Source organism: Flaviaestuariibacter flavus, assembly GCF_004337505.1.
GTDB classification, from domain to species: Bacteria; Bacteroidota; Bacteroidia; order Chitinophagales; family Chitinophagaceae; genus Flavisolibacter; species Flavisolibacter flavus.
Window position 1 is genome coordinate 455435 of record NZ_SJZI01000042.1, and the last position, 88911, is coordinate 544345.

The 88911-nt window shown below is 58.7% G+C and carries 61 protein-coding genes and 1 pseudogene; 32 read left to right on the forward strand and 30 right to left on the reverse strand.

Annotated features, from left to right (window positions below; translation table 11 throughout):
• Window positions 1–176: 176 nt before the first annotated feature.
• Window positions 177–3617, reverse strand: a complete 3441-nt coding sequence (locus tag EPD60_RS09895; RefSeq protein WP_243647801.1) for a hypothetical protein — start codon at window positions 3615–3617, stop codon at window positions 177–179.
• 77 nt (window positions 3618–3694) lie between these two features.
• Here EPD60_RS09895 and EPD60_RS09900 point away from each other — a divergent pair, with 77 nt between their 5' ends.
• Window positions 3695–4339, forward strand: a complete 645-nt coding sequence (locus tag EPD60_RS09900) for an MBL fold metallo-hydrolase (protein WP_131449293.1) — start codon at window positions 3695–3697, stop codon at window positions 4337–4339.
• Window positions 4340–4815: 476 nt separating this feature from the next.
• On the opposite strand, the gene EPD60_RS09905 is transcribed toward EPD60_RS09900, so the two are convergent.
• The 3 genes from EPD60_RS09905 to arfB form a co-directional block, all read right to left on the reverse strand.
• A complete protein-coding gene (locus EPD60_RS09905) occupies window positions 4816–6354 on the reverse strand; it encodes a lipopolysaccharide biosynthesis protein (protein ID WP_243647802.1) in 1539 nt (512 codons plus the stop codon).
• A 292-nt stretch (window positions 6355–6646) separates the two neighbouring features.
• Window positions 6647–7684 (reverse strand): cytochrome-c peroxidase, encoded by a 1038-nt coding sequence (locus EPD60_RS09910; protein WP_131449294.1) that lies wholly within the window; start codon window positions 7682–7684, stop codon window positions 6647–6649.
• Window positions 7685–7731: 47 nt separating this feature from the next.
• The gene (gene arfB, locus EPD60_RS09915; protein ID WP_131449295.1) at window positions 7732–8133 is read right to left on the reverse strand and encodes an alternative ribosome rescue aminoacyl-tRNA hydrolase ArfB; all 402 of its coding nucleotides are present in this window, start codon (window positions 8131–8133) and stop codon (window positions 7732–7734) included.
• A gap of 229 nt (window positions 8134–8362) precedes the next feature.
• Between arfB and dtd the strand changes: the two genes are divergently transcribed.
• The 5 genes from dtd (at window position 8363) to EPD60_RS09940 (ending at window position 11551) form a co-directional block, all read left to right on the forward strand.
• Window positions 8363–8815 carry a D-aminoacyl-tRNA deacylase gene (gene dtd / locus EPD60_RS09920; RefSeq protein WP_131449296.1) on the forward strand — a complete coding sequence of 151 codons (453 nt, stop codon included), beginning with the start codon at window positions 8363–8365 and terminating at the stop codon, window positions 8813–8815.
• The gene (locus EPD60_RS09925; RefSeq protein ID WP_131449297.1) at window positions 8812–9195 is read left to right on the forward strand and encodes a group III truncated hemoglobin; all 384 of its coding nucleotides are present in this window, start codon (window positions 8812–8814) and stop codon (window positions 9193–9195) included. The genes dtd and EPD60_RS09925 overlap by 4 nt, the downstream gene beginning before the upstream one ends.
• Complete coding sequence (locus EPD60_RS09930) at window positions 9192–9521, forward strand: nucleotide pyrophosphohydrolase (protein WP_131449298.1); 330 nt, start codon at window positions 9192–9194, stop codon at window positions 9519–9521. Before EPD60_RS09925 ends, EPD60_RS09930 begins: the two co-directional genes overlap by 4 nt.
• A gap of 285 nt (window positions 9522–9806) precedes the next feature.
• A complete protein-coding gene (locus EPD60_RS09935) occupies window positions 9807–10856 on the forward strand; it encodes a sensor histidine kinase (protein WP_131449299.1) in 1050 nt (349 codons plus the stop codon).
• Window positions 10856–11551 carry a LytR/AlgR family response regulator transcription factor gene (locus EPD60_RS09940; protein ID WP_207896598.1) on the forward strand — a complete coding sequence of 232 codons (696 nt, stop codon included), beginning with the start codon at window positions 10856–10858 and terminating at the stop codon, window positions 11549–11551. The genes EPD60_RS09935 and EPD60_RS09940 overlap by 1 nt, the downstream gene beginning before the upstream one ends.
• 140 nt (window positions 11552–11691) lie before the next feature.
• On the opposite strand, the gene EPD60_RS09945 is transcribed toward EPD60_RS09940, so the two are convergent.
• Together EPD60_RS09945 and EPD60_RS09950 are read right to left on the reverse strand one after the other, a co-directional pair.
• Window positions 11692–12312, reverse strand: coding sequence for a hypothetical protein (locus EPD60_RS09945; protein ID WP_131449300.1), 621 nt, complete (start codon window positions 12310–12312; stop codon window positions 11692–11694).
• Window positions 12312–13601, reverse strand: coding sequence for an aminopeptidase P N-terminal domain-containing protein (locus EPD60_RS09950; RefSeq protein ID WP_131449301.1), 1290 nt, complete (start codon window positions 13599–13601; stop codon window positions 12312–12314). The genes EPD60_RS09945 and EPD60_RS09950 overlap by 1 nt, the downstream gene beginning before the upstream one ends.
• Before the next feature lie 726 nt (window positions 13602–14327).
• On the opposite strand from EPD60_RS09950, the gene EPD60_RS09955 reads away from it, so the two are divergent.
• Both EPD60_RS09955 and EPD60_RS09960 read left to right on the forward strand, forming a co-directional pair.
• Window positions 14328–15458 (forward strand): YihY/virulence factor BrkB family protein, encoded by a 1131-nt coding sequence (locus EPD60_RS09955; RefSeq protein WP_131449302.1) that lies wholly within the window; start codon window positions 14328–14330, stop codon window positions 15456–15458.
• 310 nt (window positions 15459–15768) lie between these two features.
• Entirely contained in the window at window positions 15769–17232 is a 1464-nt protein-coding gene (locus tag EPD60_RS09960) for a glycine--tRNA ligase (protein WP_131449303.1), read from the forward strand.
• Between the two features lie 142 nt (window positions 17233–17374).
• Here EPD60_RS09960 and EPD60_RS09965 read toward each other — a convergent pair whose 3' ends face one another.
• The 3 genes from EPD60_RS09965 to EPD60_RS09975 all read right to left on the reverse strand — a co-directional run bounded on the left by EPD60_RS09965 (window position 17375) and on the right by EPD60_RS09975 (window position 19846).
• Window positions 17375–18136, reverse strand: a complete 762-nt coding sequence (locus EPD60_RS09965) for a YdcF family protein (RefSeq protein WP_131449304.1) — start codon at window positions 18134–18136, stop codon at window positions 17375–17377.
• Window positions 18137–18318: 182 nt separating this feature from the next.
• Window positions 18319–19053, reverse strand: coding sequence for a ferredoxin--NADP reductase (locus EPD60_RS09970; RefSeq protein WP_131449305.1), 735 nt, complete (start codon window positions 19051–19053; stop codon window positions 18319–18321).
• A 331-nt stretch (window positions 19054–19384) separates the two neighbouring features.
• Window positions 19385–19846 (reverse strand): hypothetical protein, encoded by a 462-nt coding sequence (locus tag EPD60_RS09975; protein WP_131449306.1) that lies wholly within the window; start codon window positions 19844–19846, stop codon window positions 19385–19387.
• 121 nt (window positions 19847–19967) lie between these two features.
• On the opposite strand from EPD60_RS09975, the gene EPD60_RS09980 reads away from it, so the two are divergent.
• The 3 genes from EPD60_RS09980 to EPD60_RS09990 all read left to right on the forward strand — a co-directional run bounded on the left by EPD60_RS09980 (window position 19968) and on the right by EPD60_RS09990 (window position 31557).
• Window positions 19968–22562 (forward strand): hypothetical protein, encoded by a 2595-nt coding sequence (locus EPD60_RS09980; protein WP_131449307.1) that lies wholly within the window; start codon window positions 19968–19970, stop codon window positions 22560–22562.
• A gap of 154 nt (window positions 22563–22716) precedes the next feature.
• On the forward strand, window positions 22717–26115 hold the full coding sequence (mfd, locus tag EPD60_RS09985; RefSeq protein ID WP_131449308.1) for a transcription-repair coupling factor: 3399 nt from the start codon (window positions 22717–22719) through the stop codon (window positions 26113–26115).
• A 69-nt stretch (window positions 26116–26184) separates the two neighbouring features.
• Complete coding sequence (locus EPD60_RS09990; protein WP_131449309.1) at window positions 26185–31557, forward strand: S8 family serine peptidase; 5373 nt, start codon at window positions 26185–26187, stop codon at window positions 31555–31557.
• Window positions 31558–31614: 57 nt separating this feature from the next.
• On the opposite strand, the gene EPD60_RS09995 is transcribed toward EPD60_RS09990, so the two are convergent.
• From EPD60_RS09995 to gyrB, 4 genes are all read right to left on the reverse strand, one after another.
• Window positions 31615–31818 carry a hypothetical protein gene (locus EPD60_RS09995; RefSeq protein WP_131449310.1) on the reverse strand — a complete coding sequence of 68 codons (204 nt, stop codon included), beginning with the start codon at window positions 31816–31818 and terminating at the stop codon, window positions 31615–31617.
• 91 nt (window positions 31819–31909) lie between these two features.
• Window positions 31910–32902, reverse strand: a complete 993-nt coding sequence (mgrA, locus tag EPD60_RS10000; protein WP_131449311.1) for an L-glyceraldehyde 3-phosphate reductase — start codon at window positions 32900–32902, stop codon at window positions 31910–31912.
• An 88-nt stretch (window positions 32903–32990) separates the two neighbouring features.
• On the reverse strand, window positions 32991–34190 hold the full coding sequence (locus EPD60_RS10005) for a carboxypeptidase-like regulatory domain-containing protein (RefSeq protein WP_131449312.1): 1200 nt from the start codon (window positions 34188–34190) through the stop codon (window positions 32991–32993).
• Between the two features lie 185 nt (window positions 34191–34375).
• Window positions 34376–36367 (reverse strand): DNA topoisomerase (ATP-hydrolyzing) subunit B, encoded by a 1992-nt coding sequence (gene gyrB, locus EPD60_RS10010; RefSeq protein WP_131449313.1) that lies wholly within the window; start codon window positions 36365–36367, stop codon window positions 34376–34378.
• A 427-nt stretch (window positions 36368–36794) separates the two neighbouring features.
• Between gyrB and EPD60_RS10015 the strand changes: the two genes are divergently transcribed.
• The 3 genes from EPD60_RS10015 to EPD60_RS10025 all read left to right on the forward strand — a co-directional run bounded on the left by EPD60_RS10015 (window position 36795) and on the right by EPD60_RS10025 (window position 38225).
• Window positions 36795–37220 carry a response regulator gene (locus EPD60_RS10015; RefSeq protein ID WP_131449314.1) on the forward strand — a complete coding sequence of 142 codons (426 nt, stop codon included), beginning with the start codon at window positions 36795–36797 and terminating at the stop codon, window positions 37218–37220.
• Between the two features lie 86 nt (window positions 37221–37306).
• Window positions 37307–37738 (forward strand): response regulator, encoded by a 432-nt coding sequence (locus EPD60_RS10020; RefSeq protein WP_131449315.1) that lies wholly within the window; start codon window positions 37307–37309, stop codon window positions 37736–37738.
• Window positions 37739–37862: 124 nt separating this feature from the next.
• On the forward strand, window positions 37863–38225 hold the full coding sequence (locus tag EPD60_RS10025; protein WP_131449316.1) for a four helix bundle protein: 363 nt from the start codon (window positions 37863–37865) through the stop codon (window positions 38223–38225).
• 2 nt (window positions 38226–38227) lie between these two features.
• Here EPD60_RS10025 and lpxD read toward each other — a convergent pair whose 3' ends face one another.
• Complete coding sequence (gene lpxD / locus EPD60_RS10030; RefSeq protein WP_131449317.1) at window positions 38228–39283, reverse strand: UDP-3-O-(3-hydroxymyristoyl)glucosamine N-acyltransferase; 1056 nt, start codon at window positions 39281–39283, stop codon at window positions 38228–38230.
• Window positions 39284–39388: 105 nt separating this feature from the next.
• Window positions 39389–40603 (reverse strand): HD domain-containing protein, encoded by a 1215-nt coding sequence (locus EPD60_RS10035; RefSeq protein ID WP_131449318.1) that lies wholly within the window; start codon window positions 40601–40603, stop codon window positions 39389–39391.
• 182 nt (window positions 40604–40785) lie between these two features.
• Between EPD60_RS10035 and porX the strand changes: the two genes are divergently transcribed.
• From porX to EPD60_RS10060, 5 genes are all read left to right on the forward strand, one after another.
• Window positions 40786–42342, forward strand: a complete 1557-nt coding sequence (gene porX / locus EPD60_RS10040) for a T9SS response regulator signal transducer PorX (RefSeq protein ID WP_131449319.1) — start codon at window positions 40786–40788, stop codon at window positions 42340–42342.
• A gap of 43 nt (window positions 42343–42385) precedes the next feature.
• Window positions 42386–42748, forward strand: a complete 363-nt coding sequence (locus tag EPD60_RS10045) for a hypothetical protein (RefSeq protein WP_243647803.1) — start codon at window positions 42386–42388, stop codon at window positions 42746–42748.
• Between the two features lie 136 nt (window positions 42749–42884).
• Complete coding sequence (locus EPD60_RS10050; protein ID WP_131449320.1) at window positions 42885–43661, forward strand: MBL fold metallo-hydrolase; 777 nt, start codon at window positions 42885–42887, stop codon at window positions 43659–43661.
• A 170-nt stretch (window positions 43662–43831) separates the two neighbouring features.
• Window positions 43832–44971 carry an acyl-CoA dehydrogenase family protein gene (locus tag EPD60_RS10055; protein WP_131449321.1) on the forward strand — a complete coding sequence of 380 codons (1140 nt, stop codon included), beginning with the start codon at window positions 43832–43834 and terminating at the stop codon, window positions 44969–44971.
• A gap of 82 nt (window positions 44972–45053) precedes the next feature.
• Window positions 45054–46304 carry a hypothetical protein gene (locus tag EPD60_RS10060; protein ID WP_131449322.1) on the forward strand — a complete coding sequence of 417 codons (1251 nt, stop codon included), beginning with the start codon at window positions 45054–45056 and terminating at the stop codon, window positions 46302–46304.
• A 55-nt stretch (window positions 46305–46359) separates the two neighbouring features.
• Here EPD60_RS10060 and EPD60_RS10065 read toward each other — a convergent pair whose 3' ends face one another.
• Entirely contained in the window at window positions 46360–48171 is a 1812-nt protein-coding gene (locus tag EPD60_RS10065) for an ABC transporter ATP-binding protein (protein ID WP_131449323.1), read from the reverse strand.
• Between the two features lie 162 nt (window positions 48172–48333).
• On the opposite strand from EPD60_RS10065, the gene rbfA reads away from it, so the two are divergent.
• Together rbfA and EPD60_RS10075 are read left to right on the forward strand one after the other, a co-directional pair.
• Window positions 48334–48771: a 30S ribosome-binding factor RbfA gene (gene rbfA / locus EPD60_RS10070; protein ID WP_131449324.1), complete on the forward strand. Its 438-nt coding sequence runs from the start codon at window positions 48334–48336 to the stop codon at window positions 48769–48771.
• A 79-nt stretch (window positions 48772–48850) separates the two neighbouring features.
• Window positions 48851–50074: an FtsX-like permease family protein gene (locus EPD60_RS10075; protein ID WP_131449325.1), complete on the forward strand. Its 1224-nt coding sequence runs from the start codon at window positions 48851–48853 to the stop codon at window positions 50072–50074.
• A gap of 208 nt (window positions 50075–50282) precedes the next feature.
• On the opposite strand, the gene EPD60_RS10080 is transcribed toward EPD60_RS10075, so the two are convergent.
• Window positions 50283–51119, reverse strand: a complete 837-nt coding sequence (locus EPD60_RS10080) for a transketolase (RefSeq protein WP_131449326.1) — start codon at window positions 51117–51119, stop codon at window positions 50283–50285.
• A 269-nt stretch (window positions 51120–51388) separates the two neighbouring features.
• Between EPD60_RS10080 and EPD60_RS10085 the strand changes: the two genes are divergently transcribed.
• Together EPD60_RS10085 and frr are read left to right on the forward strand one after the other, a co-directional pair.
• The gene (locus tag EPD60_RS10085) at window positions 51389–52531 is read left to right on the forward strand and encodes a glycosyltransferase family 4 protein (protein WP_131449327.1); all 1143 of its coding nucleotides are present in this window, start codon (window positions 51389–51391) and stop codon (window positions 52529–52531) included.
• Window positions 52532–52671: 140 nt separating this feature from the next.
• On the forward strand, window positions 52672–53235 hold the full coding sequence (gene frr / locus EPD60_RS10090; protein ID WP_131449328.1) for a ribosome recycling factor: 564 nt from the start codon (window positions 52672–52674) through the stop codon (window positions 53233–53235).
• A gap of 117 nt (window positions 53236–53352) precedes the next feature.
• On the opposite strand, the gene EPD60_RS10095 is transcribed toward frr, so the two are convergent.
• On the reverse strand, window positions 53353–54225 hold the full coding sequence (locus EPD60_RS10095; RefSeq protein WP_131449329.1) for a DMT family transporter: 873 nt from the start codon (window positions 54223–54225) through the stop codon (window positions 53353–53355).
• A gap of 144 nt (window positions 54226–54369) precedes the next feature.
• On the opposite strand from EPD60_RS10095, the gene EPD60_RS10100 reads away from it, so the two are divergent.
• Together EPD60_RS10100 and EPD60_RS10105 are read left to right on the forward strand one after the other, a co-directional pair.
• Entirely contained in the window at window positions 54370–55161 is a 792-nt protein-coding gene (locus EPD60_RS10100) for a segregation and condensation protein A (protein WP_131449330.1), read from the forward strand.
• 628 nt (window positions 55162–55789) lie between these two features.
• Window positions 55790–57286, forward strand: a complete 1497-nt coding sequence (locus EPD60_RS10105; protein ID WP_165871498.1) for a VWA domain-containing protein — start codon at window positions 55790–55792, stop codon at window positions 57284–57286.
• A gap of 151 nt (window positions 57287–57437) precedes the next feature.
• Here EPD60_RS10105 and dxs read toward each other — a convergent pair whose 3' ends face one another.
• The 5 genes and pseudogenes from dxs to EPD60_RS10130 form a co-directional block, all read right to left on the reverse strand.
• The gene (dxs, locus tag EPD60_RS10110) at window positions 57438–59366 is read right to left on the reverse strand and encodes a 1-deoxy-D-xylulose-5-phosphate synthase (RefSeq protein ID WP_131449332.1); all 1929 of its coding nucleotides are present in this window, start codon (window positions 59364–59366) and stop codon (window positions 57438–57440) included.
• A gap of 115 nt (window positions 59367–59481) precedes the next feature.
• Entirely contained in the window at window positions 59482–60318 is an 837-nt protein-coding gene (locus EPD60_RS10115) for a hypothetical protein (protein WP_131449333.1), read from the reverse strand.
• 313 nt (window positions 60319–60631) lie between these two features.
• Window positions 60632–60829: pseudogene (locus tag EPD60_RS10120) on the reverse strand (GxxExxY protein); the annotation flags it as partial.
• Window positions 60830–61267: 438 nt separating this feature from the next.
• Entirely contained in the window at window positions 61268–61729 is a 462-nt protein-coding gene (locus EPD60_RS10125; RefSeq protein ID WP_131449335.1) for a T9SS type A sorting domain-containing protein, read from the reverse strand.
• Window positions 61730–61741: 12 nt separating this feature from the next.
• Window positions 61742–62809 carry a lamin tail domain-containing protein gene (locus tag EPD60_RS10130; RefSeq protein WP_131449336.1) on the reverse strand — a complete coding sequence of 356 codons (1068 nt, stop codon included), beginning with the start codon at window positions 62807–62809 and terminating at the stop codon, window positions 61742–61744.
• A 336-nt stretch (window positions 62810–63145) separates the two neighbouring features.
• Between EPD60_RS10130 and EPD60_RS10135 the strand changes: the two genes are divergently transcribed.
• The 4 genes from EPD60_RS10135 (at window position 63146) to EPD60_RS10150 (ending at window position 75992) form a co-directional block, all read left to right on the forward strand.
• On the forward strand, window positions 63146–64234 hold the full coding sequence (locus tag EPD60_RS10135; RefSeq protein WP_131449337.1) for a sensor histidine kinase: 1089 nt from the start codon (window positions 63146–63148) through the stop codon (window positions 64232–64234).
• A 102-nt stretch (window positions 64235–64336) separates the two neighbouring features.
• Window positions 64337–65071, forward strand: a complete 735-nt coding sequence (locus EPD60_RS10140; protein ID WP_131449338.1) for a LytR/AlgR family response regulator transcription factor — start codon at window positions 64337–64339, stop codon at window positions 65069–65071.
• Window positions 65072–65216: 145 nt separating this feature from the next.
• Window positions 65217–66500: a M28 family peptidase gene (locus EPD60_RS10145; protein WP_131449339.1), complete on the forward strand. Its 1284-nt coding sequence runs from the start codon at window positions 65217–65219 to the stop codon at window positions 66498–66500.
• A 498-nt stretch (window positions 66501–66998) separates the two neighbouring features.
• Window positions 66999–75992 carry an HYR domain-containing protein gene (locus EPD60_RS10150; protein ID WP_131449340.1) on the forward strand — a complete coding sequence of 2998 codons (8994 nt, stop codon included), beginning with the start codon at window positions 66999–67001 and terminating at the stop codon, window positions 75990–75992.
• A 90-nt stretch (window positions 75993–76082) separates the two neighbouring features.
• Here EPD60_RS10150 and EPD60_RS10155 read toward each other — a convergent pair whose 3' ends face one another.
• The gene (locus EPD60_RS10155) at window positions 76083–76835 is read right to left on the reverse strand and encodes a phosphoglycerol geranylgeranyltransferase (RefSeq protein WP_131449341.1); all 753 of its coding nucleotides are present in this window, start codon (window positions 76833–76835) and stop codon (window positions 76083–76085) included.
• A 416-nt stretch (window positions 76836–77251) separates the two neighbouring features.
• On the opposite strand from EPD60_RS10155, the gene EPD60_RS10160 reads away from it, so the two are divergent.
• The 3 genes from EPD60_RS10160 (at window position 77252) to EPD60_RS10170 (ending at window position 81966) form a co-directional block, all read left to right on the forward strand.
• Window positions 77252–80569 (forward strand): vitamin B12-dependent ribonucleotide reductase, encoded by a 3318-nt coding sequence (locus tag EPD60_RS10160; protein WP_243647804.1) that lies wholly within the window; start codon window positions 77252–77254, stop codon window positions 80567–80569.
• 80 nt (window positions 80570–80649) lie between these two features.
• Window positions 80650–81264 carry a hypothetical protein gene (locus tag EPD60_RS10165; RefSeq protein ID WP_131449343.1) on the forward strand — a complete coding sequence of 205 codons (615 nt, stop codon included), beginning with the start codon at window positions 80650–80652 and terminating at the stop codon, window positions 81262–81264.
• Window positions 81265–81366: 102 nt separating this feature from the next.
• Window positions 81367–81966 (forward strand): hypothetical protein, encoded by a 600-nt coding sequence (locus tag EPD60_RS10170; protein WP_131449344.1) that lies wholly within the window; start codon window positions 81367–81369, stop codon window positions 81964–81966.
• Between the two features lies 1 nt (window position 81967).
• Here EPD60_RS10170 and EPD60_RS10175 read toward each other — a convergent pair whose 3' ends face one another.
• The 6 genes from EPD60_RS10175 to EPD60_RS10200 all read right to left on the reverse strand — a co-directional run bounded on the left by EPD60_RS10175 (window position 81968) and on the right by EPD60_RS10200 (window position 88840).
• The gene (locus tag EPD60_RS10175) at window positions 81968–84367 is read right to left on the reverse strand and encodes a hypothetical protein (RefSeq protein ID WP_131449345.1); all 2400 of its coding nucleotides are present in this window, start codon (window positions 84365–84367) and stop codon (window positions 81968–81970) included.
• Window positions 84306–85328: a hypothetical protein gene (locus EPD60_RS10180; protein ID WP_131449346.1), complete on the reverse strand. Its 1023-nt coding sequence runs from the start codon at window positions 85326–85328 to the stop codon at window positions 84306–84308. The genes EPD60_RS10175 and EPD60_RS10180 overlap by 62 nt, the downstream gene beginning before the upstream one ends.
• Before the next feature lie 149 nt (window positions 85329–85477).
• Window positions 85478–85672: a hypothetical protein gene (locus EPD60_RS10185; RefSeq protein ID WP_131449347.1), complete on the reverse strand. Its 195-nt coding sequence runs from the start codon at window positions 85670–85672 to the stop codon at window positions 85478–85480.
• A gap of 108 nt (window positions 85673–85780) precedes the next feature.
• Window positions 85781–87022 (reverse strand): ATP-dependent Clp protease ATP-binding subunit ClpX, encoded by a 1242-nt coding sequence (clpX, locus tag EPD60_RS10190; protein WP_131449348.1) that lies wholly within the window; start codon window positions 87020–87022, stop codon window positions 85781–85783.
• A 323-nt stretch (window positions 87023–87345) separates the two neighbouring features.
• Window positions 87346–88014, reverse strand: coding sequence for a ClpP family protease (locus EPD60_RS10195; RefSeq protein WP_243647805.1), 669 nt, complete (start codon window positions 88012–88014; stop codon window positions 87346–87348).
• A gap of 127 nt (window positions 88015–88141) precedes the next feature.
• Window positions 88142–88840, reverse strand: a complete 699-nt coding sequence (locus tag EPD60_RS10200) for a ClpP family protease (protein ID WP_131449349.1) — start codon at window positions 88838–88840, stop codon at window positions 88142–88144.
• Window positions 88841–88911: the final 71 nt, after the last annotated feature.

Sequence of the window (88911 nt, forward strand, 5' to 3'; positions counted from 1 at the left end):
GGAGGTACCGGATGAGAATGCGGAGCAAATGATCACAGAATACATGAATACATGATCATAGAAGCGAAAACCCCTCATGTAATCATGTATTCATTTGTTCTGTGCTCATGTAATCTTCCTTCTAATAAAAATGCCGTCCCAGAGGGATGGCATTTTTATTATTAAGAAGTCATCTGTTAGAAGTCAACTCCCAGCGCCAGGTAGGTCTGGGGCTTGCCGCGGAAGAAGCCGTTCATGGGGTACGAAACATCGAAGCGAACGAAATAACCGAGCAGGGTGCTCCGTACGCCGAAGCCGTAGCCGCCGGCGAAGGGACCGATGCCGCCTGCCTTGATCTTGACGGAGATCGGGTTGCCGGGTGTGGTATAGGTTACCGACGGGCGCTTGATGTTGCCGATGCCGCCGCTCCAGGCCGTGCCGAGGTCGAAGAATTGCACCAGCTGGAAGTTGCGGAGGAAGGCATTGTTGATGGGCCGGTTGAAGAAGGTGCTGAAGATCGGGGCGCGGATCTCGCTGTTGATCACCACGGCGTTGTTGCCGTTGGCAACGTTCTGCTTAAAGCCGCGCATGTTCACGGCCAGCGACTGGTACACGTAGTTCTGCGTGGCATCGGGCACAGGCTGGGGCGTGAAGTAGCGGTAGCCGGTCACCTGCTGGGTGGCGTCGGTCTTCTCGTTGTTGGCAAACTTGAGCCAGCCGTCCACACCACCAAGGTAGTACACCACTTTGTTGTCGCCCATCGAGAAGTCACCGGCGGCGCGCACCGCCCAGATCACGTTGCGGTAGATGGGCAGGTAGTGACGTGCGTCGATGCCCGCCACGAACATATTGCGGCCGAAGTCGGAGCCACCCTTGTCGAGACGCGAGAAATAGTCGACAAAGACCTTGTAGCGGAGGCCCCACCAGATATTGGTGGCCGGGTTGAGCGTATTGTCGTGCACGTACTCCAGCGAAGCCTGACCGAAGGTTTGCTTGCCGTCGGGGAAGTTGAGGGCGAAGATGCCGCGTGCCGGGTCGGGGTGCGTGGCTACGATCACGCGGTCGAAGCGGGGGCCGATGGTGGCACGCAGGCTGCGCACCTTGTCGAGCGCATATTTTACGCGACCGAAGTAATAGTTGGAATGCTGCTTTCCTAAGAAGTCGGAGCCCAGGTCGACGGACTGGCTGCTGCGGTAATAGGTGAAGCCCCAGTCCCAGCGGCGGCGCTGGTTCGTAAATTCAAACAGCACGTCGTTGTCTTTCAGGTTCGGCGCGATGCGGAAGCCGCCCGAGATCTTGTAGTCTTCAAACAGGTCGACGGTGCCGAGGCGGATAAGGCCATTGAGCTGGTGGCCGTTGGCCGGGTCGATGGGGCCCGCGCCACCTGCATATGGCTGGTATTTGGAGGGAACGAAAACCGTGTTGTTGGCACCGGCCACGAGGTAATCGGTAAAGAAGCGCGGCGGGCGGTATTCATACAGCTTTGCCTTGCGGATGACGGGCTCGTCGGCAAGCGCTTCCGCTGTGATCACCTGGCCTATTGCCGGCGCCTGTGTCGCGGGCGCCGCGGCGCTGTCTTTCTTTTCGGTCTGGAACTCGTTCTGGAAAAAGTCGTTCTGTGTTTTCTTCACCGAGTCCACCACGGCCTGCTGGTCGGCTACCGTTACGCTCTTGGCGCGCTCACGCTCGCGGAGGCGCTTTACATACTCGGTGGGCGGGGCCGACACGTTGCGGCGGCGCAGCAGATTCTCGTCCACCTTGAGGCGGTAGAGGAACTTATAGTCGCCCTGCCGCACCACCTCGCTCACCAGCGAGTTGTCGCCCGCGGTGCGGGTTTCGAGCAGGGAGCTCTGGTAGTTGGTCATCGGGAACACGTAAGCCGAATCGTTGGAGGTAGAGAAGTAACCCACTGAGTCGATGTCGGTCTTGTTCCATTCTTTCAGCAGCGAATCCACCTCTTTCTGGGCCGGGTTGCGCAGCACCTCGTCGCCGATGAACACAAGCGTGTCGAGGCCCGCCTTCTGCGTGGTGAAGAAGCCGGCGTAACGGTTGTTGATGCCGTTCTCGTCGGAGGTGAACGTGAAATGCGTTACGTTGTAGGGAGAGGGGTTGCGGGCGTTGCCGAACTTCATGTTGGTGAGCTGGGAGATCTGCTTGAACTCGCTCTTGTTCCAGTTGTCCACCAGGAAGATGTTGAAGCGCGGCGCGGGCATGGAAGTGTCGGCGCTCACGGCATTTGCCGACGGGCGGTTGGAGGCGAAGATGATACCGGTTTTGTTGGGGAAGCTCACAAAGCTCGGGTCGAGGTCGTCAAACACGTCGTTGGTCACCTGCTCGGCCGTCTGCTTCTCGATGTTGTAGGTGTAGATATCGCTCTGCCCGTTGCGGATGCCGCTCAGCACAAGGGTGTTGGAGTTGAGCATGTACTTGAGATCCTGCACCTGGTCCCACTGATTCCATTCCTGCTTGTCGATCTTGATGCGGCGGTTGAGGTCGTAAACGAAGAACTTCTGCTTGCCTTTCTCGGCGTACAACACCGCGAGGCGGGTGCCTTTCGGGTCCCAGGCCAGCAGGGGCAGGTTGGGGTTGATCTCGTCTTCGCGGTTGCGGGTGCCGTACTCCAGCAGCACCTTGCGGCTGGTGAAGTTCTCGTTGATCACCACGCTGTATTTACCCTGCCTGTACTCGGTAACGGCATAGGTAAAGGAACGGGGCAGCGGGTTGGCGTTGAAGCGGATATAGTCCTTCTTCACGGTTTCAACGGTTACCGACAGTTGTCCTTTGGGCACCACGCGGCGGCCGCGGATGTCTTTGAAATAAAGCTGCTGCTCTTCCTCCATGAAGTCGCGGAGGATGTCCTTGAACTTCTTCTTGGCGATCTTCTGCGAGGCCGAGTTGAGGTTGCGGTAGATGCGCGACAGGTAGAGGAAATACGTGGGCTTGTTGGCGCCGTACTTGTTGGAGAGGTAGTACCAGAAGGCATGGCCGGCCAGCAGCGGGCGCTCGAAGGCAAACTGGTAGAAGTTGTTGTAGCGGCCGCTCAGCATGGCGCTTTTGAGCTGGTCGTCGAGCTCCGTGTTCCAGGGCTCCGCCACGTAATCGATATAGCCGTCGGTGAGCCACTTGGGCAGGTCGAGGAGGGTCTGGTTGGCGGCAAACTCGCCGAGGTCGTCGCCGAAGAGCAGGTTCTGCACCAGCACCTGCGCGAGGCCGGTGCGCACCTGGCGGCGCATGTTGTTGCGGTTGGCATCGTAGTACACGATCATCTTGTTGTTCACCAGCCTGGTGATGCCGCCGTTGCCCTGCCAGTCGATGCCGAGACCGATATTCGACTGCTGCAGGTCTTCATAGTTGTTGTAAACAACGATATTCGCACGTCGCTGGAGTCCGTATTCCACGACCTCTTCCAGCTGCGGGAGCTCTTTTTCGGCGATCTGGGCAACGAATTTGCCCATCTCAAGTCCGTTCTGTGAAAAGTAGGTGTTGAAGTTTTCCGTCTGGTAGTATTTCCACTTGAACTTCTTGTATTGCACGCGGTTCTTTCCGAACTCGACGGTGCTTACCTGGGCAAAGCTGGCAATCGGAAAAAAGGCACAAATCAGGACGGCAAGGGTGGCAATTCGGCGCAATAGATTCATAATGACTTGTTCTTGATCTGGAAATGGGCTCTCGTGGACGAATAGTAAATTGCAATTAAAAATACAGAAAAAGCAGTATGCTCACGGTTCAGACCTTCACCTTCAACCCGGTCCAGGAGAACACATATGTGGTCTACAACGAAAACGGGGACTGTGCTATTATCGACCCGGGCTGTTATTTCGCTTCGGAAGAGCAGCAACTGGCCGATTTTATTGCCACTAACGGCCTCCGGCCCGTGCTTTTGCTCAACACGCACTGCCACCTCGATCATATTTTCGGCAACCGTTTCGTGGCCGCCAGATGGGGGCTGGAGCTACACCTGCACCGCGGCGAAGTGCCCGTGCTGGAGCGTGGCCCCGCCTCGGGCCAGCTGTGGCAGCTGCCCTTTGAAAACTACGAGGGTCCTCACCACTACTTCGACGAAGGCGACGTGCTTCGCCTCGGCGACGATGAGCTGCACGTGCTCTTCACTCCCGGCCATTCGCCCGGCCACGTGGTGTTTTATGTGCCGGCCCAGAAGTTCGTCATCGGCGGCGACGTGCTGTTCAACGGCTCCGTGGGCCGCACCGATCTCCCCGGCGGCAACTTCACCCTCCTCGAGGAAAGCATCCGTACCAAACTCTACACGCTCCCCGAAGACGTGATCGTCTACCCGGGTCACGGTGATACCACCACGATCGGGGATGAGCGGCGGGATAACCCGTTTGTAAAGATGCCCTGAAACAACCGCAGAACAAGGAACAAGGAATGTCCAAATAAGAAGGGAAGTCTGAACTCAGACTTCCCTTCAACTTTCTGCGGTTCCTTGTTCCTTGTTCTGCGGTTGCCTTTTTCACCGGCGAACTACCTGCCCGCTGCCCGCCAAAGGCGGTTCAGGGTCCCCGACCCGAATGCCAACGGCGACACGGCCGCCATCCGGGGGCTTCCTGTCAAGCCATTTTTTTAACGCTAACTGCCTGATAAGCAAGCACCTGTCCCTGCAATTTTTTATTTCATTTCGGCGCTGTCCGATGCCATTTCGGCATTGTCGGGTGCCATTGAGGCGTTGTCCGGTGCTGTTTCTGCGCTGTCCGATCGCGTTTCGGCTCCGTTCGATGCCTTTTCGGGGCTGCACGTTTGCGTTTCGACCTTGTCCGGTGCCGTCGCGGCCCGGTTTGCTGGGGTAGACCTGCCGGATCCGGATGTTTTTGAAAGGACCTATTGCGTCCGGGGGGCGGGACTCGCGGCCGGACCGCGGAAGTAGCGGCCCACCAACGGGAGCTTTGCAAATTCCTTGCGTTCCACGGTGAGCAGGAAGCCGCCGAAAAGCCCCAGCAGCAGGAGGCCGAAGGCGCGGTTGATCCACTCGTTGAGGCCGATGGCGTTGAAGGCGGTCTGCAACCCGAAGAGCGCTACCGTGATCACGAAGTAGGCGATCAGCTTCTTGGTAGGGTAGGGCACGCGGTAGGCTTTTTGCCCCCAGCTGTAAGAGACGGCCATCATGGTACCATAGCAGAAGAAGGTGGCCCAGGCGCAGGCATAGTAGCCGAAGCGCGGGATGAAGAGGAAGTTGATGACCAGGGTGATGGCCGCGCCGATGAGGGTGATCCAGGCGCCGGCGCCGGTCTTGTTGGAAAGCTTGTACCAGATGGACAGGTTGTAATACACGCCGAGGAACATATTGGCCAGCAGCAGGATGGGCACCACCCCGAGGCCGACGCGGTAAGGCTTCGCGATGAAATGCCCCCAGATGTCGAGGAAGAGCGCCACCACCAGGAACATAAAGCAGATGACGATCACGAACAGCTTCATCACGCGGGCGTAGGTGCGGCGCGGGTCCTGCCCCTCGCGCTGGGCCTGCTTGAAGAAGAAGGGCTCGGCGCCCATGCGGAAGGCCTGGATGAAAAGAGTGATGAGGATCGAAAGCTTGTAGCAGGCGCCGTAGATGCCCACCTCGGCGAGGCGCGCTTCCTCGGTGGGGGCCGACGACAGCTTGCCCAGCATGATGCGGTCGAAGGTTTCGTTGATCATCCCCGCGAAGCCGGCCAGGATGAGCGGGGAGGAATACACCAGCAGCTCGGTCCAGAAGCGCGGCTCGAAATGCCAGCGGAAGGCAAAGATGCCGCGCGCGAGAATGAGGAAGGTGATGCCCGCCTGTAGCAGGTTGGCGATGATGAGGTAGCCCACCTGGTAGTCGGGCCGGTAAAAGGCATGCACGAAGGAGTGCGGGTCCTGCTCGTAAAGGCGCGGGCAGTACGACAGGAAGAAGAAGGTGGCGCCGATGTTGACCAGGATGCCGAGGATGCGCACGAGGGCATATTTGCGCGGCCGCCCCTCGTAGCGCAGGCGCGCGAAGGCCAGGGTGGATGCGGCATCCAGCCCGATAATCAGCGCGCTGTAGGTGATGTATTCCGGGTGCTTGTCTACCAGCAGCAGGTGTGCCAGCGGCACGCGCAGCAGGATGAGCAGCGTGGTAAAAACGACGGTGGTGCTGAGCAGGGAGATGGAAGCCGTATTGTATACCCGCTCATGCTCCCCGGGCGTTTTGGCGTAGCGGAAGTAAGCCGTCTCGAGCCCGTAGGTGAAGATCACGTTGAGAAAGGGGATGGCGGCATAGAGCGTGCTCACCTCGCCATAGAGGCTTTTATCGAGCTTATAGGTGATATAAGGCACCAGCAGGTAATTCAGGAAACGCGCCGCGATGGAGCTGACGCCGTACCACATTGTCTGTCCTGCCAGTTTTTTGATCTCACTCATTGGGGGGAAACAAATGTAATCGTGATTCGTGAATCGTCAATCGTGAATGCTGCGTGCGAAGCCGACGCGAGCCTTGTTGGGTAGGTAGCGAAGCGACGCGCAGCGTCATTGCGAGCGGAGCGAAGCAAACTCCCCGACCTGAAGACTGGTCCTCGACCGAGAGAGCTTTAGGTAGGAAATTCTTTTGGCTGCGGAGCACCCTGGGTAACGCCGGAGTTTGCTTCGCTACGCTCGCAATGACGGCCTCCGGCCGTCGCTTCGCATCGGGGCTCACGGTTCATGGCTCCCGCCGTCACTGCTTAAACCTCGGGTTATTCAAAAATGCCGTATCCGTCAGCGTATTTAGGAAATCGATCAGCCGGTCTTCCTCGGCAGCGCTCATGGGAATGCCGCCGGCCACCAGCGGGTCGGTGGTGGGGCCGCTTTGCACGCCGCCGCTGTAGTGGCGGATGTGAAGGCGCATATCGCTGAAGCGGCCGTCGTGCGCGTAGTAGCTGGTGAGGGCTACGTTGTGCAGGTCGGGGATGCGGAACTTGAGCGAGTCGGCCGGGTCGCCGGTGACGCGCATGCGGCCGTAATCGCGGAGCACCGGGTCGATGGGCAGGCCGATATTGTAATAGCGGTTGCCGCTGATGAGGGGCTCCGCGTGGCAGGAGATGCACTTGGCGCGGAAGATGGCGTAGCCGGCCGCCTCCGGGCTGTTGAAGGTGGCGGCGCCGCGCCGCACGCGGTCGTACTTGCTGTCGGCCACTACCAGCGACAGCAAAAACTGCCGGAGGGCGTTGGCGATGCGCGGCCCGGTGGGCTCGGCGTTGCCGTAGGCTGCCCGGAAGAGGGTGCCGTATTCGGGATCGCCGGCGAGGCGGGCGGCGGCCGCTTCCATGCTGGCGGAGCCCATCTCCTGCGGGTGGGTGATGTGCCGCTCGATGACGCTGCTCAGGTCGCCGTACTGCCCGTCGAGGAAGTAGGAGCGGAACCAGGCCAGGTTGGCGAGGCCGGGCGCGTTGCGGAGGGTATGGGAGTTGCCGTAGCCGTGGCTGCGGTCGTGCTGGTAGGTGGTGAAAGCAGCAACCTGCTGGTGGCAGGAGTTGCAGCTGTGGGCGCCGTCGGCGGAGAGGCGGCCATCGTAAAAGAGTTTCTTGCCCAGCTGGAAGCCTTCTTCGGTGATGGGATCGGCATTGAAGTCGTAGGCGAGGGGCGGGAAGCCTTCAGGCACCACGAAGGGCACCGGGGTGAAGCTGAGCGCGCGGTCTTTGCCGCAGGCGCTGAGCAGGGCGCCGGCGGCTACCACCGTTGCCGTAATTATCGTAAGGAGGTTCAGGGGGCGCATAGTGTTTTTCGTAGCCCGAATCTAAGCGCAAAAAAGGAAGCGTGCCGTTAAAAATCACCGGGTCGCAGGCGGCGGCGGCCGGTCTTTTTCTCGGCGGTCTTTTTCTTCTGATCGATCCGCGCCTCGCGCACGCCGCGGGGCACCTTGGTGGCGATGCGCGGCTTCTTCTTGCGCAGCGCGCCTTCCACCAGCTCCTGCAGCTTGCGGGCGGCGTCGGCCTTGTTTTCCAGCTGGGTGCGGTAGGACTGTGCTTTCACCCACAGCGCGCCCTCGGCATTGATGCGGTGCGCCAGCTTTTCCTGCAGGAGGGCTTTCTGTTGGTCCGTTACCAGCTGCGAGGCGGCCACGGGCCACCAGGCGATGACGGCCGTCTCCACCTTGTTGACATTCTGCCCGCCCTTGCCACCGGCACGCGTGGTTTGGTATTGGAACTCGTTGCTCAGGTCCATGCGCCAAAAATACACGGAAGTGCGAAGCGCTTCCGTGTCATTGCGAGCGCAGCGAAGCAAACTCCGGATTTACGCAGGGTGTTCGAATCCAAAAGCATTTGCAAACTGAAGCTCTTACTAGCTGCGATCAGTCTTCATTTCAGGGAGTTTGCTTCGCTGCGCTCGCAATGACGGGCTCCGCCCGTCGCTTCGCACGCTGGTGCTATCTTCGCTGCTAGTAAACCACTCCATGCGCGTCGTCATCCAAAGAGTCAGCGAAGCCTCCGTAAAAGTAGACGGACTTACCGTCGGCGCCATCGGCACAGGCCTGCTTGTGCTGGTGGGCATCGAAGACGCCGACAGCACCGAAGACGTGCAGTGGCTCGCCGCCAAGATCGCGGGCCTGCGCATCTTCAGCGACAACGAAGGCCTCATGAATCTTTCGCTGGCGGACACCGGCGGCGGCATCCTCTGCATCTCGCAGTTTACCCTCCATGCGGCTACAAAAAAGGGCAACCGGCCTTCCTTTATCCGGGCGGCCAAGCCGCCGCACGCGGTGCCGCTGTACGAAGCCTTTGTGAAAGAGCTGGAATCGGTGCTCGGCAAGAAGGTGGAGACGGGCGTCTTCGGTGCCGACATGAAAGTGGCCCTCATCAACGACGGCCCGGTGACCGTTATCATCGACACCAAAAACAAGGAATGAAGCGGGACATCGAAACACGGAAAGATATCGAGGACGTGCTGACGGCTTTCTATGCCGATGCTTTTTCGGATGACCTCATCGGGCGCTTCTTCACCGAGGTGGTGCCCCTCAACCTGGAAACGCACCTGCCGGTGATCGCCGACTTCTGGGAGTCGATCCTTTTCAACACGCCCTATACCAAGAACGTGATGGCGGTGCACCAGCACATTCATCACCTGTCGGCCATCCGCAAGGAGCATCTCGACCGCTGGGTGCAGCTTTTCACGGCCACGGTGGCGGCGCGCTTCGAAGGCCCGCGCGCCACGCTTCTGCAGCAGCGCGGGCGCTCGGTGGCCACGCTCATGGACATCAAACTCAATCACCCCAAAAAAGGAATATGACCCTTCAGGAGGCACAGCAGCAGGTAGACCAGTGGATCCGCACGACCGGCGTGCGCTATTTCAGCGAGCTCACCAATATGGCCATTCTTACCGAGGAAGTGGGCGAGGTGGCCCGTCTCATGAGCCGTCTCTACGGCGAGCAATCCTTCAAGGAAAGCGACAAGGGCAAGGAGCTCGGCGACGAGCTGGCCGACGTGCTGTGGGTGCTCATCTGCATCGCCAACCAGACGGGCGTGGACCTCACCGCGGCGCTCCAAAAGAATTTTGAAAAGAAAAGTATCCGCGATGCAAGCCGGCACAGGGATAACCCGAAGCTGCAGGGATAGGTCTCTGGTAGGCGAAGCGACGCGCAGCGTCATTGCGAGCGAAGCGAAGCAAACTCCCCGACCTGAAGACTGACTGTAGCCGGCAGAAGTTTCAATTCGCAACTTCATTCGGCAACGATCACCCCGCGTAAATCTGGAGTTTGCTTCGCTTCGCTCGCAATGACGGGCTAACGCCCGTCGCGCAAAGCGTCGCAAATTCCGCCCTCGTCCCTTTTTCGGGCCGCTTCGTCACAATGCGCCCGCAATGCCCGGAAAGCCGCGCTAACATTGTGTTTTAATTACGCCATGCAACGCTACCTCAATTACCTCGCGCGCCCGGAAAACCACATGCTCGCCCGCAACGGCGCCGCCGCCCTCCTCCTGTTCATCACCAGCCTCCTGCTGCATACACATATCCGCGGTGATGGCGGTGAGGTGATGGTCCTCTTTGGAGTCCTCTTGCCCTATGCGATCCTGCAGTACACGATTTCTTTCATGTACCTGCTGCCGCTCGCGCACCGCCGCCGCCGGCCCTTCTGGACCTATATGGTCATGGTGGGAGCGGTGCTTGTAGTGACCGCACTCCCCTTCGGTCTCCTTGTCTACACCATCAGGCAGCACGACGATGACGCATTGGCCTTCACAGTGGTGAATGCCGCCATCAACTTTTTCGGTATGGCGCCGATCACGTTTTATTTCTACCGACGCAGCCGCCGCCTCGAGAAAAAGGTGGTGCACCTCGAAAAGGAACTCGGCCAGTCGGAGGCCGGACTTGATTTCCTCCGCTCGCAGATCAACCCGCATTTTCTTTTCAACGCGCTCAATACGCTTTACGGGCTGGCGCTCAACGAAGGCGCCGAGCGCACCGCCGGCGGCGTGCAGATGCTCGGCGATATGATGCGCTTTATGATGCAGGAAAATCTCCAGCCCGAGATCGATCTCGCGCGCGATGTGGAATACCTCGAGCACTATATTTCCCTGCAGCGCCTGCGCACCGAAGGCAATGGCGAGGTGCAGGTGAGTCTGAACATCGGCGCCACGCTGCCCGGACTGCGTATCGCGCCGATGCTGCTGATACCGTTTGTGGAGAACGCCTTCAAGCATGGCGTGTCGTACCGCGAGCCCTCCTTCATCAAGGTGCTGCTGGAAGAAAAGAACGGCACCCTCTTCTTCGACGTGCACAACAGTGTACACGAGAAGCCCCACGACGACCCCGAGCGCTACAAGAGCGGCATCGGCCTCGAAAACGTACGCCGCCGCCTCGAACTGCTCTACCCCGGCCGGCACCAGCTCTTCGTGCGCGGCACCGAAAAGGAATTCTTCGTGCACCTTTCCATTGACCTAACTTCGAAGTGATGACACTCCCCCTGATGAAAGCCATCGCGGTGGACGACGAACGCCTCGCCCTCGACATCGTGAAGGCCCATGCCGCCAAGGTTCCGTTTATGGAATTGAAAGCAACCTTCACCGATGCCTTCGCGGCACTCGAGTACCTGCAGCGCGAGCCCGTAGACCTGCTGCTGCTCGACATCAAGATGCCCGATATCTCGGGCATCGACTTCTTCAACAGCCTGCGGCAAAAGCCGCTGCTGATCTATACCACTGCCTACACCGAGCATGCCGTAACTTCTTTTGAGATGGACGCGGTGGACTACCTGCTCAAACCCTTTTCGCTCGCCCGCTTTCTTAAGGGCTGCAATAAAGCCTACGAGCTGTTCCGCTTCCGCGGGGCGCCGGCGGCGGAGCACATCTTTATCAAGACCGGCTATGAGAGCGTGAAGGTGGCGCTTGACGAGATCCTCTACCTCGAGGCCTCCGGTAACTATGTAACCTTTGTGCTGCCGGGCCGCTCGGTGCTGTCGCGCAGCACGATGGCCGAGGCCGTGGCGCAGCTCCCCGCGGGCCGCTTTGTGCGCGTGCACCGCTCTTTCGTGGTGGCCGTCGACAAGATCGACAAGGTGGAGCGTGTGCAGGTAACGCTGGGCAAGAAGGTGATTCCGGTCAGTGAGGGCTATGCCGGGGCGCTGGCCGCGGCGATCGGGCGGGGCTGATGCGACATGCAGCCGGGGAGAAGGAACGCTGATTCCGCAAGGGGAATACGCTGATCTGTTATGATGTTTTATGATTGGCTTGCGCACGCAATCTTATCTGCGCAAATCATAAGGATCATAAAAGATCTGCGGCCTTTCTCTCAATCAGCAAGCAGTTCCCTGGAAAAGCTCAGAATATCCGCCGCTATCATTTTGTCAAAGGCCGCTTCATCAAAAGGGCGGTACCCCCGGGCCGGGTCTTTGCGCCGCGCTTCCTGCTCCGTTTTTTCAAACTGAAGCTTCGCTTCGGCCTTCAGCACTTCATATTCCTCCGTCATCTGGAAGTAGGTAAACTGCTCCTCCTTAAAGGCAGCAAAGGCGTCCGCTGCGTATTGCTTCTCCGCGCGCAGCCGACCACGCCGGAACTCGAGCACAGTATATATTCCCTTGCCGTTGGGCGCCGCGGGTTTGTCGCCCTTGTAGGCGGGGTGCAGCAACAGCAGCGCGCTGAAGTGTGGCAGCGCCCGGTCTTCGGGCTCCACCAGGATTTCGGATAATACCGAGCGCATGCCGGTGCGCAGGTTGCGGGCGTCGGGTACCAGCAGGTCGCGCACCACGAGCTCGCCGTCGCGTACTTGGTATTGCGCCCAGTAGCCGCGGCCGTTACCGGCGGGGCGCTTGCCAGGGTGTTTTACAAACCAGGGCTCCAGTAATTCTACGGTAAGCGGGTGTTCCCTGCTTTCGTAAAACAAAACGTCGCGGGGTGGGAGAACGAGCGCCATCAGTTGCCGAATACTTTGGGCACATCGATCGTCAGATTGTCGTTGCCGTTCTTACCAATGAGAATATTGTCTTCGATCCGCACACCACCCACGCGCTTCCACTTCTCGGCCTCGTTCCAGTTGATGTCGTTGGCAAAGCGGCTGCGGATGGCGGCATCGTCGAGGAGGGCCGGGATGAAGTAGCAGCCCGGCTCCACGGTGATGAGGAAGTTTTCTTCGAGCTCGAGGTCGATGCGGAGACGGGCGCCGGCGTAAAGCTTCGGGTTGATGTTCTCGGGCTGGCCGGTGTCGCGCACACGCAGGCCCACAAGATGGCCTACCCCGTGCGGGAAGAACACCTGGGACACTTCTTTTTCCAGCAGGCTGTCGAGCGAGCCCTTCAGCACGCCGAGCTGCAGCAGGTCTTCGGTGATGACGCGCGCGGCGTGCAGGTGCACATCGCGCCACTGCACGCCGGCCTTGCTCCTGGCGATGCACTCTTCGTGCGCGCGGAGCACGAGCTTGTAGAGGTCTTTCTGCTGCTGCGAGGGCGCGCCGGCGGAGAACATACGGGTGATGTCGACACAGTAGTCGTAGCGCTCGGCGCCGGCGTCTACCAGCACCAGCTCGCCTTCGCGGATCGTTTTGAGCGTGGGCGGGAAGTGGAGGATGGCCGAGTTGGGACCCGAGCCCACGATGCTTTCGTAGGGCACGCCGGTGGCGCCGCGGCGGAGGATCTCCGACTCGAAGGCGATGCGGAGGTCCTGCTCGGTAACGCCGGCGCGCACGGCTTCGGCGATGCGCTCATAGCCGCTTTTGGCGATGGCGGCGAGCGCGCGGATGAGCGCTACTTCAGCTGCGTCTTTGGCGCGGCGGGTGCGGTCGAGGGCGGTGCGCAACTCGAAGGCCTTGCCTTCCACCGGAGTGCGGTGCTGGCCCAGGTGGTATACGTTGTCGAATTGCTGCAGGGCAACATAGATCTCCTGCTCGCTGTTGGGGCGGCCTTTGCCTTCCACCAGGATATCGTGGCGCTCGCCTTCCCACACGGCCTCGTCGGCGCCGATCTCCTTATGAAATTCCACCCAGCCGCCTTCCTTGCTGTACAGCACGGCCTCGCTTTCGCGGCGGCGGCCGGTGAGCCAGAAATAGGCGGGGTGGGGGAGGAAGGGATAGGTCTGGTCGAGACCGCCGGGCTTCTGGATGGGCTCGCCGCAGTGCACCAGCACGGCTTCGTTGGGGGCAAGAATGTCGTTCCAGCGGGCGGCGAGGCGGGCGCGGCGCGCGTCGATATCGGAGCGGGTAAAGGTCATGTTCGGGGGTTGTGCGGCTGAAGGTAAGGAAGCGGCGCTTTTTGCCGGCCTGTTTTCCACCGGCGGACGATTGCCAAAACAGCCAGCCGCACCCCACCCCGCGGCACTGTCGGTTTTGACAGTGACATCCCACAATCACCGGGTGCCACTTCCGGTTTTGACACCGGCATCCGGCGACGGATCCATGCTCCTGTCAATTTTGTAAGTCGCATCCCCGGGCCGATCCATGCCACTGTCGGTTTTGACACCGCCATCCCGGAACCGCCGGATGCCACTGTCGATTTTGCAAGTGCCATCGCGCCGCCACTTTATACTACTGTCGTTTTTGACAGTGGTATCCCCGGACCCGTTTCTGCCACTGTCGGTTTTGACAATCCTGGATTTTAAACGTGCCGGAATTCAGTTAGATGTCGCGCTGGTGGCAGGTGCACCCGCCAACGGCGGTTCAGGGTCCCCGACCCGGATGCCAACGGCTGTACGGTTGCCACCCGGGGGCATCCTTCGGCTTCGCTCAGGATGACACACTTCGGCAGGCTCAGGATGACACCCTTAAGCAAGCTTAGGATGACACTCGTCGGCAAGCTCAGGATGACGATGTCTCCTGTCAGGCTGAGCGCAGCGGAGCGGAGCCGAAGCCTGACAGCCGCTGAGCGGAGCCGAAGCCCGACAGCGCCCAAGCCCGGGCTTTTGGCCCCTTTCTTGTAAAATTCCCCGGTAAAATCGGGCATGAACAAGAAGTTTTCCTTGAAATCGATGGGGCCCCTGCTGAAACAATCCTTTAAGGGCTTTTCTGAAGATAAAGTACCCAAGCTCAGCGCCTCGCTGGCTTATTATACCATATTCTCCCTCGCGCCGATGCTGGTGGTGATCATCTCGGTGGCCGGCTTCGTGCTGGGCCAGGAGGCCGTATCGGGGCAATTGTACCACCAGATCGGCGGCATTGTAGGCCCCGATTCGGCGAAGCAGATCCAGGAGATGATCGCCAGCGCCTCGCTGAGCGGCAAAACGACGCTCTCGCTGATCATCGGTATCATCACCCTGCTGATCGGTGCCAGCTCGATGTTTGGCGAGATGCAGGATTCGATCAACGGCATCTGGGGCCTCAAGGTGCACCCCAAAGCCGGCATCAAGGCGGTGATCGTGAACCGTATCATTTCGTTCGGCATGGTGGCCACCCTCGGCTTCCTGCTGCTGGTGTCGCTGGCCGCAACCGCGCTCGTGGAGGGCCTCGGCGGCCGCCTGCAGCGCGCCATGCCCGGTCTGAGCGTGGCGGTGCTGTATATACTGAACCTCGTGCTTACCGTCGGCGTTACCACGGTGCTCTTTGCGGGTATCTTCAAAGTACTGCCGGATGCGAAGATCAAGTGGAAGGACGTGTGGATCGGCGCCGGATTCACGGCCCTGCTGTTCCTGATCGGTAAATTCCTGATCGGGCTCTACATCGCCAAGTCGGATATCGGTTCCACCTTCGGCTCGGCGGGCTCGCTCATCGTGCTGCTGGTGTGGATCTACTACTCGGCCATCATCCTGTATTTCGGCGCCGAGTTTACCAAGCATTACCTCGTTGAATACGGTCCGGGCATACAACCCAATCAATACGCCGTGCCGATGGAAGGCAGCATCGTCGCTTCGGCCGAGCCCAAGAGGCAGCCGCAGACCGAGCCGCTCTCCCCGGCCGATCCGCAGCAGCCCTGGCGCACGCGGCCTTACCCCACGCTGGTCGTCCATGGTCCCCGCGACCCGCAGCTGGCCCATGCCGACGAGCGCCGCAAGGGAACAAAAGTGGGCCCGGTGAAAGCTATGCTGGTGGCTACGGTGGCGACACTGACGGGCCTGATCGGCAGAGGCCGCGGGTAAAGACCGCACAAGTTTTAGAGAAGCGGTGAAAGCCGTTTCCCGGTGGAAGGGTCCGAAAGGACCCTTTTTGTGGCTTTCGGGCGAAGCGACGGTCGGAGCCCGTCATTGCGAGCGAAGCGAAGCAACCTCCCCGATCTTAAGATTGACCGTAGTCAGAGAGGGCTTCAATGCGCAAAGTCTTCGGCTACGAATACCCTGCGTAAATGCGGAGTTTGCTTCGCTGCGCTCGCAATGACCGCAAAGCGGTCGCTCCGCCTACCAACCTCAGAACCCTAGAACCTTAGAACCCCAAAACCTATATTTGCGCCCTATGGCAACGGACAGCAACAAGTTCCAGGCGATCATCGCCCACTGCAAGGAATACGGCTTTATTTTCCCCTCCTCCGAGATCTACGACGGTCTCGGCGCCGTGTATGACTACGGCCAGTGGGGCGCGGAACTGAAAAAGAATATCAAGGATCATTGGTGGAATACGATGACGCGGATGTACGAGAATATCGTGGGCATCGACGCGGCCATCTTCATGCATCCCACCACCTGGAAGGCATCGGGCCACGTGGACAACTTCTCCGACCCGATGATCGACAACAAGGACTCGAAGAAGCGCTACCGCGTGGATCACCTCATCGAGGCGAAGATCGACGAGCTGGAGGCCGCCGGGCAGCAAGACCAGGCCGAGATCCTGCAGGGGCAGATGGACAGCCTGCTGGCGGAGAATGATTTCGCGGGACTCAAGCACCTCATTGAAAGCAATAAGATCGCCTGTGCTGTTTCGAAGACCGTCAACTGGACCGATGTGCGCCAGTTCAACCTGATGTTCTCCACCGAATTCGGCGCTACCTCCGACGAAGGCGACAACACCATCTACCTCCGCCCCGAAACGGCCCAGGGCATCTTCGTCAACTTTCTCAACGTGCAGAAGACGGGCCGCATGAAGATCCCCTTCGGCATCGCGCAGATCGGTAAAGCTTTCCGCAACGAGATCGTGGCGCGCCAGTTCATCTTCCGCATGCGCGAGTTTGAGCAGATGGAGATGCAGTTCTTTATCCGTCCCGGCACGCAGAAGGAGTGGTATGAGTACTGGAAAGGCGAGCGTATGAAGTGGCACCTCGAGCTCGGCATCCCGCAGGATAAATACCGCTTTCACGACCACGTGAAGCTGGCCCACTATGCCGACGCCGCCTGCGATATCGAATACAACTTTCCCATCGGTTTCAAGGAGGTGGAAGGTATTCACTCACGCACCGACTTCGACCTGAAAGCGCACCAGGAGTACAGCAAGAAGAAAATGCAGTATTTCGACAACGACATCGACCCCGCCACCGGCAAGCCCTATGGCAACTATATTCCTTATGTTATTGAAACTTCCATCGGTGTGGACCGCACCGTGATGCTTATTTTGAGCGAAGCCTACGAGGAGCAGGACCTCAGCACCGCGGAGCGCCCCGACAGCCGCGTGGTACTGAAGTTCCCGGTGAAGCTGGCGCCCATCAAGCTGGCCGTGCTGCCGCTGGTAAAGAAGGACGGACTGCCCGAGATCGCGCAGCAGCTGATGAGCGACTGCAAGGCTTCGTTCAAATGCTTCTACGAGGAGAAAGACACCATCGGCAAACGCTACCGCCGCATGGATGCCCTCGGCACTCCCTTCTGCGTCACCATCGACCAGCAGACAAAAGAAGACGGCACCGTCACCATCCGCCACCGCGACACGATGCAGCAGGAGCGGGTGCCGATGAGTGAGGTGAAGAACATAGTGAACAAAGCGATGCTTTGATCACTATGTTGAATATCGAATAGCGATCAAGGAACTCCGAAGTCCGAAATACCAAAGCCCCCGCCGACGGCGGGGGCTTTGCGTTTCCAATATTGTTCCCTTATTCAAATTTCCTTATTCCTTGATCGATATTCGATATTCCTCAGCCTTTCCCGGTAAGCTTGTACGTCATCGTCCCCAGCAGCTCTTTCAGGTAGCCATCCCAGGTAGCAAGTGCGGTTGACGATGGCAGCAGGTAGTCTTCCACGAAATTGTTGGAGCGGGCGCGCGATACGAAGTCGCAGGGGAAGAGCTCCACGGGGATCTGCAGCTTGTCGAATACGCGGCGCGCACGGGGAAGATGAGCAGCGGAAGAAATAAGCAGGTAAGGGCCGGGCAGGTGCGCCGTGTCAAGGATGCGTTTGGTGTTCTGCGCGTTTTCGAGGGTGTTGCGCGAAGCGGAGTCGAGGTAGATATCGGTGGCGGGAATGCCCAGCCGTACAAAGTGATCGCGGATGAAGGCCGCCTCGCTGAAGCCATGCTGCACGATATAGCCGTTGCCCGCCGGCACAATGATCTTGTGGATTTTGCCCGCTTTGTAAAGCAGGGCTGTCTGGATAAAGCGGTCGCCGGCCGAGTTGAAATAGCCTTTGCCATCCCGCACGTTGTACGCCACGAAGCCGCCGAGCACGATGCCCGCGCTGTGTGGCTTCACCGCTTCGATCGGGACAGGCGCCGGCTCATAGGCCGATAGCAGTCCGCGGATAATAGCCGGGTTGCTGAAGAAGAGCAGCGCTGCGATGGCTGCGCCGTAAAGGCGCTTTTTCCAGTGCGCCCGGCGGGTAAGGCGCGCCCACACAAGAAGGATCACGATCCAGACGAGGGGACGGAAAAACCAAAGGAGGACTTTGAGGAGGATAAACATCAAGAAGGTGCTGGGGGTCTGAGGTTCTAGGGTTCTGAGGTTGCGGTGCAAACATAGCGTTGTTGCGTTCTGGTAGACCCGGGAACTTTCAGGCCACTAGTTCAAGGACGAACCGGATTTCGGGGCAAAATCTCCTGGCTGGTGAACGCAGGGACCTCAGGACACAGGACCTCAGTACGCTTTTAGCCGTAAAGCTCCAGTGTAATATCCTTTTTATCGTATCCCATCTTCAGGATGCGTTCTTTGGCTTCGTCTACCATGTTCTTCCAGCCGCAGAGGTAAAATTTCGCGGGGGGCAATCCATCCTTTTGCGTCGCCAGCACTTGTTCTTCGTACACCGCATGCACGTAGCCGCAGCAGCCGGTCCAGCGCTCGCGCGACAGGGTAGGGGTAAAGCGGAAGGCAGGCAGGCGTTCTTCGAGTGCGCGGAACTCGTCGTAATAAAGAAGGTCGCGCTGCTCGCGGGTGCCGAAGATGAGGTTGAGCCCCTGGTGGGGAATATTGTTGCGCTCGATATGGTGCAGCATGCTGCGGAAGGGAGCGATGCCGGTGCCCGTGCAGATGAGGTAGAGATCGCGGTCAAGGGTGGACGGCAGCGTAAAGACACCCATAGGGCCCCGAAGGGTGAGTTCGGAGCCTTCCCGCACCTCGTTGAAGAGGTAGCCGGTACCTGCGCCACCGTCGAGGTGAACGATCAGCAGCTCGAATTCGTTGCTGCCGTCGGGCCAGGAAGCGATCGAATAGCTGCGCCAGCGCTTGTTGGGCTTTTCGTGGATGGGTAAGTCGAGGGTAACAAATTGCCCAGGCGCAAAGTCCAGTCGCTCCAGTTCGGGGATTTTGATCCAATAGCGCCGCGTATTGTGGGTCGCTTGTTCAACACGGGTAACGATTCCGAGGCGCCAGGGTTGTAATGACATGTGCTACCGTTTAGCTTCAATGTACAAAAATGCGTTAAAGGGACGGTTTTCACGATTTTATCGGCGTTGGAACGCACATTGGCACCGTGTTTGAAAATTATTCAGTAGAAGCGCAGTTGTACAGGACACATTGATACACTGCGACTTACAACACAGAAGAGATTAACTCAACATACTTTTTGTCGGACGGTTTAGGTTAAAAGGGCTGGTATTCTTATCGGCCCTCTTTTTTTATTTACAGATGTCGGATGTCTGATGTCTGATTTTGATTGACAAACCGATTGCGTTTGCATATATCCGACATCAGACATCGCACATCCGACATTCTCTCTTATTGGTTCATCACCGGTTCCAGTTCCTTCCACTCCTTCAGGGTTTTCGAATAGGTCTTCCCGTTCCAGTTATATACCAGGCGAAGCGGGCCGGCGCCGGGGCGGTTCGGGGCTTTGTCGATCAGCACCTGGAAGGTGCGCCCGCTGTGCTTCGGAACCAGGGTTTCGGTACGCGGGTTTTGCGGGAGGTTGCGGTTAACATAGCTTACCGGCGAGGCCAGTGCCTCGGTCCGGAACTCATACGCCTTGCCCCCTATGGATACGGTACGCAGGCGGAAGCCGCCGTTTCTGGGAATGGCCAGGTAAACCAGGTAATCGGCAAGGGTGGCATTGGGGTGACTGGCCGGCACGATGCCCGGGTGGGAGGGGCGCATATAGCCATAAATGCGGACGCTGCCGGTTTGCTGGGCAGTGGCACCAAGGGCCAGGGAGAGGGTCAGCAGGAGGAGTAATTTACGCATGGGCGAAATTTTCAATAGGATTTATCGTAAATTCGAGCGTTTACTAAGCGAAGGTTAACATTTTCCGCACTAGTTGCGAAATCCAAAATTTCTGCTATTCTCCAAAACTCTACTCAAAACAATGAAAGCCGTTCTTAAAGCGGGCATTGCACTCGCCGCCGGTGCAAGCCTTTTCCTTGCCGTTCCTTTGATCCGCGAATACCGCGCTGAACTCCGTGAGGAGCAGGAAGAAAAACTCGAGCAGGATGGCATGGAGCTCGCCATGCACCAGCGTTTCCTGATGACCCGTGATCCCCTGCTCAACGATGTGCCCGCCGGCCGTCTCCTGCTGGCACAGCAGCAGCGCGATGCCCGCATCGCCACGGGCCGTACAGCCGTGCTAAACTGGCAGGAGCGTGGCCCGCTCAATGTCGGCGGCCGCACCCGCGCCATGTTCGTCGATCGCCGCGACGCTACCGGCAACACCGTTTTTGCCGGCTCCGTGAGCGGCGGCATCTGGAAGACCACCAACTTCCTGAGCGCTACCCCTTCCTGGACGCCCGTAGCCGAGAAAATGGGTAACCTGGCTGTTACCTGCCTGTGGCAGAGCCGCACCAACGGCAACGTCATGATCGCCGGCACCGGCGAAGGCTGGTTTAACGTAGACGCCGTCCGCGGAGCCGGTCTCTTCCGCTCCAACGATGGTGGTATCACCTGGTCGCAGATCTCCTCCACTGCCGACTTTGAATATTGCCAGGACGTGGTAATGGACAACAACAACAACATTTACGTATCGCTGCGCAACTACAGCTCTTCCAACCGTGGCGTTATGCGCTCCACCGATAACGGCAACACCTGGGAGCAGGTAGTCGGTGCTCCCGTCGGATCCTTCACTACCGGCCGTGCCGCCGACCTCGAAGTGGCCTCCAATGGTGACATGTATGTTACGCTCGGCATTATGCCCGATTACACGGTAACCTCTGTATCCATCTGGCGCTCACCCGCTACCAACGGCGCCAACACCGGTGGTTTGGGTACCTGGGTGGAGATCACACCCCCGGGTATCGACGAGATGAACCGCGTTGAGCTGGCCGTAGCTCCTTCGAACCCGCAGCGCCTTTATGCCATTATGGCCAACAAGACGGATGGCCAGGTCTCCAACTTCTACCGCTCCGATAATGCCGGCGCCACCTGGACGACCTTCGCCGCGCCTACGGGTCTTAACAACGGCACCGTTTCGCAGGGCTGGTACAACCTCACCATGGATGTCGATCCCAGCAACCCCGATATCGTGGTTGCGGGCGCCTTCAACGTTTGCCGTTCCACCAACGGCGGTTCCAGCTGGTCCACCATCACCAATTCGGGTTCCGTGCACGTAGACCAGCACATTGTGTTGTTCTCGGGCTCCAACCGACTGCTGGTGGGCAACGATGGCGGTATCTACGCCACCAATGACGCCACGTCTGTAACGCCGACCTTTGATAACAAGACGGCCAACTACAACGTGACCCAGTTCTACGGTGCCGATATGCACCCGACGAATCCGGACTTCTTTATTGCCGGCGCTCAGGACAACAACACCCACCGCTTCAACCAGCCCGGCCTCAACAACGCCGCTCCGGTAGTTGGCGGTGATGGCGGCATTCCCCACATCAGCCAGACGAACCCGAGCCTGCAGATCGCTTCCTACGTTTTCAACAACTACTACCGCTCACTGAACGGCGGTTCAACCTTCGGTTCGCTGGGTACCGGCATCAACAACAACAACGGCCAGTTCATCAACCCCTCCGACCTCGACGACGCCGCCGGCACCCTGTATGCAGGTGAGGCCGCCAACAAGTACTTTGTGCTGAACAACCTTGCCACCACGCCCACGCGCCTCATCAACACGCTCACTGCGATGGGTGGCCGCGAGGTAACTGCGGTGCGTGTAGATCCGTCGACACCCAATACCGTTTGGCTCGGATGCTCGTTCGGCTCGGCGAAGCCGCAGCTGCTGAAGCTTACCAACGCCAATACGGCCGCGCCCACCGTTGCCGTGAACGTTCAGGTCACTGCATCGCTGGCCAACGCCACGGTATCGAACATCGAGATCGATCCGGCCAACCCGAACCACATCATCGTTGCCCTCTCCAACTACGGCATCGTGAGCCTGTTCGAGTCTACCAACGCCGGCACCACCTTTACTGCCATCGAAGGCGACCTTCCCGACATGCCCGTTTACTGGAGCCTCATCGTCCCCAACACCATGAAAGTGGTGGATGGCGTTTCCCAAAACGGAGGTGTACTGATCGGTACGGACCTTGGTGTCTACTACACCACGGCCACCGCCGGCGGTGGTACCGTATGGACGCCCTACGCTAACTTCCCCAACACCCCGGTGTACATGTTGAAGCTCCGCAACTCGGACCGCACCCTGATGGCGGCGACCCATGGTCGCGGCCTGTGGACGGCCAACCTGCCGGCGGCTACCGGTGTTTCGAATCTCACGGCTACCCGCGGCTTTATCCGCTATATTTCTTCCATGAACGAGCGCCTCACGGTAATGCCCGGTACGCTCACCGGCGTGCGCCGCATGAATGTAGAAGTGTTTGACAACCGCGGCGCCCTCGTGCTGCGCGAAGCCCGCAACTACCAGGCAGTACAGCTCCCGCTGAACCGCCTGCCCCACGGTGCTTACACGGTACGCATCACCGGCGACAAAGGCGAGGTGTTTGTACAGCAGATCGTTCGCTGATATTAATGCAACGGCTGCCGCCTTGCAGCCAGACTGATAAAAGAAAGCCCTCCGCCGTTGCGGAGGGCTTTCTTTTTGCCGTGCAGGTGCCGGAAACATAAAAGCTTAAACTTCAATCCCGGAACCGGCCCCGGCCTATTTTTGTGCCCTTCGAATGACCCTGCCCGAGTTGCTCAAAGCTTACCAGAATGCCCCCCACGTTTTTTCGATCGTGGACGGGATCACTATGTCGGGTCCGCAGCAATTCCTGCTGCGCAACCTCCGGGGCTCGGCTTCGCAGTTTGTGGCCGCCTCGGTTTTCCTGCACCCGTCGGCCTCCGGACTCAACCACCTGTTTGTCTGCAACGACGCCGAGGACGCCGCCTATTTTCACAATACCCTCGAGTCGCTTACCGACGCACTCAATATCTACTATTTCCCGGCCTCCTTTAAAAACCGCAAGAACTACCGCCTGCTCAACTCCTCGCACGTGATGCTCCGCACGGAGGCGCTGATGAAGTTCGCGGCTGCCGGCGGAAACCGCGCCGGCGCGCTCGTTACCTACCCGGAAGCGATTTTTGAGAAAGTGGTGGTGTCGCGCTCCATTACCGAAGCGGCCATCCAGCTCAAGACCAACGACACCATCAAGCCCGAAGACCTGTACGAAAAGCTGGTGAGCTATGGCTTCGACCGCACCGATTTCGTATACCAGCCCGGGCAATTCGCGGTACGCGGCGGCATTATCGATATCTATTCTTTTGGTAACGAAAAGCCCTACCGGATCGAGCTTTTCGGCAACGATATCGACTCCATCCGAATCATCGATCCCGAAACCCAGCTTTCGGAGCGGCGCCTGCTGCAGGTGACGATCATCCCGAATGTGGAAACCCAGTTCACCGACGAGCAGAAAGTGTCCCTGCTCGACTTCCTGCCCCCGAATACGGTGGTGTGGGTACAGGATGAGGCCCTCACCTTCGAGCACCTGCTGACCGCCGAGGAAGACCTCGGCCTCTTCCTGCAGCTGCGCGCCGACGCGCCGAAAAAAGACGAGGAGGAAGAAGAGGGCATCGAAAAGCGCGAGGTGACGGAAGGCGATTTCATCCGCCCGCAGGAGTTTCGCGACGGGCTGGCGGCGCGTCATGTATTGCACTTCGGCCCGCAGCGCCCCGAGGGAGCCATCGACAAGGAAATCGAATTTCATACAAAAGAACAGCCCGCATTCAACCGGCAGTTCGACCTGCTGATCAACGACCTCAAGGTGTGGGATAAGAAGGGCTTTTCGGTGAACCTGTTCGCCGAAAACCCGCGGCAGCTCGAGCGGCTTTATACCATCTTCAAAGACCTCAACGAAGAGATCCCCTTTCAGCCGCAGGCCGTGGCGATCCACGAAGGCTTTATCGACGAAGACCTGAAGCTGGTGTGCTATACCGATCACCAGATCTTCCAGCGCTACCATAAATACAAGGTGAAGCAGGCCTACAACAAGAACAAGGCCCTCACCCTCCGCACGCTCCGCGAGCTGCAGCCGGGCGACTACGTCACCCACATCGACCACGGCGTGGGCGTATACAGCGGGCTGCAGAAGCTCGAAGTGAACGGTAAGCTGCAGGAGGCGGTGCGCATCATTTACAAAGACAGCGATATCCTGTACGTCAATATCAACTCGCTGCACAAGATCGCCAAGTTCACCGGCAAGGAAGGCTCTGTTCCCAAGGTGAACAAGCTCGGCTCCGACGCCTGGCAGCGACTGAAGGAAAAGACAAAGACCAAGGTCAAGGAGATCGCCTTCGACCTGATCAGGCTGTATGCGCAACGCAAGGCACAGACCGGCTACGCGCACAGCCCCGACAACTACCTCACCATCGAGCTCGAAGCCTCGTTCATTTACGAAGACACGCCCGACCAGAGCAAGGCCACGGCTGACGTGAAGAAAGACATGGAGTCGCCTTCGCCGATGGACCGCCTCGTGTGCGGCGACGTGGGTTTCGGCAAAACCGAGATCGCCATCCGCGCTGCCTTCAAGGCCGTGGTGGACGGGCGGCAGGCGGCCGTGCTGGTGCCGACCACGATCCTGGCTTTCCAGCACTACAAGACCTTTTCGGAGCGCCTGAAGGATTTCCCGGTAACGGTGGATTATATCAATCGCTTCAAGACAGCCAAGGAGAAAAAAGAAACCCTGAAACGCCTCGAGGAAGGCAAGGTCGATATCATCATAGGCACGCACGCCATCCTCAGCAAGGATGTGAAGTTCAAGAACCTCGGCCTGCTGGTGATCGACGAAGAGCAGAAGTTCGGCGTGGCGCACAAGGAAAAGATCAAGACCCTGCGCACCAATATCGATGCGCTGACGCTGACGGCGACGCCCATCCCGCGCACACTGCAGTTTTCGCTCATGGGTGCCCGCGACCTCAGCATCATCAACACGCCGCCGCCCAACCGCCAGCCGATCCAGACCGAAGTGCGGGTGTTCCAGGAAGATTTCATCCGCGAGGCGATTTATTATGAAACCGAGCGCGGTGGGCAGGTGTTCTTCATTCACAACCGCATCCAGGGTCTTGCCGAAATGGCCGCTCATATCAAAGGGCTTTGCCCCGACCTTACCATCGGCTGGGCCCATGGCCAGCTGGAAGGTCATGAGCTGGAAGAGCGGATCATGGATTTCATCGACCGCAAATACGACGTGCTGGTATGCACCAATATCGTGGAGAGCGGCGTGGACATCCCCAACGTGAACACGATCATCATCAACAACGCCCACCAGTTCGGGCTTTCCGACCTGCACCAGCTGCGGGGACGCGTGGGGCGCTCCAACAAGAAGGCCTTTGCCTACCTGCTGGCACCGCCCATGAGCACCCTGCCTACCGATAGCCGCAAGCGATTGCAAACGCTGGAGCAGCATTCCGAGCTTGGATCGGGCTTCCAGATTGCCATGCGCGACCTTGACATCCGGGGCGCCGGCAACCTGCTGGGCGGCGAGCAAACGGGCTTTATGGCCGAGATAGGCTTCGAAACCTACCAGAAGATCCTCGACGAAGCAATCCGTGAGCTGAAGCGTACCGAGTTCAAGGACCTGTTCAAGGAAGAGATCACGAAGCAGGACGATTATGTGCAGGATTGTACCATCGATACCGACCAGGAGATCCTCATTCCCGACGATTACGTGGAGAGCATTACCGAGCGTCTTGCCCTTTATTCGCGCCTCGACAACTGCGATACGGAGGAAGAGCTCAAGGCGATGGAGGAGGAGTTCCGCGACCGCTTCGGTCCGATCCCTGCTGAAGTGCTGGACCTCTTCATGACCGTTAGGGTGCGCAAGCTGGCGGTGGGGCTTGGCTTCGAGAAGCTGCTGCTGAAGGACGGCTCGCTGAAGTGCTATTTTATCAACCGTCCCGACTCGCCCTACTTTGAGTCGGACCTGTTCAAGTCGATCCTCGACTACCTGCAAACCGGCACCAACCAGGCCCGGCTGAAGCAGGTGGGCCGCCTTTTCCTGCTGGTGGCCGACAACGTACGTACCATGAACGAGGTGCACCGGTTCCTGGAGCGGATGCACAGCAAGGTGCGCCCTGCGTAAGGCTTTTTAACCGAAATGTGGCAAGGCGGCCCGCCCCGGTTTCGTACTTTTAAGTACTGATTGCCGCCTATGCACCGTCTTCTTACCAAAATCACTTTCCTGTTCCTGCTCTTTTCGGGCGCCGCCTCGGCCCAAAACCGGGTCCGCCTCCGCTCCGGCGATGTGGATGTACCTGAGCTGACCGACGCGCTCGCCGACTCGCTCAACCGCGTGCTGCCCCGCTCCGGCGGGCGTGCTTACCTGCTGTTGCAGCTCGACCGGGTGCCCGATGCCGCCGACCGCAAGCGTCTCACCGCCGCCGGCGTGGAGCTGGAGCAATATCTTTCCGGTCTTTCGTATACTGCCGCCGTTAGCGGTCCGCTTTCGCGTGCCGGGCTGCGGCCTCTTGGCGTGCGGGGTGCCTGGGCCTTCCGCCCCGAGCAGAAGATCGACCCGGCGCTGCTGGCGCCCCAGCTTCCGGCCTGGGCCACCAGGGCCGCCGGCACCGTAAATGTGCTGGTGCGGGTGCCGAAGAGCATGATGGTTAGTGCTGCCGTCGCCACCTTTCTTGCTGCCGGCCACAAGGTGACCACCCTGGAGTGGAGCCGCTGGCACGTGGTGGGCCTCCAGGTGTCGTTGCAGCAGCTCAAGGCGCTGGCGCTCCTGCCGGAGGTGGACTATGTGCAGGCCGAGCCGCCGCAGGCTGCGCCACTCAATTACCCCTCACGCGCCGGCGCGCACGCGACCCTGCTCGATGCGCCGCTGTCGGCCGGCGGGCGCGCCCTTACCGGTGCAGGAGTAGTGGTCGGTGTGGGCGATGACGGCGATCCGCAGTTTCACGTCGATTTCCGGGGGCGCGTCATTGCCCGGGCTTATGGCCATTACTCCAACCACGGCGTTCACGTGGCGGGCACGGTAGCCGGCGCCGGCATCGTACAGGAAGAGTACCGCGGCTATGCGCCGCAGGCCACCCTGGTAAGCCAGACCGGTTCCTTCATTCTTACCAACGCGGAGCGCTACCACCAGGATTACGGCATGGTGCTCACCAATAACTCTTACGGCAACATCATCGAGTGCGCCTACAACGGCACTTATGATATTTATGCGCAGCTGATCGACGAGCAGGCCTTTGATATCCCGGACCTCCTCCATGTATTTGCCGCCGGCAACAGCGGGGGCGCCACCTGCAGTCCTTTTCCGCAGCGTTATCATACCGTGCTCGGTGGCTGGCAAAGTGCCAAGAACGTGGTAACGGTAGGGGCTACCTCCGATTCGGGCCTGGTGGCCGGCTTCTCGAGCCGGGGCCCCGTGCGCGACGGCCGCATAAAGCCCGAGGTAATGGCCACCGGCGTGGCTGTCAACTCCACGATCTATGGCGGGCTGGGCAATACCTATAATACCAACCAGGGCACCAGTATGGCGGCCCCGGCGGTGACGGGTGGCCTGGCGCTCCTGGTGGAGCGCTACCGGCAGCTCAACGGCGGAGCCAACCCGCAGGGCGCCCTGCTGAAGGCCGTTCTGTGCAACGGCGCCGCCGACCGCGGCATCACAGGCCCCGATTTCAATTACGGCTACGGCTGGATGAACCTGCAGCGCAGCGCCGATATGATCGAAAACGGGCATGTGCTCAGTGGTACGGCCACACAGGGGAACACAAATACGCACACCGTGGCGGTGCCCGCCAATACCGCGCAGCTCAAGGTGCTGCTGTACTGGCACGACCCGGCAGCTTCCCTCATCGCCGCCAAAGCGCTTGTGAATGACCTGGACCTCGAAGTAGTGGACCTGTCGAACAACACGGTGCTTCCCTACCGGCTTGATACTTCATATGGCAGTCTCGGAACGGCGGCCTTCACCGGCGCCGACCACCTCAATAACCTGGAGCAGGTAGTGATCGACAACCCGCCTGCCGGCAACTATACGATCCGCGTGAAGGGCACCGCTATCACCCAGAATGCCGCCCAGGCTTATTTTGTAGCCTGGGACCCGGTACCGGTGGCGCTCCAGATCGTCAATCCCGTTGGCGGCGAAGCCTGGATTCCCGGCGAGGACATGAAGCTGACCTGGGATGCTTCCGGCAACCCGGCAAGCACCTATGCGCTTTCTTATTCGGTCGACAGCGGCGCCAACTGGACGCCAATCGCTGCCGGGCTGGCCGCCGACCGGCGCATTTACTCCTGGACGGTGCCCACAGCTGCCACTGCCGGGGCGCGGGTGCGCGTGACCCAGGAAGGCACGGGCGCCACCAGCACGAGCGCCAACTTTGTGATCCTCACCCGCCCGGTGATCACCACGGCGGCTTCAAGCAACCAGTGCGAAGGTTATTACGTGTTCAGCTGGAGTGCCGTGAGCGGTGCCACCGACTACGAAGTGCTGCAGTTGCGCGGAAGCGGGCTGGTGACGATCGCCACCACCACGGGCACCAGCTATACCGTTGAAGGACTGAGCCGCGATACGGCTTACTGGTTCAGCGTGCGGCCGCGCATCAACGGTGCCTATGGACGGCGTGCGGTGGCCAAAACCTACCAGCCGAATACCGGCAGTTGCTCGGGAAGCGTTTCCAACAATGACCTGAAACTGTCGGCCATCACAGCGCCGCTGACGCGCCGTCAGAATACGGCCGCGGCACTAACAGCGGCAACACCCGTGCAGGTGCTGATCCGGAACCTCGACGACGTGGCGTCCACCGCAGGCTTTGATGTGAAATACCAGGTGAATGGCGGCGCCTGGGTTACCGAGACCGTGAACGCGACGATCGCGGCCCAGGGAAGCTACACCCATGCGTTTGCAACGACGGCCAACCTCGCGGCCGCCGGTACCTATACGATTACGGCGGTGGTGAAGCATGCCAGCACCGATACCCATGTGGCCAACGACACCGCGGTACGTGTGTTACGCCAGCTGGTCAACGCGCCGCTGACGCTTCCCTTTACCGATAACCTGGAAGGCCTCGGCGCCGGTACCTACGATGCCGATACGGTGGGGCTGCCCGGCGGCGATCGTTACGACTACCAGCATGCATCCACCTCGGCACGCCTGCGTACCGTGCCTGGTTCCGGCTTTACCCGCTCGGGCTCGCGTGCCTTCACCCTCGACCAGGCCCGCGGCGACAGTGTCGGCTTTGTCAACACCGGTGGCAGCCAGTACGTGGTAGCCACCTTTAACCTTGCTGCATTCGATACTGCCACCAATGACCTGCGGCTCGACTTCGCGCTGATGCGCCATGGCGATCTCAACGGAACGAACAAAGTTTGGATCCGCGGCAACAGCGGCACCTGGATCGAAGCACTTGACCTGAGCACCCTGACCGGCGAGACCGGCACCTATTCCGTAACGCCGGCCATCGAGATCACCCGCCTGCTGCGGGCGGCGCGTCAGAACTTCACCGACAGCTTTCAGGTAAAGTGGGGGCAGAGCGGCAAGTACCCCGCATCCGACCCGGGTTTCCTCGACGGGTACTCCATCGATGATATCCGCCTTTACGAAGCTGCCAACGACATCCAGGTGCGTGCCATCCTGAACCCGCGGGAACACAACTGCGGCCTTTCCAACCACACACCGGTGACCGTGCAGGTGCGCAACAGTGCCCTCACCGCACAAACGAATATTCCCGTAGCTTATCGCATCGGCAACGGCAGCTGGGTTACCGAAACGATCGCCAGCCTGGGTGCCGGGGCCGTGACCGATTACACCTTTACCGCCACCGCCGACCTCTCGGCCTTCGGGAGCCAGCGCATCTCGGCGCGGGTGCAACAGTCCGGCGACAACGTTGAGCTTAACGATACCCTTTCCACCGTGGTGCAGAACAGCCCTGTGATCAGCAGCTTCCCGTATACGGAAGGTTTCGAGAGCAGCAGCGGCAACTGGTATGCAGGCGGGAAGAACGCCTCCTGGCAGTGGGGCGCACCCGCATCGCAATCGCTTACCCGCGCCGCCAGCGGCAGCAAAGCCTGGAAAACCGGTATTGCGGGCAATTACAACGACAACGAATACTCCTACCTCTATTCGCCCTGCTTCAATATTTCAGCACTCACGGCGCCGACGCTCAGCTTTGCCCTTGCGCTTGATATCGAGGATTGCAACCCTTATATCTGCGACGCCGCCTGGGTAGAATACTCCGTTGACGGTATCAGCTGGACCAAGCTGGGAACGAACGGCAGCGGCACCAACTGGTACAACCGCGGTGGCGGCCTTGACGTGTGGAGCCGCCAGAACTACCTCACCTGGCGTGTTGCTACGATCGCGCTGCCCGCAGTGGCTGCCACCGAGCTCCGGATCCGCTTTGTAATGTATTCTGATGCCGGCGTGAGCCGCCAGGGCGTGGCGATCGACGATATCCACGTATACGATAACGTAAGCATGTTTACCGGTCCCACCGCTGCACCGGTTACCCAGGCGGTTTCGGGCAACAGCTGGGTGCATATCAACACCCCGGGCGGCAAGCGCCTCGTATCGATCCACCCTGCCGGCCAGGACCTGGGTCAGCTGGCAGTGCAGGCCTACGTGGATACGAGCTCCGTCCGGTGCACGAACTTCCAGTATTACCTGGGCCGCAGCTACACCATCAAGCAGCAAACACGCAGCCCGTTCGACTCGGTGACCGTACGCCTTTATTTCAGCGAGCGTGAAGCCGAGCAGGTGCTCAATGCCACCAGCTGCTACAGCGCGTCGCGCCCGTCTACAGCCTTTGACTTCGGCGTTTCGAAGTACACGGATGCCGATACTTCGCTGGAAGACAACAGCCTGCTCAACAACGTCTCCGGCAACTGGTATTTCTACGGTTCTGCGGCCCGCAGCATCGTGCCCTACGACCAGGGCTACTATGCTGAATTCAAGGTGAAGAGCTTCTCCGAGTTCTGGTTCAATTCGGGCGGGCCCACCAATACGTCGCCGCTGCCCGTTCGCTTCGTTCAGTTTACCGCGCGGCGGCAGGACCGCGACGCACTGCTTGCCTGGGAAGTAGCCGCTGAAGAAGATGTGGAGCAATATGATGTTGAAGTAGCTGCCGGTGCGGCCGAACTGCAGGAAGGTCGCTTTCTCCGCATCGGCAGCGTTGCCGCGGCGGGTAATACCAGTTCCGGCGGCCATTATGCTTATACGGACACACGGCCGGGCAAGAGCGGAACACTCTACTACCGGCTGCGTGTGCGCAACCGCGACGGCTCGGTGCAATTTTCCGCCGTACGGCCCGTCACCTTCGGTGCGGCATTTACTACGTCGGTTTATCCCAACCCGTCCACGGGCGTTTTCTTCGTGTCGTACAGCGCTCCCGAAGGCGCCGCCGTGCAGCTGCGCCTGCTCGATGCGCAGGGTCGTGTGCTTCAGCGCTGGAGCCGTGGCGGTACCGGGTTTATGGAAAAGATCGCGCTCGACCTGCAGGGACCAAGGTATCCGCCCGGTATGTACCTGCTGCAGGCCGAAACCGGGGGCGAGGTGCATACGCTCCGACTGTTCCGGAAGTAAGGGCAAAGAAAAGGTGCGACCACGGTCGCACCTTTTCTTTTGACTATCGTACGTTGCTTACCAGCCCTGCTTGGCTACGCCGGCCTTGATGGCGGCGAGTGCTTTTGCTTCATTGCAAAGCGTGGTGAGCTTGTTTCCTTTACCGTCATCGCCCTGCACCATATAGGCGCCTTTAGCAGTTTTCGTCACTACAGCGTTCTGGATAGGAACGTTTTTTTCTTTTGTTTTGACATTGTACGCGGTGAGTGTTACATCAGCCATATGGTCAAGTTTTTAATGTTAGTAAGACTTAAATCTACGCCATATCTGCAAATCAGGCGCCAAAATAATTTTCCAGCTCAGCCGCAGCGGCTCAGGCAAGCGCCGCCTCAATGGCAGTTAGCTCATCGCTGGTGAAGTCGGGGCGATCCAGGCAGCGCACCGAATCGAGCACCTGCTCGGGACGGGAGGCGCCGATGATCACCGACGTAACGCGCGGGTCTTTGAGTACCCAGGCCAGCGACATTTGCGCCAGCGACTGCCCGCGGCCTTCGGCCACGGCGTTGAGCCGCCGCACTTTTTCGAGAATTGCCGGGCTGATGGAATCCGCTTCGAGGGCGCCATTGCCCCGGTTGGAAGCCGCCCGCGAGTCGGCCGGGATACCTTGGAGGTATTTATCGGTCAGCAGGCCCTGTGCCAGCGATGAAAAGGTGATGCAGCCGGCGCCGGATCGTTCCAGCACATCCAGCAGCCCGTCTTCCACCCAGCGGTCGAGCAGCGAATAGCGGGGTTGGTGCACCAGCAGCGGAGTGCCCAGCGAACGGAGCATAGCGGCAGCCTTCTCGGTTTCTTCGGGTGAATAAGAAGAGATGCCCACATAGAGCGCCTTGCCCTGGCGCACGATGGCATCGAGCGCGCCCATGGATTCTTCCAGCGGCGTTTCGGGGTCGGGGCGGTGGTGGTAGTAGATGTCCACGTAATCGAGGCTCATCCGCTTCAGGCTTTGATCGAGCGAGGCCACGAGGTACTTCCTGGAGCCCCAGTCGCCATAGGGGCCGGGCCACATCGAATAGCCCGCCTTGGTGGAAATGACGAGCTCGTCGCGGTAAGCTTTCAGGTCTTCTTTCAGGATCTTGCCAAAGGTTACTTCGGCGCCCCCGGGCGGCGGACCGTAGTTGTTGGCCAGGTCGAAATGCGTGATGCCGCAGTCGAAGGCCGTGCGCACGATGCTGCGGCAGCGGTCGAGATCGTCGTGAACACCGAAGTTGTGCCAGAGGCCCAGCGAAAGTGCCGGCAGCTTGAGGCCCGAGCGGCCGCAACGGCGGTAGGGCATCTGGGCGTAGCGGGAGGGAGCAGGAGTATACATGAATATCGAATATCGAACAAGGAATGTTGAATTGCGAAGGAAATCTTTCTATCTCGGATCGCGGGATTCCTGGATCCGGTATCCGATGTTATTCGGGTTGGTAGTCAAACGGCAGCATGGTGCCCACTTTTTCACTCCAGGCCCACCAGCCGTTGCTCATGAGGTCGAGGGGATTGTAGTAGACGCCGTTGGCTTCCACCTGCACCGGTGTGCCGTTGATGAGGGTGATCTCCGATTGCATGGCATAATTGCCGTTCATGACCGAGCGCTGGTAGGCATCGGGTGTTTTGCCCTTAGCATAGATCACGGTAAGGTAATCGGTAAAATATAAGCCGGCTGTGTGCGGGTCGATGGCATAGGCGATGCTGTCGCCGGGCAGCTCGTTGCCGCCCACGAGGTTGAGCACGGGCTCGTTGCCTACGGATGCCTGGTAGGCGCGGATCGTGTCTGCCGGCAGGTCGCTTTTGATGCGCATACCGTTGTCGAGCTCGATAATGGTGGCGTTGCCGGAACGCTCGGTGCGGCGCACGCGCTTCAGGTTGGGGATCTTGCGTTGCGGCAATACGGTAAAGCCTTCCTCCCGCAGGCGGTTGCGAAACAGGGCCCGCATAAAGTGCATCTGCGAGCCGTAGTACACCCTGCTGCGCGCCGCGGCCCAGCGCCGCTGCCTGCCGCTGCCGCCTTCCAGTTGCTCAAACAGCGGGTAGCCCACGTATTGCTGCACGCGGCTGCTGAAATTATACGTGTAGGACTCGAGCTGGTAGCGGATGCGGTAGCCCAGGGCCTTGTTCTCGATCACGAGCGGCTCGGTGGCCACGATCTCGAGCTCGTTCTGCTGCTTGTTGCGGTAAAAACGCAGGGCCTTCGGGTTTTTGAGGGTACATCGTTCGGCTTCAGCCGAATTACCGATAAAGCCGCCGATAAAAAAAGCGCCCCAGCGCTTCCAGCCGTCTTTCTCCATGGAGCGGATCACTACGTTTTCCAGCTCGGATGATTTGGCGGTAAGCCGGATCTGTATCGCTTCGGTCGCACCGCTGCCGCTGACATTCAGGCTTTGCGTTTCATATCCTACCGAAGATGCGATCAGGTCATAGCGTCCCGCCGGGATGGCGAGCACGAAGTGGCCATCGGTACCGGCAGTGGTGCCCACGGAGGTGTTACTCAGAAACACCGAAGCGCCCGGAAGCGGCTTGCCGGTGCCGGCATCGGTGACTGTGCCCTGCAGCTGGCGCTGCGCGGCAGCGCAAAAGGGGAGGAGGAAAAGCAGCAGGAACAGGCGGAGGCTCATGGGGGCAAATTACGACGCCGGATGTTTATATAGGTTAAGGAGTGGTTTTGCGGTTTTGGGTTGGATGGCGGAGCGACGCTCGCAATGGCCGCCAAGGCCGTCGCGCAACGCGGCGCAAGACAAACGCCCCGCGTAGCGGGGCGTTTGTTGATGATTTTGTGTTTCTGCGTTTTCCGCGTGTGCTGTTACACATCGATGCGCGCATACTTCGCGTGGCTTTCGATAAACTCGCGGCGCGGGGCCACCTCGTCGCCCATCAGCATCGAGAAGATGCGGTCGGCTTCAGCGGCGCTTTCGATCGTCACCTGCTTCAGCGTACGGGTGTTGGGGTTCATCGTGGTTTCCCAGAGCTGCTCGGCGTTCATCTCACCCAGACCCTTGTAGCGCTGGATGTTGACGGCGCCTTCGTTGCCGCCGCCCAGTTTTTCCACTACGGCGCGGCGCTGCTCTTCGTTGTAGGCGTAAATCGCTTCCTTGCCCTTTTTCACCAGGTACAGCGGGGGCTGCGCCAGGTACACGTAGCCTTGCTCCACCAGCTCCTTCATGTAGCGGTACATAAAGGTGAGGATGAGGGTGGCGATGTGCGATCCGTCCACGTCGGCATCGGTCATGATGATCAGCTTGTGGTAACGGAGCTTGGTGAGGTTGAGGGCTTTCTTATCGTCTTCGGTGCCGACGGTGACGCCGAGGGCGGTGTAAATGTTTCGGATCTCCTCGTTCTCGTAGATCTTGTGCTCCATGGCTTTCTCCACGTTCAGGATCTTACCGCGCAGCGGCAGGATGGCCTGGAAGGAGCGGTCGCGGCCCTGCTTGGCAGTACCACCGGCCGAGTCACCTTCCACGAGGTAAAGCTCGCAGCGGTCGGGGTCGCGCTCGGAGCAGTCGGCAAGCTTGCCGGGAAGACCGCCGCCGGAGAGTACGCTCTTACGCTGCACCATCTCGCGGGCCTTCTTGGCCGCGGCGCGGGCCTGGGCTGCCAGGATCACCTTCTGGATAATGTTCTTGGCCTCTTTGGGGTTCTCCTCGAGGTAGGATTCAATAACGCGGGCTACCGTGGTGTTCACAATACCAGCCACTTCGTTGTTACCCAGCTTGGTTTTTGTCTGACCTTCAAACTGCGGCTCGGGCACTTTTACCGAAATAACGGCCGACAGACCTTCGCGGAAGTCATCGCCTTCGATTACCACCTTCGCTTTTTCAAAAAGGTTTTGTTCGTCGCCGTATTTCTTGAACACGCGGGTGAGCGCGGCGCGGAAGCCGGTTACGTGCGTGCCGCCTTCGATGGTGTTGATATTGTTGACATACGAGTAGATGTGCTCGCTGTAGGAATCGTTGTAGCTCATGGACACTTCCACCGCCACGTTGGCCTTCTCGTCGCGGCCTTCCACGTAGAGCGGTTTCGGAATGAGCGGCGTGCGGCCGGCATTGCTGTCGAGCATCTCCACAAATTCGACGATACCGCCTTCGCTGAAGAAGGTCTTCGTCCAGGTTTGTCCGGAGTCCTCATCCATCTCGCGCAGGTCGTTGAGCGTAATGCGGAGGCCCTTGTTGAGGAAGCTCAGCTCGCGGAGACGGCCTTCGAGGATGTCTTTGTTGTAAACATCCGTGATGAAGATGGTATTGTCGGGCCAGAAGTGTACCGTGGTGCCGCGGCGCTCGGTGACGCCGATCTCGCGCACGGGGTATTGGGGCGCGCCGATGCGGTACTCCTGCTCGAAGATCTTGCCTTCGCGGAATACCGTTACGTGCAGCTTGGTGGAGAGGGCGTTCACGCAGCTCACACCTACGCCGTGCAGACCGCCGGAAACCTTGTAGGAGTCCTTGTCGAACTTGCCGCCGGCATGAAGCACCGTCATTACCACCTCGAGGGCGGAACGCTTTTCCTTCGTGTGCATCGCCGTGGGGATACCGCGGCCGTCGTCTTCCACCGAGATCGAGTTGTCTTCGTGGATGGTAACGATGATGTTTTTACAATGACCGGCGAGGGCTTCGTCGATAGAGTTGTCGACCACTTCATATACGAGGTGGTGGAGGCCCTTCACGCCGATGTCGCCGATATACATTGCCGGGCGTTTCCGCACCGCTTCAAGGCCCTCGAGCACCTGGATGCTGTCGGCACCATAATTGGCCGCGGCGGGTGCCGGAACGCTTGTCTGGGTATCTAAAACTTCGCTCATTTTCTGGGAAAAATTTGGGTCCGCCGGGGGCGGGATTGATGTCGGACAAATGTACCGAAAATGGCCCAGTTAGACAAGGCGGAAACCGTTAAAAATGAGGCTTTTCGCCCCCGCCGGGAAAGGCGGAGTGCGGTACGCCGGTGCACCGGATTTCCGGCCCGGATGGCCTTCCCGAAACCGCTCCAGCGCCGCCGGTGCCCGACGGCGTTCCGGAACCGGGGGATAACGGTCTCCGCCGGCCCTGTTTAGGAACCGGTGCCCGGCGCATCTGCTTTGGGAGACAGGGCGGGTGCCATCTTACCCAATTGCCCATAATGGGGTGATTTTCAGCATTTGTTGCCGGAAGGATGGGGGTTTCTACGGCCGGGCTTGCTGTCAAACGGATGAGAAACAACGCAGGCACAAAATTTGCAGCCATTTCTGCCGTATGAACTGTATGCTACCCTCTGGAAAACGCTACGTGGCGTACGTAGAGGATGATGAAGATGATGTGGAGCTCTTTCGCGAGGTGGCCGGTGCCGCCGGACTGGAGGTGATCTCCTTCCCCAACGGGCAGGAGCTGCTGCATAGCCTTAACGATTCGCCTGCTTCACTTCCCTGCCTGATTCTCCTGGACCTGCAGAATCCTGTCATCACGGGACCGGAAACCTATGCCCGCCTGCAGGCCGACGAGCGCTTCAGCCAAGTGCCGGTCAAATACTTTTCCAACTCCTCCGAGCTGATGATCCGCGAATCGCGCGATACGCCGGGCATCGAGCTCATCACCAAGCCCGACATCTACAGCGAGTGGCGGGTACTCGTGGATCGCCTCCACACCTTCTGCCTGGAGCAGCGCAGCGTCGACCCGGTGTAGCCCGGCCGGTTTCGTCTTGCCTCCGGGCCCTTTCGCCGACCTTTCCCTTTCATTAACAGGCCGTTTGCGGACCTTTGCCGGTGACTATGAAAAATGATCTTCACCAGCATACCATCGTTTATATGGACGATGACCAGGACGACCTCCAGCTGCTCCGCGAGGCCATGGATCGCTTCGACGGTGATTACCAGCTCCTCGACGCCGCCGATGGTATCGAAGGACTCGAGCTGCTGCAGCGCCTCAAAGCGGGCCACGAGCTGCCCTGCCTCATCGTGCTCGATATCAACATGCCGCGCATGGACGGCCGCCGCACCTTCCAGCAGATCCGCAAGGACCCGGCCCTTGCCCACATTCCCATCGTGATCTTCAGCACCTCCAATTCAGAGCTCGACAAGCTCTTCTTCCGCGGCAAGAACGTGGAATACATCACCAAGCCCGTTCACTTCAACTCCCTGGTGGAAGTGGCGGAGCGGATGCTGCAGACCTGTCATGAGGCGAAGGTGCAGGTGCACAGATAATCTCTGATGTGAGATGTCTGATGTGAGAAATGACGCCAGATGGATGTTTAAAACCGCAGCATTCTCTGCGGTTTTTCTATTGTTTGACGGTTAGCGCAACGCTAGGTTTGGAGAAAGTTAAATCATGGATAGGAGACAGCTGGAACGGCGTACACGCCGTTTTAACGTAGATGTGATCCGGGTGTGCCGGCAGTTACCCCGGGATCCCGCAGGTTGGGAAATTGCAAAACAGTTGATCCGGTCATCCGGATCGGTAGGCGCAAATCATCGCGCTTCCGGGCGTGCCAAATCCAGGGCCGATTTTATCTACAAAATCGAGGTCGTTTTGGAAGAAGCTGACGAATCACTCTACTGGCTGGAAGTAATCCGGGAAGCTGAATTGTATGTTGGCCCCGAACTGGAACGGCTGATAGCGGAAGCAAATGAACTTACCGCAATTTTTACCGCCACATCGAAATCTGCGAAAGCAAACGCTTCGAACATCTGACATCAGACATCAGACATCTTAGCAGCAGAAAGCTGCTTCACAATTTTTTCCAGCTCATAAATCCGCTTTTCCAGCTCCGGGAGGTTGCGGAAGACAGCCTGGGAGCGGAGCGCGCTTGTGTAGTCGGCGGCGGGGGAGCCGGTGACCGAGGAGAAGGGTTCTTTGAGTGATTTGGAGACGCCGCTCTGGGCATTGATGCGCGAGCCGTCGGCGATCTGGATGTGGCCCACGAGGCCGGCCTGCCCGCCGATCATGACGTTGGCGCCGATCTTGGTGGAGCCCGAAACGCCGGCCTGGGCCGCGATGACGGTGCTGTGGCCGATCTCCACGTTGTGGGCGATCTGTATCAGGTTGTCGAGCTTGGCGCCCGCCTTGATGACCGTGGAGCCCATCGTGGCGCGGTCGATCGTGGTGTTGGCACCCACCTCCACGTTGTCTTCGATCACCACGTTGCCGATCTGGGGTACCTTTTTAAAGGAGCCGTCGGCCTGGGGCGCAAAGCCGAAGCCGTCGCCGCCGATGACCGTGCCGGCATGGATCACCACCTGGTTGCCCAGGATGCAATCATGATAAACCTTCACACCGGGGTGGAGGATGCAGTTGGCGCCGATCACCACGTTGTCGCCGATAAAGGTGCCGGGGAAGATCTTGGTGCCCGCGCCCACGTTCACGTTTTCGCCGATATAGGAGAAGGCGCCCACGAATACGTCGGTGGACATCTTCGCGCTCGGGGCGATAAAGCTCGGTTGCTGGATACCCTTCATTTGCTGCGTCGCCATCTCCTGGTACTTGCTCAGGAGCTGCGCAAAGGCGCTGTAGGCATCGGCCACGCGGATAAGGGTGGGCGTCACCGGCTGGCGGAGCTCGTAGGTCTCGTTGATGATAGCGATGGATGCACCGGTGGAATAGAGGAAATCCTCGTATTTAGGGTTGGCAAAAAAGGTCAGCTGGCCTTCCTGCGCCTCCTCGATCTTGCCAAACGAAGACACGACGGCATCGGCATTCCCCTCAATTTTCCCGTTGAGCAATATAGAGATCTGGGCGGCGGTAAACTGCATGTTTTAAAAGTAAAAAGGAAAAGTTCAAAATTCAAAAAAAGCCTGCCTGTACAAGTTGGTCCTGCGCGTCAAAAGCTTTTGCCTTTTGCCTTTTGAATTCTGACTTTATCTCAGGTGGCAAAGGTAATACTTTTTGACAGGGGCCGATAGCTGGTGGTGGATGAGCGCATTGTCGACCTGCGAGATGTCAGTGACGGTACCATCCTTGAACAGCACCCGGATCCGCTCGTCGTAGGGGTTATAGGTGGTGTTCTGTGCCTCGCCGGTGAACACGAAATAGGCGGCTTCGGCAACCGAAATCCCCAGCCGGGCGGCCACTTCGGCGCGCAGTCCGGCCACGTAGGCCTCGTCGAAGGGCTCGCCCTGGAACTTCACCTTGAGCAGCTTCCGCTCTACCAGCCCCTTGCACAACCTTGACAAAACTTTATCGAAATGGCCGCACCAGTTCTTGATGGAGCAGAGCACGTCGGTGTCGTCCAGCTGGGCAAAGCGCTCCAGGTGGCGGATGAAGTTGCCGTCGGGCTGATGCTCCTTCAGGAAAAAGTCGAGGTTATTGGACACTGCATTGAGCTCGATGCCGGCCGCGATGAGCTCTCCGGCCCGCTCGATGATGCGCACCAGCATCTTTTCGGCCGCCACTACCGCCTTGTGCAGGTACACCTGCCAGTACATAAGGCGGCGGGCCACCAGGAATTTTTCTACCGAATAAATAGCCTTTTCCTCGATCAGCAGCTCGCCGTTGTACACGGTGAGCATCTTGAGGATGCGGTCGTAGCCGATGACGCCTTCCGAAACGCCGGTGAAAAAGGAGTCGCGCGTGAGGTAGTCCATCCGGTCTACGTCGAGCTGCCCCGATACGAGCTGGTGCAGGAATTGCTTCGGGTACTCGCCGCGGAAGATGGCCATCGCCGTTTCGAGCTGCCCATCCAGCTGCTCGTTGAGCAGCTGCAGGATCAGGTCGGATATCTCCTCGTGGTGCACGCCCTTGATCAGTTTGCGCTCCAGCGCGTGCGAGTAGGGGCCGTGGCCGATATCGTGGAGCAGGATGGCGATCCGGGCGCCCTGCTCTTCGTCGCGGGTGATCTCCACGCCTTTGTTGCGCAGCTCGGCGAGCGCCAGCCCCATCAGGTGGTAGGCGCCGAGCGAGTGGTGCAGGCGGGTGTGCACAGCGCCGGGGTATACCAGCGAGGCAAAGGCCATCTGGTGAATGCGGCGCAGGCGCTGGTAGTAGGGGTGGGAAATGATCTCGAAGATCAGCGGGTCATCCACCGTGATGAATCCGTACACGGGGTCGTTGATGATCTTGCGGACATAGGCCATGCGGAAAACGTTAAGGGATCAAAAATAGGGCGGTACGTGACTACATTTGGAGAGACAAGGATAATATTCAATATACAATGCTCAATGTTCAAATTTCAGGTGGGCCTCCCTTGTGCCTTGTATATTGAACATTGAATATTGAGCATTTTTTTCCGGTGCAGCCGGTTTTTAGGAGTAGCATTATGGCAGTAGCAAAGATACTTTGGGTAGACGACGAGATCGAGAGCCTGCAATCGCAGAAGAAGTTTCTCGAGAACAAGGGTTATGACGTGCAGACGCTCACCAACGGCTTCGACGCGATCGACTATATCAAGGAGCACCCCGTGGACGTGGTGCTGATGGACGAAACGATGCCGGGCCTCACCGGCCTCGAAACCCTGGCCAAGATCAAAGAGTACAACGACCAGATACCGGTGGTGCTGATCACCAAGAACGAGACCGAGAACCTGATGGACGAAGCCATCGGCTCGCAGATCTCCGACTACCTGATCAAGCCCGTGAATCCCAACCAGGTGTGGCTGTCGCTCAAAAAGATCATCGACAACCGCCGCCTCGTGGCCGAGAAGACCACCACGGCCTACCAGCAGCAGTTCCGCAACCTCTTTATGGCCCTCAACTCCAACCCTGACTTCAATGAGTGGATGGGCATTTATAAGGAGCTGGTACGCTGGGAGCTGAGCCTGCAGCAAAGCGATTCGCCGGAGATGCAGGAAGTGCTCCAGAGCCAGAAAAGCGAGGCAAACACTGAATTCTTCAAATTCATCTCCCGTAATTATACGGACTGGCTGTCGCCCAAAGCCAAGGAGCGGCCCGTGATGAGCCACACGTTGCTTAAGGACAAGGTATTCCCGCAGCTGCAGAAGGGCACGCCGCTCTTCTTCCTGCTGATCGACAACCTGCGCTTCGACCAGTGGCGCGCCATCCAGCCCATTTTCGCCGAGAGCTTCCGCATCCTCGAAGAAGACACGTTTTACAGCATCCTGCCCACGGCCACGCACTACGCGCGCAACGCCATCTTCGCCGGCTCGCTGCCCATCGATATCGAGCGCAAATTCCCGCAGCAGTGGAAGAACGACGACGAAGAGGGCGGCAAGAACATGAGCGAGGAGGAGTTTCTCCGCGCCAACCTCAAGGCGGCCGGCAAGGGCGATCTCAAGGTGTCGTATACCAAGGTGCTCAACAACCAGGCGGGCCTCGAGCTCGTGGCCAACGTGCACAACCTGCTGCACAACGACCTCAACGTGATCGTGTACAATTTCGTGGACATGCTCTCCCATGCCCGCACCGAGATGGAGGTGCTCAAGGAACTCGCGGGCGATGAGCAGAGCTACCGCTCCGTAACGGTATCGTGGTTCACGCACTCGCCGCTTTACCAGGCGCTCAAGAAGATCGCCGACAAGGGCATCCGCATCGTGCTGGCCACCGACCACGGCTCGGTGCGTGTAAAGACCCCCGTGAAGGTGATCGGCGACAAGCAAACCACCACTAACCTGCGCTACAAGCACGGACGCAACCTCAATTACGATCCGAAGGAGGTGCTGGCCTTCCGCGACCCGAAAGAGGGCGGGCTGCCTTCACCCACGATCAACTCGAGCTACATCTTTGCCGGCGAGGACACCTTCCTGTGTTACCCCAACAACTACAACCACTACGTTAATTATTACCGCAACACCTTCCAGCACGGCGGCGTTAGCCTCGAGGAGATGATCGTGCCGGTCATTCAAATGGTGTCGAAATAGATCTCAGATCCGAGATCTCGGATCTGAGGTCTAAATTTGCCGCATGAAGTACACGCAGAATACCCTCGATAAGATCGAAGGCATTGCCGAAGAGTCGGGCTATATCGTGCGCTATGAGCGCGGGTCTTTCCAAAGCGGCTTCTGTATCCTGGAAGACAGGAAAGTGGTGGTGCTCAACAAGTTCCTGCCGCTTGAGGGCCGCATCAACACCATGGTCGACCTCATTCCGCAGTTGAAGGTGGATGTTGACACGCTGACTCCCGAAAGCAAGAAGTGGTTTGCCGAGATCATGGGCCGCTACCGTGCCGCGCAGCAGGAAGAAATGGATTTTAAAGCAGAGGCCCCAGGTAGCGAAAACACCCCGGCTGCAGAAGAAAAAGAAGGTTCGGAACCGCAAAGTGAATAAGAAAAGAAGTGGATACGCGAAGTTTTTACGCAAATGGTCCCGGCATACCGGGACCATTTCAATTACATCTTAGCATAACGCTTTTTCAACTTCTTTTCTTCGAGGTTCCGACCCTTCTTTAACTTAATTTGCCTTCATGTCGGCACCGAAGCTCTCCTTCACTTTCCTCGGAACCGGTACCTCTTCCGGGGTGCCGATGATCGCCTGCGGCTGCGCCGTGTGCACCTCGCCCGACGCGAAAGACAAGCGCCTGCGCAGCGCCCTGCTGGTGGAGTCGGATACCACCACGCTGGTGGTGGACACGGGCCCCGACTTCCGCTACCAGGCCCTCCGCGCCGGTATGCGCCGCCTCGACGCGGTTGTGTTCACGCATCCCCACAAAGACCATATTGCCGGCCTCGACGACGTGCGGGCTTTTAACTACTTCCAGGGTACGGCCATGCCGATCTACGCCAACGAAATGACCCAGGAAGCGCTCGTGCGCGAGTTTGCCTACGCTTTTGCCGATCATAAATACCCGGGCGTGCCCAACCTCGAGCTGCGCAGCATCGGCGCCGAACCCTTTACGGTGGGCGACATCCCGGTGCTGCCCGTGGAAGTATGGCACCTGCGGATGCCGGTGCTGGGCTTCCGCTTCGGCAGTTTCACCTATATCACCGACGCCAACCGCATCGAACCGGAAGAAAAGGAAAAGATCCGCGGCTCCGAAGTGCTGGTGGTAAACGCGCTCCGCCACGAGAAGCACATCTCGCACTACAACCTTGAAGAAGCCATTACGCTGGTGCGCGAGCTCGGCATTCCCAAGGCCTATTTCACCCACATCTCCCACCAGCTAGGACGGCACGAAGACGTCGAAAAAGAGCTGCCCGAAGGCATTCACCTGGCTTATGACGGACTTTCAATAGTGTGCTAGTTTGCTAAAATTTAGAAAAAGGGTGAGGTAAACTTCGCGGTCTTAATTAAAGGCGACGGGGATATGTTCAAACGTAGGCTTTGCGGTAGGTAACAGGCATTCGCACACCAGCAAACTAGCACATTAGCACATTCTCCTCCTATCTTCGCGCCGCACATAACGATTGCTATATGAATTTTACTACGTCCGAGATTACCCAGCAGGTGGCGCAGACCGCCCGCGACTTTGCGCTTCAGAATATTAAGGCCCGCGTGATGGAGTGGGACGAAAGCCAGGAGTTTCCGGTTGAGATTTTCAAGCAGCTCGGCCAGCTGGGCATGATGGGCGTGCTGGTGCCCGAGCAGTACGGCGGCGCCGGGCTCTCCTATTTCGAATACAAGGCTGTGATCGAGGAAATTGCCAAGGTGGACGGTTCCATCGGCCTGTCGGTGGCGGCGCACAACTCGCTCTGCACCGGTCATATCCTGTATTTTGGCAACGAAGAGCAGAAGCAGAAATACCTGCCTAAGCTCGCCACCGCCGAGTGGATCGGTGCCTGGGGGCTTACCGAGCCCAACACCGGCTCGGACGCGGGCAATATGAAAACGACCGCCGTGCGCGACGGCGACAACTGGATCCTCAACGGCACCAAGAACTGGATCACCCATGGCAAGAGCGGCGACGTGGCCGTAGTGATCTGCCGCACCGGCGAGCCCCGCGCAAAGAACAACGCTACCGCCTTCGTGGTGGAGCGTGGCACCGCGGGCTTCAGCGGCGGCAAGAAAGAAAACAAGCTGGGCATGCGCGCCTCCGAAACAGCCGAAATGATCTTTGAGAACTGCGTCATCCCCGACGCCAACCGCCTCGGCGAAATAGGCGACGGTTTCAAGCAGGCGATGAAGGTGCTCGACGGCGGCCGTATCTCAATCGCGGCCCTTTCCCTGGGCATCGCCAAAGGTGCCTACGAGGCGGCCCTTCAATATTCGCAGGAGCGCCACCAGTTCGACAAGCCCATCTCGTCCTTCCAGGGCATCGCCTTCAAGCTGGCCGATATGGCCACGGAGATCGCAGCGTCGGAGCTGCTGATCCTGCAGGCCTGCGACCTGAAGGAGCGGGGCCTTCCCATGACCAAGCAATCGGCCATGGCCAAATACTACGCCTCCGAAGTAGCGGTTAAGGTTGCCAACGATGCCGTGCAGGTATTCGGCGGCTACGGCTATACCAAAGACTTTCCCGTGGAAAAGCATTACCGCGACGCCAAGCTCTGTACCATCGGTGAAGGCACGAGCGAGATTCAAAAGCTGGTGATCTCCCGCGAAGTGTTGAAATAACGGCGCCCGTAATAATACGATAAGAAAAAGCCCGCTTATGTGGGCTTTTTTCTTTTTGTTTGCGGTAACAAAAAACTAACTGATGTTGAGAACAATCATCACCAGCCTGGCGCTGGTAACGACCCTGGCTGCAGGGGCGCAGCAAAGTCGCTATATTGCTGCCAAAGTACAGACTGCTTCCGGTACGCTGACCGGGTTTATTAAAAGTCCGCAAACGGAATCGACGCCGCAGGCCTTTCCCTTCGCCACCGAAAAGAGCGGCAGCTTCCGCAATATTACCGTGGTTGATGCGTCGCGTATCGAGCTGGAAGACGGAACAGTTTATGAGCGTCATAATATTGATGTGCCCGTGCTGGCCATCGGCGAGCTGGACCGCACTAAAGCCGACTATAAGCGGGAAATTTATCGTACGGGACTGGTCTTTACCGAAAAGCTCGTGAACGGGCCGGTGTCCTTGTACCGGTATGAAGACGAGAATGCGGCGCCCCATTTCTTTTTTACCGAAAGCAGCGACGCCGGGCTTTCCCTGCTTCCCTATGAGCCCTATGTGGACAGCACCGGCAGCATCCGCGGCACTACCGATTTCCAGAACCTGCTGGGGCGCCTCGCCGTCACCTCGGGCTGCGGCGACGCAATCGCCAGCGAGATGCGGTACGTTAAATACGAGTCGCGCGCCCTCATCCGGATCGTGCAGCATATCAACGATTGCCGCGGCGCCGGCAGCAGCACGATCGTCGGCTCAAAAAATAAGAAGGGCCTGGTAGTCCGCTTTGGTCCCCAGGTGTCGGCAAGCTCTGTCTCGAACAATTCAACACGGGTTTACTTCGGGCAGGAGGCCAACGGTAAGTCCACCGGCTCGGGCTTTGGGGCTGGTGCTTTTGCAGACCTGTCTCCCAGCAAGATTAATGCACCGCTGGTGGTAAGCATCGGCTTGTCATATGCCAGCATACAGCACGAGGGGAAGTATGAAATGCCGTACGCGGCCTATTACCGTTCCGTGCAGACCATAACCGAAAAGGTAAAGTATTCCGTTTTTGTTATCGACCCGAGCGTTCGGCGGATGCTGGGCTCGGGCAGGCTGCGTCCTTTCCTCGAGTTGGGTGCCGCGGCGCGCTTCCGGATCGCCTACGAAGCGACGTCAACGATTTACGACAGCAATCATGAAGGAAACAGTTTTACCAGCAACACGCCGCTGTCATCCTTGGGCGCGGAGCTGCACGCCGGCGCCGGGCTGCAGGCCGAGCGCGGCTCGCTGCATCTTTCCTATGGCCGCACGCTGGTTAGCAACGCCTTCACCAGCTTCAACGTCATGGTGCGGTTCCGCGTATTCTGATAAGAAGTAAATCCCACCGAAAAAAAAAGACCCTCGCATAACGGAGGGTCTTTTTTTATTTCAGTTCCTGCATCTGTACCAGCCGGTGATAATAGCCGCCTTTTGCCATGAGCTCGTCGTGGTTGCCGCGCTCTACGATGCGGCCTTTCTGCAGCACGATGATCTCGTCGGCATGACGGATGGTGCTGAGACGGTGGGCGATGACGATGGAGGTGCGGTGCTGCATCATGTTGTTGATGGCGTCCTGCACGAGGCGCTCGCTTTCGGTGTCGAGTGCCGAGGTGGCCTCGTCGAGGATCAGGATGGGCGGGTTCTTCACGATGGCGCGCGCGATGGTGAGGCGCTGGCGCTCGCCGCCCGAAAGCTTGGTGCCGCGGTCGCCGATATTGGTGTCGAAGCGCTGCTCCTTCGTGCTGATATAATTGTAGGCATTGGCAATGAGCGCGGCCGATTCGATCTCGGCTTCGGTGGCGTCCTGCTTGCCCATGCGGATATTGTTGCCGATGGTGTCGTTGAACAGGATGGGCTCCTGCGTTACAATCGAGATCTGATTGCGCACCGAGTGCAGCTGGTAGTCGCGGATATTGACGCCATCGATCAGCAGCTCGCCCTCGCCCACGTCGTGAAAGCGGGGCACGAGGTCGGCCAGGGTGCTCTTGCCCGCGCCCGAAGAGCCTACGAGGGCAACGGTCTGTCCCTTTTTGATTTTCAGGTTGATGTCCTGCAGGATCGGCTTGTCATCGTAATAAAAGCCTACGTTGCGCAGCTCGATGGAGTCGCGGAACTCTTCGAGTATGCGGCCGTTGGGGTTGTCGTCGACGGTGTTGGGCGTTTGCAGCACTTCCTCGATGCGGCCGATGGCGGCCTGTCCTTTCTGCATATTGGAGAAGGAGGTGGAAAGCGCTTTTGCCGGGTTGATGATATTGTAAAATAGGCCGAGGTAGCCGATAAAGGCTTCTGCCGGCAGCGAGATGCCGCCGGAAAGCACGAGGCGGCCGCCGAAATAAAGGATGCAGCAGAATACCACCACGCCGAGGAATTCGGAGGTGGGAGAGGCGAGGTCGCGGCGGCGCGTCACCTTGTTCTTGATGTGCAGCAGGTCGCTGTCGATACCGCGGAAGCGCGCCCGCATGAGCCCTTCGAGGTTAAAGGCCTTCAGAACACGCAGGCCCGTGAGCGTTTCATCAAGCACCGACACCGAGTCGGCAGCGCGCTGCGCCACTTCGCCCGAGATGGTCTTGAGCTTGCGGGTGATCCGCCCGATGATGAGACCCACCACCGGGAGAAAGAGCAGTACAAATACGGTGAGCTGCCAGCTGATGAGCATCAGCGTGGTGAAGTTGATGAGGATGGTGATGGGGTCGCGCACCCAGCCTTCGAGCGCGCCGATGAGGGAGCCTTCCACCTCGCCGATGTCGTTGGTGATCCGGCTCATGAGGTCGCCCTTGCGCTTTTCGGTGAAATAGCCGATCGGCAGGTGCAGGATCTTGTCGTAAAGGTCGCCGCGCAGCTGGTTGACGATCCGGTTTTTGAGCGGGTTGAGCACGTAGTTGGCCATTACCAGGAAGACGTTCTTGAGGAGGATGGCCACGATGATAAAGGCGCAGATAAAAGCCAGCGCTCTTTCCGGACCCTGGCTTTCGATGATGTTGCGGGCGGCGCCTTGCAGGGACTCGAGCACGGGGCTGCTGCTCGGTGCGGCCTGGGCGGCCTCACTTCCCTTACGGAAGATGAGGTTGAAAAAGGGGATCAGCATCCCGATCGACACGATCGAAAAGCCGACGGAAAGGATGGTGCAGAGCGTATAGAGGAAGATATCCTTTTTATAGTGGCTCAGGTAGCGGAAGATGCGGGCGTATTTCTTCATGAGTGGCGCGGTGGCGAAGCGGCAAAGGTAGGAAAACGTGAGCCGTCAGCCGTGAGGTGTGAACCCTATGCCCCGGAACAGCCCCCCGATCGCTTTGCTTTCGGTTGACGGTTGACGGCTCACGGTTCACGAACCCGTATTTTTGCTCCAAACACAGACGCTATGCAGGAAGGAAAACGACAGAAGCAGGTAGCCGGGCTGATCCAGGAAGAGGTCAATGACATTTTCCGCCGGCTCGGGATGAGTATGATGGACGGGGGCATGGTGTCCGTGTCGTCGGTAAAGGTGACCCCCGACCTGCTGGAGGCGCGCATTTACCTGAGCCTCTTCCAGGTGTCCGACCAGAAGGCGACGCTGAAAAAGATCGCCGAGCGCGAATGGGAGATCAAGCGCGAGCTGGCCACCCGCGTGGGCAGGCAGCTGCGCCGGATGCCCGAACTCCGCTTCTTCCTCGACGATACCCTCGACTACGTGTTCAAGATGGAAAACATCTTTGACCAGATCAAGAAGGATGATGAGGAGCTGAATGAAGAGAAGAAGGAGCAGGGAACAAAGAACAAGGAACAGGGAACGGAGAACGGGGAGGGAAATAACGAATAACGCATATCGAAAAACGAATATCGCCCCTGCGGCGCGTTTGATCCGATATCCGATATTCTCTAATCGATATTCGATATTCATGAACTTCCTCTTCGCCTGGCGCTATTTCAAGGCTAAAAAGTCCACCAACGCCATCAACATCATTTCGTGGATCTCCATCGTGGCCATCATGGTGGGGGCGGCGGCGCTCATCCTGGTGCTGAGCGTCTTCAATGGTTTTGAAGACCTGGTGAAGTCCTTATACTCCTCGTTTTACCCCGATATGCGCATCGGGCCGGCGGCCGGCAAGCACCTCGTGCTCAGCGAGGCCCAGTTGGCGCGGATCCGCTCGGTGAAAGGGGTAACGGCCACCGCCGCCGTGCTGGAAGAAAAAGCCCTGCTGCAGAACGGTGACTACCAGTCGATCATCACCCTCAAAGGGGTGGACGACAACTACCGCAAGGTGTCGGGTGTGGGGCAGCATATGCTTCGCGGCGAATTCGACCTCGGCACACCCGACGCGCCCCTGCTGGTGCTGGGCGCCGGCGTGGAAAACGCGGTGGGCGTGCAGAGCGACCGCAACCTGGCGCCCCTGCTGGTGCACCTGCCCCGCCGCACCGCCGCCGACGTCAGCAACCCGCTGAGCGCCATCAGCGCCGACACCATCAATACCGCCGGCGCATTTCTCATCCAGCAGGATTTCGACAACAAATATGTGCTTACCCGCCTCTCGTTCATGCAACAGATGATGGAGCTGCCATCGGGTCAGTTCAGCGCGCTCGAGATCGCCCTGGCGCCCGGCGCCGACCCCCCCGAAGTGCAGGAGGCGCTGGAGGCAGTTCTCGGCGCGGGCTACAAAGTGCAGACCCGCTACGAGCAGAACGCCTCGCTTTATGCCGTGATGCGGGCCGAAAAGTGGGTCATCTACGCGATCCTGTCGCTTATCCTGGTGGTGGCGGCTTTCAATATGATCGGGTCGCTGACGATGCTGGTGCTGGAGAAAAAGAAAGATATCCAGGTGCTCCACGCCCTCGGCGCCGACAGCCGTCGCATCCAGGGCATCTTTATGAGCGAAGGGGTGCTGCTGGCCGTTATCGGTGGTGGCACGGGTATCCTGCTGGCCCTCGGGCTTGCGCTGGCGCAACTCAAATACAAGTTCATCCCGCTTACCGGCGGCTCCTTCCTCATCGACTACTTCCCCGTAAAGCTGAACCCCTGGGATTTTGCCCTGGTAACGGCCACCATCTTCGTCATTGCGCTCATTGCTTCCTGGATCCCGGCACGCAAGGCGGCAAGGCAGCAGTTTTTGATAAGGGAAGAATAGGAATAACGAATATCGAATAAAGAATAAAGAATATCGGGCAAGGAACTCCGAAGCCTGAAGGGACGGAGCGTCATACGCAACAATCAATGTTCAATATTGACCATTGCGTATCAAATACAGATAACTGATTATTTAATAGTAAAGCCCTCGTCAAAGACGAGGGCTTTACTATTTCGGAATTCATTATTCCTTGTTCGATATTCGCTATTCAATAGTCTCCCAGCGTTTCCTGCAGCTGGCCAAGCGCCTTTTCAAGCTGCTCGTTGCTTGGTGCCACGCCGTGCCAGTTGTGATCGTTTTCCATAAAGTCCACGCCTTTACCCATAATGGTGTGCATGATAATGGCGATCGGTTTGCCCTTACCCACCATCGATTTCGCTTCGTTGAGGGTGTGCACGACTTCGTCCATATCGTTGCCGTTCATTTCCATGGTATACCACCCGAAGGCGTCGAACTTCTGGCGAATATTGCCGAGGTCGTTCACCTTGTGCGTGGGGCCGTCGATCTGCTGGCCGTTCCAGTCGATGGTGACGATGAGGTTGTCGACATTGTGATTGGGAGCGAACATGATCGCCTCCCAGTTCTGGCCTTCCTGCAGCTCGCCGTCGCCGTGGAGGGAGTAGACGATATGCTGGTCGTTGTTGAGTTTTTTGGCGAGGGCGGCGCCGATGGCTACGCTCATGCCCTGGCCGAGGGAGCCGGAGGCGATGCGGACGCCGGGCAATCCCTCATGGGTGGTGGGGTGGCCCTGGAGGCGCGAGTCGAGCTTGCGGAAGGTGCCCAGCTCGGATATGGGGAAGTAGCCCGAGCGTGCCAGCACCGAGTAGAAAACCGGCGAGATGTGACCGTTAGAGAGCACGAACACGTCCTGCTCGATGGCATTCATGTCGAAGTTTTCCGGGTTGTGCTTCATGATATCGAAGTACAAGGCGGTCATGAAGTCGGCGCAGCCGAGGGATCCGCCCGGGTGGCCACTGTTAACGCCGTGTACCTGGCGGAGGATGTCGCGGCGGACCTGGCTAGCGATTTCGGTTAGGGCTGGCATAAGTTTTTAGTTGACATTTAACCTTTTGGATCGATTATTGTTAAAATCCGGAGGTGCAAAAGTGCACCTTTTTGATTTCCCGGAATGTCGCAGTCAGCATTTTTTTGCTAGGTGAAACCACTTAAAAGCCGTCTTTGCTATGGCGAATTTCATTAATATGGTTAATTTAGCGCCCTGAATTGAGCGCTGGATCCAATACCTGTGGGAAGCGTTTTTTAAGTGATAGCTGGACCCCTGAAAACAGTTTGTAAACCCAACCACACACTCTCATGCTCAATGTGCTATTGACGGCCTCCATCGCTTTCATCCTTACGTTTTGGGCGATTCCTGCCATTATCCGCATCGCGGAGCTGAAAAAACTGTACGATATCCCGGACGAGCGCAAGCTGCATAAGAAACCCATCGCCTCCCTCGGCGGCGTCGGCATCTTCATCGGCTTTTTTCTTGCCGCACTCTTCACCGTTAACCTGAAGGCTAACCCTGAGCTGCAGTACTTTTTCCCGGCAGCAACGGTGATCTTCTTCCTTGGGGTCAAGGATGACATCCTCATCCTGAGCGCTACCAAAAAGTTCATCGGCCAGTTGCTGGCCGCCGCCATCCTGATCCATCTCTGCGGGGTGCGGATCAGCAGCATGCACGGGCTTTTCGGACTCTGGGAGCTGCCCGAGGCTTTTAGCCTGGCCCTGAGCTACCTCACCTTTATTGTAATAATCAATGCGTTCAACCTGATCGACGGGGTAGACGGGCTTGCCGCTACGCTGAGCCTGCTTACGATGTCGGTGTTCGGCGCCTACTTTACCGTGGCCGGGATGGAAGGCTACGCAGCACTGTCTTTTGCCATGGCCGGCGCGCTGATGGCCTTTCTCATCTTCAACTACAACCCCGCCAAGATTTTCATGGGCGACTCGGGCTCTCTCATGCTCGGACTTGTGAATTCAACGCTGGTGATCAAGTTTATCACCGTGGCCGATACACCCGGTGCCGCCTATGCGCTGCCCTCCGCCGTAGCCATTGGCTTCGCCATCCTGGTGGTACCACTAACGGATACCCTCCGCGTATTTGCCATCCGCATCCTCAACGGCCGCTCGCCGTTCTCGCCCGACCGCAACCACATCCACCACCTTCTGCTCGACCGCGGGCTCGGTCATAAATATGTGACCTTTACCTGCCTGCTGGTGAATATCGGCTTTATCACGGTCGCCTATTTCGCCCGCAACCTCGGCCCGAACTACCTGGCCCTGCTGATCCTTTCCATCGCTTTCAGCATTGTCGGCTTTCTCATCTACACCCGCCGCAGCCCCGTGGCCAGGATCATCAAGGATACGCTGCCGGTTTCCATTGCCGAGCCCCAGGGGCACCTGGTGACCAAGGTGGTGCCGATCTCGCCGGAGCAGGCAGTAGCGGAAAACTAGAAAATATCAAATAGCGCATAACGAATATCGGCGAGCCTCTCGGAAACGGGAGGCTCGCTTTTTTGAAACCCGATATTCGATATTCCTTGTTCGATATTCGATATTCATGTTAGTTTTGCCCCACTAAATCAGCCTATTATATGTCAGAAGAAGTGATGCTCGCCCTGGAAGGCTCTGAAGAATCGATGCAAAAGGCCATCGGCCACCTTGAAACCGAACTGGGCAAGATCCGCGCCGGCAAGGCCAACCCGATGATCCTCGACGGCATCATGGTCGACTACTATGGTGCGCCGACACCGCTCAACCAGGTGGGTAACGTGGCCGTGGCCGATGCCCGCACCCTCACCATCCAGCCCTGGGAGCGCAACATGCTGCAGCCCATCGAGCGGGCCATCATCAACTCCAATATTGGTCTGAACCCCCAGAACGACGGTAACATCATCCGTCTCTTCCTGCCGCCGCTCACCGAAGAGCGCCGCCGCGAACTCGTAAAGCGCTGCCAGGGTGAAGGCGAGCACTGCCGTGTGGCCATCCGCAACATCCGCCGCGACGCCATCGAGACGATCAAGAAAGCCCAGAAGAACGGCCTCTCCGAAGACGCCGCCAAAGATTTCGAAGCCGAGGCCCAGGAAATGACCAACAAGTATATCGCCCTGGTGGAAAAGCACCTCGAGGCGAAGGAGAAGGAGATCATGGTGGTGTAGATTGCTTTATCCCGGATCTCAGGATCTTGGATTTGAATGTAAAACGGCCGGAAGCAAAGCTTCCGGCCGTTTTTATTCCACGCGTCATCCAGATCCGAGATCCTGAGCTCCGAGATGCTAAGATTTCTTATTCACGAGGTACACCCCGCCCAGGATCACCCCGAGACAACCCACCTGCACCCATGTGATCGCTTCGCCGTCGAGGAGGCCCCAGAGGATTGCCACAACCGGGATGGCATAGGTAACCAGGGAGGCGAACAGGGGACCGGAGCGTTTGATAAGGAGGTAGAAAAGGGCAGTGGCTATGGCCGAGCCCACCACGCCCAGGAGCGCCGAGGCGCCGATGGCGGTGCGGGCTCCGCTGTCGTAGCGGAGAATGGAGAATACGTCCTGCTGCACGGCCACAATCGCGGCCGGAACCGCCACCATGGTCAGCGATACCGTTGCCATCTGCACCGCGTTGAGCCCGCGGAGATAGCGGTTCACCAGGTTGACGTTGATGCCGTAGAAAAGCGTCGCCAGCAGCACCAGCGCGGCAAAGCCGAAGTTGGCGGCATTGAAGCCGCTGTATAGGCTCAGGAGCAGGAGGCCGATAAAGCCAACGAGCACACCGGCCACTTTCATCCGCTCGAGCTTCATGCCGAAAAAGAGCGCGCCCACCACGATCACGAAAAGCGGTGTGAGCGAGTTGAGGATGCCCTCCAGCGAGGAGTCGATCTTATCGATAGCAGCCGCAAAACAAAAGGCCGGCAGCAGGTTGCCGAGCAGTCCGGAGACGAAGATCAGGGGCAGCCTGGCCCGCGGGATATGCCGGAAATGGAACAGGGCGAAAGGCGCGAATACGAGGCCAGCCGACAGGATACGGATCGACCCGATCTGCATGCCGTTCAGCTGCGTGCGCCCGATCTTCATCAGGATGAACGACGAGCCCCAGATGAGGGCAAGCAGCACGAAAAGACTCCAGTTGATCCATTTGTCGCGGGCGGTCATGGGCTGCAAAAGTGCGGCAAGGCAGATTATCAAAGCGTCTGAAGCCAAAATAAACCCGCTCCCGCGCCCTCCGTATGCTAAAAAAGAATAACGTATCTTTACGGGCTCCCGGGGCAGCTTCGCCGCGGGATTTTTGTTACCACCATGGCCCTTCACAACAGCAACTACCAGATCAAGCTTCCCCAGTTCGAAGGCCCCTTCGACCTGCTGCTCTTCTTCATCGAGCGCGACGAGCTGGATATCTACAATATTCCCATCAACAACATCATCAAGGACTTCCTTACCTATATCCATTCGCAGGAGGAACTCAACATCGAGCTGTCGAGCGAGTTCATCCTTTTTGTGTCGACGCTGATGCGGATCAAGGCCAAGATGCTCATCCCGCGCAAGGAAATCGACGCCCAGGGCAACGAGATCGACCCGCGCCAGGAGCTGGTAGACAAGATCCTTGAATACAAAAAGTACAAGGAGGCCGCCGCGGAGCTGGCCCTGCAGGAGGCCGAGCGCCTGCTGCTGGTGAAGCGCGGCAACATCCAGCGCGAGCTTGCCGCCATCGGTGAGGAAGCATCCGAAGGCACCGAGGTGCAGACCATCACGCTCTTCAAGCTGATGAAAGCTTTCGAAAAGGTGATGCAGCGCCTCCACGAGAAAAACAACAAGCCGGTGCACACCGTGGTTCCGTATAACTACAGTATGGAGCACACCAAAACCGACATGATCTCCTTTGCCCAAAGCCGGCGCACCCTAACCTTCGAAAGCATTTTCGAGCGTGCGGAAAACCGGGTGCATGCCATCTTCCTGTTTCTTTCGATGCTGGAGCTGGCGCAGCAACGGTTTCTGCGCATCGTTATCGGCGACGGCCGCAATAACTTCCTCGTGGAATACAACGAATCCGAAGAGGGGCTCACGGACGAAGAGCATATGCACCTGCTGTAGGAAATCTTACGATGTCTGATCTCCGATGTCTGATTCAGGCCGCGAAGCGAAATAAGAAATCGAACAAAATTCGAGATCGGCAAGCAAATCGGACATCAGACATCGGAGATCGAAAAATCTATTCGTAGATCCATAGCAATATGGGTCTTTTTTCTGCCCGGATATAGCGTGCCGCGGTGTCGAGAAAGCGGTAGTGTCGTCGCCGGGCGGGTAACCGGAACGGGCATCCGCGCCCGGTTGCCGTACAAGGCCGCGGCACTGCCGCCGGCCAGGATCAGGAAAACAGGAAGCAGCCGGAACCTAACGCAGGGAGGCAAACACCCGGGATAATCCATAGGCTTTCCACCCTTGTGCGCCGCTGTTCATCACCCGCAATACTGTTCTGGAACGTTCAACGTAAGGAAGCAACGTTCAAAGCCAGTCCTGAACGTTGCAGTCCCCGTTCCGAATGAGCAAAAGGGCACCTGTTGCGTTCAAAACGCCGATTGGAACGTTCAAAGCCCGCTATGAAGGATCAAATCGTGAAAACGAACGTTCCCGGCTTGCCCGGAAGAGCGGGCGCGGCGCGTTTTCTGCATGCAAACAGGATGGAATAAGTATCTTACTTCTCCAATCCTATGCGCCACTTATGCGATTCATCCTCTTCCTCCTGCTGATCGTGCTTCCGGCCGCGGTGCTCCGGGCCCAGTGGGGCGGGCAGCGCGAGGGCCTCGGCCCCGCCGTCAACAACGCCGCGGCGCAAACGGCACCCCTCTTCAGCCTCGGCGGCGATACCCTCTTCTTCAGCGAAGGCAACGGCCCCTACACCGAGATCCGCTTCAGCACCCGGAGTGCAGGTGGCGGGTGGACGGCTAGTGAAAAGCATGGACTGCTCAACCCGCCCGCCGCCGGCAACAAAACCGTTTTTGCCCAGCTTTGCGAAGGGCAGTTCCTGGTCAACGGGCACTTCCGGCACATGGGGCGCCGCCTCTACCAAAGCAACGGTCTCGCCTTCACCTATACCACCGGCGATCCTGAATACGTGTCGCTGCCCTTCTCTGGCGCCGATACGATGAACAACAGCCGCTTTGCAAAGGCTTTCCTCTTTCGCCCGGCAAAGCTGCTTTTCCTCAGCCTGCAGCGCGGCGGCCAGCTCGATCTTTTTGTTTGCAGCCCGCTCAACCCCAACGAAGATGACTGGGGTCGCCTGCAATGGGACAGCCCGCAAAAGCTTTCCATCAATACGCCCTTCCAGGAGTCGGCGCCCTGGCTGTCGCCGGATGGGGCAACGCTTTATTTTGTTTCCGACCGCCCCGGCGGTTTGGGTGGTTATGATGTCTGGAGCAGCACGCGCAGCGGCCCGGGCTGGACGGAATGGAGTGTACCCAAAAACCTCGGGGCGCCCGTGAACAGCAAAGGCCAGGAAAGCGACTTCCGGATCGATCCCTGGACGGGCGCCGCCATCTTTGTTTCGGATGAAGGCACGGTGGGCGCTACCGACATTTTCCGCGTGCAGCCCGCGGCCGAATTGCCCGCCACCCCGGTGCAGGCCGCCTACCGCGATTCGCTGCCCCCGGCGGGCTTCGACAGCGCGCACTACAAGCCGAGCAACATTGTATTTCTACTGGACCTCTCCAACTCCATGAAGCAGCAGCGGCGGATGGCCCTGCTCAAAACCGCGATGAAGTCGCTGGTGCAGGCCTTGCGCCCGGTTGATAAGGTGTCGCTCTACCGCTTCGGCGACCACATTGCGCGCCTTTACGAGACGTCCGCGCAGAGCGACAACCGCCGCCTGCTGCGGATCGTGGATTCGCTGCGCTCGCAGGGCGAGGCCACCAATGGCTCCGCGGCCATCGGCGAAGGCTACCGCGAGGCTTTACGAAAACTCCTCCCCGGCGGCAACAACCAGGTGTTTCTCGTCACCGACGGCGACTTCCCGGTGTTCCCCGATATCGAAAAAATGATTCTCAGCACGCTCAACGTGCAGCTTACGGTGGTGATGATCGATGAAAGCCCCGAAGGGCAGCGCCTGCTGCAGAAGTTCCGGCGCTACCCGAATGTGCAGATCGTGACGCTCAACGACGTTACGCGCGATGCGGATGCGTTGCTGCGGAATATGCAGGGGAATGCAAGGAGGACGCGCTAGCGTCATTGCGAGCGAAGCGAAGCAAACTCCCGAACCTGAGTACTGTATCTAACGTGAAAGCCTCTCGCCCGTTCAGGACAAGAGGCTTTGTAATTTCTATTACCCTGCGTAACGCCGGAGTTTGCTTCGCTTCGCTCGCAATGACTCGTGGCTACGCCACGATCGCATTCACGCTGATCTTACACAGGTCCCGTACCGCCTCGGCAATCGCTGCCGCGTCATAGCCGCACTCTTTGTGCAGCTCTTTCAGGGTGCCGTGCTCCACGATGCGGTCGGGGATACCGAGGATGCGTACGTCGTTCTTGTAGCCGTGCTGCTGCATGAACTCGAGCACCGCCGATCCGAAGCCGCCGACCACCGTACCGTCTTCTACCGTTATGATCTTACCGTAGGTGGAGAGGGCTTCGTGCAGCAGCGCTTCATCAATGGGCTTGGCGAAGCGCATATCGTAGTGAGCGGGCGTGAGGCCTTCGGCCAGCAGCTCGCGGATGGCGGCCGCGGCAAAATTGCCGGGATGACCGAAGGAAAGGATGGCCACGTCTTTGCCGCTGCGCAGGCGGCGGCCCTTGCCGATTGTGATTTCTTCAAAAGGCTTACGCCATTCGGGCATCACGCCCTCGCCGCGCGGGTAGCGGATAACGAAGGGCAGCTCCGTGCTTTCAAGCTGCGCGGTGTACATCAGGTTGCGCAGCTCCTGCTCGTTCATCGGCGCGGAGATGATCATATTCGGAATACAGCGGAAGTAGGGGATGTCATAGGCGCCGTGGTGGGTGGGACCGTCTTCGCCAACGAGTCCGGCGCGGTCGAGGCAGAATACCACGGGCAGCTTCTGGATGGCCACGTCGTGCACCACCTGGTCGAAGGCGCGCTGCATGAAGGAGGAGTAGATATTGCAATACACCCGCAGCCCCTGTGTGGCCATGCCGGCCGAAAGGGTCACGGCGTGCTGCTCGCAGATGCCCACGTCGAAGGCGCGGTCGGGCATCTTTTCCATCATGAACTTGAGCGAGGAGCCCGAAGGCATCGCCGGCGTGATGCCGATGATCTTGTTGTTGGCTTCGGCCAGCTCGATGATGGAATGACCGAACACGTCCTGGTATTTGGGCGGCTGCGGGATGTCGAATTTCTTCTTGTAGATCTCACCGGTGATCTTGTCGAACAGACCCGGAGCGTGCCACTTGGTCTGGTCTTTCTCAGCCAGCGCATAGCCCTTACCCTTCACGGTGATGATATGCAGGAGCTTGGGCCCGGGAATCTGGCGCAGGTCTTTGAGCGTATCAACGAGCTTGGTGATGTTGTGCCCGTCGATGGGGCCGAAGTAGCGCAGGTGAAGCGACTCAAACAGGTTGGAGCTCCGGTTGACCATGCCTTTCACCGAGGTTTCAAGCTTGGAGGCCATGTCGCGGGTGAACCGCTTGCCTACGGGCAGCTTGCCCAGCAGGTTCCAGACCTCGTCGCGCACCTTGTTGTAGGCGGGTGAGGTGGAGATATCGGTAAGGTATTCCTTGAGCGCGCCCACGTTGGGGTCGATGCTCATGCAGTTGTCGTTGAGGATGATGAGCACGTCGGAGTCGGCCACGCCGGCGTGGTTCATGGCTTCGAAGGCCATGCCCGCGGTCATGGAGCCGTCGCCGATCACCGCCACCGACTTGCGGTCGGTCTCTCCCTTGATCTTGGCGGCCATGGCCATGCCGAGCGCCGCCGAGATGGAGGTGGAGGAGTGGCCCACGCCAAAGGTGTCGTACTCGCTTTCACTCCGCTTCGGAAAGCCGGAGAGTCCTTTGTACTTGCGGTTGGAGATGAAGTTGTCGCGGCGGCCGGTGAGGATCTTGTGGCCATAGGCCTGGTGCCCCACGTCCCATACCAGTTGGTCGTAAGGTGTGTTGTATATGTAGTGCAGGGCCACCGACAGCTCCACCACGCCGAGCGAGGCGGCAAAGTGACCGCCGTGTACGCTCACCACGTCGATGATATACTGGCGCAGCTCCGCGCACACCTGGTGCAATTGCTCCTTGCCTAATTTCTTAAGGTCGTCGGGGTTGTTGATCTGCTGTAACAAGGTGCCGGGTGTGATCTGCATGTGAGCGGGTTTATCGGCGCCGCCGGCCGGGCGGAGCTTCCTGCAAAAATAGCCGAAAGCGCCGCACGGGCAGCGCTTTTCGTAAGCTTAACAAATGTACTGAGAAAGGGTTGGCCTATCGGGGGCGCATGAATTTGAAGCCGGCCTGCACTTCCCAGTCGTAGGGCTGCACCGGCGGGTGGTATCCGCGGCCTTCCACCTTGTATTTTTCGCCGCCGATGGCACCGTTGATCCCGCCTTTGAAGAACAGGAAGGTGCTTCGCCAGCCGTCCTTGCTTTGGCCGATGCGCAAGTCGAGGCCGAGGCCCGCCTGGTAGCCCACGCGGGAGGAGCGCGCCGTGAGCTCGAGCGGTGTCCGGGCGCTTTCGATGAGCAGGTTGGGCTTGGTCAGGTCTTCGAAGTTGTACCGGATCCACGAAATGCGCCAGCCGAGGCCCGCGTAGGGATAGAGCGCCACCTTGTCGCTGCGGAGCAGGTCGTAGCCGATGTCGAGGCGCAGCAGGTCGCCGCCGCCGATGGTGTATTTCTCGCTTTCTTTTTTGGAGCGCGAGCCGAAGTTGGCCAGGAGCGTGAAGTCGGTGAGCACCTGCCCGCTGCGCGCATTCCAGCCGAAGCCGATGAGGGCGCTGTATTCGTTCAGCGCCGGGAAGCCGCTGGTGGTGAGGGCGGTGTTGATGGTGGAAACGTCCGAGTGAATCACCCCGCTGAAGATCGATCCGCCGCTGTAGCGGCGCTGCCGCACCGACGCATTGCGGGCGGAGTCGCGCAGGGCCCGGTATTCATCGGTATTGTACAGGGAGTCGGTCTTTTGGCGCCAGTAATTGCGCAGCACGGGGTTCGACTGCACCGAGCGGTCGTTCATCGGGTCGTAGGGGCGCTTTTGCGCGGAGGCAGTAATGGTGCCGAGGGCAAGCAGGCTGAACAGCAGGACGGCTTTGGTTTTGCGATACATGGAGTCAGTTCGTTTGCGCGAAAATGAGAAAAAGTGCTGAGAACCCGCGCTTTTGATGGTTCACGGTTAACCTTTATAACCTAAGTGACACAGTTTAGCTGACACTACCATAATAAAGGCCCGGCAATGCCGGGCCTTTCTCTTTGAGCGTATCTCGTATCGCATCGGTTTTCCCGTCTTTCGGGCCTGCGGCCCTCAAATATTCACGACGGCACCACGGCACGAAGGCACGACGAAAAAACTTATTTGTTTCAAAAAGAACGTTGTGCCGTCGTGCCTTCGTGTTGTCGTGACCCAAGGCCGCTTGCGGCCTTCACTCCCGCACAGGGATGCTATAATCATTCAATACCCGGCGGATGCCATCACGCAGGAGCGGGGCGCCGAAGTTGATCAGCAGGCCCAGCCGGATCCGTGAAAGACGCAGGTAGGTGATAACGGTACGGTAATATTCTTTAGGCAGGTCGGTCTGCGATTTGAGTTCCACCAGCACGGTATCGTTTACGATCAGGTCGGCACGACAGGCTCTTGGCCGCCGCGATCACTTCTTCATCCGTAATCATAGAATCTATTTCCCGAAAGCTCCGTAACTGTCCCGGAGAAACCTTGTGAAATCGAACAGGATTCAAAGTGCTTTTTCCCATAAAATGGTGGTGAAAGCCTTTGGCATATCTCTTTGGAAGACAGGAGGGCCTGCGGCCCTCTGTTAATCACGAAGGCACGACGAAAAACCTTTTTCAGGCGGCGGGGCCTTGAAGGTCCGGTAGCCGGACACATTTTAAAAGCCAAGTTTAGCAACGAGGCTACTGGTGATCAGTAACGAATAGAAAATAAAAAACGTCGTGCCTTCGTGCCGTCGTGTCTTCGTGCCCCCCGGCTGCCTGCGGCCCGCCCGCGATTGAAAAAGAAGGGCCCGCGTAGCGGGCCCTTTCACAATAGGATGGTTTGCTAATTACTGCTTTACAAAGCGCAGCGGCATCGGGCGTTCGCCGTTGCGGCCTTCGAGCAGCAGCTGGTAAACGCCGCGCGGAAGGCCGGCCACATTCACCCGTACCGGGTTGCTGCCGGCGCGGAGGCGCAGCTCGCCCTGCTGCAGGGTGCTGCCGATCAGCGACACCACGCGGTAACGCGCCGGGCCATCGGTGGCGGCATATACGTCGAGATTCACATCGGTAGTGGCGGGGTTGGGGTGCAGGCCTTCGGGCAGCAGCGTGCTGCCGGGGCGCAGCACCCGCGAAAACTCGGGGCGGCCGCTGTTGCCGGAAAGACGCAGGCGGTAGTGCGTGGCGCCGCTGCGGGCTACCGGCACGCGGAACTGCAGCGGGCCTCCGGGGCGCAGCTCAAAGCGGCGCTCGCTTCGGAAGTGGGCGCCGTCGGTGCTGCTCTCGAGCTCCACGGCGCTGAGGCCGTCCACATCGGAAAGACGCTAGGCAAACGTGTGGGTCTCGGGCGTGCTCACCGCCAGCGAGAAGTCGAGCAGCTTGATGGGCAGCAGCGACTGGCAGGGGAGGATCGAGAAGGGGAAAGACTTCAGGTCGCAACCCTTGGACGAACCTACGGTTACGATGTATTGCCCGCCGGGAAGTCCGCCGATGGTAGTGTCGGGGATGGAGGCATCGGTGCCGTAGGTATAGCTGTCGCTGAAGTCGAAAACGCTGTTGTTGTCCACGTCGCGGGCCAGCGTGTAGTTCATCGGGAAGTAGGTGCTGAGGTTGCTGCCCGACACGCTGATATTGACGGAGCCGCGCACGGTGGTGCACATGTCCATCGAGTTGGTGATGTTGAACTGGTACACCAGCGAGGAAGTGCCGCCGCTGGTTTTGTTGTTGGAGGCGTGGGCGCTCACCTGCGGCTGCTTGATCCATTCGCAGTCGCCGTCGAGCTTGCGGGCAAAGGAGTTGGATTTGCCCGTAGACATGCCGAGCGTTTCATAATCGATCGTCATGCTGCTGAGTACAAAAGACTTGCGGGTGCAGCCGTTGCTGACATTGGAGGTGGTGATACCCGACACCACCGGGACGGGCGTTTCGCGGGTAACGGCATCTACTACGTTGAGGGAAGGGTCGAAAAGCACCAGGTTCACGTTGGCGGGGCCGCCATCGGTCATAAACCCGTCGCCAGAGGTTGGGATGGCTACGTTGGTGCAGCCGCAGGTGCTCCAGTTGAGGTCGGCGCGGACGGCGCTGTCGATGTTGCCGCAGCCGATCGGGAGGTTGTTTTGCCCGGCGATGAGGTAAAACTGGCCCGGAAGCAGGATGGTGTTGGGGGGAATAGTAACGGAATATTTGCCGTTGGTGAGGATATAGCACCCGATATTGGTCGGGCCGGGGCCGAAATTGAGCAGCTCCACAAACTCGCTTGTGGTGCCGCAGGAGGCGGAAGGCCAGGGCATGTATTCGTTGATCACCACTTTTCCGTAACTCTGCGCATGCCCCAAAAATCCGAGCAGAAGGCACAGGCCTCCCATTAAGAGTTTTTGGATACGGTGATTCATAAGGTCGGTCGGTTATTTGGTAAATCGGACAATACTAAATTACCTACGTACGGACGGGCTTCCTAGGATTTCGGATTAAAACTTCTTCAATTGCGCAATTTTTCTTAGTAGAAAAACGATGTCCTAAAGGTTGCCCTAAGGGAATCTGTTTAGTGGGTTTTCGAATACCCCTTAAATACTTTTCCCCTGTAAAAATGCTTACGCATTTTGTTGGCGGCGGGTTGCCCCGGCGTTCCGGCTTATTTTCAAACCGCAAAGGGCAAGATTCAAACGATCGATGGGCCGCCTGTCCATTTAGCCCGGCTATCCCTGTATCTTATTGTAGATTTGACTATTATGAATCTGGGGAAATTTTCGAAGTATTGGGTGCTGCAGGCAGCGGGGTGGGGGAGTTTTGCCCTGACGAATACTTTTTTCGCATGGTCCTTCGATAAGTTCCAGACCCGGGCCAGCGTGGAGATTTTTTTCGGCCGCCTGGGAATTTTCATCCTGGTGGGCCTGCTGGCTACCCACGTGATGCGCTTCGCCATTATCCGGCTCAACGTCATGCAGCGCACCTTCGACCGGCAGGTGGCGCAGTTCCTGCTCATGACCTTTACCTTTTCGATCCTGGCGTCCTTCATGTATATGCGGATGCTGCAATATTTCCACTGGCTGAAAAAGGACGAACAGGAATATGCCGACAAAAACAGCTTTCTCCTTATCCTGAGCGGGGGCGTTTCTTTCTTCCTGCTGTTTTTCATCTGGAACCTGATCTACTTCATGTACCACTACGTATCCAAGAGCCGCAAGCAGCAAATGGATACCCTGCAGCTGGAAAAGCTTGTCAAAGAGCTGGAGCTGCAAACCATCAAGGCGCATATCAACCCGCACTTTATTTTCAACGCGCTGAACTCGATCCGCGCCCTCATCGACGAGAACCCGGAGCGTGCCCGCACCGCGGTGACCGAGCTGAGTAATATCCTGCGCTCCAGCCTGCGCGCCGAGAAAGGCGAGACCGTGCAGCTGAACGACGAGCTGCGGATCGTAAAAGATTACCTTGCCCTGGAGCATATCCGCTTTGAAGACCGCCTGCACGTGGAATACCAGGTAGACGAGCAGACGCTGCAATGCGAGGTGCCGCCGATGATGCTGCAGACGCTGGTGGAGAATGCCATTAAACATGGCATCTCGCGTCAGGTGCGTGGCGGCGTGGTGCGGATCCGTTCCGACTTTCACGACCGCTACTACGAGCTGACGGTACAGAACACCGGCAACCTCAATCGCGACACCGACAACGGCTTCGGCATTTCCAGCACACAGGACCGGCTGGCCCTGCTCTATGGCGACCGCGCGCACTTCCACATCCGGCAGATCGCCGACGACCTCGTGGAGGCCCGGGTGGAGATACCGGTGGGTGTGGAGAAGAGTTTTGAGAAGGTATAGGCGAGGAGAGGTTCAAGGGGTTCAGGAGGTTGGTAGCGGATAAGAGCCAATTAACCGATAGACTGATAAACTAATTAACCAGTTAACGATTCAAACCGTGTTATGAGAGCAATAATCATTGACGACGAGCGCCTGGCGCGCACCGAGCTGCGCAAGCTGCTGCAGGAGTTTCCCGAGATCGAGATCGTGGACGAGGCCGGCAACGTGGACGAAGGGCTGGCCAAGATCGAGCAGCACAACCCCGAGCTCATTTTCCTGGATATCCAGATGCCGGGCAAGACCGGCTTCGACCTGCTGGCCGAGCTCGACAAGGCGCCCGAGGTGATCTTCACCACCGCTTACGACGACTACGCGCTGAAGGCTTTCGAGGTCAACGCGCTCGACTACCTGCTGAAACCCGTGGAGCCGAAGCGTCTTGCCGACGCCATCCACAAGCTACAGGGCGAAGGCAACGGCGGCACCAACGGCCACGGCGAGCCGGGCACACTCAACCGCAGCCTGCTGGCCGAGAACGACCAGGTATTCGTAAAGGACGGCGACCGCTGCTGGTTTGTCCGCCTCGGCGAGATCCGCCTCTTCGAAAGCGTGGGTAACTACGCCAAGGTGTTTTTCGGAAACAACAAGCCCCTCATCCTGAAATCGCTCAACGCCCTCGAAGAGCGCCTCGATGAAAAGGTGTTCTTCCGCGCCAACCGCAAGCATATCGTCAACCTGCGCCTCATCGAAAAGATCGAGCCCTACTTCAACGGCGGCCTGCTGCTGGAACTCAAAGGCGGCGAGAAGATCGAGGTAAGCCGGAGACAGACGGTTAAGTTCAAAGAGATGATGTCGCTGTAAAGGCGGATAATATTCAATATTCAATGCTCAATTTTCAGGGTGCAAGGAGCGTCCCGACTTGAGAATTGAGCATTGAACATTGTGTATTGAATATTTTGCTTCCTTTTTGCGTATCCTATTTTTTCATTGCATTATTCAACATTACATGATTCGTAAATTTTCCTTTGCGGCGGCACTCCTGCTGTCGCTTTCCTGCTCCGCACAGAAGCCGGGTCTGATCTCTTCTGCCGAAGCAACCCGTATTGAAACCTATCTTGCCTCCGACGAGCTTGCCGGCCGCCGGCCCGGAACACCGGGCATGGAGAAGGCCGCGACTTTTATTGCCGACGAAATGCGCAAGGCCGGCCTCAAGCCGCTCCCGGGAGCTTCGGGCTATCTCCAGGAATTTTCCGTGCTGCGCCCGAAGATGACCCTGCTGAAGGCGGAGGTGAACGGCGCTGACTTCGATACCAGAAACGTAATCGTCATCACCACGAAAAAAGAGTTTAAGGTAAATGAGAAGTCGGGCTTCGCGGTGAAGCGCATCACCCCGGCCGACGCCGCCGATAGCCGCGCTCTTGGCCGTGCCGCGCAAAAGCTGGCCGGAAGCAAGGAGCCGACGATCGTGCTGGTGGATACCTCTTTCGCGTCTTCGTTCGGCCGGCTTACCGGGCTGAAGCGCTCGCTGTTCAGCAATGCTTCGGATATCGTATTTCTACTGGCACCGGAAATTCCGGCTTCGTTCTCCGTCAAGGCCGAGCACAGCTTCGAGGATCTTAAAATGGCCAACGTGGTGGGTATGCTTCCGGGCAAAGACCGCGCGGCCGAGCAGGTGATCTTCTCCGGCCACTACGATCACCTCGGTATTGGTAAGCCCGTCAACGGCGACTCCATTTACAACGGCGCCAACGACGACGCTTCCGGAATCACTTCGATGCTGCTGCTGGCGCAGCACTTTGCAAAGCAGAAGAACAACAGCCGCACGCTTCTGTTCGCGGCCTTCACCGCCGAAGAGAGTGGTGGCTTCGGCGCCACCTATTTCTCGCGGCAGCTGGATCCTGAGAAGGTGATGGCCATGTTCAACATCGAGATGGTGGGCACCGAATCGAAGTGGGGCCGCAACAGCGCCTATATCACCGGATTCGAGAAGAGCTCTTTCGGAACGATCCTGCAGGCGGCACTGAAAGGCACCGGCTTCGAGTTTCATCCCGACCCGTATACCGAGCAGAACCTGTTTTACCGCTCCGACAACGCCACCCTGGCGCGCCTCGGCGTGCCGGCGCATACCATCTCCACTTCGAAGATGGACGTGGAGCCGCATTATCACAAGCCTTCCGACGAGGTGAAGACGCTCGATATGGACAACCTGGCCATGGTGACCGAGGCGATCGCCAAAAGCGCCGCTACCATCATCAGCGGCAAGGAAACACCGACGCGGGTGAAGGAATAAATCCTCCCAGCTTCTGAAAAAGGACGCCTTCGGGCGTCCTTTTTTGTGTGCGGAAAGCCGCTCCCAGCTCCAGCCGGCCGGGCGTGCCCATCAACTCAAAAGGCAGGTTCGTCAACTGGGGGATGCTCCTTATTAATAATATCTTCTATTTGTGCCGAAGATCCGGATAGCGGAACCGTACCTATCAGTTCGATAAGTTTAGTAAGTAATAATACTTATGCTACGTAAAAAACGACTAAGTATTATCGTTTACTTGCGAAAAACGCTTCCCTTTGCTGCTCCATGCCCCCGGGCAAAAAACCAATCCAACATCTAACTGACTGCCACGCGCCCTTTTCGCGTTTTCAACCTCTGATTTTCACGCCCCTGTAACCGATACGGTATCGACAGATACGACCGCGATCCTGCTGCTCAAAAAAGGGCACCGGGTTGCGGGCAGTTTCGTTTTTGCCTGATCGGAGCATTCCAACACGTACAATATATCAAAACCGACACGCTATGATATCTTCCACCTTGACTGCCACCCCGCTGACAAAAAACCGGGGCCGGAACTTTAAAAAAGCGAAGCTGACCCTGTTCACCTTCCTTTTCCTGTTTGCCGCTCTTGCGGCGGAGGCATCCCACTTCCGCTACGGAAACATCAGCTGGCGCTGGGTCAGCGGACGAACCATAGAATTCAAAGTGTCGCAGGCCTACCGCCGCAGCTACACAACCACCTTCACCAATGCGGTGGTGGGCAGCACGGTCAGCGGCATCGGGTCGCTGAACTTTGGCGATAACAGCGCCGGCACCATCAACCTGGTGGTCTCCTCCGTGAACGTCGCCGAAGACTGGATCTATGGAGAGGCGACCCTGACACATACTTACGCTACGGATGCGACATTCACCGCTTTCTTTTCGGGAAGCGCGCGCCTGTCGAACCTGCAGAATAACTGGGATCTCGCCTATCGCCAGGAAGTGAAGGTCACCATCGGTGGCGCGGTACTGGGCAATTCGGGTCCGGTTTCGGGCATGCCGCCGACGGTGAATGTGCCCCTGAACCGCCAGGCTACGTTCCAGCTGGCAGCCACCGACCCTGATGGCGATGCCCTGACCTACCGCCTTGCCACGTCGGCCGAAATGGGCGGCACCGGCACCCACACCCGCAACGGAGTAACGACCACCGTTGACCAGACGCCTCCGCCGTCGATGACGGTGAGCCCCGGCGGCCTGGTTTCGTTCAATACAACCAGCAGCACCGCTGGCATGGCACTGAATAATTTGTACAGCGCCGCTTTTGTGGTGACCGATGCGCGCGGTGCCACGACTATGATCGACCTGATGATCCTGATCGTGCAGCCGTCGACGCCTCCCGCTTTCGATTATACCCTCACGCCGGCCTCCGGCACGGTTTACGATGTGCAACCCGGCCAGACCGTAACGTTTTCTGTCCGGGCCTCCGATGTGGATGCCGGCGACCGTGTTGCATCGCTCACGGCGGTTGGTCTCCCTGCCGGTGTCAGCGTCAGCCCGGCGCTTCCGGTGAACGGTAATCCCGCTACGGTTTCCTTCTCCTGGACCCCGACGCAGGCGCAGCTGGGCAACCGGGTGATCTCCTTTACCGCACAGGACAACACAGGCAACCAGACTACGACGACGGTAACGATCATCGTCAGCATGAACCCCGTATTCAACGTGCCGCCGACGCCGGCCGCCGACTATGGTTTTGTAGTTGCGCCCGGTACGCTGTTCAGTACGCCCATCCAGGCGCAGGCCCCCGATCCGGCAGTAAACCTGCGGATCGTATCCGCTTCGGTTCCGGCGGGTGCTTCGTTCAGCCCCGCGCTGCCTTCCACTTCCGGAAACACCAGCACGACCACCCTGAGCTGGACGCCCACGGTTTCGGCCTGGGGCGACCATACCCTTACGTTCACCGCCACCGATGCCTTAGGTAAATCGAAGACCCACTCCTTCGACATCCTGGTGAATACAACCCCGGCCTTCACCTCCACGAATCCGAATGCCGTTTCGATCTCCGAAAACCAGCCCTTCAGCTATAATGTATCCGTTGCCGACCAGGATATTGCTGCCGGCGACGTCGTAAATCTCGTTGCCCTCGGCATGCCTTCCTGGCTGACCTTTACGCAAACGGGCCCGCTCACCGGTGTGTTCAGCGGAACCCCCGGCGCCGGAAGTGCTGGTGTTGAAAATATTTCGATCATCGCCGAAGACGTGCACCACCACGACCACGAGGAAGTACGCCAGGACTTTACGATCACCGTAAATGCCTGCACGTTTACCACCGCCGTTACACCTGCAAGCGCTTCCATCTGCGCCGGTAAATCAGTGACCCTGACCGCGCCCGCCGCCGATTCGTATTCCTGGAGCACCGGGGAGACGACGGCCTCCATCACGGTATCGCCGCTCAGCGCCACCACTTATACGGTGACGGCTACCAGCGGCTATTGCACGGCAACGGCGGGCGCGACTGTGAACGTCAATCCCCTGCCGGTTGTAGCTGCTTCCAGCAACAGCCCGGTAAATGCCGGTTCGACGATCAACCTCAGCGCAAGCGGTGCCAACACTTATATCTGGAATGGCCCTGCAGCTTTCATCGCCAACGGAGCCGTTGTTTCCGTTCCGAACGCGCAACCTGTCAACGGAGGTCTGTATACAGTTACCGGCACGACCACGCAGGGTTGTTCGGCCACCGCGAGCGCCAGCGTCGCTGTTAACCCCGCAGCCGGCGCACTGAAATTCAATGGACGCTGGATCAACGTGAACACGACCCTGGGCAACTTCGGCACCAGCGACTTTACCATCGACTTTGCCATCCGCACCACCCAGGCTTCAGGAACTTACCTGATGGGCAAGCGCAGCATCTGCGACGGCCAGAATTTCTGGAATATCGGGATGACCAGCAACGGTAAGATCAATATTGAATTCGACGATCCGTCGAACGGAGAATACTTCGGGCTGAATGGAATCAAGTCGGTGAATAACGGCCAGTGGCATACCGTGGCGGTTACCCGCCAGGGCAGTGTCTATTCGATCTATGTCGACGGGCTTTTAGACAACAGCATCACCCGCAGCGTCAACGCCAATTATACCAACCCCTATACGCTTCAGATCGGAAATAATATCTGCATCAACCAGAATGGAAGCATCCGTTTTGTAGGTGACCTGGATGAAATCCGCTTCTGGAACCGGGGACTTTGTCTGGACGAGCTCAACACCTATCGCAGCAAGGAGCTCGCGTTCACTTCGGGCAACGGGCTGGTTGCCGACTATAAATTAAATCAAGGATTCATCGGCGCCGACAACTCCGGCATCCTCACCGTCATTGATGCAACAGGTCAGAACAATGGCACACTTACGGGTGCCGCCACCTGGATTGATGGCTATGCCAGCGGTATCGCCGGAACCTATGTAGCCCCTGTTGCTACGGCAACCGCCGCTACTGCCACTACATTCTGCCAGGGCGGATCCGTTGTACTCAGCGCAGCGCCTGCTACCGGGGTCACTTTCCAATGGTACAGGAATGGTGCTGCCATCAACGGGGCTACCGCCGCTACCTATTCGGCCATTGCGTCGGGCAGCTATTCGGTAGTTACCTCCAGCACCGGTTTGTGTAAGGCAACTTCCAACAGTATTGCTGTTGTTGTCAATGCCATGCCGGTTGTCACCGCCTCGTCTTCCGCAGCTTCCATCTGCGCGGGCGGGTCTGCCACGATCACCGCTTCAGGCGCTTCCACCTATTCGTGGAGCAATGGCGCTACGGGCGCCGTCCTTACGGTGAGTGCACCCGGTACCTATACCGTTACCGGCACCAGCAATGGTTGCTCGGTCACTTCAGCCCCCGTTGTCATTACGCAAAACAGCGCGCCGTCTATCAACGGTGTGAACGTATACCTCCAGGGCTCCACAGCCGCCGATGCGTGTACCGCGATCATCAACTATCCCGTAACGGTGTCTGGTACACCCGCACCGGTTGTTACCTACACATTTACCGGTGCCACCAATGCTACCGGCAACGGCACGGGCAGCGGCGCCGCATTCAGCAAGGGCGTGACGCATGTGAAGATCACCGCGGTCAACGGTTGCGGCGCGCCGAGCGCTGAGTTCGACGTGACCGTAGTGGACGATGTGCGCCCCACCGCCGTCTGCAAGCCCGCGACCCTGGTGCTGGATGCATCCGGGCAAGCAGCGCTCAATGCGGCCATGATCGACAACGGATCTTCCGACAACTGCGGTCCTGTGACCGTATCCATTTCGCGCGAAGGCACCATCTGCGGTACGGCCGCCGAGAACGGCACCATTACCCTGCGTGCACCCGCCGGTACGGTCATCGATCGTATCGACTTCGCTTCTTACGGTACACCCAATGGCAGCTGCGGCAACTTTACGCAAGGCGGCTGTCATGCATTCAATAGTAAATCTGTTGTAGAGAGCCTCGCACTCGGCCGCAACACCGCTACCATCAGCGCCACCAACGGCGTGTTTGGTGATCCCTGCGGCGGCACCGTAAAACGCCTCTATATTCAGGCACACTACAGCAGCGCCACCGGCAATGCCACCAATTTCGATTGCAATAACATCGGTAACAACGAAGTGATCCTGACCGTGACCGATGCCGCCGGAAATGTCAGCACCTGCACCGCTAACGTAACCGTAATGGACAACAGCGCACCGGTGCCGAACATCGCTTCCCTTCCGGTGCTTAACGGCCAGTGCTCGGTTACCGCAACGGCGCCCACCGCCACCGACAACTGCTCGGGTATGGTGACTGCCACCACTACCGATCCGGTTTCTTATTCGCAGCAAGGCACCTACACCATCAACTGGGTGTACCGCGATGCCAGCGGCAACACAACCCCGCAGGCGCAGCAGGTGGTGGTGAAAGACATCACGGCTCCTGTAGCCAATGTAGCGGTACTTCCGGTTGTTACCGCCGAGTGCGCCACGACGGTTGCCGCACCGACTGCCACCGACAACTGCCGCGGAACGATCGTAGCCACAACAACCGACCCGACCACCTATTCGGCACAAGGCACCTATGTAATCAACTGGGTGTATAACGACGGAAACGGCAACAGCAGCACGCAGCAGCAGACCGTGATCATCAAGGACGTGACTGCTCCTGTGTTCACGGGTGTGACCAGCACGGGCAATGTACCGGCAGCTGTACTGGCCAATGTGCCGGAGGCAAATCAGTACAACCTGGTGTATGCGCTCGATATCCCCGCCGACGCTGCCTGGAGCAACAGCACTGCTGTGCCTTATGCGATCAACAACGCAGCCGCACTTGCCGGCCAGCCCTTTGCACGTGTTGCCTACTACATGCAGCTTGACAACAAGTGGGTTTGGGTATCGATGGACAAGTTTACCGGCAACGTTGCGCAGACGGGTATCCCGTCTGTAGGTAATACCTTCTTCCAACAGCGAGTGACCAATATGAACGTGTTCGCCAGCGCCAATGCCGGCGTGACTACGGGCACGGGTATCAGCACCGGTAACATCGAGTTCTGGAATAATTGCTATGGTACTACAAACGGGCTTGGACTCCCGGGTGCAAACAGCGTCAAGTATGATTTCGACGACCTGCGCACCGCAACTTCTCCGAGCTGCTATGGTTCCTTCCAGGTGCACAACTATGCGATCGGGCAAACACTGTTTGCCTACAACCGCTGGGCTGCCGGCGGTGCCGACGACCTCGGCATCGGAAACAACACCGGGAGCAGTGGTCACCCCGACTGGACCTATCAATACAATGCCGCCACTTACGGGACGCGTAAACTTTACGTTTTCATTTCCGCCGGCAGCAGCAATGATATCAGCACTACTACGGATGCTAACAGCTGCTCCGCCAACGTGGCCGTAAGTGCGCCCACGGCTACCGACAATTGCGGCGCCGCCACCGTTGCCGGAGTGCGCAGCGACAACCAGGCGCTCAGCGCGGTTTACCCGAAAGGCCTGACCACGATCACCTGGACCGCTACCGATGCCGTAGGCAACCGCAGCACCACCATGCAGACCGTGACCGTTAGCGACAAGACCGCACCGGTTCCGACCGTGGCTACGCTGCCCGTACTCAACGGACAGTGCTCGGTAACTGCCATTGCACCCACTGCATCCGATAATTGTTCGGGCGTGGTAACGGCTACTACAGTCAACCCGACCACTTATTCCCAGCAGGGTACCTATTCCATCCGCTGGACCTATACCGACGCGGACGGCAACAACTCCTTCCAGGACCAGACCGTGATCGTGAAAGACGTAACGGCACCGGTACTGGTTGGTGTTCCTGCCAATACCACAGTTGAGTGCGATGCGGTGCCCGTTCCGGCAACCGTTACTGCAACCGACAACTGCAGCGCCGGTGCGGTCACCTTCAGCGAGGTGCGCACCAACGGCAACTGCCCGTCGGATTACAAACTGACCCGCACCTGGCGTGTGACGGATATCGGTAATAATACCACTACCGCTACCCAGGTGATCACCGTACAGGATACCCAAGCCCCCAGCCTTACCGTGAGTGATGTGAACACCGTAAGCGATGCCGGCCAGTGCGGCGCCATCGTGATGATGACCGCCAAAGCCACCGACAACTGCGGCATGGCTACGATCTCCTGGAGCCGGAACCCCGGTACCTTCTTCCCGGTAGGTGAGACGGTGGTAACTGTAACCGCAACCGACGCCTGCGGCAACCAGACGGTGAAGACCATCACCGTGACGGTAGCGGACAAGGACGCGCCGGTTGTGCGCACGCGCAACAGCAGCATTCAGCTGGATGCGGCAGGTGTTGCCACGATCGCGGAGGCGGCTGTTGACAACGGATCTTCCGACAACTGCGCCATTGCTTCCGTGGAGCTTAACAAGACTTCTTTCGACTGCTCGAATGTTGGGCCGAACACGGTGACGCTTACAGTAACCGATATTCATGGCAACGTGAGCAGCGCAACAGCTGTTGTCACCGTTGAAGACAAAGTAGCACCTGTGATCACCTGCCCGGCCAGCCTCACGCTGAATTGCCAGGATGATCATTCTGTTGCGGCCACCGGCCTGGCGACGGCCACCGATGCCTGCGGCGTAGCTTCTATAACTTATGCAGATGCCAGCACGCAGAGCGCCGATGTCAGCAACGCGGCTCATTACAACTACACCATCACCCGCACCTGGACGGCCGTTGACAACCATGGCAACAGCAGCTCCTGTGTACAGGTGATCACGGTGCAGGATATCACCGCGCCGGTAGTAGTGACCGCTGTCCAAAGCCTCGACCGCACGGAAGAGTGCTCGGATGCAGCGGCAATCGCTGCGGCCCTGGCACTGGCGCCTGCCGCCACGGACAATTGCGCGCCCGTTGAAATGCACCTCGTGAGCGACGTGACCACTGCGGCCTGCGGCAGCACCTACACCCGCGTACGGACGTGGAACTTCACCGACGTCAGTGGCAATACCAGCGAGACGTTTGTGCAGACAATTACAGTTCGCGACACCCAGGCCCCTTCGCTTGATGTAACCAATGTCACCATCACCAACGATGCCGGCCATTGCGGTGCAATCGTTGGCTTTGCTGCCCTCGCTTCCGACAACTGCGGCTCGCCCTCGGTCGTGTACAGCCAGAACCCCGGTACCTACTTCGCAGTAGGCACTACCACGGTGACTGCCACCGCTACGGATGCCTGCGGCAACACTACGGTGAAGACATTCACCGTAACGGTTAACGATACTGAAGTGCCGGTTGTTCGCACACAGAACCTGACTATCCAGCTGGATGCATCGGGTGCTGCTTCGATCACCGCGGCACAGGCAGATAACGGCTCTACAGACAACTGCGCCATCGCAACGAAGGAGGTCAGCAAGACTGCCTTCGATTGCTCCAACGTGGGTGCGAATACAGTTACGCTTACTGTAACCGACATCCATGGCAATGTGAACACGGCCACCGTCTTGATCACGGTTGAAGACAAAGTAGCGCCGGTAATTACCTGCCCTGCTGCTGTCACGCTGAATTGCCAGGATGATAACAGCTCCGCCGCAACCGGTGTGGCTACTGCTACTGACGCTTGTGGTGTCGCTTCCATTACCAGCAGCGACGTCAGCAGCCAGTCGGCCGACATCAACAGCGCAGCCCACTACAACTACACCATCACCCGCACCTGGGCTGCGGTAGACAACCACGGCAACCAGAGCCAGTGTGTACAGCTGATCACCGTACAGGACGTTACCGTTCCGGTGATTACCACGGTGACCAGTGACCTCGACCGCACCGTTGAGTGCTCGGATGCCAACGCGATCGCAGCGGCCCTGACCCTTGCTCCGGCTGCTACCGACAATTGCGCGCCGGTAAGCATCCACCTGGTAAGCGACGTAACAACCGCCAATTGCGGCACGACTTACACCCGCGTTCGCCAGTGGAATTTCACAGATCCCAGCAACAACACTTCCGTTCTGTTCACGCAGACGGTGAAAGTGGTCGACCGCACGGCTCCCGTGGTAACTGTCAATGCCGGTGCCATCGAGCATTGCTTCGACTCTACTTCTACGAGCTACCCGGTTCCGTCGCTCGCCGCAACTGATAATTGCAATGCTGTTTCGTACAGCTATGTAGTGAAAGGTGCCAATGGAGCTGTAGTGCGCTCGGGTGCCGGCAGCAATGCTTCGGGTGTGTTCCCGGTTGGTAACAACAGCATCTATTGGACCGTTACCGATGCCTGTGGCAACAGCACGCCTGCCCTTACCACAGTGCGTATCAATGCGCCGATCACGGCAGCCTTCTCTTCGTTCACCGCTCTTGGTGGTGGTGCCAATACGATCTATATGAGCAGCTACGCGCCTGCCGCTTCGGCGCCGATCAAGATCACGGCAGCCGGTGGCACTGCTCCTTACACGTACGCCTGGACGATCCAGGGCGGCGCAGCAGCTACCTTTACGGTGAATGCCGATCGTTCCTCGATCACGGCCAGCGCGGTTGGCCAAGGTACTGTCGTTATCGCCTGCGTGGTTACCGATGCCAAAGGTTGCCAGGCCATCTTCCGCAAGACCATCACGGTTATTGATGTTCGCTGCGGCAACAAGGGCGAGAAGGTTATGGTTTGCCAGAACACCGGCTCTGCCAAGAACCCCTGGGTACAGATCTGCATTGCTCCTGAAGCAGTGGCTACGCACCTGAACAAGGGCTCTTACCTGGGCGCCTGCACCGGCTCTGCGGTTACCCGCACCATCAACGGCCAGCAGCCCGAGGTGGAAGCCATGGCAGACGCTTCGGTGGTGGCTTATCCCAACCCGAGCCGCGGTATCGTTAACCTGCGCATCGCCGGCATCACCGGCAACGTGCAGCTCGCAGTCGTAGACAGCCGCGGCAACACCGTTGCCCGCCGTGCCGCTACCGTCAGCAGCAGGCAGGAGAACGTACAGCTCGACCTGCAAACGGTCGCCGCCGGTTTCTACACGATCCGGGTGAGCAACGGCACGAAGGTGCTGAACGCGCGCGTCGTTATCGCACGATAATTTTGTCGGGATGAATAGAAAAGGCCCCTCTCGCAAGGGGCCTTTTTATTTGGTTAATTCAATTGATGCGGGAGGAATCAGGAAGCTGGTTCAGGCTACGGTAACGCCATGGATGGCGTTGGCGATCTCCTGGATGATGGACGGGTCTTTTTCGATGGCGTTGCCTACCACCACCACGTCGGCGCCTGCCCTGCAGGCTGCGTGCGCGGCTTCGGCATCGCGGATGCCGCCGCCGACGATAACGGGTACTTCCACCTGCCCGCTTACGGCGCGGATCATATCGCTGCTTACGGGGCGGCGGGCGCCCGAGCCGGCATCGAGGTAAATGAGTTTCATCCCCAGCATTTCTCCCGCCAGGGCGGTGCAGAGTGCGATATCAGCTTTGTCGTGCGGGATCGGTGCCGCATTGGAGATATAAGATACCGTGGTGGGGGCACCGCCGTCGATGACACAATAGCCCGTAGGCATGATCTCGAGGCCGCTCTTCTTAACGAAAGGAGCGGAGATGACGTGTTGCCCGATGAGCAGCTCGGGGTTGCGGCCCGAAATGAGGGAGAGATACAGCAGCGCGTCGGCATGACGGCTCAGCTGCGACGGTGAGCCCGGGAAGAGGATCACCGGCTTGCGGGTGCGCGCCTTGATCTGGAGCACGCAGTTATCGAGGTTGTCGGTCACTACCAGTGAGCCGCCCACGAAATAAAGGTCAACACCCGCGGCCTCGGCAAGGCCCATCAGCTCGTCGAGCGAGGCGGGCGTTACCTTGTCCGGGTCGATCAGCAGCGCGAAGGCCTTTGCTCCCCTGTTCTTCTTTTCCTGTAATGACTCGTAAACAAGACCCTGCATCCGTATAGGTTAAGACGAAATAATGTACGATAGGTACCCTGCAAAAATGCGAAAAGTTTTGCAATGCCTGTGCCACCGGAAAACGGGCTGCCCGGCGGGGTGGGACAAAATGGGGCAACGGCCGGGCTTGAAGGCGATTCTAAGCTTATGGTATTCGGGGCGTATGCCAAAATATTTCTATGCCCCGGGCTGTGGATTTTGCGTGAAGAAATCGCAGGACGCCCGCCCGGCGTGGGCTCCAAAAATTGTCAACACTTTTCCACCGGGGTGTGCATATTTCCGGCCCTCTTTTTTCGCCCTCTACTGATACTTTCGTCGTCCGCCCAAACATTTTCGGGCGGGAGAGATCGGAATTCAAATCCACCTACAATAAATCTTCAACGGCTATGGGCAACGCTAAAAAACCGGCTAAGGGCTTGACCTTTACGCGCAAATTCACCCGGGACGACGTCCCCGTTTTCGACCAGTTTGAATACGATTACCGCACGTCCGTGATCCGCAACCCCTCGGGGGAAGTGGTGTTCGAGATGAACAACGTGGAAGTGCCCAAAGGCTGGAGCCAGATCGCTACCGACATTCTGGCGCAGAAGTATTTCCGCAAGGCCGGCGTACCGCAGCCCGATGGCTCCCTCGGCCGCGAAACCTCGGTGAAGCAGGTGGCCCATCGCCTCGCCAACTGCTGGAAGGCCTGGGGCTTCCGCTACGGCTATTTCGGTTCGGAAAAAGATGCAACGATCTTCTACGAGGAGCTCGTTTACTCCATCCTCGCCCAGATGTGCGTGCCCAACTCGCCCCAGTGGTTCAACACGGGCCTCTACGAGAGCTACGGCATCGCCGGCAAGCCCCAGGGCCACTATTATGTTGACGCCAACGACGGCAAGCTGAAGGAATCCACTTCGGCCTACGAGCGCCCGCAGCCCCATGCCTGCTTTATCCTTTCGGTGGAAGACGACCTCGTAGGCGAGAACGGTATCATGGACCTCTGGGTGCGTGAAGCCCGCATCTTCAAATACGGGTCCGGCGTAGGTACCAACTACTCCAACCTCCGTGCGGAAGGCGAGAAGCTTTCCGGCGGCGGCACCTCCTCGGGCCTCATGTCCTTCCTCAAGATCGGCGACCGCGCCGCCGGCGCTATCAAGAGCGGCGGCACCACGCGCCGCGCCGCCAAGATGGTGTGCCTCGACCTCGATCACCCCGAGATCGAGCTGTTCGTAAACTGGAAGGTGGAAGAAGAAAAGAAAGTGGGCGCGCTCATCGCCGCCGGCTATCCTTCCGACTACGAAGGCGAAGCCTACCGCACCGTGAGCGGACAGAACTCCAACAACTCCGTGCGTATCCCCAACTCCTTCTTCGACAAACTGGAGAAGGGTGAAGACTGGGAACTCACCGCCCGCACCGACGGCCGCGTGATGAAGAAGGTTCCGGCGCGCCAGCTTTGGGACACCATCGCCTACGCCGCCTGGCGCTGCGCCGACCCCGGCACGCAGTACAACACCACCATCAACGAGTGGCACACCTGCCCCGAGGGTGGCGAGATCCGCGCTTCGAACCCCTGCTCGGAGTACATGTTCCTCGACAACACGGCCTGCAACCTCGCATCGGCCAACCTGATGAAGTTTTACGATTCCGCGACGAATCACTTCGACGTGGAAGGTTACGAATACAACTGCCGTCTGTGGACGGTGGTGCTGGAGATCTCCGTGCTGATGGCCCAGTTCCCCTCCAAGGAAGTGGCACAGCTCTCTTACGACTACCGCACCCTCGGCCTCGGCTACGCCAACCTCGGCACCCTGCTGATGGTGAGCGGCATTCCGTACGACAGCGAGAAGGCCCGCGCCATCGCCGGTGCCATCACCGCGATCATGACGGGTGTTGCCTACAAGACTTCGGCTGAAATGGCCGGCGTACTCGGAGCTTTCCCGCGCTACGAAGAAAACAAGCAGCACATGCTGCGCGTGATGCGCAACCACCGCGCCGCCGCTTTCGACGCTGCTGAATACGAAGGCCTCTCCGTGAAGCCCCAGGGCCTCAAGGCGCAGTTCACACCCGACTACCTGCTGACCGCAGCCTGCAAGGCCTGGAACGAGGCCCTCGAGCTCGGTGAGCAGCACGGCTACCGCAACGCACAAACGACGGTGATCGCCCCCACGGGTACCATCGGCCTCGTGATGGATTGCGACACTACCGGCGTGGAGCCCGACTTCGCCCTGGTGAAGTTCAAGAAGCTCTCCGGTGGCGGCTACTTCAAGATCATCAACCAGTCGGTGCCCACTGCGCTCAAGAACATGGGTTACTCTGAAAAAGAGATGGACGCCATCATCAAGTATGCCGTAGGCAGCGGCACCTTCGCCGGCGCCCCGCACATCAACCATCAGTCGCTTTCGGAAAAAGGCTTTATCGCCTCCGAGATCGAGAAGCTCGATAAGGCCGTGAAGAGCGCCTTCGAGATCGGCTTCGTATTCAACGTATACAACCTCGGCGAGGAGTGCCTGCAGCGTCTTGGCTTCACGCCCGAGCAGTACTACAACTTCGAGTGGAGCCTGCTGGAGGCCCTCGGCTACTCCGACGAGCAGATCGATGAGGCCAACGACTTCGTGTGCGGCACCATGACCGTTGAAGGCGCGCCCTACCTGAAGGCTGAGCACCTGCCGGTGTTCGACTGCGCCAACAAGTGCGGCAAGAAAGGCGAGCGCTACATCCATGCGCATGGCCACATCCGCATGATGGCCGCAGCCCAGCCCTTCATCTCGGGTGCTATCTCCAAGACCATCAACCTGCCCCACGAGGCGGAGGTTTCGGAGATCGCCGACTCTTACCTGCTTAGCTGGCAGCTGGGTCTGAAGGCCTGCGCGCTGTATCGCGACGGCTCGAAGATGTCGCAGCCGCTGTCGAACAAATCGGACAAGAAAAAGAAAGAAGACACTTCCGCCACTGCCGAAGCCGAGGTGCCCGAAACGGTTGCCGAAAGCGGCATCGTGGATATGAGCAAGCTCACCATCGACGAGCTGCTGGAAGAAGTGCAGAAGCGTGTGCAGGCATCGCCCGACACCGCGCTGAAGCGCCGCCTTGCTTCCATCGTGGAGCGCCGCTCCCTGCCGGCCAAGCGTCGCGGCTTTACGCAAAAGGCCAAGATCAACGGGCAAACGATGTTCGTGCGCACCGGTGAATACAGCGACGGTACCCTGGGTGAGATCTTCATCGATATGGCCAAGGAAGGCGCCACGATGCGCTCCATGCTCAACTGCTTCGCGGTGGCGGTGTCCATCGGCCTGCAGTACGGCGTGCCGCTGGATGAATACGTGGAGAAGTTCATCTTCACCAAGTTCGACCCGGCCGGTTTCGTGGAGCACCCGAATATCAAGAGCACCACGTCGATCGTCGACTTTATCTTCCGCCTCCTCGGCTACGAGTACCTCAACCGCACCGACCTGGTGCACGTGCTCGACAAGCCCGAAGTGGAAAATACCGGCACCGAAAGCTGGGACGATACCCCCGCTGCGAAGCCCGAGCTCTCCTCGGTGCGCGTGGTAGCCACCTCGCCCCAGGGCCAGAAGGCCGCCGCTGCCCAGAAGCCGGTTGCCGTTAAAGCATCCAATGGCCTCGGCGCCGTAAACGCCGCTGCCAAGAGCATGCAGAGCGATGCCCCGGCCTGTAATACCTGCGGTCACATCACCGTGCGCAGCGGCACCTGCTACAAGTGCCTCAACTGCGGCAACAGCATGGGCTGCAGCTAAACGCGACTAACCATTCGTAGAATACAAGACCCCGCGCCCGCGGGGTCTTTTTTGTATCTTCCGGTGCAAAGTGCTTACCGATGAAAAATGTTGCGGTTCTTCTTCCTGTTGTAGTAATACTGGCGGCCGTCGGCTGCAAGCGGGAAAAAGTGCCCTGTGAAGGCAAGGCCTATTTCTTCGACGCTACGTTGCAGGTAGCACCCGACCGGGCCCGTTATGCGCCAGGCGATACCCTGTATGTGAGCGGGGTGATACCCAAGTCGCTCCTTTCTACCGACCGCAACGAAACGATTGATTATTCCGGTTCGGTCGGTATCCGCGGCACGGTATCCCTGTCGCGTCTCGACTCTGCGGGGCGCATACTCCGCGATACGGGTTTCAATGTGCTATTCATTGCCGAGACAGGAAGGGTATTGGACACCACAACGGCCCGCAATGCGGCCCTGGCAGAGTTCAGCGAGGGCGCACAGAACTACGCGCTCCGGCTGGGCATCGTGCTCCGGGATACCGGCACCTACCTATTGGCCATTACCGATCTTTATTCAGATGGCATCGCCGGGCAGGAATGCAACCGCGCGCTCTTTGCGGTGCGCCTGCAGAACCCCGATCGCCGGCTGGGCGCCCTCGAACAGGGGCTGGGCCGCTACTTCAACGTGCCGGAGCGGAACCGTTATTTCGGGATCGAAGTGCGTTAGGCGCGGATCATCGGCAACCGAAATAACCAAGCCCGGCGCTATGGCGGCGATGCAGCGTCCGGCATGTTTTTATTGACTTAAAAGAAGTAAACGTCGCCTGCCATGAACCGTATCCTGATCGCCGGCTCTGTATTGCTGCTGATGGCCTTTCGTTGCCGCCAGGACTATCCCTGCGCTGAACAATCCTACACCTTCGGCGTGACCGGTAGCTATACCCCCGCACCGGCTGTGGTCGATGCCGGCGACACGGTTTTTTTCGAAAGCGTTATTGCCAGGCAGCTTTATGATTCGTTGTCCGGACGAGCCATCGACTACAGCAATGCCAAAGGCATTGAAGGGAGTGTCAGCCTTTATCGGATCGATACACTGCGGCACCGCATTTCTACGGACAGCGTAACCGCGCGGTTCCTGTTGCTTGATGCGCTGCCCGGCCCGGTATCAGGCACCACCCAGCATTTTCTTTTCCGTGAGGGGCCTGCCCAATACCAGGCACGCGTTGGCGTGATCGTCGGCGCGCGGGGTATTTACGCCCTTTATGCCACCGGCCCGGTTTCATCGGGCTTGCAGGGCCAGGACTGCGGCGGGGCTGCTTTCCACCTACGGGTAGCACAATCAGCTGCCAGCGCTGCGCTTTTCCAGCAGGCCATGAATCGCCTACCCGGGCCCGGTGAAGATCGATTATACACCTTCCGGGTGCAGTAATTTATTTCGAAGGAGTCGTGCTTTGCTTTTTCACGAAGTCGCGCAGGTAGCTGCACCGGTTATAGGCATAGCGGAAAAACTTCGTGTCGCCGAATTCTTTTTGTAAGCGCGGGAAGAAGGGGCTGTGATAAAAGTCATGGCCGAAGGTGGGATAATCGATGCCGGGATTGTCGTATCCCTTGCGCGCCACCTGTCGCTGCCGGCACTTGGCCACCAGGAACAGGCAGGCAGCCTTGAACTCACGGTTGTTCGTCAGGTCGAAAGCTTTCTGATACAGCTGCTCCACGCGGTACACGCCGAAATATTCCTTCTGCCAGGGTGCGCTGTAGGCCCCATATTCCCAGTCGGAGCCGGTGCGGTCCCAGGCAAGGGCCATCCAGCAGTTGCCGTAGTAGCTCATATTGTAACGTGCCGACGCAAGCCGGTAGTAGATGCGCGCAAGCTGTTCGGGGCGCTTCTCGGTACGACGCTGCTGCTCCAGCGCTGCCAGCGCTTTGGCCAGCGAGAGCTTGTTCATCGGGCGCTTCAGCGATGAATCGTAGCGTTGCGGGTCGTTGAGGTAATCAAAGAACGGGGCTACGTTTACCGTGCGGGTTTCATCGCCTTTCCAGATGCCATTAACAAAGGCGGGAAGCGAGTCGGCGCGTTGCAGCCAGCTGACAGCCTCGGCGTATTTCTCCTCGCGCAGGTAGCCCGTGCCGATCGATTCGATCACCTCGTTGTGGTTGAAGGATGTATGGTCGCGGAGAAAGCGTTCAAAGGCCGTTGCCGGCTGCTTCAGATTTTCATACAGTTCTGCGCCCGAGGCTGCGGGTAGCTCGTAATGCACATACTCGATGCCGCTTCCCCGGTTGTAATACATGTTGCCCGGATTGTCGCTGAATCGGAGGTCTGAAACGCCCAGGCAGAGCGCGGTACGGGCGAGCGCCCCCTGCGCGCGGTAGCGACGTGCCAGCACTTCAGAAAAATAATTGCGGCAGAACACCGCATATTCCCGGTCTTTTTTTGCTTTGTCTGCCAGCCAGCGGCAGGCCGGCAGCAACGCGGCCTCGCGCGCTGCGTCGATCCGGTCAGGCTCTTCGGATGCGAGCAGCAGTTGCAGCAACTGCAACTGGTCCTGCACCCGCTGCCCGGGTTGCAGGGTTGCCGCCTTCTGGAGCGCGTCGCGGCCGCCGGCCCAGTTGCCGAGCATGAGGTGCAGCCAGGCGTTGCCCGCCATGTAAAAGCTGCGGTTGGCGATGCGTTTGTCGCCGGCAATCTTCCCCAGCGTGTGCGAAAGCGGGGCGAGGTGCCGGCGGGCTTCGGCGGCGTCTTTCTTTTCGTTGTCCGCTTCGTAATAGTAGCCGAAGGCGGAGTTGAGGCTCTTGGGCCATTTCCAGGCGATGCTGATATATTGCTCTTCTGCCTTGCTGATCTCGCGGGACGCCAGCAGCGGCAATAGCGGTGACGCCGGGTCGAGGCGATATACGCGCTCCAGCACCGCCTCCTGCGGCCCGGTGCCGTAGAGTGCAAAGAGCCCCAGCAGGTTGGCGCGCTCTGCATCGTTTTTCGCCTGTGCCGCATACTCTTCGCGCAGGGTGCTGTCGGCAAAGCCCGTGCTCCACAGGAAGCCGGTAAAGATGCCCCGGCGGCGGGCGGGCAGCACATTAAACAGGGTGCTGAACTGGTAGGCTGCTTCCTTCTTCCGTTCGAGCCGGTAAAGGCTGCCCGCCTTGTAGGAGCGCGCCAGCGGCGCTACGGCGCCCGCCACTCCTTTGCCAAAGGTTTCGTCGTAATCCCGAACGCAGTCGGACCAGCGCTGGTTGTAGAAGTCGGCCTTGCATTGCAGAAAGGCCCACTTGCTTTTCAGGAAAGCGTCGGGCGCCGCTTGCCGCGAAGCCCTAGCCGTTGCGGCGATCCGCAGCAGTGCGGCGCTGTCGCGTAGTGGCGGGGCATCCCACTCCTGTGCCACCGAAAAGGCTTCCAGTTGCCGTGCCAGCTCCAGGTAACGAAAGGCGTCCTTCCGACCCGACGCGGCCAGGTTTGCGGCAGCCCGGTTGCCTTGCAACGCAGCCGGAAGTGTATTTGCGGCAGCCGCCTGCTTCAGAGCGGGCGCACCGGTTTCATATACCAGCGCCTCCACCTCGGCCCGGGCCGCACCACCGCAATAGCGTTGCCATTCGGCGATGAGCGATTCATCGAAAACGTGGCTGGTGTCTTCATCCTCGTAATCGTAAAAGAGGTGAAGCTGCGTATAGAAAAAAGGGCGCAGGCTCGGGTCTTCCGTTGCGGCGGGGCGGCTGAAAAAGGAAGTGAAATAATCCTGTCCGTCTTCATCGCCGCCGGCGCAGCCGATGCCGTTAGCGGGGAAAAGCGCGAGCGCGGCGATGGCCAAAAACGCCGTAAAGATTTTCCAGGTCATGGGAGGAATACCCGGCGAGATTGCCCTCGTCGAGGTGGAATAAAACTACGCCAATCGAATCAGACCGGAGCCGGGTGGCAAGGTGCCGGGCCACGGCGTCTACTTCGGTGGCATCGGAGCGCTCGTGGCGCAGCCACTGCCCGGCGCGGAAGCGGTAGCCGCCAAGCATGGTGTCGCGGGCAAAGCCGAGGCGGTCTTTCTGGAAGAGCGCGGGGTCGCGGAGATAGACCAGTCCCTCGTAGCGGTTGCCGTCAAACAGCACCCACCAGTCGAAAACGGGCAGCGCCACATCGAGCGGCAGGGGGTAGGAGGGTAGGCCCGCGGTATACTTTTCGAGTTCGTTCAGGTCGACGATGGAGTTGCGGGTGCGGGCATCTTTCAGGTTGCCCATATTGTAGGCCATCAGCAGGCCCCGTTCGGCGGGCGGGATGCCGTTCTGGGCGATGTATCTGAGCTGGTGCAATCGTATCGTAACCGAAAGCTTTTTGTTTTGCAGAAAGGGCTGCCGGCGCAGCTGCCGCAGCAGGCGGAAGTAGCGGTCGCGGGTGCCGGCACTCCAGTCGCAGTCGGCCTGGAACCCGCCGCTGAGGCGCAGCCCGGCGCATTGCGCCGCCGCCAGGCGCCCGATGCGCGCCGCCAGCGAGTCGATGCCCGTGCTGTCGCAGCGCCGCAGGGCCTCTTGGGTGATGAACACAACGGGCGTAATGCGATATACCGCCGACGGGCGCTGCCGCCACTCCAGCTTACCCTGGGGCACCGGCTCGCCTGCGGCATTGACGCCTACATCGAAGAGGCGCACAAAAAGCGTTTGCACCGTGTGCGCCCGCAGCAGTTCCTGTTCTTTTGGTGTGGGATCGAAGGTCGTCTTCCAATAGTAGAAGCCGCGCGCTACGGGGCGCTCCGTGTTGGTGCAGGAGAGCGCGCAGGCAGCGATCAGGAAGATGGAGAGGATGCGCAACACAGGTGCCGAATGAGCACCGAAGGTAATCGCGTTCGTCAAGGGCTGCAATCCCGAAACAAAAAAGGCCACGCAAGCGTGACCTTTTAATATCCTTGGCGAACCGTTTTTTCAACTTCTTTTCTTCGCGGTTCCAAACACTTCTTTCCCTGCTACTTCTTATCGCCGAGCATATTCTCCACCATGCCCTGCATCATCGGGAACTGCTCGATGAGGTAGTCTTTCATCGTTTCAAGAACCTTGGCTGCCTGCTCGTCGGTGAGGTCGGCATTAGCCTTGAGGCGCGCCGTGATTTCCGTAACGTGGCCCTGCATATCGCCGCCACCGCCTAACATAGATCCGAACATATTCTTCAGTTTTTATTTAGTCAAAAGTAAAAAGTCAAAATTCAAAAGCCGTACCGCCGGGAAAGCGTTTTTTGACTTTTTGAATTTTGACTTTTGAATTAATGGTAATTAAGCCACTTTCAGCAGGCTCATCTTGCTCTTGTCGAACTTCCGCTTTGCATACTCGATGTCGAGCGTGAAGAACTTCTCCGCGGAGGAGGGGAGCTCAAACATCGCGTCGGTGAGGATGCTTTCGCAGATGGAGCGGAGACCGCGGGCGCCGAGCTTGAATTCCATGGCTTTTTCCACCATGAAGTCAAGCACGTCGTTCTCAATATGCAGCTTGATGCCTTCGAGCTCGAAGAGGCGGATATACTGCTTGATGAGCGCGTTCTTCGGCTCTACCAGGATGGAGCGCAGGGTGCTGATATCAAGCGGGTCGAGGTGGGTGACCACGGGCAGGCGGCCCAGCAGCTCGGGGATGAGTCCGAATGCCTTCAGGTCCTGTGCGTTTACATAGCGCAGCAGGTTCTTTTTCATGTTCTCCTGCAGGTCCTTGTCCACGTTGAAACCGATGGTGTTGGTCTGCACACGGCGGCCGATGATCTTGTCGATGCCGTCGAAGGCGCCGCCGCAGATGAAGAGGATGTTCTGGGTGTTGATCTTAATGAGCTTTTGCTCGGGGTGCTTGCGGCCGCCCTGCGGGGGTACCAGCACGTCGGTGCCTTCGAGCAGCTTCAGCATGCCCTGCTGCACGCCCTCGCCCGACACGTCGCGGGTGATGGACGGGTTGTCGCCCTTGCGTGCGATCTTGTCGATCTCATCGATATAAACGATACCGCGCTCGGCCGCATTGACATCGTAGTTGCACACCTGCAGCAGGCGGGTGAGGATCGACTCGACGTCTTCGCCCACGTAGCCGGCCTCGGTGAACACGGTGGCGTCCACGATGGCGAAAGGCACGTTGAGGAGCTTGGCGATGGTCTTGGCCAGCAGGGTTTTACCGGTACCGGTTTCGCCCACCATCACGATGTTGGATTTCTCGATCTCGATCTCGGAAGCGTTTTCGCTCTTGTACTGGAGACGCTTGTAGTGGTTGTACACCGCCACGGAGAGCACCTTCTTGGCTTCGTCCTGGCCGATGATATACTCATCCAGGAACTTTTTGATCTCCAGGGGCTTTTTAACGGTCAGCTTGAAGGCCGAGCCGCCGGCGCCCTTATCGTCGCGCACGAGCAACTCCTGATCGATGATCTCACGGGCGTGCTCTACGCAGTTTTCACAAATATGTCCTTCCTGGCCGGCGATAAGGATTTTCACCTCGTCGCGGCTGCGGCCACAGAAAGAACAGTGCAGAATATTTTTTGCCATTAGTGTTGCTTCCTTTATTAGAGTCCGCCCGCGGCCCGGGGGCTGCGTGGGCGGCCTGCAAAGTTAGAAAAAAGCCAGCCGGATTTCGATAAACCCGCCGAATTAGGAGGATTTTAGGTCGGAGCCTGTGCGTCAGGGGGTTGAACGTGCCGGAAGGGGCTTTTGTTACGGCTGCGGCGGGGATCTGAACAGTGGAACAAGGAACAGGGAAGAAAAAATGCAGAAGCCCCTCGGAAAGGAGGGGCTTCACTATTCAGATAGCGAAACAAGTGCTTCGGGGCCTTATTTCTTATTCCCTGTTCTGCTGTTTGATAAGCAAGTCGCTAGACGAGCTTATCGATGATCTTGTCCACGATGCCGTACTTCACGCTTGCCTCAGCGTCCATCCAGTAGTCGCGCTCAAAGTCTTTCTTGATGCGCTCGATGCTTTGGCCGGTGTTCTCGGCGAGGATCTTAGCGCCCAGCTCCTTGGTGCGGAGGATCTGCTCGGCGTGGATCTCCATGTCGGCGCTTACGGCCTGTATGTGGCCGCCGAGCGAAGGCTGGTGAATCATCACTTCGCCGTTGGGGAAGATATAGCGCTTGCCCTTGGTGCCGCCGGAGAGGAGGATGGAGCCCATGGAGGCGGCGAGGCCCATGCAGATGGTGCTCACCGGGCTTTTGATCATGCGCATCATATCGTACACCACCATGCCGCTGGTAACCGAGCCGCCGGGGGAGGAGATGTACATCTTGATCTCGGCGCCGGGCTTGTCGAAGTCGAGCAGGAGGAGCTTGGTGGTGATGTCTTTGGCGGATTTGTCGTCTACCACGCCCCAGAAGTAAATGGTGCGGGTCTCGTAAAAATGCTGCTCCATCCGCTTGTAGAGCATCTTGGTATCGGTCTCGGCGCGCTCTTCCTGCTCGGCCTCACCCGGTTGCTCGGGCTCTTCGGGATTCGGCTGAGGGCCCATGATGTGGAAGCGGTTGTATAAAAGGTCGTTGGTATTCATTTGTCGATGGGTTGAGTAGTTAATTAGTCTATTAGTCTATTGGTTAATTGGAAACTGGATCTTCGCATCGGTTCTTCGTTCAACTTCAGAACCTTAAAACCCCGGAACCTCAGAACCGTTCTCGTCCTTACTTGTCGGCCTTCTTTTCTTTCTTGGGATTTACCAGCAGCACTTCGTCTACGAGGCCGTATTCCTTTGCCTCGGTAGCGGTCATCCAGTAGTCGCGGGTAAGGTCATCTTCCACGCGCTCCACGCTCTGGCCCGAGTGGTGGCTATAGATTTCGTACAGCTCGCGCTTCAGTTTTTTGATCTGACCCACGGTGATCTCGATATCGGTAGCCTGGCCACCCATGGCGCCGGAAGGCTGGTGCATCATCACGCGGCTATGCTTCAGCGCGGCGCGCTTGCCGGTGGTGCCGGCGCAGAGCAGCAGCGAGCCCATGGAGGCCGCCATGCCGATGCAGATAGTGGCTACGTCGGGGCTCACGTACTGGATCGTATCGTAGATGCCGAGGCCGGAGTAAACAGAGCCGCCGGGCGAGTTGATATACATATTGATATCGCGGGTGCGGTCGGTGGAGTCGAGGAAGAGGAGCTGCGCGGTGACGATATTGGCCACTTCATCGTTGATGGGATAACCCAGGAAGATGATGCGGTCCATCATCAGGCGGCTGTACACGTCCATGACGGCTACATTCATCGGGCGCTCCTCGATGACGTTGGCGGTAAGGGCGGTAACGTTGTACTTGGCATAGCTATTCAGCGTGTTGCTGGAGAGGCCCCGGTGCTTGACGGCGTATTTTTCGAATTCGGACTGGAAACTCATATTCGTCTGTTGTTAATGTGGCAATTTAGTGGAATACCGGTTTGCAAATACCGTGCGCGGGCGGAATCCGG

What these genes read in the sequence shown, in the direction of transcription:
- EPD60_RS09895 (WP_243647801.1), bottom strand. Translation starts at nt 3,617, where the DNA reads ATGAATCTATTGCGCCGAATTGCCACCCTTGCCGTCCTGATTTGTGCC.
- EPD60_RS09900 (WP_131449293.1), top strand. Translation starts at nt 3,695, where the DNA reads ATGCTCACGGTTCAGACCTTCACCTTCAACCCGGTCCAGGAGAACACA.
- EPD60_RS09905 (WP_243647802.1), bottom strand. Translation starts at nt 6,354, where the DNA reads ATGAGTGAGATCAAAAAACTGGCAGGACAGACAATGTGGTACGGCGTC.
- EPD60_RS09910 (WP_131449294.1), bottom strand. Translation starts at nt 7,684, where the DNA reads ATGCGCCCCCTGAACCTCCTTACGATAATTACGGCAACGGTGGTAGCC.
- arfB (WP_131449295.1), bottom strand. Translation starts at nt 8,133, where the DNA reads ATGGACCTGAGCAACGAGTTCCAATACCAAACCACGCGTGCCGGTGGC.
- dtd (WP_131449296.1), top strand. Translation starts at nt 8,363, where the DNA reads ATGCGCGTCGTCATCCAAAGAGTCAGCGAAGCCTCCGTAAAAGTAGAC.
- EPD60_RS09925 (WP_131449297.1), top strand. Translation starts at nt 8,812, where the DNA reads ATGAAGCGGGACATCGAAACACGGAAAGATATCGAGGACGTGCTGACG.
- EPD60_RS09930 (WP_131449298.1), top strand. Translation starts at nt 9,192, where the DNA reads ATGACCCTTCAGGAGGCACAGCAGCAGGTAGACCAGTGGATCCGCACG.
- EPD60_RS09935 (WP_131449299.1), top strand. Translation starts at nt 9,807, where the DNA reads ATGCAACGCTACCTCAATTACCTCGCGCGCCCGGAAAACCACATGCTC.
- EPD60_RS09940 (WP_207896598.1), top strand. Translation starts at nt 10,856, where the DNA reads ATGACACTCCCCCTGATGAAAGCCATCGCGGTGGACGACGAACGCCTC.
- EPD60_RS09945 (WP_131449300.1), bottom strand. Translation starts at nt 12,312, where the DNA reads ATGGCGCTCGTTCTCCCACCCCGCGACGTTTTGTTTTACGAAAGCAGG.
- EPD60_RS09950 (WP_131449301.1), bottom strand. Translation starts at nt 13,601, where the DNA reads ATGACCTTTACCCGCTCCGATATCGACGCGCGCCGCGCCCGCCTCGCC.
- EPD60_RS09955 (WP_131449302.1), top strand. Translation starts at nt 14,328, where the DNA reads ATGAACAAGAAGTTTTCCTTGAAATCGATGGGGCCCCTGCTGAAACAA.
- EPD60_RS09960 (WP_131449303.1), top strand. Translation starts at nt 15,769, where the DNA reads ATGGCAACGGACAGCAACAAGTTCCAGGCGATCATCGCCCACTGCAAG.
- EPD60_RS09965 (WP_131449304.1), bottom strand. Translation starts at nt 18,136, where the DNA reads ATGTTTATCCTCCTCAAAGTCCTCCTTTGGTTTTTCCGTCCCCTCGTC.
- EPD60_RS09970 (WP_131449305.1), bottom strand. Translation starts at nt 19,053, where the DNA reads ATGTCATTACAACCCTGGCGCCTCGGAATCGTTACCCGTGTTGAACAA.
- EPD60_RS09975 (WP_131449306.1), bottom strand. Translation starts at nt 19,846, where the DNA reads ATGCGTAAATTACTCCTCCTGCTGACCCTCTCCCTGGCCCTTGGTGCC.
- EPD60_RS09980 (WP_131449307.1), top strand. Translation starts at nt 19,968, where the DNA reads ATGAAAGCCGTTCTTAAAGCGGGCATTGCACTCGCCGCCGGTGCAAGC.
- mfd (WP_131449308.1), top strand. Translation starts at nt 22,717, where the DNA reads ATGACCCTGCCCGAGTTGCTCAAAGCTTACCAGAATGCCCCCCACGTT.
- EPD60_RS09990 (WP_131449309.1), top strand. Translation starts at nt 26,185, where the DNA reads ATGCACCGTCTTCTTACCAAAATCACTTTCCTGTTCCTGCTCTTTTCG.
- EPD60_RS09995 (WP_131449310.1), bottom strand. Translation starts at nt 31,818, where the DNA reads ATGGCTGATGTAACACTCACCGCGTACAATGTCAAAACAAAAGAAAAA.
- mgrA (WP_131449311.1), bottom strand. Translation starts at nt 32,902, where the DNA reads ATGTATACTCCTGCTCCCTCCCGCTACGCCCAGATGCCCTACCGCCGT.
- EPD60_RS10005 (WP_131449312.1), bottom strand. Translation starts at nt 34,190, where the DNA reads ATGAGCCTCCGCCTGTTCCTGCTGCTTTTCCTCCTCCCCTTTTGCGCT.
- gyrB (WP_131449313.1), bottom strand. Translation starts at nt 36,367, where the DNA reads ATGAGCGAAGTTTTAGATACCCAGACAAGCGTTCCGGCACCCGCCGCG.
- EPD60_RS10015 (WP_131449314.1), top strand. Translation starts at nt 36,795, where the DNA reads ATGAACTGTATGCTACCCTCTGGAAAACGCTACGTGGCGTACGTAGAG.
- EPD60_RS10020 (WP_131449315.1), top strand. Translation starts at nt 37,307, where the DNA reads ATGAAAAATGATCTTCACCAGCATACCATCGTTTATATGGACGATGAC.
- EPD60_RS10025 (WP_131449316.1), top strand. Translation starts at nt 37,863, where the DNA reads ATGGATAGGAGACAGCTGGAACGGCGTACACGCCGTTTTAACGTAGAT.
- lpxD (WP_131449317.1), bottom strand. Translation starts at nt 39,283, where the DNA reads ATGCAGTTTACCGCCGCCCAGATCTCTATATTGCTCAACGGGAAAATT.
- EPD60_RS10035 (WP_131449318.1), bottom strand. Translation starts at nt 40,603, where the DNA reads ATGGCCTATGTCCGCAAGATCATCAACGACCCCGTGTACGGATTCATC.
- porX (WP_131449319.1), top strand. Translation starts at nt 40,786, where the DNA reads ATGGCAGTAGCAAAGATACTTTGGGTAGACGACGAGATCGAGAGCCTG.
- EPD60_RS10045 (WP_243647803.1), top strand. Translation starts at nt 42,386, where the DNA reads ATGAAGTACACGCAGAATACCCTCGATAAGATCGAAGGCATTGCCGAA.
- EPD60_RS10050 (WP_131449320.1), top strand. Translation starts at nt 42,885, where the DNA reads ATGTCGGCACCGAAGCTCTCCTTCACTTTCCTCGGAACCGGTACCTCT.
- EPD60_RS10055 (WP_131449321.1), top strand. Translation starts at nt 43,832, where the DNA reads ATGAATTTTACTACGTCCGAGATTACCCAGCAGGTGGCGCAGACCGCC.
- EPD60_RS10060 (WP_131449322.1), top strand. Translation starts at nt 45,054, where the DNA reads ATGTTGAGAACAATCATCACCAGCCTGGCGCTGGTAACGACCCTGGCT.
- EPD60_RS10065 (WP_131449323.1), bottom strand. Translation starts at nt 48,171, where the DNA reads ATGAAGAAATACGCCCGCATCTTCCGCTACCTGAGCCACTATAAAAAG.
- rbfA (WP_131449324.1), top strand. Translation starts at nt 48,334, where the DNA reads ATGCAGGAAGGAAAACGACAGAAGCAGGTAGCCGGGCTGATCCAGGAA.
- EPD60_RS10075 (WP_131449325.1), top strand. Translation starts at nt 48,851, where the DNA reads ATGAACTTCCTCTTCGCCTGGCGCTATTTCAAGGCTAAAAAGTCCACC.
- EPD60_RS10080 (WP_131449326.1), bottom strand. Translation starts at nt 51,119, where the DNA reads ATGCCAGCCCTAACCGAAATCGCTAGCCAGGTCCGCCGCGACATCCTC.
- EPD60_RS10085 (WP_131449327.1), top strand. Translation starts at nt 51,389, where the DNA reads ATGCTCAATGTGCTATTGACGGCCTCCATCGCTTTCATCCTTACGTTT.
- frr (WP_131449328.1), top strand. Translation starts at nt 52,672, where the DNA reads ATGTCAGAAGAAGTGATGCTCGCCCTGGAAGGCTCTGAAGAATCGATG.
- EPD60_RS10095 (WP_131449329.1), bottom strand. Translation starts at nt 54,225, where the DNA reads ATGACCGCCCGCGACAAATGGATCAACTGGAGTCTTTTCGTGCTGCTT.
- EPD60_RS10100 (WP_131449330.1), top strand. Translation starts at nt 54,370, where the DNA reads ATGGCCCTTCACAACAGCAACTACCAGATCAAGCTTCCCCAGTTCGAA.
- EPD60_RS10105 (WP_165871498.1), top strand. Translation starts at nt 55,790, where the DNA reads ATGCGATTCATCCTCTTCCTCCTGCTGATCGTGCTTCCGGCCGCGGTG.
- dxs (WP_131449332.1), bottom strand. Translation starts at nt 59,366, where the DNA reads ATGCAGATCACACCCGGCACCTTGTTACAGCAGATCAACAACCCCGAC.
- EPD60_RS10115 (WP_131449333.1), bottom strand. Translation starts at nt 60,318, where the DNA reads ATGTATCGCAAAACCAAAGCCGTCCTGCTGTTCAGCCTGCTTGCCCTC.
- EPD60_RS10130 (WP_131449336.1), bottom strand. Translation starts at nt 62,809, where the DNA reads ATGAATCACCGTATCCAAAAACTCTTAATGGGAGGCCTGTGCCTTCTG.
- EPD60_RS10135 (WP_131449337.1), top strand. Translation starts at nt 63,146, where the DNA reads ATGAATCTGGGGAAATTTTCGAAGTATTGGGTGCTGCAGGCAGCGGGG.
- EPD60_RS10140 (WP_131449338.1), top strand. Translation starts at nt 64,337, where the DNA reads ATGAGAGCAATAATCATTGACGACGAGCGCCTGGCGCGCACCGAGCTG.
- EPD60_RS10145 (WP_131449339.1), top strand. Translation starts at nt 65,217, where the DNA reads ATGATTCGTAAATTTTCCTTTGCGGCGGCACTCCTGCTGTCGCTTTCC.
- EPD60_RS10150 (WP_131449340.1), top strand. Translation starts at nt 66,999, where the DNA reads ATGATATCTTCCACCTTGACTGCCACCCCGCTGACAAAAAACCGGGGC.
- EPD60_RS10155 (WP_131449341.1), bottom strand. Translation starts at nt 76,835, where the DNA reads ATGCAGGGTCTTGTTTACGAGTCATTACAGGAAAAGAAGAACAGGGGA.
- EPD60_RS10165 (WP_131449343.1), top strand. Translation starts at nt 80,650, where the DNA reads ATGAAAAATGTTGCGGTTCTTCTTCCTGTTGTAGTAATACTGGCGGCC.
- EPD60_RS10170 (WP_131449344.1), top strand. Translation starts at nt 81,367, where the DNA reads ATGAACCGTATCCTGATCGCCGGCTCTGTATTGCTGCTGATGGCCTTT.
- EPD60_RS10175 (WP_131449345.1), bottom strand. Translation starts at nt 84,367, where the DNA reads ATGACCTGGAAAATCTTTACGGCGTTTTTGGCCATCGCCGCGCTCGCG.
- EPD60_RS10185 (WP_131449347.1), bottom strand. Translation starts at nt 85,672, where the DNA reads ATGTTCGGATCTATGTTAGGCGGTGGCGGCGATATGCAGGGCCACGTT.
- clpX (WP_131449348.1), bottom strand. Translation starts at nt 87,022, where the DNA reads ATGGCAAAAAATATTCTGCACTGTTCTTTCTGTGGCCGCAGCCGCGAC.
- EPD60_RS10195 (WP_243647805.1), bottom strand. Translation starts at nt 88,014, where the DNA reads ATGAATACCAACGACCTTTTATACAACCGCTTCCACATCATGGGCCCT.
- EPD60_RS10200 (WP_131449349.1), bottom strand. Translation starts at nt 88,840, where the DNA reads ATGAGTTTCCAGTCCGAATTCGAAAAATACGCCGTCAAGCACCGGGGC.